The 112610-nt window shown below is 62.1% G+C and carries 109 protein-coding genes, 1 tRNA gene and 1 pseudogene (1 of these 111 running past the window's edge); 51 read left to right on the top strand and 60 right to left on the bottom strand.

The genetic code is table 11. The features are described from left to right. On the bottom strand, positions 1-738 hold the 5' portion of the coding sequence (gene modA / locus GTP46_RS14235; protein ID WP_161007300.1) for a molybdate ABC transporter substrate-binding protein. The gene continues 6 nt to the left of window position 1, outside the view; the window shows 738 of its 744 coding nt (coding positions 1-738); the start codon lies at positions 736-738; the stop codon falls past the left edge of the window. 111 nt (positions 739-849) lie between these two features. On the opposite strand from modA, the gene GTP46_RS14230 reads away from it, so the two are divergent. The 7 genes from GTP46_RS14230 to GTP46_RS14200 all read left to right on the top strand — a co-directional run bounded on the left by GTP46_RS14230 (position 850) and on the right by GTP46_RS14200 (position 8460). Then, positions 850-1368, top strand: coding sequence for a YgjP-like metallopeptidase domain-containing protein (locus tag GTP46_RS14230; RefSeq protein ID WP_161007437.1), 519 nt, complete (start codon positions 850-852; stop codon positions 1366-1368). 113 nt (positions 1369-1481) lie between these two features. Further along, positions 1482-2615, top strand: a complete 1134-nt coding sequence (locus GTP46_RS14225; protein WP_161007299.1) for an SIS domain-containing protein — start codon at positions 1482-1484, stop codon at positions 2613-2615. Beyond that, complete coding sequence (locus GTP46_RS14220; RefSeq protein WP_161007298.1) at positions 2602-3564, top strand: ROK family protein; 963 nt, start codon at positions 2602-2604, stop codon at positions 3562-3564. Before GTP46_RS14225 ends, GTP46_RS14220 begins: the two co-directional genes overlap by 14 nt. Then, positions 3561-4859, top strand: a complete 1299-nt coding sequence (locus GTP46_RS14215) for a D-tagatose-bisphosphate aldolase, class II, non-catalytic subunit (protein ID WP_202414270.1) — start codon at positions 3561-3563, stop codon at positions 4857-4859. Before GTP46_RS14220 ends, GTP46_RS14215 begins: the two co-directional genes overlap by 4 nt. Continuing rightward, on the top strand, positions 4853-5629 hold the full coding sequence (agaR, locus tag GTP46_RS14210; RefSeq protein WP_161007297.1) for a transcriptional repressor AgaR: 777 nt from the start codon (positions 4853-4855) through the stop codon (positions 5627-5629). The genes GTP46_RS14215 and agaR overlap by 7 nt, the downstream gene beginning before the upstream one ends. Position 5630: 1 nt before the next feature. Then, entirely contained in the window at positions 5631-6758 is a 1128-nt protein-coding gene (nagA, locus tag GTP46_RS14205; protein ID WP_161007296.1) for an N-acetylglucosamine-6-phosphate deacetylase, read from the top strand. Further along, positions 6739-8460 (top strand): MFS transporter, encoded by a 1722-nt coding sequence (locus GTP46_RS14200; protein WP_161007295.1) that lies wholly within the window; start codon positions 6739-6741, stop codon positions 8458-8460. The genes nagA and GTP46_RS14200 overlap by 20 nt, the downstream gene beginning before the upstream one ends. Here the strand turns inward: GTP46_RS14200 and GTP46_RS14195 are convergent. The 5 genes from GTP46_RS14195 to GTP46_RS14175 all read right to left on the bottom strand — a co-directional run bounded on the left by GTP46_RS14195 (position 8451) and on the right by GTP46_RS14175 (position 17945). After that, positions 8451-9596 carry an MFS transporter gene (locus GTP46_RS14195; protein WP_161007294.1) on the bottom strand — a complete coding sequence of 382 codons (1146 nt, stop codon included), beginning with the start codon at positions 9594-9596 and terminating at the stop codon, positions 8451-8453. The genes GTP46_RS14200 and GTP46_RS14195 overlap by 10 nt on opposite strands. Before the next feature lie 127 nt (positions 9597-9723). Continuing rightward, complete coding sequence (locus GTP46_RS14190; RefSeq protein WP_161007293.1) at positions 9724-12132, bottom strand: TonB-dependent receptor; 2409 nt, start codon at positions 12130-12132, stop codon at positions 9724-9726. Between the two features lie 176 nt (positions 12133-12308). After that, positions 12309-13358, bottom strand: coding sequence for a LacI family DNA-binding transcriptional regulator (locus tag GTP46_RS14185; RefSeq protein ID WP_161007292.1), 1050 nt, complete (start codon positions 13356-13358; stop codon positions 12309-12311). Positions 13359-13397: 39 nt separating this feature from the next. Further along, positions 13398-15803, bottom strand: a complete 2406-nt coding sequence (locus tag GTP46_RS14180) for a polysaccharide lyase 8 family protein (RefSeq protein ID WP_161007291.1) — start codon at positions 15801-15803, stop codon at positions 13398-13400. Between the two features lie 12 nt (positions 15804-15815). Continuing rightward, complete coding sequence (locus GTP46_RS14175; protein ID WP_161007290.1) at positions 15816-17945, bottom strand: glycoside hydrolase family 88 protein; 2130 nt, start codon at positions 17943-17945, stop codon at positions 15816-15818. A 149-nt stretch (positions 17946-18094) separates the two neighbouring features. On the opposite strand from GTP46_RS14175, the gene GTP46_RS14170 reads away from it, so the two are divergent. Then, positions 18095-19237: a glycoside hydrolase family 88 protein gene (locus GTP46_RS14170; protein WP_161007289.1), complete on the top strand. Its 1143-nt coding sequence runs from the start codon at positions 18095-18097 to the stop codon at positions 19235-19237. 1 nt (position 19238) lies between these two features. Here the strand turns inward: GTP46_RS14170 and GTP46_RS14165 are convergent, their stop codons facing one another. From GTP46_RS14165 to GTP46_RS14145, 5 genes are all read right to left on the bottom strand, one after another. Beyond that, entirely contained in the window at positions 19239-19775 is a 537-nt protein-coding gene (locus GTP46_RS14165) for an LOG family protein (RefSeq protein ID WP_161007288.1), read from the bottom strand. Then, positions 19768-20556 carry a tetratricopeptide repeat protein gene (locus GTP46_RS14160; protein ID WP_161007287.1) on the bottom strand — a complete coding sequence of 263 codons (789 nt, stop codon included), beginning with the start codon at positions 20554-20556 and terminating at the stop codon, positions 19768-19770. The genes GTP46_RS14165 and GTP46_RS14160 overlap by 8 nt, the downstream gene beginning before the upstream one ends. A 12-nt stretch (positions 20557-20568) precedes the next feature. After that, entirely contained in the window at positions 20569-21234 is a 666-nt protein-coding gene (locus tag GTP46_RS14155; protein WP_161007286.1) for a TetR/AcrR family transcriptional regulator, read from the bottom strand. 102 nt (positions 21235-21336) lie between these two features. Then, the gene (locus GTP46_RS14150) at positions 21337-21711 is read right to left on the bottom strand and encodes a phasin family protein (RefSeq protein ID WP_161007285.1); all 375 of its coding nucleotides are present in this window, start codon (positions 21709-21711) and stop codon (positions 21337-21339) included. Between the two features lie 64 nt (positions 21712-21775). After that, complete coding sequence (locus tag GTP46_RS14145) at positions 21776-22537, bottom strand: substrate-binding periplasmic protein (RefSeq protein WP_229258940.1); 762 nt, start codon at positions 22535-22537, stop codon at positions 21776-21778. Between the two features lie 137 nt (positions 22538-22674). Here GTP46_RS14145 and GTP46_RS14140 point away from each other — a divergent pair, with 137 nt between their 5' ends. The 6 genes from GTP46_RS14140 to GTP46_RS14115 all read left to right on the top strand — a co-directional run bounded on the left by GTP46_RS14140 (position 22675) and on the right by GTP46_RS14115 (position 25998). Further along, positions 22675-22854: a hypothetical protein gene (locus GTP46_RS14140; RefSeq protein WP_161007284.1), complete on the top strand. Its 180-nt coding sequence runs from the start codon at positions 22675-22677 to the stop codon at positions 22852-22854. Positions 22855-22863: 9 nt separating this feature from the next. Next, a complete protein-coding gene (locus GTP46_RS14135) occupies positions 22864-23208 on the top strand; it encodes a hypothetical protein (protein ID WP_161007283.1) in 345 nt (114 codons plus the stop codon). A 246-nt stretch (positions 23209-23454) separates the two neighbouring features. After that, a complete protein-coding gene (locus GTP46_RS14130; protein ID WP_161007282.1) occupies positions 23455-24621 on the top strand; it encodes an acyltransferase family protein in 1167 nt (388 codons plus the stop codon). A gap of 108 nt (positions 24622-24729) precedes the next feature. Beyond that, a complete protein-coding gene (locus tag GTP46_RS14125; RefSeq protein WP_229258939.1) occupies positions 24730-25290 on the top strand; it encodes a CbrC family protein in 561 nt (186 codons plus the stop codon). 88 nt (positions 25291-25378) lie between these two features. Next, positions 25379-25585 (top strand): hypothetical protein, encoded by a 207-nt coding sequence (locus GTP46_RS14120; RefSeq protein WP_161007280.1) that lies wholly within the window; start codon positions 25379-25381, stop codon positions 25583-25585. 35 nt (positions 25586-25620) lie between these two features. Next, positions 25621-25998: a hypothetical protein gene (locus GTP46_RS14115; protein ID WP_161007279.1), complete on the top strand. Its 378-nt coding sequence runs from the start codon at positions 25621-25623 to the stop codon at positions 25996-25998. Between the two features lie 6 nt (positions 25999-26004). Here GTP46_RS14115 and GTP46_RS14110 read toward each other — a convergent pair whose 3' ends face one another. Further along, positions 26005-26625: a flagellin family protein gene (locus GTP46_RS14110; protein WP_161007278.1), complete on the bottom strand. Its 621-nt coding sequence runs from the start codon at positions 26623-26625 to the stop codon at positions 26005-26007. A 178-nt stretch (positions 26626-26803) separates the two neighbouring features. Between GTP46_RS14110 and GTP46_RS14105 the strand changes: the two genes are divergently transcribed. Beyond that, positions 26804-27595: an SDR family NAD(P)-dependent oxidoreductase gene (locus tag GTP46_RS14105; RefSeq protein ID WP_161007277.1), complete on the top strand. Its 792-nt coding sequence runs from the start codon at positions 26804-26806 to the stop codon at positions 27593-27595. A gap of 4 nt (positions 27596-27599) precedes the next feature. Here the strand turns inward: GTP46_RS14105 and GTP46_RS14100 are convergent, their stop codons facing one another. The 7 genes from GTP46_RS14100 to GTP46_RS14070 all read right to left on the bottom strand — a co-directional run bounded on the left by GTP46_RS14100 (position 27600) and on the right by GTP46_RS14070 (position 37388). Then, entirely contained in the window at positions 27600-31247 is a 3648-nt protein-coding gene (locus GTP46_RS14100; RefSeq protein WP_161007276.1) for an EAL domain-containing protein, read from the bottom strand. Between the two features lie 18 nt (positions 31248-31265). Continuing rightward, positions 31266-32750, bottom strand: a complete 1485-nt coding sequence (locus GTP46_RS14095) for a PAS domain-containing sensor histidine kinase (RefSeq protein WP_161007275.1) — start codon at positions 32748-32750, stop codon at positions 31266-31268. 69 nt (positions 32751-32819) lie between these two features. Then, entirely contained in the window at positions 32820-33758 is a 939-nt protein-coding gene (locus GTP46_RS14090) for an esterase/lipase family protein (protein ID WP_161007274.1), read from the bottom strand. 19 nt (positions 33759-33777) lie between these two features. Then, a complete protein-coding gene (locus GTP46_RS14085) occupies positions 33778-35373 on the bottom strand; it encodes a GMC family oxidoreductase (RefSeq protein ID WP_161007273.1) in 1596 nt (531 codons plus the stop codon). Next, positions 35370-35894 carry a twin-arginine translocation signal domain-containing protein gene (locus tag GTP46_RS14080; protein ID WP_161007272.1) on the bottom strand — a complete coding sequence of 175 codons (525 nt, stop codon included), beginning with the start codon at positions 35892-35894 and terminating at the stop codon, positions 35370-35372. Before GTP46_RS14080 ends, GTP46_RS14085 begins: the two co-directional genes overlap by 4 nt. Positions 35895-35984: 90 nt before the next feature. Continuing rightward, positions 35985-36422, bottom strand: coding sequence for an acyl-CoA thioesterase (locus tag GTP46_RS14075; protein WP_161007271.1), 438 nt, complete (start codon positions 36420-36422; stop codon positions 35985-35987). Positions 36423-36593: 171 nt separating this feature from the next. Then, entirely contained in the window at positions 36594-37388 is a 795-nt protein-coding gene (locus GTP46_RS14070; protein ID WP_161007270.1) for an RNA methyltransferase, read from the bottom strand. A gap of 170 nt (positions 37389-37558) precedes the next feature. Here GTP46_RS14070 and GTP46_RS14065 point away from each other — a divergent pair, with 170 nt between their 5' ends. From GTP46_RS14065 to GTP46_RS14040, 6 genes are all read left to right on the top strand, one after another. Continuing rightward, a complete protein-coding gene (locus GTP46_RS14065; RefSeq protein ID WP_161007269.1) occupies positions 37559-38341 on the top strand; it encodes an inositol monophosphatase family protein in 783 nt (260 codons plus the stop codon). A 156-nt stretch (positions 38342-38497) separates the two neighbouring features. Beyond that, positions 38498-39922, top strand: a complete 1425-nt coding sequence (locus GTP46_RS14060; protein WP_161007268.1) for a DEAD/DEAH box helicase — start codon at positions 38498-38500, stop codon at positions 39920-39922. Positions 39923-40056: 134 nt separating this feature from the next. Continuing rightward, entirely contained in the window at positions 40057-40836 is a 780-nt protein-coding gene (otnI, locus tag GTP46_RS14055) for a 2-oxo-tetronate isomerase (RefSeq protein WP_161007267.1), read from the top strand. 67 nt (positions 40837-40903) lie between these two features. Further along, a complete protein-coding gene (locus tag GTP46_RS14050; protein ID WP_161007266.1) occupies positions 40904-41674 on the top strand; it encodes a hypothetical protein in 771 nt (256 codons plus the stop codon). A gap of 12 nt (positions 41675-41686) precedes the next feature. Beyond that, the gene (locus GTP46_RS14045) at positions 41687-42079 is read left to right on the top strand and encodes a hypothetical protein (protein WP_161007265.1); all 393 of its coding nucleotides are present in this window, start codon (positions 41687-41689) and stop codon (positions 42077-42079) included. A 46-nt stretch (positions 42080-42125) separates the two neighbouring features. Further along, positions 42126-42500 (top strand): TraR/DksA family transcriptional regulator, encoded by a 375-nt coding sequence (locus GTP46_RS14040; RefSeq protein WP_161007264.1) that lies wholly within the window; start codon positions 42126-42128, stop codon positions 42498-42500. On the opposite strand, the gene GTP46_RS14035 is transcribed toward GTP46_RS14040, so the two are convergent. After that, a complete protein-coding gene (locus GTP46_RS14035) occupies positions 42497-42856 on the bottom strand; it encodes a hypothetical protein (RefSeq protein WP_161007263.1) in 360 nt (119 codons plus the stop codon). The two genes, GTP46_RS14040 and GTP46_RS14035, sit on opposite strands and share 4 nt — an antisense overlap. A 223-nt stretch (positions 42857-43079) precedes the next feature. Here GTP46_RS14035 and GTP46_RS14030 point away from each other — a divergent pair, with 223 nt between their 5' ends. From GTP46_RS14030 to GTP46_RS14015, 4 genes are read left to right on the top strand one after another with little or no spacing between them, the layout of a single operon-like run. Continuing rightward, positions 43080-44579 carry an EAL domain-containing protein gene (locus GTP46_RS14030; protein WP_161007262.1) on the top strand — a complete coding sequence of 500 codons (1500 nt, stop codon included), beginning with the start codon at positions 43080-43082 and terminating at the stop codon, positions 44577-44579. Beyond that, on the top strand, positions 44576-45379 hold the full coding sequence (locus GTP46_RS14025) for an HDOD domain-containing protein (RefSeq protein ID WP_161007261.1): 804 nt from the start codon (positions 44576-44578) through the stop codon (positions 45377-45379). The genes GTP46_RS14030 and GTP46_RS14025 overlap by 4 nt, the downstream gene beginning before the upstream one ends. A 9-nt stretch (positions 45380-45388) precedes the next feature. Next, positions 45389-46765: a PAS domain-containing sensor histidine kinase gene (locus tag GTP46_RS14020; protein ID WP_161007260.1), complete on the top strand. Its 1377-nt coding sequence runs from the start codon at positions 45389-45391 to the stop codon at positions 46763-46765. Further along, on the top strand, positions 46762-47262 hold the full coding sequence (locus tag GTP46_RS14015) for a response regulator (protein ID WP_161007259.1): 501 nt from the start codon (positions 46762-46764) through the stop codon (positions 47260-47262). Before GTP46_RS14020 ends, GTP46_RS14015 begins: the two co-directional genes overlap by 4 nt. Here GTP46_RS14015 and GTP46_RS14010 read toward each other — a convergent pair whose 3' ends face one another. The 3 genes from GTP46_RS14010 to GTP46_RS14000 form a co-directional block, all read right to left on the bottom strand. After that, entirely contained in the window at positions 47263-48297 is a 1035-nt protein-coding gene (locus GTP46_RS14010) for an extracellular catalytic domain type 2 short-chain-length polyhydroxyalkanoate depolymerase (protein ID WP_161007258.1), read from the bottom strand. It lies immediately after the preceding gene. Between the two features lie 137 nt (positions 48298-48434). Beyond that, positions 48435-49307, bottom strand: a complete 873-nt coding sequence (locus tag GTP46_RS14005; RefSeq protein WP_161007257.1) for a M90 family metallopeptidase — start codon at positions 49305-49307, stop codon at positions 48435-48437. A 93-nt stretch (positions 49308-49400) separates the two neighbouring features. Next, entirely contained in the window at positions 49401-49985 is a 585-nt protein-coding gene (locus GTP46_RS14000; RefSeq protein ID WP_161007434.1) for a winged helix-turn-helix domain-containing protein, read from the bottom strand. 327 nt (positions 49986-50312) lie between these two features. On the opposite strand from GTP46_RS14000, the gene GTP46_RS13995 reads away from it, so the two are divergent. Then, positions 50313-51356, top strand: a complete 1044-nt coding sequence (locus GTP46_RS13995) for an OmpA family protein (protein WP_161007256.1) — start codon at positions 50313-50315, stop codon at positions 51354-51356. A gap of 15 nt (positions 51357-51371) precedes the next feature. Next, positions 51372-52205 carry a YihY/virulence factor BrkB family protein gene (locus GTP46_RS13990; protein ID WP_161007255.1) on the top strand — a complete coding sequence of 278 codons (834 nt, stop codon included), beginning with the start codon at positions 51372-51374 and terminating at the stop codon, positions 52203-52205. Here GTP46_RS13990 and GTP46_RS13985 read toward each other — a convergent pair. Both GTP46_RS13985 and GTP46_RS13980 read right to left on the bottom strand, forming a co-directional pair. After that, positions 52191-53315, bottom strand: coding sequence for an AI-2E family transporter (locus GTP46_RS13985; RefSeq protein ID WP_161007254.1), 1125 nt, complete (start codon positions 53313-53315; stop codon positions 52191-52193). The genes GTP46_RS13990 and GTP46_RS13985 overlap by 15 nt on opposite strands. A 6-nt stretch (positions 53316-53321) precedes the next feature. Continuing rightward, positions 53322-53636, bottom strand: coding sequence for a BON domain-containing protein (locus tag GTP46_RS13980; protein WP_161007253.1), 315 nt, complete (start codon positions 53634-53636; stop codon positions 53322-53324). Between the two features lie 194 nt (positions 53637-53830). Here GTP46_RS13980 and GTP46_RS13975 point away from each other — a divergent pair, with 194 nt between their 5' ends. From GTP46_RS13975 to GTP46_RS13965, 3 genes are read left to right on the top strand one after another with little or no spacing between them, the layout of a single operon-like run. Beyond that, positions 53831-54271 carry an outer membrane lipoprotein gene (locus tag GTP46_RS13975; RefSeq protein ID WP_161007252.1) on the top strand — a complete coding sequence of 147 codons (441 nt, stop codon included), beginning with the start codon at positions 53831-53833 and terminating at the stop codon, positions 54269-54271. Between the two features lie 15 nt (positions 54272-54286). Beyond that, the gene (locus tag GTP46_RS13970) at positions 54287-54439 is read left to right on the top strand and encodes a DUF3309 domain-containing protein (protein WP_161007251.1); all 153 of its coding nucleotides are present in this window, start codon (positions 54287-54289) and stop codon (positions 54437-54439) included. A 15-nt stretch (positions 54440-54454) separates the two neighbouring features. Continuing rightward, positions 54455-54784: a hypothetical protein gene (locus GTP46_RS13965; RefSeq protein ID WP_161007250.1), complete on the top strand. Its 330-nt coding sequence runs from the start codon at positions 54455-54457 to the stop codon at positions 54782-54784. Positions 54785-54819: 35 nt separating this feature from the next. Here the strand turns inward: GTP46_RS13965 and GTP46_RS13960 are convergent, their stop codons facing one another. From GTP46_RS13960 to GTP46_RS13935, 6 genes are read right to left on the bottom strand one after another with little or no spacing between them, the layout of a single operon-like run. Then, positions 54820-55191, bottom strand: coding sequence for a hypothetical protein (locus GTP46_RS13960; RefSeq protein WP_161007249.1), 372 nt, complete (start codon positions 55189-55191; stop codon positions 54820-54822). Positions 55192-55200: 9 nt separating this feature from the next. After that, a complete protein-coding gene (locus GTP46_RS13955) occupies positions 55201-55584 on the bottom strand; it encodes a phage holin family protein (RefSeq protein WP_371869661.1) in 384 nt (127 codons plus the stop codon). Between the two features lie 6 nt (positions 55585-55590). After that, positions 55591-55893, bottom strand: coding sequence for an ElaB/YgaM/YqjD family protein (locus tag GTP46_RS13950; protein WP_161007248.1), 303 nt, complete (start codon positions 55891-55893; stop codon positions 55591-55593). A 60-nt stretch (positions 55894-55953) separates the two neighbouring features. Beyond that, a complete protein-coding gene (locus tag GTP46_RS13945) occupies positions 55954-56490 on the bottom strand; it encodes a ferritin-like domain-containing protein (RefSeq protein ID WP_161007247.1) in 537 nt (178 codons plus the stop codon). Between the two features lie 24 nt (positions 56491-56514). Continuing rightward, entirely contained in the window at positions 56515-57429 is a 915-nt protein-coding gene (locus GTP46_RS13940; protein ID WP_229258937.1) for an OmpA family protein, read from the bottom strand. 15 nt (positions 57430-57444) lie between these two features. Further along, a complete protein-coding gene (locus tag GTP46_RS13935) occupies positions 57445-57822 on the bottom strand; it encodes a DUF4398 domain-containing protein (RefSeq protein ID WP_161007246.1) in 378 nt (125 codons plus the stop codon). 125 nt (positions 57823-57947) lie between these two features. On the opposite strand from GTP46_RS13935, the gene GTP46_RS13930 reads away from it, so the two are divergent. Together GTP46_RS13930 and GTP46_RS13925 are read left to right on the top strand one after the other, a co-directional pair. Next, positions 57948-59891 carry an AsmA family protein gene (locus GTP46_RS13930; RefSeq protein ID WP_161007245.1) on the top strand — a complete coding sequence of 648 codons (1944 nt, stop codon included), beginning with the start codon at positions 57948-57950 and terminating at the stop codon, positions 59889-59891. A 76-nt stretch (positions 59892-59967) separates the two neighbouring features. After that, positions 59968-60192 (top strand): YMGG-like glycine zipper-containing protein, encoded by a 225-nt coding sequence (locus GTP46_RS13925; RefSeq protein WP_161007244.1) that lies wholly within the window; start codon positions 59968-59970, stop codon positions 60190-60192. Positions 60193-60290: 98 nt separating this feature from the next. On the opposite strand, the gene GTP46_RS13920 is transcribed toward GTP46_RS13925, so the two are convergent. Continuing rightward, on the bottom strand, positions 60291-61010 hold the full coding sequence (locus tag GTP46_RS13920) for a Crp/Fnr family transcriptional regulator (RefSeq protein WP_161007243.1): 720 nt from the start codon (positions 61008-61010) through the stop codon (positions 60291-60293). Between the two features lie 110 nt (positions 61011-61120). On the opposite strand from GTP46_RS13920, the gene GTP46_RS13915 reads away from it, so the two are divergent. The 5 genes from GTP46_RS13915 to cls all read left to right on the top strand — a co-directional run bounded on the left by GTP46_RS13915 (position 61121) and on the right by cls (position 65896). Then, positions 61121-61696 (top strand): glycine zipper 2TM domain-containing protein, encoded by a 576-nt coding sequence (locus GTP46_RS13915; RefSeq protein WP_161007242.1) that lies wholly within the window; start codon positions 61121-61123, stop codon positions 61694-61696. A gap of 79 nt (positions 61697-61775) precedes the next feature. Further along, positions 61776-61922: a lmo0937 family membrane protein gene (locus tag GTP46_RS13910; protein ID WP_008446864.1), complete on the top strand. Its 147-nt coding sequence runs from the start codon at positions 61776-61778 to the stop codon at positions 61920-61922. Positions 61923-62002: 80 nt separating this feature from the next. Next, a complete protein-coding gene (locus tag GTP46_RS13905; RefSeq protein WP_161007241.1) occupies positions 62003-62533 on the top strand; it encodes a DUF3617 domain-containing protein in 531 nt (176 codons plus the stop codon). Positions 62534-62609: 76 nt separating this feature from the next. Then, entirely contained in the window at positions 62610-64577 is a 1968-nt protein-coding gene (locus tag GTP46_RS13900) for a site-specific recombinase (RefSeq protein ID WP_161007240.1), read from the top strand. Beyond that, positions 64574-65896: a cardiolipin synthase gene (gene cls / locus GTP46_RS13895; RefSeq protein ID WP_161007239.1), complete on the top strand. Its 1323-nt coding sequence runs from the start codon at positions 64574-64576 to the stop codon at positions 65894-65896. The genes GTP46_RS13900 and cls overlap by 4 nt, the downstream gene beginning before the upstream one ends. Here cls and GTP46_RS13890 read toward each other — a convergent pair. From GTP46_RS13890 to GTP46_RS13880, 3 genes are read right to left on the bottom strand one after another with little or no spacing between them, the layout of a single operon-like run. Then, complete coding sequence (locus tag GTP46_RS13890) at positions 65893-66711, bottom strand: metallophosphoesterase family protein (RefSeq protein ID WP_161007238.1); 819 nt, start codon at positions 66709-66711, stop codon at positions 65893-65895. The two genes, cls and GTP46_RS13890, sit on opposite strands and share 4 nt — an antisense overlap. A 9-nt stretch (positions 66712-66720) precedes the next feature. Then, entirely contained in the window at positions 66721-67611 is an 891-nt protein-coding gene (locus tag GTP46_RS13885; RefSeq protein ID WP_161007237.1) for a diacylglycerol/lipid kinase family protein, read from the bottom strand. Positions 67612-67616: 5 nt separating this feature from the next. After that, entirely contained in the window at positions 67617-68294 is a 678-nt protein-coding gene (locus GTP46_RS13880; RefSeq protein WP_371869660.1) for a phosphatase PAP2 family protein, read from the bottom strand. Positions 68295-68469: 175 nt separating this feature from the next. On the opposite strand from GTP46_RS13880, the gene GTP46_RS13875 reads away from it, so the two are divergent. After that, complete coding sequence (locus GTP46_RS13875; protein WP_090192292.1) at positions 68470-68700, top strand: hypothetical protein; 231 nt, start codon at positions 68470-68472, stop codon at positions 68698-68700. A 72-nt stretch (positions 68701-68772) separates the two neighbouring features. Here the strand turns inward: GTP46_RS13875 and GTP46_RS13870 are convergent, their stop codons facing one another. Beyond that, complete coding sequence (locus tag GTP46_RS13870) at positions 68773-69846, bottom strand: AI-2E family transporter (RefSeq protein WP_161007236.1); 1074 nt, start codon at positions 69844-69846, stop codon at positions 68773-68775. Between the two features lie 87 nt (positions 69847-69933). Beyond that, complete coding sequence (locus GTP46_RS13865) at positions 69934-70833, bottom strand: LysR family transcriptional regulator (RefSeq protein WP_161007235.1); 900 nt, start codon at positions 70831-70833, stop codon at positions 69934-69936. A gap of 102 nt (positions 70834-70935) precedes the next feature. Between GTP46_RS13865 and GTP46_RS13860 the strand changes: the two genes are divergently transcribed. Then, on the top strand, positions 70936-71952 hold the full coding sequence (locus GTP46_RS13860) for a zinc-binding alcohol dehydrogenase family protein (protein WP_161007234.1): 1017 nt from the start codon (positions 70936-70938) through the stop codon (positions 71950-71952). Here GTP46_RS13860 and GTP46_RS13855 read toward each other — a convergent pair. The 5 genes from GTP46_RS13855 to GTP46_RS13835 form a co-directional block, all read right to left on the bottom strand. Further along, complete coding sequence (locus GTP46_RS13855; RefSeq protein ID WP_229258936.1) at positions 71949-72413, bottom strand: hypothetical protein; 465 nt, start codon at positions 72411-72413, stop codon at positions 71949-71951. The genes GTP46_RS13860 and GTP46_RS13855 overlap by 4 nt on opposite strands. 155 nt (positions 72414-72568) lie before the next feature. Beyond that, a complete protein-coding gene (gene alaC / locus GTP46_RS13850; RefSeq protein ID WP_161007232.1) occupies positions 72569-73768 on the bottom strand; it encodes an alanine transaminase in 1200 nt (399 codons plus the stop codon). 98 nt (positions 73769-73866) lie between these two features. Next, positions 73867-74187 carry a hypothetical protein gene (locus tag GTP46_RS13845; protein ID WP_161007231.1) on the bottom strand — a complete coding sequence of 107 codons (321 nt, stop codon included), beginning with the start codon at positions 74185-74187 and terminating at the stop codon, positions 73867-73869. Between the two features lie 56 nt (positions 74188-74243). Then, on the bottom strand, positions 74244-75098 hold the full coding sequence (locus tag GTP46_RS13840) for an EamA family transporter (RefSeq protein WP_161007230.1): 855 nt from the start codon (positions 75096-75098) through the stop codon (positions 74244-74246). Position 75099: 1 nt separating this feature from the next. Then, positions 75100-78486 carry a DUF748 domain-containing protein gene (locus GTP46_RS13835; protein WP_161007229.1) on the bottom strand — a complete coding sequence of 1129 codons (3387 nt, stop codon included), beginning with the start codon at positions 78484-78486 and terminating at the stop codon, positions 75100-75102. Positions 78487-78537: 51 nt separating this feature from the next. On the opposite strand from GTP46_RS13835, the gene GTP46_RS13830 reads away from it, so the two are divergent. Beyond that, on the top strand, positions 78538-79674 hold the full coding sequence (locus GTP46_RS13830) for a pyridoxal phosphate-dependent aminotransferase (RefSeq protein WP_161007228.1): 1137 nt from the start codon (positions 78538-78540) through the stop codon (positions 79672-79674). A gap of 9 nt (positions 79675-79683) precedes the next feature. Here the strand turns inward: GTP46_RS13830 and GTP46_RS13825 are convergent, their stop codons facing one another. The 5 genes from GTP46_RS13825 to GTP46_RS13805 form a co-directional block, all read right to left on the bottom strand. Beyond that, positions 79684-79899 (bottom strand): hypothetical protein, encoded by a 216-nt coding sequence (locus tag GTP46_RS13825; RefSeq protein WP_161007227.1) that lies wholly within the window; start codon positions 79897-79899, stop codon positions 79684-79686. Positions 79900-79936: 37 nt separating this feature from the next. After that, a complete protein-coding gene (paoC, locus tag GTP46_RS13820) occupies positions 79937-82120 on the bottom strand; it encodes an aldehyde oxidoreductase molybdenum-binding subunit PaoC (protein ID WP_161007226.1) in 2184 nt (727 codons plus the stop codon). Between the two features lie 4 nt (positions 82121-82124). Further along, positions 82125-83078: an FAD binding domain-containing protein gene (locus GTP46_RS13815; RefSeq protein WP_161007225.1), complete on the bottom strand. Its 954-nt coding sequence runs from the start codon at positions 83076-83078 to the stop codon at positions 82125-82127. Next, positions 83075-83710, bottom strand: a complete 636-nt coding sequence (gene paoA / locus GTP46_RS13810) for an aldehyde dehydrogenase iron-sulfur subunit PaoA (protein ID WP_161007224.1) — start codon at positions 83708-83710, stop codon at positions 83075-83077. Before paoA ends, GTP46_RS13815 begins: the two co-directional genes overlap by 4 nt. Positions 83711-83809: 99 nt before the next feature. Beyond that, positions 83810-84022 carry a hypothetical protein gene (locus GTP46_RS13805; RefSeq protein WP_161007223.1) on the bottom strand — a complete coding sequence of 71 codons (213 nt, stop codon included), beginning with the start codon at positions 84020-84022 and terminating at the stop codon, positions 83810-83812. A 95-nt stretch (positions 84023-84117) separates the two neighbouring features. Between GTP46_RS13805 and GTP46_RS13800 the strand changes: the two genes are divergently transcribed. Both GTP46_RS13800 and GTP46_RS13795 read left to right on the top strand, forming a co-directional pair. Further along, complete coding sequence (locus GTP46_RS13800; RefSeq protein WP_161007222.1) at positions 84118-84702, top strand: TetR/AcrR family transcriptional regulator; 585 nt, start codon at positions 84118-84120, stop codon at positions 84700-84702. A gap of 62 nt (positions 84703-84764) precedes the next feature. Then, complete coding sequence (locus GTP46_RS13795) at positions 84765-85310, top strand: DUF308 domain-containing protein (RefSeq protein ID WP_161007221.1); 546 nt, start codon at positions 84765-84767, stop codon at positions 85308-85310. 64 nt (positions 85311-85374) lie between these two features. On the opposite strand, the gene GTP46_RS13790 is transcribed toward GTP46_RS13795, so the two are convergent. The 7 genes from GTP46_RS13790 to GTP46_RS13760 form a co-directional block, all read right to left on the bottom strand. Continuing rightward, positions 85375-85953, bottom strand: a complete 579-nt coding sequence (locus GTP46_RS13790) for a phasin family protein (protein WP_161007220.1) — start codon at positions 85951-85953, stop codon at positions 85375-85377. A gap of 719 nt (positions 85954-86672) precedes the next feature. Next, on the bottom strand, positions 86673-87470 hold the full coding sequence (locus tag GTP46_RS13785) for a hypothetical protein (protein ID WP_161007219.1): 798 nt from the start codon (positions 87468-87470) through the stop codon (positions 86673-86675). A gap of 420 nt (positions 87471-87890) precedes the next feature. Continuing rightward, positions 87891-87980: transfer RNA gene (locus GTP46_RS13780), tRNA-Ser, on the bottom strand. A gap of 52 nt (positions 87981-88032) precedes the next feature. After that, positions 88033-90117 carry a putative bifunctional diguanylate cyclase/phosphodiesterase gene (locus GTP46_RS13775; protein WP_161007218.1) on the bottom strand — a complete coding sequence of 695 codons (2085 nt, stop codon included), beginning with the start codon at positions 90115-90117 and terminating at the stop codon, positions 88033-88035. Between the two features lie 3 nt (positions 90118-90120). Further along, positions 90121-91290 carry an EAL and HDOD domain-containing protein gene (locus tag GTP46_RS13770; RefSeq protein WP_161007217.1) on the bottom strand — a complete coding sequence of 390 codons (1170 nt, stop codon included), beginning with the start codon at positions 91288-91290 and terminating at the stop codon, positions 90121-90123. A 262-nt stretch (positions 91291-91552) separates the two neighbouring features. Continuing rightward, positions 91553-92170 carry a response regulator gene (locus GTP46_RS13765; RefSeq protein ID WP_161007216.1) on the bottom strand — a complete coding sequence of 206 codons (618 nt, stop codon included), beginning with the start codon at positions 92168-92170 and terminating at the stop codon, positions 91553-91555. A 13-nt stretch (positions 92171-92183) separates the two neighbouring features. After that, a complete protein-coding gene (locus GTP46_RS13760) occupies positions 92184-93542 on the bottom strand; it encodes a cache domain-containing protein (RefSeq protein ID WP_161007215.1) in 1359 nt (452 codons plus the stop codon). 162 nt (positions 93543-93704) lie between these two features. Here GTP46_RS13760 and GTP46_RS13755 point away from each other — a divergent pair, with 162 nt between their 5' ends. From GTP46_RS13755 to GTP46_RS13730, 6 genes are all read left to right on the top strand, one after another. Further along, positions 93705-95780 carry a carbon starvation CstA family protein gene (locus tag GTP46_RS13755; RefSeq protein WP_161007214.1) on the top strand — a complete coding sequence of 692 codons (2076 nt, stop codon included), beginning with the start codon at positions 93705-93707 and terminating at the stop codon, positions 95778-95780. Next, on the top strand, positions 95780-95980 hold the full coding sequence (locus GTP46_RS13750) for a YbdD/YjiX family protein (RefSeq protein WP_161007213.1): 201 nt from the start codon (positions 95780-95782) through the stop codon (positions 95978-95980). Before GTP46_RS13755 ends, GTP46_RS13750 begins: the two co-directional genes overlap by 1 nt. Before the next feature lie 76 nt (positions 95981-96056). Beyond that, positions 96057-96920: a ThiF family adenylyltransferase gene (locus GTP46_RS13745; RefSeq protein WP_161007212.1), complete on the top strand. Its 864-nt coding sequence runs from the start codon at positions 96057-96059 to the stop codon at positions 96918-96920. Further along, positions 96917-98014 (top strand): nitroreductase family protein, encoded by a 1098-nt coding sequence (locus GTP46_RS13740; protein WP_161007211.1) that lies wholly within the window; start codon positions 96917-96919, stop codon positions 98012-98014. The genes GTP46_RS13745 and GTP46_RS13740 overlap by 4 nt, the downstream gene beginning before the upstream one ends. Further along, positions 98014-98682, top strand: coding sequence for an acyltransferase (locus GTP46_RS13735; protein ID WP_161007210.1), 669 nt, complete (start codon positions 98014-98016; stop codon positions 98680-98682). Before GTP46_RS13740 ends, GTP46_RS13735 begins: the two co-directional genes overlap by 1 nt. A gap of 131 nt (positions 98683-98813) precedes the next feature. Beyond that, positions 98814-99734 (top strand): PEP-CTERM sorting domain-containing protein, encoded by a 921-nt coding sequence (locus GTP46_RS13730; protein ID WP_161007209.1) that lies wholly within the window; start codon positions 98814-98816, stop codon positions 99732-99734. A 54-nt stretch (positions 99735-99788) separates the two neighbouring features. On the opposite strand, the gene GTP46_RS13725 is transcribed toward GTP46_RS13730, so the two are convergent. Next, the gene (locus GTP46_RS13725; protein ID WP_161007208.1) at positions 99789-100847 is read right to left on the bottom strand and encodes a GlxA family transcriptional regulator; all 1059 of its coding nucleotides are present in this window, start codon (positions 100845-100847) and stop codon (positions 99789-99791) included. A gap of 106 nt (positions 100848-100953) precedes the next feature. Here GTP46_RS13725 and GTP46_RS13720 point away from each other — a divergent pair, with 106 nt between their 5' ends. After that, entirely contained in the window at positions 100954-103368 is a 2415-nt protein-coding gene (locus tag GTP46_RS13720; protein ID WP_161007207.1) for a TonB-dependent receptor, read from the top strand. A gap of 4 nt (positions 103369-103372) precedes the next feature. On the opposite strand, the gene GTP46_RS13715 is transcribed toward GTP46_RS13720, so the two are convergent. Next, positions 103373-104575, bottom strand: coding sequence for a glycosyltransferase (locus GTP46_RS13715; protein WP_161007206.1), 1203 nt, complete (start codon positions 104573-104575; stop codon positions 103373-103375). Positions 104576-104707: 132 nt separating this feature from the next. Here GTP46_RS13715 and GTP46_RS13710 point away from each other — a divergent pair, with 132 nt between their 5' ends. Next, the gene (locus GTP46_RS13710) at positions 104708-107443 is read left to right on the top strand and encodes a hybrid sensor histidine kinase/response regulator (RefSeq protein ID WP_161007205.1); all 2736 of its coding nucleotides are present in this window, start codon (positions 104708-104710) and stop codon (positions 107441-107443) included. Positions 107444-107445: 2 nt separating this feature from the next. Next, entirely contained in the window at positions 107446-109596 is a 2151-nt protein-coding gene (locus tag GTP46_RS13705; RefSeq protein WP_161007204.1) for a putative bifunctional diguanylate cyclase/phosphodiesterase, read from the top strand. Here the strand turns inward: GTP46_RS13705 and GTP46_RS13700 are convergent. The 4 genes and pseudogenes from GTP46_RS13700 to GTP46_RS13685 form a co-directional block, all read right to left on the bottom strand. Continuing rightward, positions 109537-110751 (bottom strand): CaiB/BaiF CoA transferase family protein, encoded by a 1215-nt coding sequence (locus tag GTP46_RS13700; protein ID WP_161007203.1) that lies wholly within the window; start codon positions 110749-110751, stop codon positions 109537-109539. The two genes, GTP46_RS13705 and GTP46_RS13700, sit on opposite strands and share 60 nt — an antisense overlap. After that, complete coding sequence (gene recR / locus GTP46_RS13695) at positions 110751-111341, bottom strand: recombination mediator RecR (RefSeq protein ID WP_161007202.1); 591 nt, start codon at positions 111339-111341, stop codon at positions 110751-110753. Before recR ends, GTP46_RS13700 begins: the two co-directional genes overlap by 1 nt. A gap of 6 nt (positions 111342-111347) precedes the next feature. Beyond that, the gene (locus tag GTP46_RS13690) at positions 111348-111674 is read right to left on the bottom strand and encodes a YbaB/EbfC family nucleoid-associated protein (RefSeq protein WP_161007201.1); all 327 of its coding nucleotides are present in this window, start codon (positions 111672-111674) and stop codon (positions 111348-111350) included. A gap of 45 nt (positions 111675-111719) precedes the next feature. Further along, positions 111720-112610: pseudogene (locus GTP46_RS13685) on the bottom strand (DNA polymerase III subunit gamma/tau); the annotation flags it as partial.

Genomic DNA, 112610 nt, shown 5'->3' with positions numbered 1-112610 from the left:
ACGGCCGAAACCGTACTTGGCCAGCACGGCCTGGCCGGCCGGCGACTGCACGTAGTCGGCAAACTGGCGGCCCAGCGTGGCTTGCGGACCCGCGGCGATCACGGCAATCGGGTAAGTGACCGGCGTTTCGGTCGGTACCGTGGCCACTACCGTGACCTTGTCCTTGACGATGGCCGCATCGGTCGCATACACGAAACCGGCGTCGACTTCACCGCGCGCGACGTAATCGAGGCATTGGCGCACCGAGGTGCCGAGGATCAGTTTAGGCTCGACTACCGCCCACAGCTTGGCATGCTCCAGCGCAGCCTTGGTGTAGCGGCCCACCGGCACGCTGGCCGGATTGCCGATGGTGATGCGCGTCACTGCGGCCTGAGCCACATCAGCGACTACCTTGACCGGCACCTTGCCGCCCTGCGGCGCAATCAGCACCAGGCTGTTACTGGCGAAGTTTTTGCGAGTGCCCGGCGCCAGCAGTTTGAGGCCGTCGGCCTTGTCCATCGCATCCTGGTCAGCCGAGGCGAACACGTCGACCGGCGCGCCCTTGGCGATCTGCTGCACCAGCGGATCGGAAGCGGCAAAGTTGAACAGCACCTTGTCGCCCGCGTGCTCCTTCTCGAAGGCGGCGCCGATTTCCTTGAAGGCGTTGGTCAGGCTGGCCGCCGCCGACACCGTCACTTCCGCCGCCGAAGCCGCACCACCGAACGCCAACAGCACAATCGCCACACTTGCTTTCAACATAGCCACTCCTCGAATAGTAAAACCGCAATATACTCGATTATATAGCGCCGTAAAAATTTCCGCCCCCTCCCATTGTGGTAGAGTCCCGGCTTGCTCATTTTTGCCATCGCCATGTCCCACCTGAAGTACCTCAGCGCCTACTCCGACCAGCTGCAGCAACAAGTTTCGCAACTGCTTGCGCAAGACAAGCTGGGCGACGTGCTGCTCAAGCGCTACAGCAAACCGCACGAACTGCGCACCGACCGCGCGCTGTACCAGTACGTGCAAGAGCTGAAGACGGAATACCTGCGCAACGCCGAGCCGATCAACAAAGTGGAATACGACAGCAAGATTCACGTGATCAATCACGCGCTGGGGCTGCACACGGCCATCTCGCGCGTACAGGGCGGCAAGCTCAAGGCCAAGCATGAGATCCGGGTGGCGACCATGTTCAAGGAAGTGCCGCTGGAATTCCTGCGCATGATTGCGGTGCACGAGCTAGCGCACGTCAAGGAAAAGCAGCACGATAAGGCGTTCTACAAGCTGTGCACCTACATGGAGCCCAACTACCACCAGTACGAGTTCGACCTGCGGGTCTACCTCACCTTGCTGGATAGCGGTAGCGGCAAGCTGTGGAGCGCGACGGCGTAACACCACGCAGCTTTCGTTTCTCCATCTCCCACGAAAAATCGAAGAAGGCGCTGGTCAAATCGATAGGTTAACGTTACCATTGTTTTCGATTGAAACTTCTCGGTGGAGATACCATGACTCAGCTTCATCACCTGCCCGCCGCGCTGTGGGCCGAACATGGCGGCGCCCATACCGCCCGTGAAATCGCCCAGCAGCCCGCCGTCTGGCGCCAGCTGCCGGCCTGCCTTGACGCCCTGCCGTCCAACGCCCGCAGCTCCCTGCACGCTTTGCTCAACGACCCGCGCACACTGGTGCTGCTGACCGGCGCCGGCACTTCCGCCTACGCCGGTGAGCTGATTGCCGACCATTTGGACGCGGCCTGGCCGGCGCAAGTCCGCGCGCTGGCCACCACGACCTTGTTGAGCCATGCAGCCTTATATCTGGCGGCTCAGCGTCCACTGCTTCTGGTATCGTTCGCACGTAGTGGCAACAGCCCGGAAAGCCAGGCTGCCGTGGAGCTGGTGCGGGCGCAGTCGCCGAGCGCGCGCTTCCTCAACATCACTTGCAATGCGGACGGCAAACTGGCGCGCGATGGCGCCGACCAGCAGGACACCATCAACGTGGTGCTGCCAGCAGCCTGCTGCGACCAGGGCTTCGCCATGACCAGCAGCTTCACCACCATGGTGCTGGCAACGCTGTCGATGCTGAGCCCCGATCCATTGCCACAAGTGGCGCAGCGTTTGAACCAGCTGGCCACTTTGGCCGAGCGGTGGCTGTCGACGCAGGCCGCTGATTGGCACGCGCTGGGCCAGCGCGACTTCCAGCGCATCATCTACCTCGGCGGCGGTCCACTGGAAGCGCTGGCGCGCGAGGCGGCGCTGAAGGTGCTGGAGCTGTCCGGCGGCCGCACACTGGCGCTGGCGAATACGCCGCTGGGCTTCCGTCACGGTCCCAAGTCGGTACTGAATCAAGATAGCCTGGTAGTGCTGTTCCACAGCCAGGACGCGCACGCACGCCGCTACGATGAAGACCTGCTCAATGAATTGCGGCGCGACAGCGTGGCCGGTGCGGTGCTGGCTCTCGACGGCAAAGCGCTTGGTGCAGCGGACGATATCAGCGACGCCTGGCTGGCCGTGTGCCACGTGGTGTTTGCACAAGTGCTGGCACTGCACCAGTCGCTGCGACTGGGCCTGACGCCGGATAATCCATTCCCGGACGGTACGGTCAACCGCGTGGTGCAAGGCGTGATTATTCATGACTATGCCTGAACATTTTTACGGCATCGACCTTGGCGGTACCAAGATAGAACTGGTGGCCTGCGACGCCAGCCTGCAAGTGCGCTACCGCCAGCGCGTCGCCACACCGGCGCAGGATTACGATGCACTGGTGCGCGCGCTGGCGAGTCTCGTTCGCGGCGCCGATGAAGCATTGGGCGTTGGCGGCGCGTCGCCGCCGGTCGGCATCGGCGTTCCTGGCATCATCGACGCGGCAAGCCGCACGCACTTGTGCGCCAACATCCCTTGCCTGACCGGGCGCGAACTGCTGCCGGTGCTGCGCGCGCAACTCGTGCGCACCATCGCGCTAGGCAACGACTGCCAGTGCTTCGCGCTATCCGAAGCTCACGGCGGCGCGGCTGACGGCGCGGCCAGCATGTTCGGACTGATACTCGGCACCGGCGCAGGCGCTGGCTACGTGATCAACCAGCGCCTGGTACGCGGCCTGCACGGCGCAGCCGGTGAATGGGGGCACTGGCCGCTCGATCCGCATCTGCTGCAGCGCTATGAACTACCACTACTACCCTGCCCTTGCGGGCGCCAGGCCTGCCTTGAAAGCTACGTCTCCGGCACCGGCTTGCGGCGGCTATACGCACACCTGTTTGGCGGCGACGGCGTCAGCGCCGAGCAACTGGCCGCCCGCTACAACGCCGGCGACACGCAGGCCAACAGCGAGGCCGCGCGCGTGTTCGATGTCCACCTCGATCTGCTCGGCGCCGCCCTCGCCCGCATCGTCCTCGCCTACGATCCGCACGTGATCGTGCTGGGCGGCGGCCTCTCGCAGCTACCGCATTTGTACACCGGACTGGCCGCTGCCATCCGCCCACACTTGATCCCCGGCCTCGGCGTACCGCCCATCCTGCCGCCCGCATTCGGCGACGCCGGCGGCGCACGCGGCGCAGCGCTGCTGGCGCGGCAGGCCAACATCACACAGGAGCCATGATGTCCCCGATTCAAAACCTGATCCGCCAACATCACGCCGGTAACGCGGTCGGCCTGCCCAGCGTCTGCTGCGCCAACCCGCAAGTGCTGCAAGCCGCCATGGAAGTCGCACTGGCGCATGGCGTGCCGCTGCTGGTGGAAGCGACGTCCAACCAGGTTGACCAATTCGGCGGCTACACCGGCATGACGCCCGCCGACTACATCGCCTACGTGCGCGCGTTGGCGCGCAAGGCCGGCTTGCCGCAAGAACGCCTGATACTGGGTGGCGACCATCTCGGCCCCAACACCTGGCAGCACCTGCCGCCGGAGCAGGCGATGGCCAATGCCCGTGACCTGATCGCCGCCTACGTGCGCGCCGGCTTCCACAAAATCCATCTCGATTGCAGCATGGCCTGCGCCGGTGATGCCACGCCGCTGCCGGACGCTATCGTCGCCGCGCGCTCCGCCGACCTTGCGCAAGTAGCCGAGCAAGCCGCCCTCGCCGCCGATCTGCCACCGCCGGTGTACATCATCGGCACCGAAGTGCCCATCCCCGGCGGCGAGGCATCGCTGGCCGGCGGCCTGCAAGTCACGCGCCCAGACGCCGCCGAAACAACGCTGGCCGCGCACGCCATCGCCTTCGCCGAATGTGGCCTGCACGGCGCGTGGCAGCGCGTTGTGGCACTGGTGGTACAACCCGGCGTGGATTTCGATCACAGCACCGTCCATCACTACGCGCCTGCCGAAGCTGCGCCGCTGTCGGCCTTTATCGCCGAACATCCGGGACTAGTGTACGAGGCCCACTCCACAGACTACCAAAGCGAACGCGCCCTGCACGCGCTGGTGCGCGACCGTTTCGCCATCCTCAAGGTCGGCCCGGCCGCCACCAACGCGCTGCGTGAAGCCAGCTTCGCACTGGCAGCAATTGAAGATGCGCTGGTGCCGGTCGAACAGCGTTCGCACCTGGCCGCAGTGCTGGAGCGCTGCATGCTCGAGCAGCCGCGCCACTGGCAAAAACACTACAGCGGCTCACCGGACCACCTGCGCATGCTGCGCAAATACGCACTGTCCGACCGTAGCCGCTACTACTGGGGCGAGCCGGCCGTCACGCAAGCGCTGGAACGCCTGCACCACAACCTCGATGGCCTTGATCTTCCGCTGCCGCTGATCAGCCAATACTTGCCGGAGCAAGTGGAAGCCGTCCTCGATGGCAGTCTGCCCGCGCGCGCCGCCGATCTCGCGCGCCACAAGGTAGGACTGGTGCTGGCCCGCTACGTGCGCGCCTGCCACGCGAATGCGGCGGAGGCCTTGTGCTAAACAGCGACGGCCGCCGCGAGCAAATCCTGCAAGCACTGGAAGCGCAAGACAAGGTGCGCGTCAACCGCTTGGCGCAGCGCTTCGGCGTTTCCACTGTCACCATCCGCGGAGATTTACGGGTGTTGGCGCAAGCAGGCCTGGTGCAGCGCCAGCACGGCGGCGCCAGCTCCGCGCGGCGCGCGCCACCGGAACTGCCGCTGGAAGAAAAACGCAGCCAGCACCGCGAGCGCAAACACAGCATCGCCGCCTGCGCCATGAAGCTGGTGCAGCCTGGCGACAAGCTGATACTCGATGCCGGCAGCACCACGCTGCAATTGGCGCGCCGGCTCGCTCGCAAAGACTCGCCACTCAGCGTATTCACCAACAGCCTGCCCATCGCCAACGAATTGGGATCCGTGGAAGGCATCGACCTGCTGCTCTCCGGCGGCACGCTGCGCAAAGCGTCCCAGTCGCTGCAAGGCCCACAGGCCGAAGCGGGATTGGACGGCTATGTGTTCGACAAGTTGTTTCTCGGCGCCGACGGCTGCGATCCTGAATTCGGCCTGTCCACGCATGACGAGGCGGAAGCGCGCCTCAACGCCCGCATGGCAGCGCAGGCGCGGCAGGTGATTCTTTTGGCGGACAGCTCAAAGTTCGGCCGCATCTGCCTGCATCGCATTTGCGACATGAACCAAATCGACATCGTCGTGAGCGACGCCAGCCTGCCGCCCACGATGCGCGCGGCGTTGTCACAACAAGGCGTGCAAGTCCTGATCGCAGAAGAGGCATGACATGAAAATCAGCGGACGCATACTGACACCGGACGGCTGGATACAAGGCCATCTCCATTACGCAGCCGGCATCACAAACGTCGAGGCAGATCCGGCCGCACCGTCGGATAATCTGATCCTACCCGGCTTCATCGACCTGCACGTGCATGGCGCAGGTGGCACAGACATCATGGAAGGCGGCGATGCGGCACAACGCGTGGCGCGCCTGCACGCTCGTCATGGCACCACCACCATGCTGGGTACCACCATGACCGCGCCACCGGAAGACATCGAATACGCGCTGCATGGCTTGGGCCGAGCCATCGCCACACCGGAACCAGCGAGCGCACAGATACTGGGCGTCCATCTTGAAGGGCCTTTCCTCAACTGCAAACGACTGGGCGCGCAACCGCCGCTGGTCAGCACCGGCACGCTGGAACAAGTACGGCGCTGGAACGCCATCGCACCGATCAAGGCGCTGACGCTGGCGCCGGAAATTCCCGGCCACCTGCAACTGATCGCGCAGCTGTCCGCGATGGGCATCCGCGTGCAGGCAGGCCACAGCGCAGGCACATACGAAGACGGTGTAGCCGCGCTGGAAGCAGGACTGGCCGGTTTTACGCACCTGTTCAACGGCATGTCCGGCTTCAGCCACCGCGCGCCCGGCATCGTTGGCGCGGCTTTCGCGCACGGCGAGTTTGCTGAAGTGATTCCGGATCTCCAGCACGTGCAACCCGGCGCACTGCGCGCCGCAATGCGCGCCATTCCACGCTTGTATGCCGTCACCGACGCCACCGCCGCTACCGGCATGCCGGACGGCGAGTACATGCTGGGCAGCCAGCGAGTGATGAAGTGCATGGGCTGCGTGCGATTAGTGCTCGGCGATTCACTGGCCGGCAGTGCGCTGACGATGGACCAAGCCTTGCGCAACCTGGTCTCCCTCGGTCTATCGCTGGAAGACGCATCGGCGCGCGTGTCGCGTTATCCGGCTGAATATCTGGGCCTGCAAGACCGCGGCCTTCTCACCATCGGCCAGCGCGCCGACATCGTCGTCCTCGATCCGGAACTGCAACTGCGCCTTGTGATCGTCGGCGGCCACACCATCAACCTTGCTCAAGGAACGCCCCAAGATGAATCTGTCCTCGCCTGAAATCCAAACCCGCTACCTGCTGCTGGTGGCAGGCCTCGGTGGCCTGCTGTACGGGATCGACGTCGGCATCATCGCCGGCGCCCTGCCATATCTGGAGGCCAGTGCGGTGCAGCTGTGGAAGCTGTCATCGCAGCAGTTGGGCTTCGTCGTGGCGGCGGTGTTGCTGGGGTCCGTGCTGTCTTCGCTGACAGCAGGTGCGCTGGCCGAGGCGTGGGGCCGCAAAAAAGTGATGTTCGTTTCCGGCCTGTTGTTCAGCGTTAGCATCCCCATCATCGCTCTGGCAGACGGTTACATGCCGCTGCTGCTGGGCCGCTTGCTGCAAGGCGTCAGCGGTGGCTTGATCGGCGTGGTAGTACCCCTGTATTTGGCCGAGAGCCTGCCCGCCGCTGTGCGCGGACGCGGCACAGCGATCTTCCAGCTGTTGCTGACCATCGGCCTCGTACTCGCAGCCGCTATCGGCTTGCTGGTGGCGCATCAAGTGGAGCAAGCCGCGCATGAAGCACCAGCCGCACTGCAAGCGGTGCAGGACGCAGCGTGGCGCCGCATCTTCTGGCTCAGCCTCGCACCGGGCCTGCTGTTCACCGCAGGCGTATTGTGGCTGGCCGAATCGCCACGCTGGCTGCTGGCACGCGGCCGTTCAGAAGATGCGCTACTCGCCTTGCGCCGCACCCGCTACGCCGTCGAAGCGGACGCAGAACTGACCAGCATCCAGGGCAAGCAAGAAGAACGTGCCGCCAGCGAAGGCAGCCGCCTGCTACAGCGGCGCTATGTGCTGCCCTTCCTGCTCGCGTGTCTGATCCTGGCCTGCAACCAAGCTACCGGCATCAACTCGGTGCTGGCTTACGCCGTCACCATACTCGATCAGGGCGGACTATCGGGCAGCATGGGTAACGTCGGCGACTTCGCGCTCAAGCTGGTCAACGCCTTGATGACGGTGGTGGCTGTGGTGCTGGTGGACCGTAAGGGCCGCAAGTTCCTGTTGATGCTGGGCTCCGGCGGCATCATCGTGTCATTGTTCGCTGCCGCACTGCTGTTCCGTGGCGCGGAATCCGGCCAGTCCGATGTGGGCGGCGCGCTGTCGCAGCGCATCAGCGACAACGCGCTGATGCTGGATGCGCCAACGCTACGCACCCTTGCGGGCAGCGACGACTACCAGCTCGACATCGCCTACAGCTATGGCCCGCTGACGCAGGTACGCAGCCTGCGCCCCGGCGACATGCTGCACATCGCACCACCGGACAGCGTGGAAGGCGATAGCGTGATCGGGGCCGCCTTCCGCAGCATGCACCTGAATCCCTTCCCGGACATGCACGCCGCACTGCAAGCGCCGCTGCAAATCGAGCGCGCCCATATCGGTACGCGTCCGCAGGCGGTGCATGGTTGGCTGGTGCTGGCTTGCCTGCTGGGCTTCATTGCCAGCTTCGCGGTTGGTCCCGGCGTGTGCGTGTGGCTCGCCTTGTCGGAGCTGATGCCAACCCGCATCCGCTCCAACGGTATGAGCATCGCACTGCTGGTCAACCAGTTCGTCTCGACCGTGCTGGCGGCGGTGTTCCTGCCAGTCGTCAGCCTGCACGGCTACGCGCCGATGTTCTTCTTCTGGGCTGGCTGCACCGTCGTCTACTTCCTCGCCGCGACCTTCCTGCTGCCTGAAACGCGCGGCAAAACGCTGGAAGAGATCAACCGCCACTTCGCCTACAAATAACGCTTCTGCAGGCTGCGCCAAAGCACTACGCCGCAGCCTGCCGTCAACGCGCCGGCCAGATACAGCAAACGGAAATCGCGCCCTGTCGCATCGAGCAGCGCGCCCAGTCCCACCGTCGACACCACCACCAGCAGCGCCGTCAACGAAGCCGATACCGCCGCCAGTTGAGAGAACCGTTCGCGCGGCAGCAAGGCAGGCAGCAGAGACACAGTGCCGGTCAGGAAGCAGCCAGAGAGCACGCCGTGCACGATCAGCGCCGCCAGAAAACCTGTACGTTCATCCACCACACGCCACGCCACCAGCATGCACACCGCATATGCTGACAGCACCGCCGCACCGACGCGCAGCGGATGATAGCGGTCGGCCAGCCAACCCAATGGCCACGCCAGCAAAATCGAAATCACATACGTCAACGCAATCGCCGAACCAAAGTCACCGGCATCGGCGCCGAACTGCGCGCACGCATTCAAGGCATTGATATTGATCGGCAGGACCGCCACCGCGCCCATCGAGACGGCGGCAAACAAACGCCCCCACTGCGCATCGCCCGGCTGCACTGGACACCAGCCGCCACGCTCCAACGGCAGCGCATGCACAGGCTCGCGCACGCGCCAGCACACCAGCAGCATGCAGCCCAGATAAACGGCGGTGATGGCGACGAGCAGCGGCTGGAATACCGTCACCAGCTCATTGCGGAAGAACAGCGCGAAAAAGCCAGCGCCAGTAGCCAGGCTGACGATGCGGAACGCGCCAAAGAAACGCCCCAGTATCGGGCGCGGCACGGTGTCGTTAATCAGCGCGATAAATAAAGGATTGCCGACGATGGTGGCCATCTCGAACACCGTCCAGCTGATCGCCAGTCCGGCAAGGCTGCTGCTGAAGGCCATGCCCAGCATGCCGAGAGTCGACACCACGGCGGTGCCAAAAATGAAAGGGATGCGGCGTCCGTAGCGTGAGCGCGCGCGGTCGCTCCATGCGCCGATCAGCGGGCCAAGCGTCAACGCAATCAAGGCCGGCATGGCGCCGATTAAAATATTCAGCAGCGTGGCGTCCTGGCTAAAGCGCATCAGATGCACTTTAAATAACTCCTGCACCGAGCGCTCGCGCAGCGACCAACCCAAGTCACCAATCAACAACAGGGCGCACAGGACCAGCAGTCCTGTGCGCCCTGTATGGACGCTTGCGCCTTCATCCCGCACCCTCGGTCTCCCCTTTTGTTTGTGCCTCTACTATAAAGGAATCCCGAGGGCGGATGTGACGAAGTTAGAAGCTGAAGTCCGCACGCATCGCAAAGTAGCGCTGATAGTCGCGGGCCGGCGTCCACTGCGTGGTATTCACCACAACGACAGGGTTAGGCGCCTTCGAACTCCAGGTACCGTTGGCCCAGTTGTTGGCCAAGCCGGTGGCGTAGGATTTGTCGAACAGGTTGTTGACCGAGAAGGTGAACTTGTACTTGTCCTGCTTATCCTTGATGCCGAAGCCTAGGTTAAAGATGCCATACGCGCCCTGGATCGTCATCGGATCCTGGTTCAGGTTGAACTGCGTGCGGCTCTGGAAGCGATACGCACCGGTGACGAAGCCGTTGTAAGACAGCGAAGTCGGAATGTCGTACTGGCCGCCGATGTTGAACTTGTACTTCGGCGCGTTCGGCAGCGTCGCGCCTTTCAGGTTGGCGACGCTGGTGTTGTTGTACTTCGCACTGACTGCGCAGTTGCCGCCCGGCGTGGTGCCGGTGCCTGATGCATTCAACACGCTGTAGCAAGGGCCGTTTTCAAAGTCGGTGACGATGGCACGGGTGTAGGCAAAGGCGCCATTCAGTTGCAGGCGGCTGTCCACACGCCAGCCCATATCCGCTTCAAAGCCGCTGGTTTGCAAACCGCCGATCGAGTGCAGTGTGGTGCGGAACACGCCATCCGCATCGTAGAAGCCTGCCGATTGCTGGAAGCCGGTGAAGTTGGTGCGGAACGCGGCCAGGTCCAACGACATGCGGCCATTCAGCAAGCCCAGTTTTAAACCGGCTTCAATGCTATGCGCAGATTCACCAGGCACCGGCTGGTTCTTGGCAATGACGCCGGTGAAGCTCGACGTCAAATCATACGCCACGCCTTTGTGGCCGGTGGAGTAAGTCGTATAGCCCATGGCGTTTGGACTAAAGCGATGTTCGAGGCCCAGGCGGCCGGTGGTGTCGCGGTTACTGTCGTCGCCATGCAGGTACTCCGTCACCGTGCGCGTGGTCGCCGGCGGCGGCGTGTAGCGAGTGAACGTGTAGCCCGTGTCTTCCTTGTTGACGCGCAGGCCAGCGATCACGCTGGTGGCAGCGCTCAAATCGTAGGAGGCTTGGCCGAAGGCGGCGTAGCTGGTGTTGTAAGCGGTGGCTGCGTAGTCAGTCACGTAGGTCGACACCGGAGCGCGGGTCAGTTCACGCGCCAGCTTGTTATCGCCGTACCACAGGCCGGCCACGTATTTCAGCGGGCCTTTGTCCGGCGAGGTCAAACGCAGCTCCAGCGTGCGCGAGGTCACGTCGAACACACCGTATTGATACAGCCCGCCGTGCAGGCCGGTCACCGCGCCGTTCACTGGCAGGTAGGCCAGGATGTCGCTATCGGTAGCGTCGCCGTCCTGGTAGTCGTTCATGTGGTAGTTGGACCACGAGGTGATGGTACTCAGGTTGTAGCCTGCCAGCGGGCCGTTTTCGTCGAAGGCGTAGCTGACCTTCAGGCCTGCGCCTTTGTCCTTGGCTTTGCCGCCGGCCGGGTAGTCATTGCGTACGCTAACGTTATCCGGGCCCGGAGTAATCCCGGACAGCAGCGTCGATGCGGGCAACTGCGCCACGTTCTGATAGCGGCCACCCGGCGTCATGCTGGAAAACGGCTGCACGCAGCAATTGACGGTGGACTCGCTGGCGCGTGGGCTGAAGGTGATGTTCCACTGATCGTCCGGACGCCATTCCAGCTTGCCGACGAAGTTGGTGCTACGCGAGCCGTTCAGGTTATCGCCGGTGGTCAGGTTCTTTACCACGCCGCCGAAGGACGACTTGTTGACCGCGACACGCATACGCAGCGTGTCGCTCAGCGCGCCGGAAATGGAGCCTAGAGCGCGCCATTCGCCGTCGCTGCTCATGTAGGTGGTGACTTTCTCTTTCCACTCACTGTCGATCGGTTTGGTGGTGATGTTGATGGCGCCAGCGATGGAGCTCTTGCCGAGCAGCGTGCTTTGCGGACCTTTCAACACTTCGACGCGGAACACATCGGCCAAATCCTTGAAGGCGTTGGCCTGCATGGCAAATGGAATATCGTCGATCACCACCGCCACATCCGACTCCACGCCGATGCCGAGCGAGTAGGTGCCAATGCCGCGCATATTGATGCTGAAGTTACCCGGCTGGGTGGAGTAAGTGACCGTCAGCGCTGGCGACAAGTTCGGCAGGTCATTGATATCGCGGACGTTATTCCGCTGCAGTGTAGCGTCGCTCAGCACCGTGATGGCAGCCGGCACGTCTTGCAGATTCTGGGCGCGCTTGTTGGCGGTGACCACCACCTGCTCGACCTTAACTTCCTCTCCCTTCGCCTCTTGCGCCAAAGCGCCTTGCGACAAACTGGCCAAGGCCAGGGCTACCGATGCTGCCAGGGGGCGAACTGCCAGACTGGCTTGATGCTTAGTGCTCTTGCTCACTGCTGATCCTCCTCGATGGAATATACACCTTGCAGCGAAATGTGAACGTTATCACATCCGCTTAAAAAAATATGCGAAACAGATGAGTTAACGTTATCAGTCGAACTTTTCATTTACAAGCCTTTTTACAAGCTTTTCGTTGACTGGGGCGAAAAAGCGACAGTTTGCGGCTAAGCTTATGCCTTGCGTGTGCGACGCTTGGTGACAGTGCCGGCAGCTGGCGCCGTCGATTCGCGCACCACCATCTCGGCCGGGAACTCCACGCGCTGGCGTTTGCCAGGCTGGCCGAGGATGCGGCGCATCAGTTCCTGCACTGCGGCTTGCGCCATCAACGGCAATGGATGGCGCATGGTGGTCAGCTGCGGACGCACGATGCTGGCGGCCGATACATCATCGAAGCCAATCAGCGACAGCTCCTCCGGAACTTGCACATTGAGTTCACGCGCCGCGTTCATACAACCGATCGCCATTTCATCGTTGGCGCAGAAGATGGCGGTGGGCCGCGCGTCGTGCGCGAGCAGGCGCGCGCACGCTTCCTGGCCCGATTGCTCGCTGAAGGTGCCTTGCTGTACCCAGTGGTCGTCGATTTGCAGATGGGCGTCGGCCATGGCCTGGCGATAGCCGCGTTCACGCTCGGCGCTCTGGCCGGTCCAATGCGTACCTTTGATGAAGGCGATGCGCTTGTGGCCTTGCGAAATCAGGCCCGCCACCGCATCGCGCGCGGCGTTGAAGTTATCGCCCTGCACCACCGGCAGCGTGGTCTCGCGGCGGCAGAAATTGACCAGCACGATGGGGCTCTCGCTGCGCTCCAGCGCTTCGAGATATTCGTCGGTCATGCGCGGCAGGACGTAGATCAGGCCATCCCACAGGCCATGCAGCAGCTGGCTGTGGCGGCGCTGGGTTTGTTCGTCGAGCTGGCCGACGGAGTTGTAGATGAACAGGTCCATTTCGTATTTGCGGACTTCTTCGGTCAGTGCGGAGACGAAGGCGTTCACCACCACGGAACTCAGGTCGTTGACCACCACGCCGATAACGTTGGTGCGGCCGCCCTTCATCACACGCGCCAGCGCGTTGGGGGCGTAGCCGAGCGCTTTGGCTGCGGCTTGGACCTTGGCCTTGGTGTCTTCCGATACGTAGCCGTCGCCCGACATGGCGCGCGAGGCCGTCATCACCGACACTCCGGCCTTGGCCGCCACCTGCACCAGCGTCACCGACTGTTTCTTCATACTGTTACCCCATATTTGAATATGGTGATAACGATACCGTCAGTTGGTCTCCGAGACAAGGGGCAGTGCAAACGTGGCGCTGTAGCCGCTGCCCGCTGCGCCGGCGGTGTTGATGCGCAAACGTAGCTGCGGCGCGGTTGCCAGCACCGTCACGCCCGGCGTGGCGGTTAGCACAGGGCCGGTGGCGCGCGCCACGGTCAGTTCCAGCGTGGCCTGGCTTTGCGTCGGATCGGCGGCCGATACGTGTAGCCAACTGCCCTCCTCCATCAACACCACTGCGGCCGGACCAGATGCGCTGACGTAGGCTTTGCCATCGCGCGGCGCGCTACCGGCTTGCCAGAGATTGGCGGCGTAGGCATGGGCGCGGGTGTCGCTGACTGCGGCGACGCGTGCGTCGTTGGCTTCAATGCGCAAGCCGGGATCGCGTGCGGCTTGCGCGGTGACTGCCTCGCTGGCGGAGGGCAGCAGCACGTATGCGTAGCTGCCCTCCGCACCGGTACCATGCGGTATCGACAAAGTCTGGAACGTGGAGCGCACTTCCTGCGCGCTTTGCTGGTCGTTGAGTGCGCGCCAGTTGCCGCTGCGTTCCGCGCGCTCCGCCACGATGTGCGCGCCTTGTGGGAACACGTAGCCGATGCTGCTGCCAGCTTGCGCATCCAGCAAATGGGCCCAGCGCGCGCCAGCCTTGCTGCCGTTGGCCAGCGTCGCGCCGTCAACAAGCAACTGCGCCTGCAGGCTGGCCAGCTTGCGGTTTTCGACCATCGTTTCTACTGGCGCCTGGCCTTCGCCGATATCGGCGCCCAGCGCGAGTATGCGGTCGCCCAGCATGAACCACGACTTTTTGCCGTGCAGCGGCGAGCCAGTCACCTCGCGCATGCTGAACGACATGCCCAGCGCGGCGTAACTTCCTTGCGTGACGCCGCCAACCCAGTTTTCGGTATTCGGATACTGCTTCCACTCCACCGGACGCCCGTTACCGCCGCGGTCCGTGGTGGTGCCGGGCAAGCGGCGGATGTCCACTGCGGCCCAGAAAGCACCGCCAAACTGCGTCTGGTCGGCCGTGTACAGCGACAGCATGCCCATGCCAGTCCACCAGCCCTGCAGGTTCTCGCCATTGCCCGCTTCAAAAGAAGACATGCGCGGCGAGGTCATGGCCAGCACCGCTGCGTAGCCTGGGGCGCGCATGATGGCGCGGTCCATCGCGGCGTACAGGCGCGCTCCCTGTGGTTCTGGTGCAGCAGGGATGGCAGGATCGTTGGCGATTTTATTTAGTAATCCCAGCTCGTATAGCGACAGGCCGGATGTGCCGACACCACCCGGCGCCGCCAGGTAGCGCGCGCCAAAACTGCGGTCGCGCGTCATCCAGCCTTTGACGGCGGACCGCAGCGCGGCAGCATCGGCGGCCAGCGCGACTTCCGCCAGCGTGGCCAGATAGGCTGTCATGCTGCGGCCGACGGAGTGTTCGCTCTGCGATGGTGTGGCGATCTTACGACCACGCAGGGCGTCGGGCATGGCGCCATCGATGATCCATGGCGCGTAGCTGTCGCGGGCCCAGAGGAATACGTTGGACACGCGTGGATCGGTGATGGGCCATGCGGAGTGGGACAGCAGTTGCACCAGCCGCGCGAAGTCGGCCAGCGCGACGGCACCGTAGCTGCCGGTGTACGGCACGTAGGTGTGCTGTACGAATGAACCGTCGCGATAGAAGCCGTCGCCGCGCTCCACCAGTTCCAGTGCAGGGCTGATGGCGTCGCGGCCTAGCGTTACGCGCTGTTCGTCCCTGCCCAGCATTCCGCTCAGGATTGCCACCAGTGCCTTGTCCAGCAGATTAGCGCCGGTTTCGGTTTCGGCATTGCGCAAGCTGCCGTCGCTGCGGGTGCGATGGCGTGGATCCGGGATGTACCAGTTCACTGCGGCCAGCGTGCGTGTACGCAGTTCGGGTGATGCGTCCATTAAACTGAGGACGTCCAGCAGATATAAGGGTGTGCCGATTTGCCAGTCCCACCAGTTGCCGATGGCTGGTTTGCTGGCGCGGTAGTGGTGCGTCACCAGCCAGTCCAGTCCTGCCAAGGTGGCAGTGCCTAGCGCGGCGTCGCGATGCAGAGGCGATCCCGGTGTGGCGTAGGCCAGCGCCATTTGGCGCAGGCGGAATGCATTGGCGGTGACGGCGGCGGAGGCCAGCAAGCCTTTGGGATCGTCAAATGCAGCAGCATCGTCCCACAAAGCGGAGACCTCGGCGCCTGTGTGCATGCGCGCCAGCCAGCCCTGCACCGAACGCGCCCGCGCTTGCAGCTGCGCCGCTACATCGGGATCGCTGCGATCGAGCGTGGATGCGCCGACCAGCTGCACCTGCCAGCGCGCGCGCAGCGCATCAAAGGCATCATCAGCATGCGCCGAACTTGCGACCAGCGCAGCAGCCAAGGTGAAGCTGTGGATCCAGCGCATGCGGTTCTCCTGTTATCGCGACACTGTTACTTGCACCGGCGAGGCCACGCGCGCCGCCGTGCTCTTGACGTAGGCTTCCCATGCCTGCGCATTCGGGAAGTCGCCGCCTTTGCTCCATGCAGCACCAAGATAATAAACGAAGGGCTGCCCCGGTGTGGTCACAGCCGTCGCCAGATAATTACCGTCGGCGGCAGCAAAGGCGCCGGCACCGGGCACGATGACGGCGCAGGCATTGCTGCCATGCGCGCCCATCTCCGGCTCCCAGTAACTCATCCAGCCTGAGTTGTCTTCGACGTAGCGGCCCTGCCCTTCGCGCTGCACGATACCCACGCCCACTGTCAACGGCGCTGCGGATGGGCTGTCGAAACGGCTCTCCACGCGGCTGAAGTTACTGCCCGCATCCAGCGACACGCGGCGCGTTTCAGCCACCGCGCGGCCGGCGGCGTCCCATGCGTCGAACCGCAGTTCAAACTCGGTGCGGATCGGGCCATCGGCCAAGATCTTCCAGCTCGCGTAGTTCTTCGAGTTGTACAAGGCCTTGCCGTCAAAGATGCCAAGTCCACCGCAGCCGCGCGTTTTGCCGACGTGATAGAAGTCATGGCCTTCGCCTTTTTCCAGGTGGTAGTCGCCGGACTTGTACCACGCATCCTGCACCAGCTTGTGCGCGGATTTGGACCATACATCGATGCCGCTGGAGACCAGCATCTCGCGCGGATCCGTCATGATGGCCGGGCCGTAGGTGCGATGTGCGATGCGGTCGTTCTCCCACGCGAAATCATCCATCCGCTCCGACACAAAGCGTGCGTGTGCACGCGACACCACCTGCGGTACCACCGGCAGTGCTTTGCGCGGGAACAGCAGGAAGCGCCGCGTCTCGCCAGGCGCGAGGTCGGTCTGGAACAACACACCTTGCGCAATCGCCTGTGATGGCAGCACGCGCGATGTCAGCGCATCCATCACCGCCACGTCTGCGGCCTGCGCCTCCACCGACTCTTCCAGCCGATACGCCTTGCCGCTGTTAGCCACCGTGACCACGCGCGGCGCGTGCGCTTCCTCCAGGCCCATACGATACATTTCGCTGCCAGCCATCAGGAAGGCGCCCACCGCAAACACGTCGGTCGATTCGGGATCGAAGTGTTTAGGATCGGCACCGATCGGCTGCACGTGCGTCAGCTTGCCCTCGGCCGACACGCTACCGGCCAGCGCCTGCCACGCGCGCTTGACTGCCGGGCCATACTTCTCCTTTGGCAGCAGGCCTTGATTCACGCCCCACGCCAGCGCATAGGTGTACAAGCCGGTACCGCTGGTGTCCTTGGATGGATAGCTGGCCGGATCGAGCAAACTGGCGCGCCACAAGCCGTCTGCCTGCTGCAAGCCTAGCAATCGTTCCGACATCTCGCGATACTGCTGCACAAAGCGCGGATAGGCAGGGTGATTCGCCGGCACATACTGCAGCATGCGCGCCAAACCGCCCAGTACCCAGCCGTTGCCGCGTCCCCAGAACACCTTCTTGCCATTGGCCTCGTGCTGCTTGAAGTAGCGGCTGTCGCGGAAATACAAGTGCTCCTGCTGGTCGTACAGATAGTCGGAAGTCTTCCACCAGCGCGCAATCGCAAATTCCAGATAGCGCGGATCACCAGTCACCGAGGACAAGCGCGCCCACGCGGGTGGTCCCATAAACAGCGAGTCGCACCACGACCAGCGCATCAACACGCCCGGCACCAGGAAGTCCAGCGTGCCGTCGCGTGGCTCATCGATGATGTTATCGAACTGCGCGCGCATCGGCGCGATCATGGCCGGATCGCGCAACTGTTGATACAGCTCGGCGTAGGTCTGGCCTACCGCCTGGTCGTCCGCGTGATACAGACTGGGACCGAGGCGCCAGCGGTTCTTGCGGCCCATATCGAGCATGGCGTCGCGATAGGTGGCGCTGCCAGAGATGCCGGCCAGCGCCATGAAGCCCGCATCGCCGACTGCCTCGGTCCAGTCGTCGGCCGGATAACCGGTTGGATGCGCCAGTTGCCAGTTAGCGGTTTTCTCCATCAACGCCAGCACAGCGCCGGGCGATTGCGCCGCGTGCGCAGGCGTGAACAGCAAGAATCCGGCACAAAGGCTGGCCAAAGTTACACGGTAAGTCTTCAAAACCATCCTCCTTCAAGGGTAGATAGGTTAACGATACCACACGTTTTTTCAGATTGTGAAGCGTTTTTTGGCTTTTGTGCTGCTAAGTACTCTTGAAATTCGCAGAATCACATGGTAACGTTAACTCTCATCAACCACCTTTCCGCACCATGACTGCCCGCGCCCTGAATTTGGCCCTGCGCCAGCTGGAAATCACCCTTGCCGTGCTGGCCCCCGGTGCTTTTCCCGGCGATACCAGCATCAACCAGTACTATCAGCCGCGCCGGCTGGGCGACGCCGCACCGGGTGCTAACGTCGGCTGGACCACCGGATTCTGGACCGGCCAACTATGGCTGGCCCATGCCCTGACCGGCCAGCACGCGCTGCGCCGCGCGGCAGAACAGCAGACGGCCAGCTTCATCGCGCGGCTCGAACAAGACGTCGACCTGCAACACCACGACCTTGGCTTTCTCTACATGCTGAGTTGCGCCACCGCGCACCACTTGTGCGGCCAGCCCGGTGCGCACGCCGCCACGCTGGGCGCGGCGCAGCGCCTGCTGGCGCGGTTCCTGCCGGGAGCGGGCGTGATTCAATCGTGGGGGACCATGGACGATGCCGAGCAACGCGGCCGCGTCATCATCGACGGCATCATGAACCTGCCGCTGCTGCACTGGGCCGCGCGCACCACAGGCGATCCGGCCTACACCGATGTAGCGCGCAGCCACCTGCAGCGCACCCGCACGCACCTTGTGCGGCCGGGTGGCAGCACGTACCACACCTTCCACTTTGATGCGGACAACGGCGCGGCCCTGCGCCCGTCTACGCATCAAGGCTTGGCAGACGATTCGTGCTGGGCGCGCGGGCAGGCATGGGGCATCTACGGCTTTGCCCTAAACCACCGTCACCTGCCGGAGCTGAAGCTGCTGGACGACGCCATGCGCCTGGCAGACTACTTCCTGGCGCAGCTGCCGCCGGACCGCATCGCCTTGTGGGATTTGAGCCTGCCGCACGATGGCGGCGAACCGCGCGACAGCTCCGCGTGCGCGATTGCCGCCTGCGGCCTGCTGGAGATTGCCGATCAACTGCCGGAAGGTGCCCAGCGCCAGCACTATCACGGCGCCGCGCTGGACCTGCTGGAGGCGCTCACGCTGCACTGTGCCGGTCACCGCCCGGCCAGCGGCGGCTTGCTGCGCCACGGCGTCTATCACCGCGCCGCTGACCTGGGCGTGGATGAAGCGACGTTATGGGGGGATTACTACTATCTCGAAGCGCTGGCGCGCGTGGAAGGCCACTGGACACCGGCGCAGTTGTAATTCAGACGAAGCGGCGCAGCAGGGTTTCCGCGTCGTTCTCGACCATCATCAGCGCCGCGTGCTGCGGGCGCACCAGTTCCTGCTCGGTAGCGTGGCGCACAAAGCTGACCAGGCCATCGTAATAGCCGTCCACGTTCAGCAGGCCAATCGGCTTGGCGTGGATGCCCAGCTGGGCCCAGGTCAGCACCTCGAACAATTCTTCCAGCGTACCGAGGCCGCCCGGCATGGCGATGAAGCCGTCCGCCAGTTGCGCCATCATGGCTTTGCGCTCGTGCATATCCTTGACGATGAACTGGCGCGTCAGGCCGGTGTGCCCTACTTCTCGTTCGACCAGCGCGGTCGGGATCACGCCCGTCACCTCGCCGCCGAGGCGCAGCACTTCGTCCGCAATCACGCCCATCAAGCCCGCCTTGCCGCCGCCGTAGACCAGCGACAGGTTGTGCTCCACCAGCACCCGCGCCAGCGCGCGCGCCTCTTCAGCGAAACGGGGAGATGCGCCAGGATTGGCGCCGCAGTACACACAAATAGCCTTAACCACTCAGTTTTTCCTCTTCCAATTCTTGTTGCGCCGCTTGCCGGTCTAGCCGCTCGGTGGCGTCGAGGACATTGCAGGCGGCGGCTTGCTCGTACAAACTCGCGGCTTGCGCCGCTTTCTTTTTACCGTCCAACATCAGCAGCGCACGCGCGTACTGAATGCGGGCGATGGCCGAATCGGGATTCAGCTTCAGGGCTTGCTCGAACTGGCGATAACTCTCGTCCTTCTTCACGCCATAGGTCAGGCCGGCCAGCACCGCGCCCACCTTGTCGAGGATCTCGGCGTGGTACACGCCCAGCGCGATGTGGGCGTCGGCGCGCTGCGGCTCTAGCTTGATCGCCATGTCGATGCTACGCTTGATCTTCGCGCCCAGTCCCTGCGCCAGCGCCTTCACCACCGAAATCCCTTGCGAATATTGGCCCAGCGCGTAGGCGTGCCAGTAGTAGCCGGCCGGATTATCGGGCTGCTCCAGCTGCTGCCGCTCGCAGCGCTCGGCCACGCATTCGAAGGTGGCCAGGCGCTTCTTCTCGTTCGGTTCGAGGTAGTTGGTGTGCATGCAGATGGCTTTGTGCGCCACCGCGTAGCCTTTCACGCCGACGTCCAGTCCCAGTCGCGCCGCCCGTTCAAACTCGCCCGCGTGAAAGGCGATCCACGCCTGCAGCAGCACTGGGTGGGTCGGGAAAGACTCACGGTCGCCGGCGTGCAGTTGCGGCCACGCCGCTTGCAGGCTCTCCGGCGTGTAGCGGTACACAGGATCGGGATACGGGAAAGGGGTCCACGCCATGAGGCCTCCGGGCTACTTGAGCTTCTTCAGGTATTCTTCGGACAGTTTTTGGAACAGCAAGCTGGTTTCATTGCGCAGGTACGGGCCGATTTGCGACAGCACCTGGTAGCAGCCGCGCGCCAGCGCATCGGCCATCGACTGCTGCTCGCTGTATTTGCGCGGGTTGCGCACGTATTCGTAGGACAGCCAGTAGGTCGCCACCACCACCATATTGGTGGCCATGGCATCGATGGCGGTGTCGGTCGCTTCCAGCGATTTCTCGCTGCGCAGGTCTTCGCACAGCTGCTTGGCCACTTTGATTTTGTGCGCCAGGATCTGCTTGAAGTGCAGCTCCAGCTTGCGGTTACGCGACAGCAGGTCGTTCAAGTCGCGGTAGAAAAAGCGGTAGCGCCAGATCAGTTCAAACATCAGGTGCAGGTACAGCCACACGTCCTCGATATTGGAGCGGCGGCCGTTCGGCACGGTCAGGATGCGTTCGATCTCGGCTTCAAACTGGACGAAGATCGAGTTGACGATGTCGTCTTTATTGCGGAAGTGGTAGTACAGGTTCCCCGGTGAGATATTCATCTCTTCGGCGATCACGGTGGTGGTGATATTGGGCTCGCCAAACTCGTTAAACAAGCGCAAAGACAGCTCTAAGATGCGTTCGCGGGTACGGCGGGGAGCTTTTTGTAGCATAGCAAGGAAACCTCTGTTTATTCTCGTGCAAGCATAACACCGATGCGCACCACAGAGGAACACCCGCGCACGCTTTTAGGCGCACTTAACGCCTAAATGCCGTTACTTAGCCTTCTTGGCGGCCGGCTTTTTGGCGGCGGCTTTCTTGGCTACGGGCTTTTTCACGGCCGGCTTGATGGCCTTGGCGGCGGTTTTTTTAACGGCTGGCTTGGCGGAGGACTGGCCCGACAGTGCCGCGACTTGCGCGGTCAGCGCATCGATACGCTGGTTGAGCGCGTCGATTTCCTCGCGGTTCGGCACGCCGATCGAGCTCAGTGCGCGCAGCACGCGCTCCTCGAACAGCTGCATCGAGAAGAACTTGCCCTCGTCTTCCTGTGCCTTCGCAAAAGCGGCCAGACCGGCCTGCCAGATTTCTTGCGACGACATGCGGACCGCGTCCAGTTGCTGATCATCGTTCTTCTTCAACTTCTTAGCCATTTCCATCCCATCAGTGCTGTTTGCCGGTATTTTATTCTAGCCGAGGCATTCTAGAGAATGCTTACTAATGCGACAACGCCACGTCGGGCGGCAATTGATGGGGCGACAGCCACTTGCGGTAGATCTTCAGGAAGCCGCCATCGCGCTTGAGTTCCTTCAGTTCGCGCTCCCAGGCGCGGATAATGGCGGGCGAAGTGCCCTTGGAAAAAGCAAAGTGCACCTCGACCAGGTCAAGCCGGAATGCGACCTCCACCTCACTCTCGCGGTAGCCTGCCTGGCGCAGTGCGTCGCCATACAGCTCCTCGCCATCGAACCACAAATCGAAGCGGCGGTTGAGTAGCATCTTGGCGGCCGTTTCCGAGGTATTGGTTTCGTCGAGCACCTGATAGCCCTGCGCGCGCGGCAGGCTGACGAAGATGCTGCTGCGGCGGCCGCCGGCACGCAGCGTGTGCAGGTCGATATTTTGCTTTTGCCATTCGGCCGGTTTGCCTTTGAGCGCAAACGCCGTCACGCGGGTGTTGAAGATGGCGCCGGCAAAGTGCAGGTTGCGCTCGCGCTCGGCCGTGCGCACGATGGACAGCAGCAGCACACCCGGCCCCACCACCGCCAACGAATTGGCACGCGCCCATGGCACGATCTCGATGACGTCATGCTGGTTGAGCCGGTCCTGGATGGCGCGCGCCAGTTCGACCGCGAAACCATCGGGGCGTGAATCGTTGAGAAAGCTGATCGGCCTGCTCTCCATGCCATAGATTTTCAAAGGCGCGGCATGGGCTGCGCCGGCCAGCAGCAAGCCCAGGGTGCAAACAAAACGTATCAGGTTCATGCCCGCATATTAACCCAAGTCCCCATGGACTTTTATTTTCACATATGTTTTTGGCAACCAAATAGAGTATTTTCGGCGAGTACTGTTCCAGAGTCGCAGCGGCTGAAGGACGTCTGGAACAACTGCTGGCAGAGGATATGAACAGCGGTGAGGACTGGGGACCATATCGCGCCGAGCTGTTTCGGCGGCTCTATAAAAAGCCCGCAGCGCATGAGGACCAGACCCTGCGCCAGTTAAAGAAATGGGTTCGGCGGGGCTTCAATATGACGTTCGTCCTCGTGGCGTTCTTCGTTGCGATTCTTTATTTTTTTGCTTGAGAGGTGCTGATGAGCGCAGCGAAGATGGGATTGATAGGATCGCTTAGCGCAGTTGTCAGCTTCCTTGCCGTTTTTCTTATTTACATAGGCATGGAGAATTTCCCTGGCATGATCAAGATCGCCGCCGTCGTCTTATCGGCACTGGCCATCGGCATTTGCCAGGGGTTTTTCATCGAGCGCGCCTGGCACCGGACCATAGGCATAGGTACGTTCACTGGCATCTTAATACTGTGGCTGCCGGTGATCGCCGTTACCTACGGGTTCGCTTTGCTAGCGCTTCCGTTTCTCGCGGCTTTTGCGATGGTCGTTTTTTACGGCGCTAAACTGGGCGCGCGTTTTCGCACCAGTCTTTAATCGGGGCGTGGGCCCGGCCGCCACGCTAAAACGTCGGAGGCGAAAGCGTAGGCCGCTTGCTGCCGGTCGCAAGAACTGCTATCAAAAAAACCACGCAGCGCATAAAATCAAATGTTGAGTTCGCTGTTGGAACGGTGTGAGAAACGAACCGAGAATAATCCGGAGTCACTGACCATCGTACCAAGGCAATCGGAAACTCCAGCTTTGTGACAGTTTCATCCATCCACGACTTCGCCTCTAACAAAAATGATTTCACCTGACACCGCGCGTCTGCGCGGGCTCGACCTCTTGCGTGCTGCAGCCATCCTGCTGGTCCTCATGTCCCACTACCAAGGATTCGTCAGCCATGCGGAGACTTTTGGCGTCATCGGCGCAAGCGGCTGGGCCGGCGTTGATTTATTTTTCGTCCTGAGCGGCTACCTGATAGGTAACCAAATCCTCGCCCCCATCGCACGCGGTCAGGAGTTCTCGCTCAAGGTCTTTTTCGCCCGCAGGCTGTTGCGGACGCTGCCGAATTACTACGTCGTGCTGGCCGTGTATTTGTTGGTGGCACAGCTGTTCCCGCATAGCGCGATTCTCGGCAAGAGCACGTCATCAATCTGGCAATTCCTGACCTTTACGCAGAATTTTGGTTTGGCGTATGGACAGACGTTCTCGCACTCCTGGTCGCTTTGCATCGAGGAGCAGTTCTACGTTGTGATGCCCTTGGTGGTGCTGGCACTGGCGCGTTGGACGCGTTCTGCTCGTCCAGCCTGGTGCTTGCTCGGCGCGGCGATCTTGGCGGGCATCGCTGCGCGCAGCTATGCGTGGCTGGTGTTCGGCCATAATGCCCATGCGGCCGAAGTCTACTACTCGAGTTTCTGCCGCTCGGATGAATTGCTGTTTGGCGTAGCCATCGCCATGCTGCGGAATTTTCACGCGGATCAATTTGCGCGCTTGACGCGTCATGGGAATGTGCTGCTGGTAGTGGGATTGAGCATGGCTGTGGCTGTGCTGGCCTGCTTTGCCAATGAGATGCCGACTCCCTTCCTTGTCTCGGCACTGGGATACTCGCTGGTCGCCGCGAGCTTTGCTGTGCTGACTTGTGCAGCGCTTAGCCCCAATTGCCTGCTCAATCGTATCTGGGTGCCGGGCGCATCGAGTTTGGCGTTGTGGTCTTATGCGATCTACCTGGCCCACAAACCGATCTTCATGCTGCTGAACCCTTGGTGCGAGCGCTTGGGCGTCGATCCAGAGTCGCCACTTTGCATCCTGGTGATAGTGGCGATAGCCAGCTTGGGTGGCTGGGTCTTGTTCCGGCTGGTAGAGACCCCGTTTATGAATTTGCGTGCTCGCTGGTATCCGGCAGCAGTCCGGTCGCAAGATGCTGTCCGCTCAAGTTCAGCCGTTAAACAAGAAGCGCTTCGGGCCTAACCATGTCCTCGCGAAGGCGCCTCAGGCGCGAGTGAGAATGCGTGAACTTTACAGATCAGCAAGATGCTATCCTGCAATCCATCGGCTGAGTTCGGCCATGAGCGGCCATTGAAAAAGGGAAATTCAAACGTGCTTCCAAATTTCAAATACCATCCCACTCCATTAGAAACAGGGGCCATCATCGTATCTGAGGATGTTTGTGACTGTTGCGAGCGGTCACGTGGATATATCTATACAGGACTCGCTTACGGGGAAGACGTGGACGTGGACGGTGTCTGTCCATGGTGTATTGCGGATGGCAGTGCTGCAGAAAAATTTCAAGCGGAATTTACCCCAGTTGATGGGATAGGTGGCTACGGCATGTGGGGCTTCGTTTCAGCTGCGGTTGCTGATGAGGTAAGTCGCCGGACTCCCGGTTTTACCGGCTGGCAGCAGGAGAGATGGTGGGTTCATTGTGATGATGCAGCTGCATACCTCGGTTGCGCCGGGCGAAAAGAAATAGAAGAGTTTGGCCCGGATTTACTTGAGGCACTCAAGCATGAGTCGGGCGTTAGTGATGACACGTGGCCCTATTATCTCGCGGCCATGGAGGCTGATGGCTCGCCAACAGCATATGTCTTCCGCTGTCTGCATTGCGGAAAATTGGGGGGATACTCAGACTGCCATTAGCCTTCTTTCGCCTCGCGCAGAAACTGTCTGCACCCGGCCAGGAGCGGTCACCTAAGTTTTATTCTTGGTTCTCTGTTGAGGAACGCAAATGGAAGAATTGGCCTTCACATATAGAAAGATTGAAGGGGCTTTGCAAAGCTTTAACCCAGCCTGTGCTGCCGAATTTCAAAAGGTCTGCGAGCATTCCACGCCGAGGAAAGTTTTTTTATGGCTAGAAAATTTGAGAATTCATGAGAATCTTCCGAAAAATATTCAGGACGCTATCACAGACTTCTACTGGAAAAATTGTTACTGAGAGATGAAATTCATGTCCCAAAACGGCCAGGAGCCGTGCACGGCATGCAACTGGTGGTGCGCCGCAGGTTTATGCAAGCCGTTGAGTTCCTGCAGTCAGTCCGCAAAGACCAGCCAGAAAATATCCAGGCCGCGCTCTGGCTTTACCTGGCGCAGGAACAGGCCGATGGTACCGAGGCCGCGCGCAGCACGCTGGCGGCGCTGTCGTCCGCCAAGGGCGAATGGTGGTACACGCCAGTGATCGACTACTACCTCGGCAAAACCGATGCCAACGAAGCAAAGGATCGTGCCAAGGCCAAAGGCAGTCCGCGCCACCTGTGCGAGGCAAGCCGCTTCATCGGCCTCAAGGAAATGATCGACGAGACCGGCGCCAAGGCCGATCGCCGGGACTGGACGGTAGACTGGTGCAAATAAACCCGCTCACTGCTGCAGCAAGTAAGTCACCAGCGCTGAAATAGCCGGGCTGTCGCGCAAGGAGTTGCCGTCTGCCTGTAGCAGGGTTTGCTCGATCGAGAAATCGAAGCTGCCGGAGGCGGTGTTGATGTCTTCCAGCAGCGTCTCGGTCATGGCCGAGGCCAGCGTGCTGGCTTTCTCATCGAGCGAACTTTGGTAGTAGCTGTCGGCCGAGGCATCGATCGCAGCCTGGGCTTTGGAGACCGATTCCAGTGCGTTTGACAGGCTGTCCTCGCCCGGACCTGCTGCAGGCGCGGCGTCGCCCAAGTTGCTCAGGGCGCCGACCATGCCGTTCAGCTGCGCCGTCAATTCCACCAGCGTTGCATCATCGGACGGGCTGGCGTCCTGGATCTGCTTGATCACATGGGCGATTTCATGCACGCTTTGCTGCCTTGAGAGCTGCGTCTGGCTGGCTTTCAAAACGATGGTGGCGGCATTGCCCAGCAAAATAGGCGCCTGCGTCACTGACGATGCATCTTGCCTGGCCGTCAATGGCCGCGCGCCCGCGCCGCCGGGACCAGCCCCTTCAGACAAGGAAAATTTGCCGATGCGCGGCGTAGAGACCGGGACGTTTGGTAGGATATTCAAGATGCGGGCCTCCGCTAATTTAATGCTCCTAGTATCAAGCTTATACCCGCCGGCCACCCCGCAAGATTACGAATTTGAAAGCCTAGGACTAGCGGGAGAGGCCGCCACATGCACTTCTTGCTACATTGGCGTTTCCACCCCTCGCGGCCTGCTCCGCGATTACCCAAGGAGAATCGAGATGGACATGCAGCTCAAGGGCAAGCTGGCCCTGGTTAGTGGTAGCACCGCCGGCATCGGCTACGCAATTGCCAGCACGCTGGCAAAGGAAGGCGCCCACGTGATCGTCAACGGCCGCTCGCAGGCCAGTGTTGATGAAGCGGTCGACCGCATCCGCGCGGAGACGCAGGGCACGGTGCTGGGCTTTGCCGGCGACCTCAGCCAAGCTGCTGCGGCCGAGGACGTGGTGAAGCGCCATCCAGGCATCAGCATCCTGGTCAACAATCTCGGCATTTTCGAGCCCAAGGAGTTTCTGGATATTCCCGATGAGGACTGGCTGCGCTTCTTTGATGTCAATGTGCTGAGCGGCGTGCGCCTGGCGCGGCTGGTGCTGCCGGAGATGAAGCGCGCCAACTGGGGCCGCATCATTTTCATTTCCAGCGAAAGTGCGATCCAGATTCCGACCGAGATGATCCACTACGGCATGACCAAGACGGCGCAAATCGCTGTCGCGCGTGGGTTGGCGGAATCGGTGGCCGGCACCGGCATCACGGTCAACAGTGTGCTGCCGGGCCCAACCAAATCGCGCGGCGTGGGCGACTTCGTGCAGGACATGGCGCAGCAGGCCAACAAGACGTTTGAACAGGTTGAGGCCGAATTCTTCGACCATGTGCGCCCTACTTCACTGATCAAGCGTTTCGGCACGCCGCAGGAAGTGGCGTCGCTGGTGACGTATGTGGCCAGCCCGCTGGCCTCGGCTACCACCGGCGCAGCGTTGCGCGTCGACGGCGGCGTGGTCAAGAGCGCGTTCTGACGCCTCAGCTGTCGATCCGGGCTTCCTCTGCCGCAGCGCTGGCGCCATGCACCTGTGCCTGCAGGCGGAAGCCTTCGCGGATGTTCTCGCGCAGCACCGCGCCCTTCCACGGCTTGGTGTAGAAGCGGTCGATGGCGCCGTGGTTGATGGCGGCCATGATCGGCGTCAGGTCGGCATAGGCTGATAGCATGATGCGGAAGGTGTCGGGCGCCAGGTTCTTGACGCGCTCCATGAATTCGGTACCGCTCATCAGCGGCATGCACTGGTCGCACAGGATCACTTGCACGCGGTGCCGCGCCAGGATGTCAAAGCCTTCCGCCGCAGTTTGCGCGGTCAGGATGCGGTAGCCGTCTTGCGACAGGAAATCGGTCAACACATCGAGCATGAAGGCGTCATCGTCGACGATCAGCAAGGTCTGCTGGTCGACCACTTGCTCGTCCACTGGCGCCTGCATGCGGCGGCCTTCGCGCAGCATGGCTTCGAAATCGTCCGCCGGCAGCGGTCGGCTGAAGTAGTAGCCCTGCATTTCGTCGCAACCGTGGCGGCGCAGGTAGGACAGCTGCGCATCCTTTTCCACCCCCTCGGCAATCACGTTCAGCTTCAGGCTGTGCGCCATGTTGATGATGGCCAGCACGATGGCTGCATCGTCGGGATTGCTGGTCACCTCGCGCACGAAAGCAATGTCGATTTTCAGCTTGTCGATCGGGAAGCGCTTCAGATAGGCCAGTGAGGAATAGCCGGTGCCGAAGTCGTCGATGGAAATCTGGATCCCTAGCGCCTTCAGGTTTTGCAGCACGGTGATGGTTTCTTCGGCGTTGGACATCAGCGAGCTTTCGGTCAGCTCCAGCTCCAGCAGCTCCGGCGCGATGCCGTGTTCGCGGATGGCGCGCAGCACTTCCTCTTCCAGGCCGCCGACGAAGAACTGGATGCCGGAGACGTTGACCGACAAGTGCACCGCGCCGGCATTGGTCTTGTTCCAGTAAGCGATCTTGCGGCAAGCCTCGTGGATCACCCACGTACCGACCCGCACAATCAGCCCGGTCTCTTCCAGGATCGGGATGAACAGCGCCGGCGACACCATGCCGTGGCCGGGCCGCTGCCAGCGGATCAGCACCTCGGCACCGCTGATGCGGCCACTGGCGATGTTGACCTTGGGCTGGAAGTGCAGCACGAATTCTTCGTTGTCGATGGCGCGGCGCAGCGCATTTTCCAGGTCCAGCCGCGCCAGCGATTGCGCGTTCATCTCGGCGGTGAAGAAGCGGAAGGCGTCGCGCCCGGCTTCCTTGGCGCGGTACATGGCGGTGTCGGCGTACTGGATCAGCGTGTCCGGCTCGGCGCCGTCGTCGGGGAATACGGCAATGCCAATACTGGCCGTCACCGTCACCTCGTGGCCTTTCAGATCGAACGGCCGGCGCAGCGAGTCGCGGATTTTGTCGACTACGGCAATCGCATTTTGCGCGCCGTCCGGCAGCATCAGGATGGCGGCAAATTCGTCGCCGCCGAAGCGGCCGATGGTGTCGCGCACCCGCAGGCAATCGACCAGCCGGCTGGAGAACTGGCGCAGCAGCTCGTCGCCGATGGTGTGGCCCAGCGTGTCGTTGACGTTCTTGAAGCGGTCGACGTCGAGGAACAGCACCGCCAGCGACCATTTGTGCTCGTCCGCCTGGCGCAGCGAGTGGGTCAGCGAATCGTAGAACTGGCTGCGGTTGGGCAGGCCGGTCAGGGTGTCGAAGTGGGCCAGCTTGAGCAGGCGTTGCTCGGCTTCCTTGCGTTCGGTGATATCGCGCGCCACCGCCACCAGAATCCAGCTGGAACCCGAGCGCAAGGTGCGGCGCTGTACTTCCACCGCCAGCGGCGTGCCATCTTTGCACTGCACCACCAGTTCAGTATTCGAGCCGCTCTGGTCGCCGGCCAGCAGCTTATCGTACAGCTCTTCCAGCTTGTGCAGGTCGCCTTCCAGCGAGCGGTTGGGGCCGACCTTGAGGAACTCTTCGCGATCGAAGCCCAGCATGCGGCAGGCGGTGGCGTTGACGTCGACAAAGCACATGCCGGCGCGGTCGACCAGGAAGATGGCGTCGGCGGTGGCGTCCATCGCCAGCCGGAAGCGGCGCAGGTCCTCGTCAAGACGGATGCGGGCGTTCATGTCCAGCGTCAGCTGGGCGTGATGGCGCTTGATTTCTTCGTACAGCAGCAGGTTTTCAAATGCCACCGCTACTTGCGCCGCCACCGTGCCGGCCACCCGCTCGTCGACTTCCGAAAAACCGTCTGCACCGAGCTTGTCCACGAGATAGAGCCAGCCATGGGTACGCTCGCGCGAGGCGATCGGCACGCCGAGGAAGCTGTGCACCGGCGGATGGGTCGGCGGCAGGCCGATGCTGGCCGGGTCGCCGTTGAGATCGTTGATGCGGCAAGGCAGGCGCTGGTCGAGCAGGCCGCGCAGCACGCCGGCGCGCGGGGTTTGCGCAATCTGCCGCACCGGCATGCCGGCGCCGCAGCTGGCGAAGTAGCTCAGCTCGGCCCCGCCCGGCTCCAGCACGCCGATGCAGGCATATTTGGAAACGCAGATATTCTGCGCCACGCGGCAGCCAATTTCCACCAGCGCGCCCGGATCGCGCTCGGCGCCCAGTTCGATGCCGAGCTCGATCAGCGCGGTCAGGCGCAAGCTCACCGCCTGCAAGCTGGACAACGACTGCGACAAGCGCTGCGTCATGCGCGACAGGTTTTCCGGCGAGGTATCCTCGGTATCATTGGCAATGCGCGAGATCAGCTGGCTGCTGGACTCCAGCTCGTCGAGATACTCGGCCACCTTGTGGTCGATATCGTGGAAGCGCCCTTCATGCGACTGTTCCGGCGCAAACGACGGCATCGGTTCGACCGACGGCTCGCGCTCGCCCAGGCCCAGCGCTTCCTGCACGGTTTGCAAAATCACTTCGGGGTCAGACGGTTTCGGCAGCACCCAGCGCACGCCGCACGATTGCGCTACCGCCATTGCCTCACGCTCGCGGTAGGTGGCGGTGTAGAAAATCACCGGCACGTCGGCCGTCTCCGCGTGCTCGTGCATGCGGGTGACGAACTCGTAGCCGTCCATATTCGGCATCAGGATGTCGGAAATCACCAGGTCGGGTTTTTCCGCCAGCACCATTTTCAAGCCTTCGGCGCCATTCGACGCTTCCAGCAAGCGATGGCCGCCGTAGCTCAGCAGCGTCATCAGGAATTCACGGTTGAGTACGTGATCATCCACGATCAAAATCGTGGCCATGTCGTTCTTACTTGGGGACGACACTGCCCCTTGTAAAAAAGACTCGATTTGGGTCACAAAGGTGTCCGGTTCGATCGGCTTGCCGATGTAGCCGTCAAAGCCGGCCTCCAGCAGTTTTTCGCGGTCGCCGACCATGGCCAGCGCGGTGACCGCCAGCGCCGGGATGTGGCGCACGCTGTCATCGGCCTTGAGCGCGGCCACCACGCCATAGCCATCCAGCTTGGGCAGGTGCACATCGCAAATGATCAGGTCCGGCTGCTCGCGCCGGGCAGCCGCCACGCCAGCCTCGCCATCGCTGGCCGACAGCGGCTCATAGCCGAAGGCGCGCAGCAAATACACCATCAACTCCATGTTGGTGGCGTTGTCTTCAATAATCAGGATACGTGCTGACACGTGCCCCCTCCTTTTCCGTTACTCTTGCAATGGCAAGGCCAGCGTGAACACACTGCCAACGCCATACTCGCTATCAAATAAAATCTCGCCTTGCAGCAGCGATGCCAGCTTGCGGCTTAGATGCAAGCCCAGGCCGGTGCCTTCAAACTGACGTAGCGCCGTCGCGTCGAGCTGCGAAAAAGCCTGGAACAAGCCGTTGCGCTGCTCATTGCCGATGCCGATGCCGGTATCGCTGACGCTGATGGTGGCGCAGGAGCGCGCCCCTACCATGGAGCGCGCCAGCCGCACTTGCACCGTGCCGTTGTTGGTGAACTTGATCGCATTGTGGACCAGGTTCATCAGAATCTGCTGCACGGCGCGGCGGTCGCTGGACACCGTCACCTCTTCATGCGATGGCTCGAACTCCAGCGCCAGCCCCTTGCTGCGCGCCTGCGGCTTGAACGAACTCAACACTTCATCGATCAGCGCGCGGCACGGCAAGGGCGCCACATCCAGTTCCATCTTGCCCGACTCGATGCGCGTCAAGTCCAGTAAATCGTTAATCAAGGATAACAAATGGCGCGCACTGCTCTGTACCATCCGCAATTGTTTGTTCTGCTCGTCATTAATGGGGCCGGGCAACTTCATCAGCATAGTACCCGTAAAACCGATGATCGCGTTTAATGGTGTGCGCAATTCGTGCGACATCCCGGTCAGGAAGCGGTCTTTTGCGGCGACGGCTTTTGCAAGTTCGACATTTTTTTCCTGCAGCGCCAGCTCAAAACGCTTGCGTTCGCCGATGTCGCGGATGGCGCTCATCACCAGCGTGCCCTCTTCCGTGCTGATCGGGCTCAGGCTGATCTCGACCGGGAACTCGGTACCGTCGCTGCGCAAGCCGTACAAATCGCGCCCGCTGCCCATCGGCCGCACCAGCGGCTGCGCAGCAAAGGCGCTGCGGTGCGCCATGTGGACGCCGCGAAAACGGGCCGGCATCAGCTGCTCCAGCACCTTGCCGCGCAGGGCGCCGCGCGGATAGCCGAATAACTCTTCGGCCTGGCTGTTGGCCAGCACGATGCGGCCGGCGGCATTGGCCATGATGATGGCGTCCGGCATGGATTCCAGGATGCCGTCGTAACGCGCCTCGACCAGCTTGGCGTCGCGCAGCACCTTCAGCGCCGTAACGTCTTTTTTACTCCACAAAATATGTTCGGGCCGGCCTTCGGCATCGCGTATCAGCTTGCTTGAGCTGTCGATGTTGACCAGGGTGCCGTCCTTGGCCTGGCGCATCGATTCGTAACTGGCCACGCCGTGCTCCAGCGTTTGCTGCATGACGTCGACATCATCGCGGCGCAGCGAGGGCGGCGCGATCAGCTCATCGAGACGGCGGCCCACAGCTTCTGCACTGCTGTAGCCGAACACGGCTTGCGCACCATTGGTCCAGCACACCACCACGCCTTCGGTCGTGGTGAGCACGACCGCGTCGGGAGTCTCGTTCAGGAACAGGGTGCCGAAATCGATCGTCATCGCCTCGCCTTTTCGCTACGCTTCAGGGCCCACCATACAGCAAGGCGGCGTGTGAATCCTCACACATAATCACGCGTGCGCGGCGATCTCGATTTCCTTGAGCGTGCACTGCATGATCTCGGGGTGGCGGCCCAGCGCCACGTGGCCTATGGCGCCGAACACCAGATTGCGCGCGCCGGGCAGTTCACTGGAGTCTTGCGGCGCGATGATGTTGTCATGAACAGAGTAGATGGAACTAATCAACATACGTTGCGTATTTGCCTCAGACGCCGCCAATGCTGCCAGCCACGCGCTGTCGCGCCGCATTTGCGCGGCATTGCTGCCGGGGCCGAAGTGGGCCAGTGCAGTGCCGTGATGCGGCGTACCGAGTGTGATCACGCGCGCCACTTGCAGATTGCCATGCTGGCGCAGATAGGCACGCGCCAGCAGTCCGCCCATGCTGTGGCCGACGATGATTACTTGCGCGCTGCCAGTCGCATCGCACAGGCGCTGCACGGCAGCCTGCACCTGCGGCACAAAATCGTCGATCGAAGCGCCCGGCGGTTCGAGGTCGATGCCGTAGTGGCTGATGCGCGCCTGCGTCAACAGCTTGCTCATCGGTAGCCAATAGCCGCTGTTGCAGGCGTAGCCGTGGATCAGCAGCACTGGCAACCCTTGCGGATCGGGATGTACTTGCATGCCGATAGGCCGCAGCATGTAGTACGACGAGGTCAGCATCGAGGCGCTGAATTCATGCCAGAACAAACTGGCCGCGCTGCGCGGGTTGAGCGCGTGATCGGGCGGCGTGCTGCTGCCAGCGCGCCAGCTCAGGTAGAAGTTGTTGGCCGAGATCAGCAACCGCACCAGCAGCACCAACAACAGCCCGGCTGCGAGATAGACAGCGGCGGTGGACGGTGCACTCAGCACAGATTCCCACGCCGGCCGCCACCAGTAGTAGAGACCGGTCGCCAGCAAGCCGACCAACACAGCTTGCAGCACCAGCAGCAGGATCAGCAGTCGTTTAATCATGATGGCATGATACCGTGTTTCAAGCGCGCGCCAACTCCTGCGCCAGCCCGCTGGCGAGCCGCGCCACGATGCCGTAAATCGACAGCTGCGGATTGGCGCCGATCGAAGTCGGGAACAGCGAACCGTCGTGCACCGAGACGTTGGCGAGGCCGTGGTAGCGGCCGCTGGAACTGGTGACGCCGAGCCGTTCATCATCCGACATGCCGCAGCCGCCCATCACGTGCGCCGACACTACCCGCGTTTGCAGCAGCTTGAACGGCAGCGCATTGATGCCGGCCTTGGCCTGCTCCCAAGTGCGATAGACTTGTGCGCGTTCGTGCGCCGGCGTGACGCTTTGGGCGCCAGCGGCAAACTGGATTTCCGCCATGGTCAGCAGCGCGCGCCGCACGCCGTTCCAGATGAAGTCGCTGACCGGATAATCGAGCACCGGCGCACCATGCGCCAGCGCCACGCTGCCGCCCGGTGCATCGTCGTGGAAGCCGTCGCGCAGCAGCGCCAGCATGGCGTGCATGTGCGGGAACTGCTGCATCACCGCCGCATGCTGGGCGCCAAAGCCGGGCATGGTGGTGGAGAATAGCAGCGGATGCAGCGGCGGCACTTCCAGCTTGTAGCCGATCGGGCCGTCGATGCGCTCGGTGTGCAGGAAGTGGTCCGAGTACACCGTTTGCGGCGCGCCGCTGTAGCCGTCCACGCGCTGCTCGAACAGCGCCGCCGAAATCACGGTCGGATGCAAAAAGGTGCGCGTGCCCAGCAAGCCGTGCGGATCGGGCGCAGTGGAGCGCATCAGCAAGGCCGGCGTGTTGATGGCACCGCCGGACAGCACGAAGTGCTTGGCGCGCAGCGTGACGCGGCGGCCGGTGGTGCTAAGGCCGTCTGCGCTGAGCGCGACGCATTCCAGCTCGCGCACATGGTCGCCCTTGATCAGCAAGCGTTCCGCGCGCACCCGCGTCAACAGGCTGGCGCCGTGCTGCAGCGCCGATGGAATGGTGGTGACCAGCATCGACTGCTTGGCGTTGGTCGGGCAGCCCATGCCGCAGTAGCCGAGGTTCCAGCAGCCGTTGACGTTGCGGCGGATGGCGGCGGTAGGTATGCCGAGCTTGCTTGCGCCACGGCGCAGCAAGTCATTGTTCTCGTTCGGCGCAGCCGGCCAGTTGATCACGTTGAGCCGTTCTTCCATCTTGCCGAACCACGGCGCCAGCGCTTCCGGCGTGTAATCGGCGAGGCCGAAATGCTTGTTCCAGTAACGCAGCGTGATATCGGGCGTGCGGAAGCTGCTGGTCCAGTTGATGGTGGTGCTGCCGCCCACCGTGCGGCCCTGCAGAATCGTGATGCCCTTGTCGCGCGTCTTGCGCGCGGCCGATTCCTGGTACAGCGCGGGGTAGGCCTCGGCCTCGCGCATCTTGAAATCGCGCGACGACTTGAGTGCGCCCTCCTCCACCATCAGCACCTTGAGACCGGCTTGCGCCAGGATCTCGGCCGTGACGCCGCCGCCCGCGCCGGTGCCGACGATGACCACGTCCGCTTCCAGCGTTAAATCGTTTTGCAGCTGCGCGCCATCGGTGACTTGCCAGCCGGCGGCCAGCCCGGCTTGAATGGGATCCGGTATCACGCTCATGCCAGCAACTCCTTGAGCGGACCGGGATAGCCGATGCGCTCCCAGGTCGATGGGTCGGCATACCAGGCGCCGATGATGAGGTCGTGCAGCGCGTGATAGGCGATTTGCAGCGTCTGCAAACTGTGCGTACGCCAGCTTTGCAGGAAGGCTTCCACCTGGCGCGGATCGGCATGCTCCCAGCCACCCGCCACGCCGGCCAGCAAGCGCCGCGCGGGACCGAGCGCCAGCAAGCCAAACAAATCCTGCACCTCCTTTTGCGTCGCCAGCGGCAAGCCGCGTACGGCATCGCGCACACGCAGGCTGGCGGCCTGCACGGTAGCGGCGCGGGTTGGCGCATCATCTGGCAGCATCGGGCCCAGCATGACAGGAATGATGGCGTCCAGCACCGCTTGGGCGCCGCCTTCGAGGCCAAAAGGTTGCGGCGCCGGCGGATAGGCCAGGCGATAGAGGGCGCCACCGGCTGCGAGTGTCATCGCGCCGGCCGCGCCGATCTTCAGAAAAGATCTGCGGGATAACTGCATTGTCTCCGTCCATTTTTATGGTTTTGCCTAGTGTAAGCGAAAGCGCAACACGGCTTCCAGGCAAAAGTAGAGGACGGGGTCTACTGGACGTCAGGCCACCACAGCCGGCCGATAACCGTCGCAGAATTCCTGCGGCATGCGGCGCGCTCGGCCGCTGCTGATTTCGATGCAGACCAGTTCCCAGCGCCCGCGCAGCACGGTGGCGCCGTCGCTCAGGCGCAGCAGCTGGAAGCGGCGTTCCATATTGAGCTTGCCGTCTGTCGCGTACAGCCACGTGCCCAGCACCAGCTGCTCGCCGGCGGCGGTGGGCAGGAGGTAGTCGTATTCCGAGCGGCGGATGGCCATGGCGCGGTCTAGGCGGCGATAGTCAGCCAGCGACAGGCCGAGCGCTTCGGAATGCGCCCAGCCGGCCTTCTCGCACCACTGCACGTAGACCGCGTTGTTGGTGTGCTCCAGCCCATCGATGTCGGCGGCCGACGGCGACAGCGCCAGCGTGTACGGTTGCGGATGATCCCAGTTCAAGCTCATGCTGTCCTATTTCGGTAATTCGTATTGGTATTTTTTGAGCAGGCGCTCGTAGGTGCCGTAGCGGCCAGCACGGCAACGCTGGCAGCCAGCGCTACCGCACGCCGGCTGCGCAGGACGCAGCGGATGTGCGGGGCAGCGAACTGATGCGAACGCTGGCGCGGCATGGCGGCCCTAGTCCTTGGCGCCGGGCTTGCCGGTCATGTGGCGTGCGATGCCGCGCAGGATGTTGACCTCTTCCTTCTCCAACTGGGTGCGCGCGAACAGCCGCTTCAGGCGCGGCATCAGCTTGCGCGGATTGGCGGCGTCGAGGAAGCCGATCTGCACCAGCGCCTGCTCCAGATGCGTGAACATGCCCTCGATCTGCTCCACGCTGGCGGCCTCACCGTGGAAGCCGACCTCGCTGGCGTCGCCCACCGGCAGGCGCGGCGTCATGGCCACGCCGGCGCCGTCCAGCACCGCCATGCGGCATTCGTAGGCCAGCACCTGCGCCGCCTGCGACAAGTTCAGCGAGGAATACTCGGGATTGGCCGGGATGTTGATCAGCACATGGCATTTTTCCACCAGCTCGTTCGGCAGGCCGAAGCGCTCGTTGCCAAAAATGACCGCCGCATGCAACCCCGGCTGCGCCACCAAATGCCCTGCCAGTTGACGCGGCGACAACACCGGCGGCGAAAACTCGCGCAGCCGGGCCGACACGGCGGCGGCAAAGTTGATGCCCTCCAGCGCCTCAGCCATGCTGCCGACCACGCGCGCGCTGGCCAGGATGTCCTGTGCACCGCTGGCAAAGGCCACCGCCTCCGGGTCTTGCAAGGCGTCGTCAAAGCGCGGATTGACCAGCACCAGATCGCTGTAACCCATTGTTTTCATGGCCCTTGCCACCGCGCCAATGTTGCCGGCACGGCTAGTCTCGACCAGGATAAATCGCAGCTGTTTAAAAAGATTGGTGTTGATTTGGGACAGGTTCATTTAAAATAGCGCAATCGCGCGGTATCGATACAGGATTCCAGAGTGAATTCTACCCTGTCGGCGCCGCCCCGCTCTTTGTCATTTTGTCTCCCTGTCGTGCCGCCGGGCTGGAATTCCCCCGGTGGGCGTTAGCATTTTTATACGGAAAAATAAAGCCCATGATGCATCCCATGATTAATACGGCTGTCAAAGCCGCGCGCCGCGCTGCCGCCGTCATCAACCGTGCCTCGTTTGACCTCGATCGCGTGATCGTCACCGAGAAAGAACACAAGGACTTCGTCACCGACGTCGACCAAGCCGCTGAACAGGCCATCATCGAAGTGCTGTCCAAGGCCTACCCGGACCACGCCTTCCTGGCTGAAGAATCCGGCGCATCCGCCAACGCCCACGACGAGGCAGAATACACCTGGATCATCGACCCGATCGATGGCACCACCAACTTCATGCACGGCTTCCCGCAGTACTGCATCTCGATCGCGCTGTCGCAGCGCGGCGTGATCACCCAGTCCGTGATCTACGACCCAGCCCGCAACGACCTGTTCACCGCCACCAAGGGCGCCGGTGCTTACCTGAACGAAAAACGTATCCGCGTGGGCAAGCTGGACCGCATCGGCAACGCCCTGCTGTCCACCGGCTACAAGACTGGCAGCCCGGCCGCACTGAAAGAATTCCTGGAAATGTACGGCATCATGGCTGAGCGCAGCCAAGGCATCCGCCGCGCCGGCAGCGCCGCGCTGGACCTGGCTTACGTCGCTTGCGGCCGCCTGGACGGCTTCTATGAAAAAGGCCTGAAGCCTTGGGATATCGCCGGCGGCGCATTGCTGGTGACCGAAGCGGGCGGCATCGTTGCTGAATTCAACGGCGAATCGGACTACCTGTATAAGGGTGATATCATTGCGGGCAGCCCGAAAGTGTTCGGCCAGATGGTCGGCCTGCTGGCCCCATATGCCTGATTCTTCCGCCTAGCTTACCTAAAGGGAGCAAATGCTCCCTTTTTTTATTTCCGAAGTATTTCCTATCTGAAACAAGATGCTATACTGAAAGTTGCGGCATTGCTCAGTCCAATGCCGCAAACCAAGAATACTCGACTGAATTTACATAAAGTTAATATGTCATTCTCTTCCCTCGGTTTGTCCGAAGCCCTCGTCCGCGCTGTTGCCGAAACCGGCTACACCACGCCTACTCCTATCCAGCAGCAGGCGATCCCTGCCGTGCTGAACGGTGGCGACCTGCTGGCCGGCGCACAAACCGGCACCGGCAAGACGGCAGGCTTCACCCTGCCGCTGCTGCACCGTTTATCGACCGACGCGGTTGGCGCCAAGCTGACCAGCAATAAATCGCCACGTGCGGTGCGCGCCCTGATCCTGACCCCGACCCGCGAACTGGCGGCCCAGGTTGAGGAAAGCGTGCGCGTGTACGGCAAGTACACCCAACTGAACTCGGCCGTGATCTTTGGCGGCGTCGGTATCAACCCGCAGATCAAGCAGCTGAAACACGGCGTCGACATCCTGGTCGCCACCCCGGGCCGCTTGCTGGACCACATGGAACAAGGCACCGTCGACCTGACCAAGATCGAAATCCTGGTGCTGGACGAAGCCGACCGCATGCTGGACATGGGCTTCATCCGCGACATCCGCAAAGTGCTGGCCAAGCTGCCGCCGAAACGCCAGAACCTGCTGTTCTCGGCCACCTTCTCGGACGAAATCAAGGCACTGGCCGATGGCCTGCTGGACAAGCCGGCGACCATTGAAGTAGCGCGCCGCAACTCGACGGTGGAAGTCATCGCGCAGAAAATCCACCCGGTGGACCGCGACAAAAAACACCCGATGCTGGCGCACCTGATCAAATCCAACAACTGGCACCAGGTGCTGGTCTTCACCCGTACCAAGCACGGCGCCAACAAACTGGTCGAGCAGCTGGAAAAAGACGGCATCGGCGCCATGGCGATCCACGGCAACAAGAGCCAGTCGGCGCGTACCAAGGCGCTGTCCGAATTCAAGGACAACAAGCTGCAAGTACTGGTGGCCACCGATATCGCCGCGCGCGGCATCGACATCGACCAGCTGCCGCACGTGGTCAACTACGACCTGCCGAACGTGCCGGAAGACTATGTGCACCGCATTGGCCGCACCGGCCGCGCCGGCGCCACGGGCGAGGCGGTCTCACTGGTCTGCGTGGATGAGCATGACATGTTGAAAGACATCGAAAAGCTGATCAAGCAAACCCTGCCGCGCGATGTGATCCCCGGCTTCGAACCGGATCCAAGCGCACGTGCGCAACCGATCCAGCTGCGCAGCGGCGGTCCAGGCCATCGCAATGGTGGCGGCCGTCAAGGCGGCGCACCGCGCAAGCCAGGCACTGGTGGCACTGGTGGCGGCAACAAGCCACGTTCGGCCGGCGGTAACGGCGGTGGCAACGGCGGCCCACGCGGCAACGGTGGCGGCGGCGGTGGCGGAGCCCCACGCAACGGCGGCAACGGCAACGCGCCACGCGCCGCTGCCTCCCAGCACCGCTCCGGCGGCCGCGGCCGCTAAAACTCCGGGGTCAGGTCCCCCATTTCTACACGGCCTCGGCTGTAGCAGCTTGCTACGGCTGGGGCCGTGTTCAATTGGGGGACCTGACCCCGGATTTGGATTACGATAGCGGCTTAACCACAGTTCGCTATCCTATGCCTAAGTTCGCTGCCAACCTGTCGATGCTGTTTGCTGACACGCCCTTCCTCGATCGTTTCGCCCGTGCCCGTCAGGCCGGCTTTGAGGCTGTCGAATTCCTTTTCCCTTACGCTTATCCGGCCGAACAGATCGCGGCACAACTGCGCCAGCATCAGCTGACGCTGGTCCTGTTCAACCTGCCGCCGGGCGATTGGGATGCCGGGGAGCGCGGCATGGCTTGCCATCCCCAGCGCATCGGGGAATTCCGCGAAGGTGTCGACCAAGCGCGCGACTACGCGCTGGCCCTCGGCGTCACGCAAGTGCACTGCATGGCTGGCAAGATCCCACCGGGCGCCAGCGCCGAACTGGTCCGCGCCACTTACCTCGATAACTTGCGCTACGCCGCTCAACAACTGGCGCCGCATGGCATCAATCTGCTGATCGAACCGATCAACCATTTCGACATGCCTGGCTACTTCCTCAACCGCAGCAGCCAGGCGCTGGAGATCATCCGCGATGCCGCTTGCCCCAATCTGTTCCTGCAGTACGACATCTACCACATGCAGCGCATGGAAGGCGAACTGTCCAACACCATCAAGGCCAATCTGCCGCTGATCAAGCACATGCAGATCGCCGACACGCCCGGCCGCCACGAACCCGGCACCGGCGAGATCAATTACCGCCACCTGTTCGCCTTCATCGACCAGATCGGCTACGACGGCTGGCTCGGCTGCGAGTACAACCCGGCCGGCGACACCGACGCCGGCCTCGCATGGCGGCAAACGCTGGCCACTTAGTCTGCGCCCGCGCAACACGGAGAGATTCACCAGCGGCAACAATCACCCCACACATCGCGGAGTGCCCATGAAACTGTCTCGCTTGTTTTTGATCCTCGGCCTGCTGGCCATCCTCACCGGCTGCGCCGGCAGCACGCCACGCATGGCCGAGGTGCGCGCCTTTGCCGCCGAGTCGCCCAAGCTCGGCGCCTACCACGAGCTCACCGAGCGCTACCGCAACACCTACCAGCGCGAGCAGCCTTACCTGTCGCCCGCCGCCGACGCCCGCGAGCAGCAGCTCAACGCCCGTCGCCAGCAAGCCTGCGATGATTTCGTCCAGCTGCAATATGGCTTGCAGGCCTATATGCAAACACTGGGCAAGCTGGCCGGCGACAAGCAGTACGATCTGGAAGACCAGGTCAAGAATCTCAACAGCGGCATCAAGGCGTGGCCCGATTCCGGCCTCGAAGACCGCCACGTCAACGCCTTCGCCGGCCTTACGCGCCTGATCGCGCGCGGCATTACGCGGCCGCTGCAGGAGCAAACCGTCAACGAGCTGCTGCGCGAAGGCCAGCAGCCAGTGCAGGAGCTGCTGGATGCCATGCGCACCCTGCTGCGCCTGTACGACAAGACCAACGATAACGAAGCACGCACCGTGCTGGGCATGCTGGAAACGGAGATTCCCTATGTCGATCCGCAGCGCGAGCGCTTGCTGCTGGCCCTGGCCCGCGCGCAGCGGCAGGAGAAGACCAGCGAGTACCGGCTGATCGGCCTGCGCTACACGCTGGCGCGCAAGAACCTGGACGCTATCGAGCAGCAGCACCGCGCACTGACGGCCCAGCTGCCGCCACAACCCTGATCCGGAAACGCCATGACCACCGCCACCGATATCGAAGCCCTGGCCGACCAGCTGTCCGCCAGCGCCAACGCTCTGCACGTACAGCTGATGCGCGCCATCCGCAACGGCGCGCCGCGCGAACACACGCAAGCCTTGTTTGAAGACGAAATCGGCCTGCGCACGCAAGCCGACAGTCTCTACCTCGACGCCGCCCACCTGGCCGCCGCCGGCCTCGCCGCCGACCAGCAAACCCTGCTGGCGCTAACCGCGCGCGCCACCGATGCCATCGCCCGCATCGACCGCTTCAAGGACCTGGCCGACCTCGCCGCCGAGCTGCTCACGCTAGCCGCCGCCCTCGCCGCCGGCAAGCCGGACCACGTGCTGGCGCCGCTGGAGCAACTCAAGCACCATCTCGACGCGCTGTAGAACGATTCGCCGCCGCCCTGGTCCAACACCGCAAGGAGTGTGCGGCATGAACGGACTTGGCGAACAGGAATGGGCTAGCATGCAGGCGCGGCTGGAACGCGCCCGCATCGCGTTGCTCAGCCAGCTTGCGGATGATCTCGATCACACCACCGATCTGCGCCTGCCGCTACCGCACGTGGCGGAAGCTTCGCCGGCCGACAACGCCAGCCAGCGCACGCTGCACGCCGCCGTGCACGAGGCGGCAGCACACACGGCGCGCCAGCTCGACATCGTGCGCCATGCACTGGCCAAGTTCGGCGCTCAAAGTTATGGATTGTGTGAACACTGCGGCGAGGCCATCGGCTACTCGCGCTTGAACGCGCGCCCGGAAGCGCGCTTCTGCATCAACTGCCAGACGCGGATGGAACAGCGCCAACGCTAGTCATCACGCCAGGGCTGGTTGCGGATCTTGGCCACCTGCCGCTGCGCCATCAAGCGCCACAGCTGCAAGGCGTCGGCCTGCGCCGCCACGGTCATGGTGCGCGGCGAGGCCAGGGCGATTTCGCAATCGCGGTCCGACCATTCGGCAAAGCGCACCGCGCCGCCGCTCGACACTTCCATCTCGTACATCAGGCCGTCGTCGTAACCGAAGCGCAGCACGGCGCTGCCGGGGCCGCCGTCATTGCTGGCAGCCTTGCCGCCGTAGACGTCGGCCAGCGCCGCCGCCAGTTGGGCCTCGGACGGCGCCGCCACATCGCGCCCGTCCGGACGAGTGAGCACTAGCCATGCCTGTGTCATTGCCGCCTCCCGTTCTTCGGTTGGTGTCTAGCGACTATCATACCGAAAATTGCTCAGCGCAATACCATAGTCTCCGATAAGCAACAGCACTAGCCATCAGTGGGATAACAAGCCGACACTGTTGCCACCGCACGAGCCCGCTGTCGTCCACACCACGGTTTCGCCGTATAATCGACCGATAGTATTTTCGAGCAGCCAGCTTCCATTTCGATAGGAACGCCTGATGGAGTTCGACGATCACGCGCCGCAGTACCAGCCGCTGGTCGATTTGCGCAATGGCGCGGTCGCCGGCCTGGCTACGCTGTCCTCCAGCGCCAACAGCCTGGCGCTGCTGCGCCGCACCTGCGCCGACCGCGCACTGTGGCAAGGCGGTGCAGTCGATGCCGACGACCTGCAAGTGGCGATCCAGGTCGCGCCCGCGCAGCTGCACGATCCACGCTTCGGCCCCGCCGTGGCGGCCGTACTGGAAGAACACGCCATCCAGCCAGCCGCGTTGACGCTGGAACTGAGCGAAGCCGCCCTCACCCACGATCCGAGCGCCAGCGACACTGCCCTCGATTTCTTCAAGCAACTGGGCGCCTGCCTGACGCTGGACCAGTTCGGCGCAGGCCCGGCCTGCCTCCACCACCTGCAGCGCTACCCCTTCGACTACATCAAGCTCGACGCCGCCCGCGTGCGCGAGGTCGCCGACGATGAAGCTGCCGCCGCGCTGTGCCAGGCGCTGATGGCGATGGCGCACCATCTCGGCATCCGCATCGCCGCCGATGGCGTCCACACCGAAGCGCAGTGCGCCTTCCTGCGCACCAATCTGTGCGACCTGGTGCAGGGCGAGGTGTACGCCGCACCGCTGTCACCGGACGAGATCGGCGCCCTGCTGCGCGACGATCGCCGCCTGCCGCCGCACCTGCTGCGCGTGCAGGCCAAACGCCGCTGCCTGCTGCTGGTCGATGACGAGGCCAACATCCTGTCCGCACTCAAGCGCCTGCTGCGTCCGGACGGCTACGACATCATCACCGCCAACTGCGGCGAGCAAGGCATGGAACTGCTGATGCAGCAGCCGGTCGACGTCATCATCTCCGACCAGCGCATGCCAGGCCTGAGCGGCGCCGACTTCCTGCGCCATGCGCGCAACCTGCGGCCGGACACCATTCGCATCATGCTGTCCGGTTACACCGAGCTGCAATCGGTGACCGACGCGGTCAACGAGGGTGCGATCTACAAATTCCTCACCAAGCCGTGGAACGACGAGCAGCTGCGCGCCCACTTGGCCGACGCTTTCCGCCTCAAGGAAATCGCCGACGACAACATCCGCCTCAATATGGAAGTGCGCAACGCCAACCGCGAGCTAGCCAGCGCCAACCGCCGCATGGAACAGTTGCTGCACCAGATGCAGCGCCAGATAGCCCGCGATGAAATCAGCCTCAGCATCGCGCGCGAAATCCTGCAGCAATTGCCGCTGCCGGTGATCGGCATGGATGACGAAGGCATGATCGCCTTCATCAACGGCGCCGCTGGCAGCGTGTTCCGGCGCAGCGGCGCCTTGCTCGGCAACGAGGCTTGCGCCGTGCTGCCCGAACTGTTCGCGCCCGGCGCCACCCTGCCCGGCGGCCATCACACCGACATCGAGGGCCGCCGCTACGCTGTGCGCACTTACCCGATGGGCATGCACTCGGCCTCGCGCGGCAGCCTGATCACACTCAGTCCCAGCGAGGCCGCATCATGAGCCAGGTCGCGCTCGACGAAGTGGTGCGCCGCATCCACGACCTGCCTTCGCTGCCGGCCGTGGTGGCTGAGCTGCTGTCCAGCATGGAAGAGGACGACGTCGACCTGCACTACCTGTCCGGCCGCCTCGCGCTCGACCAGGCGCTCACCGCCAAGACGCTGCGGCTGGCCAACTCCTCGTTCTACGGCATGCCGTCCAAGGTCACCAGCATCCAGCAGGCCATGTCGGTGCTGGGCCTGCACAGTGTGCGCACGCTGGTGACGGCTTGCGGCGTGATCGGTGCTGTGCCGAAAACCGCCGATGCCGCGCTCGACTTCGACGCCTTCTGGCGCCACGCCATCGCCACCGCTGTGTGGGCGCGTGCGCTGGCGAAGCACTTGCGGCAAAGCCCGGATACCGCCTTCACCGCCGGCCTGCTGCACAACCTCGGCACGCTGGTGCTGGCCACGCGCTTTCCGGACGAGTACGCGGCGGTGCCGCTGTGGCGCAACGAACATGAAGACGCCACCGTGGCCGAGGCTGAGCTGGCAGTGTTCGGCGTCGACCACACGCATGCCGGCAGCGCGCTGGCGGCCTACTGGAAATTCCCGCAAGCGATCCAGGACGCCATCAGCCACCAGCACCGCGCCGACGCCACCGGTCTGGCGCTGGCAGTGGGCATGGCGCACCTGCTGGCGCAACCGGCCGATGATGGTGAACACGCATGGCGCACGCTGGCCTTCGAAGACGAGCAGCGCCAGCAGCTAACTGAAAAATGCACGCTGATGATCAGCGATATGTGTCAAATCCTGGTGAACTGAGGAGCACCGATGAAACTGAGCTCGCAAGCGGAAGTGGCGTTATCCGAATTCTTCGACGGCCATCCGGTCGCCACCTTTGCCATCAATCGCCATCACGTCATCACGCACTGGAACAAGGCCTGCGAGCAGCTGCTGGGCTGGACCCGCTCCTGCATGGTCGGCACCCGCAACCAGTGGCAGCCGTTCTATACGAAGGAGCGCCCGCTGTTGTCGGACCTGATCGTGGCCGGCGACGACAATATCGACGAACATTATCCGGGCCACAGCCAGCGCTCCACGCTGATCCCCGGCGCGTATGAGTCGGAAGACTTCTTCCCCAACATCGGCGCCAGCGGCCACTGGCTGCACTTCACCGCCGCGCCGTTGCGTGACCTTGACGGCAATATCGTCGGCGCCATCGAAACCCTGCGCGACGTGACCGAACGCCGCGTCGCCGAGAACGCGCTGCGCAAGGCCAAGGATGGCCTCGAACACATCGTCGAAAAGCGCACCGCCCAGCTGGCGCAGGCCAACGACAAGCTGGAAGACGACATCCGCCAGCTGACCGAACTGAACGATCTGCTCACCACCGCGCAGCAGCAACTGGTGCAGGCCGAAAAGATGGCCTCCATCGGCCAGCTGGCGGCCGGCGTGGCGCACGAAATCAACAATCCGATCGGCTACATTTTCTCCAACGTCGGCACGCTGCAAAATTATCTCGACCAGTTGTTCGGCATGCTGGACGCTTACCAGGAAGCTGAAACCAGCATCGCCCAGCCGGCCGTGACCTCGCGCCTGCGCGCCATGCGCGAGCGCATCGACCTGGATTTCCTGCGCCAGGACATTCCGGCGCTGATGCGCGAATCACGCGAAGGCATCGTGCGCGTGCGCCACATCGTTGAAGACCTCAAGGACTTTTCGCGCGCCGACGCCAGCCAGGACTGGAGCCGCGCCGACCTGCACCAAGGCATAGACTCCACCCTCAACATCGTCGCCAATGAGGTCAAGTACTGCGCCGATGTGGTCAAGGCTTACGGCGACATACCGGAGATCGAGTGCCTGCCGCTGCAGATCAACCAGGTGGTGCTGAACCTGGTGGTCAACGCTGCGCACGCGATGGGGCCGGAGCGCGGCATGATCACGCTGCGTACCGGCATGGCCGACCAGCGCACCGTCAAGCTGGAAGTGGAAGACACCGGCTCCGGCATCGCGCCCGACGCGCTGTCGCGCATCTTCGATCCCTTCTTCACCACCAAGGCGGTCGGCAAAGGCACGGGGCTGGGTTTGTCGCTGGCGTATGGCATCGTTAAAAAACACGGCGGCCGCATCGAGGTCGATACCGAGCTGGGACGCGGCACCTGCTTCCGCGTGCTGCTGCCGGTCCGCCACACGGAGGAACAGTTATGAGCCGCATCCTGCTGGTCGACGATGAACCGAATATGCTGAGCGCTCTGCAACGCGCGCTACGGCAAAGCAAGCCGCTGGCTGGCGCGCAGATCGAAACCTTCACCAATCCGTTTGATGCGCTGAACCGCATCTGCGTATGCGAGTTCGACCTGGTGGTGTCCGATTTCATGATGCCGGAAATGAGCGGCGGCGAATTCCTGCAAGCCTTGAAGGACGTGGCGCCGACCACGGTACGCATCATGCTGAGCGCCTCCACCGATTTCAAAACGGCGATGGCGGCCATCAACGACGCCCACGTATTCCGCTTCATCCCCAAGCCGTGGCAGCAGTCGGAACTGGAGCAAAACATCTTGCGGGGACTGGAGGAACGCCAGCGCCTGCTCGAAGAAGCCGGCCACGCTCCCAGCGCACAGGACCTGGAAGCGCAGCGGCTGGAGGAAGAAGAGCCGGGCCTGCTGCACGTCAAGCGCAGCGACGACGGCTCGGTGATCCTATAGTTATTGCGCCGACGCCACCTGCGCTGACACCGGCGAAGTCAAACGCTGGACCATGGCGTGGATGGCCTGGATCTGCGGCCCACTCTTGGTGGCGTACAGCGCGCCGGTGTAGCCGAACCAATCCCAGCAGCCTTCCGGGTTGAACGGCACCACCGGCGACTTGTTCACCTGCGGGTACAGTACGATCAGGTGGTTGCTGTCGGCCCAGTCGTTGTAGCTGCTCTTGTTGTAGAAATCATCCTTCACCGATTCTGCCGACTGCTTGCAGCCGTGGAAAGCCACGTGCACCTTGCAGCCGCCCTGCTGGCAACTGGCCGGCACGTAGACATAGGCTTCGTCCGCCATGCTGATGGCGGAGGTGCCGAACTCGCTCTGCTTGAAGGAGATCAGCTGGCCGCTGCGGGTGACAGCGCGCGGATTCAGCGGACCGTAGATGTGGGTCAGGATTTCCGCGGGCTGGTCATAGTCCTTGGTGGAGATGGCGCAATGGCTGATGTAGGGCGACTTGTTGTCCGGACAGGGATTGCCGAACGACGGAATGATCAGCGCGTGCCCGGCCGGCAGCGAGTTCACATACTGCAGGTTAGCCGCCGGCACGCCCGCCTCCTTGAAGAAGCCCACCGTGGCGTCAACCGCCTTCTGGTACACCACCGTATCCTTGGTGCCGCTGAAGACGTAGATGCGGTCCTTGGCCAGGTTGCTGAGCGGGTCGATCAGGTTGAGGCCGGCGTAGCTCTGGGCCGCGCCCACCATCAGGTAAGGATTCGGCGCCACCAGCGGCACCGAGCCCATGCAAATGCCGGCATTCATTATCAGCCCGGCAGCGCAGTAGTACGGCCCGCCGGCGACGATGCCGGAGCCCACCACTTCGCTGGAATATGCCACTTGATATTGCACTGCCATAAAAGCGCCGGAAGACAGGCCGGACACCGAAGTGCCGCTGGGATCGGCAGCAAAGCCCGGCAATGAACTGGCTGCTTGTGCACAGCCAAACGCGAGAGACAGCAAAGCCAAAGACGAACGCAAGGTCATCATATTCTCCTGCAATCTAGGGGGGATTTGACGCATCGCAGCATTGATGCGGATCAAATACTCCCATGTTTAGCGATTGCAGTAACCACTTTTAGCTGCTAGTGGCAAAAATACAAATTACTTGCGGCAGCAGGTCTTGCTCACCAGCCAGCGACGTAGGCGTACGGCGATATTTCCGGTGGCGGCGGTGGGGGTGGCGGCGACATCCATGCACGCGGATCGACCCGGTAGTATTTGAGGAATTCCCCGTACAGCTCGGCGTGATGCTCGGCCATTTGATAGGGTTTCTCGAAGAAAGTCTCGGTGGCGACGGCGAAGAATTCGGCCGGATTGGTGGCGCCGTAATGGTCCATCACCGTGTGCTGGCGGTACATGGCATTCATGCGCAGGTTTTGATAGTCGCGCGACAGTACTTCCGACCATTCTCGGTAACTATCCGGATGGCCGAGATAAGGCGCACCGTTGGCGCGGCCGGACTCGCTGTCCAGCTGGTGCGCAAACTCGTGCAGCACCACGTTGTGGCCGTCGGTCCAGTCAGCGGCGCCACGGCGCACATTGTCCCACGACAGCACTACGCGGCCGTCATCCCAGGACTCGCCCAGCATGCGCTGGTGGCCCGGCGTGATCACGCCGCCCGGCCCTACTTCGGCCCGCTGCGCCACGAATTCGCTGGGGTAGACCATGATGGTGTGCAAGGCCGGATAGACCTTGCTGGGCCGGTTCAGCAGCAGCATACACGCCTGGCCAGCGATAGTGACGGCCATTTCATCCGTCACGTCCAACCCTTCACAACCGATGAATTTTTTCTGATGCAGGAACTGCACCACCATGCGCCGCAGCTGCTGTTGCAGATCCGGGCTCATGTTTTTGTAGACAGGGATATTTCGCTGCAGCACCGCCTCGGCCTCGGGCGGCAATGGCCTCGCCAGCACGCGCCGCAAGCGCCAGCGCGGGAAATAAAAAGGCAGCGCGATCGCTAGCGCCGTCAGGCCGATCCAGATCAAAGCTTCCATGTGCCGCAAGTCCGTTTAATGTCTTGACGGAATAGTTGGGGTTGCATGTTTGCATTTCAATATGCAAACATCATACCCCTGCGGCACGTGGTTTTATTCAGCTTTTTGCTGCGACATCGGCACGCCGAACAAGGCCGCTACCAACGGATCGCGCATCACCGGGCCGCGGTTGACGCGGATGGCGTAGTGCGTGTCGTCCGCCAGAATGTGGAAGTGGCGGCCATTGCCTGCCATTGCCTGTTCACGCAGGCCTGGACGCTCCTTGCGCGGTGGCGCACCTTCGCGCTTCGGCTGGGCGATGGCGGCGAGGAAGGCCGCGATGCGCTCCGGATCCGGCGTCAGCTGGTACACCGCTTTGCCCAGATAGGTCGCCGTGCCTTCCACGTAGCGCGACAGCTCGATCACGCCGGCTTCGCGCAGGTCGCGGATGTATTTGCGGGCGCCGGAGGGCGAAAACTTGAGGAACCACGCAATTTCATCGGCCAGCATCTCGTGCTGGGTCAATTCCGCGATGAGCTTTTGCATATTTTCGATACGGCGCAGGGTGGCCGAGGTCGAACGCACGCGCTCAATCGACGCCATCGACAAGGCCGGCTTGCGGTCCAGGGGGGCTGGCGTCGAACGCTCCATCAGCGTCAGGCGCGCCGTGGTGGAGTGCATCTCCGTCGAGGCTTTCATCTCGTTCTGGACCAGGGTTTGTTGTTTGCTGACTGCATGCATGGGAACACTCCTTTAAACAATTCGGTATCGCGTTTAGGAAGAGAATGCCCGCTTGCCTCGCCCCAGTCTGTGCGGCAACGAACATTATTGGTGCTTCTATAGCCTTAACGTGGGACAAGGTGCGCGCAAATAAGTTTCAGGAAATGTGATGAATTTGATACAGCACAAACTTAGGTGCGGTAGCGAACGGAAGCCGTGCACCAAGTTGCCTTACCTTCGGTCCAACAGCAGTGCAACAACATTGCTGGCAATGAAATATTTTGATAACAAACCGGGAGTTCACCTGTGAATAAATCCAAGAAAATCGCCCTCGCCGCCGCAGCCCTGTGTGCGTCGTTTTCCGCCCTCGCGCAGGATGCGGTCATCAATCCATCGTGGTACATCCAGCCCAGCGTCAATGGCGTCAAGCCGGACTCTGACTTTGGCGTGGACAAGCGCGGCTACGGCGCCGGCCTCAAGTTCGGCAAGGCCGTGAATGAAAACTGGGACGTGCAAGGCGGCTACACCTACGGCCGCTCGCGTGAAAACGGCCAGCGCTACCAGCAGGACACGCTGGGCGTGGATGGTCTCTACCTGTTCTCGCGCAAAAGCTTCCGTCCCTTCATCCTGCTGGGCGTGGGCGCCGAGCGCGACAAGGCCAACCTGCTGGGTGGCGTCGAGCGCAAGAAAAATTCGCCGTATGTCAGCGCCGGCCTCGGTTTCCAGGCCGACCTGAGCGAGCGCGTTGCGCTGCAGGCCGATATCCGCAATGTGCACGGCTTCATCCGTGGCGATGAATTTCCCAACAGTAAAAGCAATAACTACTATGCCACCGTTGGCCTGAACATCGCCTTCAACGCGCCGCCGCGCGCTGCGCCACCAGCGCCGCCAGCACCGCAGCCTGAAGTAGCGCCGCCGCCGCCACCACCGCCAGCACCGCTGCCACCTCCTCCGCCACCACCGGCGCGCTTCGAGAAAATCACCATGTCGGCCACCAAACTGTTCGCGTTTGACAGCGACAAACTGGCCGCCGATACGCCGAAGCTGGACGAAATCGCCGCTGCACTCAACGCCAATACCGGCATCGACAATGTGGTCATCACCGGCTACACCGACCGTCTGGGCAGCGACAAGTACAACCAGAAACTGTCTGAACGCCGCGCCAATGCGGTCAAGGCTTACCTGGTCAGCAAAGGCGTGGCCGACAGCCGCCTGAAAGCCGAAGGCAAAGGCGAAGCTAATCCTGTGGTCCAGTGCAACAACAAGAAACGCGCCGACCTGATCACCTGCCTCGAACCGAACCGCCGCGTCGAGGTGGAACAGATCACCATCGAGCGCCGCGTGCAGTAACGCGCAGGGCCAGCCATGCTGTCGCTGCTGAAATGCACGGTCTCTGAATGGTTCGAGCACCGTGGCGGCAGCATGGGTGCGGCGCTGGCGTTCTACACCCTGTTTTCGCTGGCGCCGATTTTAGTACTGGTGCTGGCGATCGCCGGCTGGTTCTACGGACCGCAAGCGGCGCAAGGCGAGTTGTTTGCGCAGCTGCGCGGCCTGGTCGGCGCGCAGGGTGCGGAAGCCATCCAGCTGGTGCTGGCCGGCGCCCGCAACAAAGAAGAAGGCCGTCTCGCAACGCTGGTTGCGAGCGGCCTTTTGCTCTTTGGCGCGACGACGGTGTTTGCCGAACTTAAGGCCAGCCTCGACGCCATCTGGCAAGTTCCGCCCCTCACCCACGGCAACTTGTGGGACGTGGTGCGCACACGCCTGCTGTCCTTCGGCATGGTGCTAGTGCTGGCTTTCCTGCTGATGGTGTCGCTGGTGGTGAGCGCAGCGCTGACGCTGCTGGAAAACTACTGGAGCAGTGTGTGGCGCGACGCCGGCATGGCGCTAACGGTGTTGAACGCGCTGATCGGCTTCATCGTGATTGCTGCCTTGTTCGGGGTGATTTTCAAGATGCTGCCGCGCGTGCAGCTGTCGTGGCATGACGTCAGCATCGGCGCGCTCGGTACGGCGGCCTTGTTCACGCTGGGGAAATATGCGATTGGTGCTTACATCGGCAACAGCGGTGTAGCGGGTAGTTACGGCGCGGCTGGCTCGCTGATTGCCTTGCTGCTGTGGGTGTACTACTCGGCGCAGATCTTCTTCCTCGGCGCCGAATTTGCGCGCCAATATGCGTTGCAGCGCGGCTCACTCGCCAAGTAGCTCAGCCACCACTTCCATCCCTTCCACCCGCTCGGCCACCACCTTCACGATCACGATCAGCGGCACGCCCAGCAGCAGTCCCCACACGCCCCATAGCCAGCCCCAGAACAACAGGCTGACAAACACCGCCGCCGCGTTCATGCGGGCGAAGCGGCCGGTCATCCAGGTAGTGACGACGGTGCCGATCAGAGTGGCGATGGCCAGCGAAGCGCCCATCACCAGCAAGCTCATTTGCAGCGATTCGAATTGGAGGAAGGCCACGGTGCCGGTTGCCAGCATGATCAGCAAGGGACCGAAGTATGGCATCAGATGCAGCAGGCCGGCCACGATGGCCCAGGCGCCGGCGTTCTCCAGCCCGATACAGCGCAAGGCCGCCCACATCAGCAGCGCCAATGCGGCGTTGGTGACCAGCAGCATCAGCATGTATTTCTGGATCGAGCTATTGATGTCTTCGAGGATGTGCACCGTGATGCGCTTATTGGTCAGCGACGGCCCGGTCAGCTTGACCAGCTTGCGCTTGAAAGTGTCGCCCGACAGCAGCAAGAAGAACACCAGGAAGATCACCATGGTGGCCTGGCTGAGGAAGCCCATCACACTCATGGAGCCGGCCCAGATCCAGTTCATGACCGGGATGCCGTCCGGCGCCGGCGCTGGCGCAGCGCGCCGTGCCGCACGCTTCTCTTGCGCACCGGCCGTCGCCTGCTGGAGTTCCGTCGCGACGTCCTGAATGCGCTGCAAGGCGCTGGGACCGCCGCTGTGCAAACGCTCGGACAGCAGGCGCGACAATTTGTGCCCTGCGTTGGGCAGTTCATCAACAATAGATTGGAATTCGCCCTGTACTTTATCGACCACCAGCACCGAGCCGCCGAGAATGGCGGCCGTCACCAGCGTGGCGCCGACCATGCGCGGAATGCGCATGCGCTCGAGCCAGCATACGAGCGGGCTCAGCATATAGGTGATAAGGATGCCCAGCACCACCGGCACCAGAAAGTCGCGCGACCACTGCAGCGCATACAGGAACGCCACAGTGGCCAGCACGCCCAGCGCCAGACCGCGCGCGTTGACATGCAAGGGAATGCGCGATGCAATGTCCTCGGCGGGCTGGTTCATGATGGCTTACTTGACGTGGATGTCGTTTTTCACATTGGTCACACCTTTGACACCGCGCGCAATGTTGCCGGCTTTGGCGATGTCTTCAGGCTGGGCCACAAAGCCGCTCAGCTGCACCGTGCCTTTGAAGGTCTCGACGTTAATCTCGGTCGATTTCAGGCTAGGCTCGTTGAAGATGCTGGCTTTGACTTTGGTGGTGATGACGGAATCGTCGACATACTCGCCGGTGCCTTCCTTGGTGTTGGTCGATGCGCAGCCGGTGACGGCGCCCAGCAGCGAAACAGTGAACAGGGCGGTGGCGATTTTATGTGCGATTTTCATGGCGCTTCTCCTTAGTGTTTGACGATTGGGTTGGTCAGCCAGCGAACCAGCCGATGTCGCCATTAAACGCCGAGTTGCGTCGCGCCTCTGTACGGTAGCGTACAAAAACCGCCACTTGCCGCACGGTGCGCAATCGCACAGACTGGATTGCGTGCCCTGCCTATGCTGGCATCACACTTTTCCAGGAGGACATCATGAAACGCTCAACTACGCTTGCCGCCGCGCTGTTTGCCGGCGTGGCTGTTTTGAGCGGCTGCGCCAGCACCAGCCAGCAGCCGCAACAGATCGGCTATATTAGTAACGACAGCTCCAGCTACGGCACCATCGATTCGATCCAGGTCATGCAGGCGCGCGGCAGCTCCGGCGCCGGCGCCATCACCGGTGGCCTGATCGGCGGCTTGCTGGGTAACCAGGTCGGTTCCGGCGGCGGCCGCACGGCAGCAACCGTCGCTGGTGCTGTCGGTGGTGCGATGGTCGGCAACAACGTCGAGAATGCCCGCGACGCCAAGCAGGAATACCAGATCAGCGTGCGCATGGATAACGGTGATTACCGCACCGTGCAGCAGGACAGTGTCTACGATCTGCGCGTGGGCAATCGCGTGCGCCTGATCGATGGCCGTTTGTATCGTTACTAAACCAAGGAGAGCAATATGGGCACCATCATTCTGATTATCCTGGTGCTGGCCTTGATCGGCGCACTGCCGACCTGGCCGCACAGCCGCAACTGGGGCTATGCGCCCAGCGGCATCACCGGCCTGGTCGTGGTTATACTGTTGATTATGCTGCTCACGGGCAGGCTATAACTGCGGGAGACCATCATGATTCGCCAACTCATCATCAGCTCAGCGATGGTGGCGTGCGCGGCACTCCCTGCCGCGCACGCGCAAGACACCACGCCGCCACAAAACGCCGCACTGCAAAAACAGGAAATTGCCAAGGGCGAGCCAGCACGCTGGTCGCAAGCAGACGCCACCAAGGCTGAACGCGAACGCACATTGCGCAAGGAAATCGGCGCTGCACTGGCCGAAGCCAAACAAGCCTGCCAGAAAGGCGCCGCCGCTGACCGCAGCACCTGCCAGAAAGACGCCCAGGCTACCTACCAGCACGATCTCGCCACCATCCCGCAACTGCTGACGCAGTCCCAATAAAGAAAAAGGCCGCTAAACGCGGCCTCTACTGGGCTTTACTCTTCCGGTGGCCGCTTGTTGCGCATCAGCCAGGCCGCGCCTGCACCGGCTGCAACAACCAGTGCAATAGCTGGCTTCACCAAACGCTTGCGCGCAATGAAGGAGCCGATGGTCAAAACATATGGCATCAGCGATTTCAGTGATTTGAAGTTGAGGCCGCTCAGGCCGCCCGGCGTCAACAGCCCGCCGAGACGCGCTTGCGCCAGACCCACCGCGTGCTCCATCGCGCCATGCAGCAGCGCATCCGGTTGCAGCGCCTGCCCTACCAGCGCTTTCGAATGGACTACCTTGATACGATACAGCTCGCCTTCACGGATCAATCTTTCCTTCTCGGCCGCGCGCGCGACCGCTGCTTCCAGCTTGTTCATCGCTTCTCCTTACAGCAGCATGTCACGGTCGGACTTGAGTTCCGCCATGGTCGCCGGCAACGACAGTGTGCCGCTGCGGATCAGTCCGCGTGCGTACAACACCAGCGCTATCGCCAGCAGCAGGAACACGCCAGTAACGATCGGCAGGATCACCCAGCCGATCGCCGCCCATGCCAGGTACACAATCGTAACCGAAGCATAGATCAGCGCAAAACCGCCCAGCAGCATCGCCAACGCAAAAACGACCACCAGCTTGAGCAGGTGGTCGCGCACTTCCGCCAGCTCAAGCGCGGCCAGTTCCAGCCGGTTGAGCAGCAGGCCGAGTGCGTTGCGGACCACGCGGCCCAGCGACGCAATCAAACCCGGTTGGCCATGTTCTTCTTCGTGTGCCACGATAGCTTACTTGCGGCCGATGATCACGCCGATCAGCAGGCCCACGCCGGCTGCCAGGGCAATCGAACGCCATGGGTTTTCCTTGACGTACTCGTCCGCCTGTTTGGCCGCTTCCTTGGTCGCAGCCACCGCGCTGATTTGCGCTTCCTGGGCTTTGGCCAAGGCCGTGTCCAGCGCGCGCATGCCGCGGCCGCGCAGTTCTTCGGCCTTTTCACCGGTCAGCGCGGTGGCGGCGGTGAACAGGGCTTGCGCATCCTTCACCAGGGTTTTCACGTCGTTATTCACGGTACTGATGTTTTGTTCCAGCATGATGAAGCTCCTGTTGTGGTTGTTGGTGTGAAACTGTACCGCAAATAACGCCGCGCCGCCTCAACGGTGCTCGTCAAGCAGATCTCGCATATCGTCAGCGTGTTCTTCTTCCACCGCCATGATCTGGATCAAAAGATGGCGTGTGGTCGGATCGCTATCGCCGATGCGGGCGATCATTTGCCGGTACGATTCAATGGCGACCCGCTCTGCGATCAGATTGGCCCGCACCATCGATTGTACGTCTTCTGACGCATCATACTCGGCATGGCTGCGTGCGAGCAATGTTGCCGGATTGAAATCAGGATCGCCGTTGAGCTGGACGATGCGTTCAGCCAGCCAGTCGGCGTGCTCCTGTTCCTGTTGCGCGTGCTCAAGGAACTCGGCCTTGATGCCGGCGTTGTCGCGGCCGGCCACCGTGTAGTAGTGGCGCTTGTAGCGCATGACGCACACCAGTTCGGTGGCCAGCGCGTCGTTCAGCATGCTGATGACGGCTTCCCGGTCACCCTGGTAGCCGGCGGTAACGGGACCGTCCTGCAGGTTGCGGGCGGCCGCGCGGATGGCGTCGACATCGATGCCGGATGGGGTAGATTCAGCCATGGGTCAGTCCTTCCTTTTCAAAAATTAACGGCGGTTGGCGATCGGTGCGCCGTTTTGCGACAGCACGATTTCCACCCGGCGATTCAGTTGGCGGCTGCCGGCGTCGGCATTGCTGGCCACGGGATAAGCTTCGCCATAGCCACGCGTGCCGATCTTGCCGCTTGGGACACCCAGCCCGATCAGCGCAGCACGCACCGATTCAGCGCGGCGTTGCGACAGTTCAAGGTTGTGCGCCGAGGTGCCGGTGCTATCGGTAAATCCTTCGACCAGCACCACGCTTTGTGGTTCCTGCATCAGCACGTCGGCCAGTTTTTGCGCGGTGCGCATGCCTTCGGCACTCAGCTCGGCGCGGTCAACGTTGAACAGCACATCGCTCAGCGTGATGATGATGCCGCGATCAGTTTGCTTGGCCTGCAGGTCAGCCAGTTGCTGCTGCAGGGCGGCATTCTTGGCCGCTTCATCACGCGCCGAATTGGCGGCGGCGTCGGCTTGGGCGCGTGCGGCGTCGGCGTCGGCCTTGGCTTGCTCGGCTTGCGATTTGGCGCGGTCGGCGCTCATGCGGGCCTGCTCGGCTTCGGCGGTGCGGGCTTGCAGGCGGATTTCATCGCGCTGGCGGCCGGCGTTGGCCACGTCAGCCTCAGCCTGCTTGGCGCGGGCGGCTTCCTGCGCAGTGGCGATCTTCTGCTTGGCGATGTAGGCCAGCTTGTCGATCTCATTCAGGCTTTCTTTTTTGGCGGCCGCAGCGTTGGCACGGTCCAGTGCATCGGAGGCGGCCTTGAATTCCAGTGGTGCGTTAGCAGCAACTGATGGATTATTTTGCGCCGCCATGAAGTCGCCGCGCGCCTGATCCAGCTGGCTGGTGGTGGTGGGCGTGGTGCTGCACGCGGCAAACATCACGGACATGGCAAATACGCTAGGCAGCAGGATGAGTTTTTTCATGATCGACTCCTTGTTTTATTGTTGGCTGGTGGCGTTGGCGCGCTGCAGTTCTTCACGCAGCAGGCGGATGTTTTGTTGCAGCTCGTCGGCAGCGCTGGTGGCCTTGGCCGAGTTGGCCTTGCTCTGCGCCAGCTGGGCGTCAGCCTGCGCTTGCGTGGCGAGGTCTTGCGCCGTTTTGTAATCCTTGGCGGCCAGCGCCTGGTTGGCGCGCATCAGCTTGTCACGTGCCGATTGCATTTCCACTGGCGCCAGATCGGCCGCGCCTGCACTGGTGGCAGCAGCGACTGCTTCACGCGAGACCGCGACATCAGCGGTGGCAGGGGTTTTGTCGCTGGCGCAGGCGCTCAGGCCCAGCACCAGTGCGATGCCGCACAGCTTGGTTACATGGTTCATTATTTTTCTCCTCAAGATGGTTGGGATAACCGTAGTTATATGCTGATGGCGAAACAGCATCAGTACGGTGACGCACCAAACCGGGAGTGTGTAAAATGATGCAACTATAAAAACCAAGGCCCATCATGCCCCTGTCCCGTCGTTCCCGTATCGCCCTTGCCGCCGGCGTTCCTGTGCTGGCTGTCGTCGTCGCACTCAATAGCGTCGATTGGAACAAGGCGCGTCCGTGGCTTAACGACAAGATCAGCACGGCAATCGACCGGCCGTTTGAGATTCGCGGCGAGGTATCGCTGGCGTGGCAGCGGCAAGGCCATTGGCTACCGTTGCCGCACCTGGTGGCGCGCGATGTTCACGTCGGCAATCCACGCGGCATGCAGGCGCCATCGGAAATGGTCAGCGTCGATCAGTTTGCGTTTGCGATTGAACTGCTGCCGCTGCTGCGCCAGCGCATCGAGATTCCCGAGCTGCGCTTCACCAATCCCGCCCTGCTGCTGCAACGCGACGCCGACGGCAAGAACAACTGGACCTTCAAGCGCGATGACAAACCGTCGGCGTGGACGCTCGACGTCCACAGCATCGTCTTCACCAAAGGCTCGGTGCGCTACATTGATGCGCTGACGCACATGGACGCCACCGCCAAGGTCGATACCATCAGCGACGCCCGCTACGGCGTGGCCTGGCAGTTGCGCGGCAAGTGGAACCAGCAGGATGTGAGCGGCAGCGGCAAGGCTGGCGCAGTGCTGTCCTTGCAGCAGCAAAACGCGCCCTTCCCGCTCGCGGCCGACCTCAACATCGGCGGCACCAGCATCAGCTTTGAAGGCACGCTGACCAAGCCTGCCTCGCTGGCGGCGCTCGACGTGCAGCTCAAACTGTCCGGCCCCAGCATGGCGCGCCTGTACGGCCTGACCGGCGTGCTGCTGCCGGAAACGCCGCCGTTCGCCACTGCCGGCCACCTCACCGGCAATCTCGGCGCCAATGCCAGCCACTGGATTTACGATCAGTTCACCGGCACGGTCGGCCGCAGCGATATCGGCGGCAAGCTCGATTTCAAGACCGGCGCGCCACGCCCGGTGCTGAGCGGCACGGTGCAGTCGAAGCTGCTGCAAGTGGCCGACCTCGGGCCGCTGATCGGTGCCGACTCCAATGCCAGCAAGGAAGCGCGCGGCGCAGATACTACCCAGCCGGGCAACAAAGTACTGCCAGTGGAACAGTTCCGTACTGAACACTGGACCGCCATCGATGCCGATGTCAATTTCAAAGCCAAACAAATCACGCGCAACAAGGACCTGCCGATCCAGAATCTGGAAACGCAAATCCACCTGAAGGATGGCGTGCTGGCGCTGACGCCTTTGGACTTCGACATCGCCGGCGGCCGCTTCACGTCCACCGTCAAGCTGGACGGCAGCGGCCAGGTCGATCCACACGCCATCCGCGCCGAACTCAAGGCCGGCGCGCGCAAGCTGCAACTGCGGCAGCTGTTCCCCGGCATTGAGGGCATGCAGGCCACGGTGGGAGAAGTCAACGCGGACGTGAGGCTGACGGCCGCCGGCAATTCGGTGGCCAGTCTGCTGGGCGCGTCCAACGGCGAATTGACAGGCGTGGTCAGCCAGGGCAGCGTCAGCAAGCTGCTGCTGGAGGCGATGGGCCTCAACATCGGCAGCGTGGTGCTGACCAAGCTGGTAGGCGACAAGCAGGTCAAGCTGAATTGCATGGTGACTGATTTTGCTGTCACCAACGGCGTGATGAAATCGCGCCTGTTCGTGGTCGATACCTCCGAGGCGCGCATTGATATCGGCGGCACGGTCAACCTCGGCAACGAAAAACTGGACCTGACGCTGCGGCCCGACGCCAAAAGCATGCGCGTGATTTCGCTGCGGGCGCCGATTTATGTGCGCGGCACCTTCAAGGAGCCGGATCTCAGCGTGGACAAGGGTACGCTGGCCTTGCGCGCCGGCGGCGCACTGGCGCTGGCGGTGGTGGCGCCGGTGGCGGCGATCGTGCCGCTGGTCAGCACCGCGCCCGGCGTAAGCTCCGAGTGTAAAGCCTTGATGGCGCAGATACGCCACTAGCGTGCGGTGTCGAACGGAAGCGAGCGGTGCGTTTGCTTATCCTTGTGACCAGCATCTACAACACAAGGAGCAGATCATGAATAACGTCAAACGTATTGCAGCAACTGCCGCCATTGTGACGGCAACCTTGGGCCTGAGTGCTTGCGCCAATATGTCGGGGCAAGACAAAAACACCGCCATCGGCGCGGGCGTCGGCGCAGTGGCCGGCTCGGTATTGACCGGCGGTAGCCCAATCGGCACCGTGGGCGGCGCAGCAGTGGGTGGTGTCATTGGTAATCAAGTGCAGAAGCCACCGCGTTAAAACCCGATATCACTGCGTCATTCCCGCGCAGGCGGGAATCCATGCTGAGCGTGCAGTCCAGCGCTCTATGGATTCCCGCTTTCGCGGGAATGACACGTTTACTTCTCCTTGAACAAATCGTAGCAGTGGCAGGAGGCCGCTTCCAGACCGGTCGCGTCGAGAATTTCGATATTGCCGCGGCTGTAGGTGATCAGCTTTTGCAGCTGCAGCGCACTGGCCGCCTTGGTGACACCGACGCGGCGCACGCCCAACGCATGGGCCAGGAACTCGTGCGTCAGGTGGAATTTATCGGACTGCAAACGGTCGCGCGTGATGAGCAGCGAACGCGCCAGCCGCGCTTCCAGCACGTGGAAGCGGCTGCACACGGCAATCTGGATTGCTTGCGCCAGCATGATGTCGGTGTAGCGATGCAGCAGCCGCTGCAAGGCTTCCATGCGATGGAACTCGGTGACGAAGTCGCCAATGTCCATACGATACGCACGGCCCGAGCGCTGCACCACGGCGCGCACTTGCGCCTGTTCGCTCCCCAGCACCGCCGACGCCCCCAGCATGCCTTCGCGGCCCAGCGCGCCAACCTCCAGCGTCATGCGGCCTTGCGCCACGCCGAGCAAGGAGACCAGGCAATCAATGGGAAAGTACACGTAGCGCATCTGCTGCCCTGCTTCCGACAATAGCTGGCCGTTTTCGACCCGCACAATCTCGCATCTTGCCGCCAGCTGCTGCTGGTCCTCGTCCGACAGGCTGGCCAGCAAGCGATTGTTCGCCAGCCGGGAGGGCATGCGGTCTTCATCGGTGGCGTTAAAGGTCGAGGTATGCATGCTTGCAGATTAAAGGCAATTATTTGCACTGTATGTACGGTGACGCACGGAAGGATTAGATGTCCTTGAGGAAAATATGCGCTTCAACAAATAACCAAGGACACCCCAACATGGACACCCCAAACAAACCAGCTACCCATCCGATCATGGTCATCGCCGCCGTGGCGGTGGTGCTGTTCTGCGGCGTCGGTAGCGCAGCGATCCTGGGATGGCTGCCGAACTCCAACGCCACCGTGCCGGCCCAAGTGAGCGGCCTGCCGCCAGCGCCGGAGCAAGCACCTAAGTCCGCCTACAACGATGCAGCGCTGCCGCAGGGCCAGCAGCAGGAACAGGAAGCGCGCCAGGCTCCATGCAGCAACTGCGGCGTGGTGGAATCGGTGCGTGCGATTGAACACCGTCCCAAAGGCAGCGGCGTCGGCGCAGTGGGCGGCGCGGTGCTGGGCGGCTTGCTGGGCAACCAGGTCGGTAGCGGCCACGGCCGCCAGCTGGCCACGGTGGCCGGTGCGGTCGGCGGCGCAGTGGCCGGCAACCAGATCGAAGGCAATATGAAAACCACCCAAAGCTGGGACGTCGTGGTCCGCATGGACAACGGCACCAAGCGCACCTTCCACAACGCGCAGCAGCCATCGTGGCGCTCGGGCGACTCGGTGCGCGTGGTGAATGGCCAGCTGCGTTCGATGGACTAAGCCCACTAGGTACGCCAGCGTACAGAAACAAATACGGTGCGTACCGATAATCATCCCAACACAACCCGAGGAGATAATCATGCTTTACACCATCGCTGTCGTTCTGCTCATCCTGTGGCTGCTGGGCCTCGTTACTTCCTACACCATCGGCGGTTTCATCCACATCCTGCTGGTGGTCGCCATCATCATGGTGCTGCTGCGCCTGATTAGCGGACGCGGCGTGTAGCCATCTCCGCAGCCTGCCGAAACGGCGCCTCCACTGTGAGGCGCCGTTTTCGTTTATGCTTGTCGTTTTGGGGAGGACTTATGAAACGTCTAGTGCTTACCTTGGCAATGTTGGCGGCAGTTCAAGCCTCTGCGCAAACCATCAAACCAGGCCTGTGGGAAATGACCAGCAAGGTCAAGACCGGCAACGCCCAGCAAGACCAGGCCATGAGCGCGGCTGCCGCCCAGTTCGCCGCCATGCCGCCCGAGCAACGCGCACAGATCGAGGCGATGATGGCCAAGAACGGCATCTCCATGCCCAAGGTTGGCGGCGACGGCGGCATCACCCTCACCGCTTGCGTGACGCCGGAAATGGCCGCGCGCAAGGAACTGCCGATGAATCAGAAAGGCAAGTGCAGCTCCAAGCAGGAGCCGGTGTCGGGCGGCATGAATGTGTCGTTCACCTGCACCGATCCAGCCTCCAGCGGCAACGGCCAGCTGCGCTTCGACGGCGACAATGCCTACACCATGACCATGCATGTCACCAATGCCGCTGGCGCCGGCCCGCGCTCGGCGGACGTCGAGTCGAAAGGCCGCTGGCTGAGCGCCACCTGCCCGGCCAAGCCGATGTAAGGTCTTGATTTCACGAGGAAATCGCTATGTACGATAGCGTACATACAGCAGCCCGTCATGCCGTTATACTGGCGCGATGCTAGAAATCCTCGAAAAAATCAATGCGGACAGTAGCGATATCGGCCTGCTGGTCGAACTGTTCGGCACCCTCCGTCCCCACCGCGCCAGCGATGGCGCGCGGGCTACTGCCAACGTCCGCACCCTGTGCCAGCTGTTGAAGGGCAATCCGCAACATGCACTGGCGCTGCGCCAGTACGTGCGCAACATCATCGCCGCGCGCCGCCACGCCAGCCTATACACCGAAATCGGTGTGCTGTCGAACGACGGCTTTTTCTCCGAACTGCGCACCCGCATCGCCTACCGCATCCTGCCGCCGGCGCTGGGCAACGACTACCTGAGCGACGCGCTGGACCAGATCGTCTACAAGCGCACCGATTACATCTGGATGACCACCGTGCCGGCGGAAGACTGGCTGGCCTTGCTGGACGTGGTGCAGCACGCCGCGCCGGATGGCGGCAACCTGATGCTGCCCGGCCTGCTCGACGCCATCCGCACCCTGTCCTACCGCGTGTGCGCCATCGGCCTTGAGCCACGCCTGACCAATTTCCATACCGAGATGGAGACCTACGAATCACCGTTCATGGTGCAGAACTTCGAGGTCAACGCTTATCTCGACGCCTACCAGCGCAAGCTGGCCGGCGAAGACGTCACGCTGGAAGACACGCGCCACCTGCTGGTGATGCTGGACCAGTGCGACGCCGTCGTCGCCAAAATCCGCAAGAAGGCACTGAGCCAGGGCACCACCGTTGCCCTCACCTATCTGCTGGTGTCGCTAACGCAAAGCCTGAACCGCATGCGCAAGCTGCTGTTCCTGGTCGATGAGCAGCATGACGACGCGCGCCGCAACGCCGCCGTGGCGCTGGGACTGGAGCTGGTTGAAGCGCACAACAACAAGTACAAGGTGACCGATCTGCTGCGCGATAACGTCGACCTGCTGGCCCGTAACATCACCGAGAACGCCAGCCACACCGGCGAGCACTATGTGGCCGACAACCGCAAACAGCTGGGCGGCATGTTCGTGCAAGCGGCGGGCGCCGGGCTGGTGATCGGCTTCATGGCGCTGTTTAAAATTTTGATGTCCTACCTGCGCGCGGCGCCGCTGGTGGAAGCCTTCCTGTTCAGCATGAACTACTCGCTGGGCTTCATGTTTATCCACTTGCTGCACTTCACGGTGGCGACCAAGCAGCCGGCCATGACTGCTTCGCGCATCGCCTCCGGCCTGCACTCCAAGGATGGCCGCAACATCGATATCGACAGCATGGCCGAGCTGTGCGCCAAGGTGATCCGCACGCAGATCATGGCGGTGCTGGGCAACCTGGCGGTGGCGATCCCAACTGCGTACGCCATCGCGCTGGCATGGCCGCATATCACCGGTCACCATCTGGTGTCGCCGGACAAGGCCATGCACCTGCTGCACGATATCGACCCTATCCATGCACCGACCTTGATCTATGCAGCGATTGCCGGCATCTGCCTGTTCGTGGCTGGCCTGATCTCGGGCTACTACGACAACAAGGCGCTGTACACGCGCTGGGCGCAGCGCATCTCGCAACTGCGCGGCCTGCGCTGGCTGCTGGGACAAGAGCGGCTGGACCGCCTCGGCGTCTACATGGAAAACAATCTCGGCGGGCTGATGGGGAATTTCTTCTTCGGTATTTTGCTGGGCGTGATGCCGTTCATCGGCTTCGTGCTGGGCATTCCGCTGGACATCCGCCACGTCACCTTCTCCTCCGCCAACTTTGCGACAGCTATTGTTGGACTCGATCACAATGTCAGCTGGGAACTGGTTGTGACTTCGGTGGCAGGTTTCCTGTCCATCGGCATGGTCAATCTGCTGGTAAGTTTTGGGCTGGCGCTGTGGGTGGCACTGCGTTCGCGCCAGGTGCGTTTCAATCACGGCTGGCAACTACTGAAGGCTTTGGGACGCCGCTTCCTTGAAGCGCCCGTTGCCTTCTTCTTTGGAGCGAAGGAAGAACAACTATGAAATCCACGCGCATACGCTGCTGGCTGCCCTTGTTATTAATGTGCTGGGGATTGCTGGGCGCATGCGCGTCGTTACCGGATGTGCAGGACTTGAGCGCCAAGGTGACGCCAGCCGCCACCACCAGCAAGCTCAACAAACGCTGGCCCACCGCCGCGCAGGAAGAGGCCGCCACTGGCCAGCCTCTCATCGCCGGCAATAAAGTCACGCTGCTGTTCGACGGCCCGCAAACGTTGTCGGAAATGCTGAAGGCGATTGCCGGTGCACGCAACAACATCAACTTCGAAACCTACATCTTCGACCAGGATGAACTGGGCCTGAAGTTTGCCGATGCGCTGATCGAGAAGCAGCAGCAAGGTGTGACCGTCAACATCTTGTATGACAGCGTCGGTACCATCGGTGTGCCGGCCGAGTTCTTCAAGCGCATGCGCGATGCCGGCATCCGCCTGATCGAATTCAATCCGGTGAACCCAGCCAAGGTTGGCGGGGACGACTGGAAACTCAATAACCGCGACCATCGCAAGGTGTTGATTGTGGACGGCAAGGTGGCATTCACGGGCGGCATCAACATCAGCGCCACCTACGCGAAGAGTTCGCTGTTCCGCTCGGGCTCCAAGCCGACCGACAAATCGCAGGTAGGCTGGCGCGATACCCACGTCAAGATCGAAGGACCAGCGGTGCGCGCCATGCAGTGGCTGTTCGTGCGCCAGTGGATGGGGCAGGACAAGCTCGAACTGCCGGAAGCCGAGTACTTCCCTACGCCGGTGATCGCCGGCGACAAGGCGGTGCGCGTGCTGGGCAGCGAACCCGGCGGACAGTTTGAAATCTACAAGGCTTACGCGCTGGCGATACAGGAAGCGCAGAAATCCATCCACATCACCGCCGCCTACTTCGTGCCGGACCGGCAGACCGTGGATGCGCTGATTGCGGCGGCCAAGCGCGGCGTGGATGTGAAGATCGTGCTGCCAGGCGTGTCGGATAGCGGGCTGGTGTTCTATGCCGGCCATGCGTTCTATGATGACTTGCTGGCGGCGGGTGTGCACATCTACCAGCTCAAGCTGGCCGTGCTGCACGCCAAGACTGCCGTCATTGACGGTACCTGGTCAACGGTGGGTTCAACCAATATCGACATGCGCAGCTTCCTGCACAACAGCGAGGTCAACGTAATCGTCATGGGTACGGCCTTTGGCGGCGAAATGGAGCGCGCGTTTCAGGAAGACATACGCGACTCCACGCCCATCACGCTGGAGCAGTGGCGCGACCGCTCGGTGTTCCAGCGCATGAAGGAATGGACCGCGCGGCTGATGAATTACTGGCTTTAAGCCTCCGCCGCCAGCGACCACACGTCGCCGCTGCGGCGGAAGTATTCGGTGTGCACGGATTCAAAGCTGCCCGTGCCTTCGATCCAGCTGTAGCGCTCCACCTGCACATCATCCGGCGCCACCCGCAGCACATTGAAGGAGTTGGATTCGCCGCGCCCGCGCGTGGAGGTGGCGGTGCCGGCTTGCACCGCCAGCGCCGCGTAGCCGCTGATCTTGTAGCGCTGCGCGCTGCTGCCCGCATGGCTGGCGTGCAGGTGGCCGGCCAGCAGCACGTCGACGCCGCATTCGGCAAACGCCTGCATCGCCATCGGCGCGCGGTCGACCAGGTCATCCGGATCGTAATGCTCCGGCAAATCGAAAGGATGGTGGGTGACGATGATGCGCGTATGGTCAGGTCCCACCGCCTGCATGCGCTGGCGCACCTGTGCCAGCTGCTCCTGGTTGACGCGGCCATCTTTAAACGTCAGCGAGCGTGCGGTGTTGATGCCGAGGATGGCGATCTCCTCGTCCACATATTCCGGCGCCAGGTCCAATGTAACGTAGCGCGTGTACTTGCGCAGCGGTGCCAGAAAGCGGCTGGCGACGTTGTACAGCGGGATGTCGTGATTACCCGGCACCACGATCTGTGGCCCCGGCAAGGTGTCGAGGAAAGCGCGCGCGGCCTGGAATTCTTCGGTCTTGGCGCGCTGGGTCAGGTCGCCGGAGACCACCACCACGTCCGGCGCCAGCCCGGCCACCCGCTGCTGCAAGGGCCGCAGCAAATCCAGATCGACGCGACCGAAATGCAGATCGGATAAGTGGACGATGGTGCGCATGCTCCCCTCCTAGGCGGCCGGCACAATCACCGTCAGCGCCGCTGCCCTTGAACGATAGCACAACGGCGGGCTCATCAGCGTGACTTCGCCATCGGTCGCCACACGCAGGCGCTGGTGGCGGGTCTCGATTACCAGCGATGGCGCCGACAGCACATCAAAATCGCGCGCCGCTTTCAGGCGGCCGAACAGCGCGTGCGCGGCATAGCGCAGCAGGCCGAGGCGGGTCGGTTTCTGCGCCACGTACAGGCACAGCTGGCCGCTGTCGAGCCGTTCGCGCGCGCCCAGCGTCAGGCCCTGCAGATATTCATTGTTGCCGATGAAGACGAAGGGAGTGCGCCGCAAATGCTCTTCGCCGTTGATCTTGAGCCGCACGTTGAGGAAGGGAAAACGCCGCAAGGCCGTGACCAGCGCCCAGCCGAATGCGGGCCATTTGCTGCGTCCAAGATGACGTTGCTGCTGCTCACGGTCACGCACGATGTCCGGGTAGATGCCGAGGCTGGAGTTGTTGAGGAAGATGCGGCCGTTGATCTCGCCCACGTCCACCTTGGCCGCCGCGCCGTGCACCGCGTTGGCAACGGCTTCGTCCAGCTCCAGCGGAATCTTCAGGTCTTTGGCAAAGTGATTCAGCGTGCCCAGCGGCAGCACCCCCAGCCGCACCGGCGTGCCCGCCAGCACCGACGCCACCGCGTTGATGGTGCCGTCACCGCCGCCGGCCACCACCGTGGCAACACCTTCAGCCACAGCACGCTCAGCGCGGGCGATCATCTCGTCGCCGCTTTGCGCCAGCGTGATATCGGCCTCCACACCTTGGGCGCGGAACTTCTCGGCTAACGCAGCTTGCCAGCCACCACAGTAGCCCAAGCCTGCCTTTGCATTCACAATGACGATGATTTTATCCATACGATTTATACTGTTTTGAGTTCACGGCGACGGCGCAAGGTGGAGATGGCGGTAATGCACACGGCCAGCCACGCCACACTCTCGGCCATCGCAGCCAGCACATCGCTGACATAGTGTGCGCCCAGATAGACGCGGCTAAACGCCACCAACAATATCATCGCCAGGCATAACGCGACTGTTGCCACGCGCACGTTCCACGCCGGCCGGACGATGACCAGATAGCTGGCCAGCAGGCCGTAGAAACACGTCGCCGCCGTGGTGTGGCCGCTGGGGAAGCTGTAGGTCGCCAGCGTTACCAGCGGATCCTCAAACGCCGGCCGCGCGCGCTGGAACACATGCTTGAGCGCCACGTTCAACACCATTCCGCCCGGCACCGAGAACACCAACGCCAATAGCCAGTAGTAAGCCCGCTGGCGCCACAGCCATACCGCCAGCAAGCAAAACAGCAGCACCATGCCGGCCACCGAGTGCACGGCCGACACGCCAAGCATCAAGCTGGTCAGCGGCTCGGCCGCATGCATGTTGAACCAGTGCGCCACCTGCACGTCCAACAGCGTGATGGCCTCCTGCCCCATCACCGCCTCGGCCAGTTCATGAAAAACATAGCCCGACGCCAGCAGCAATACCATGCCGACGGTCAGGTGCAGGCCGAATTCCCCGCCCGGAGACAGTCTTGCCTCCACGAAACTACGCAATTTGCTGAAAATTTGGTGCTCCTAAGCGGTCCGCCGATGAAGTTGGCGTAAAAACTACGAAATGGCAAATTTACTGTTTATTTGCACAGTACCTGTTTATTCATACAGTAGTTATGCTATTCTGAACTCCTCGTTAAACACATCACCAACTTAAGGAATTCACATGAGCACTCTGAACAGCAGCTATGGTTCCCGTTTCGGTCTGGAATACCTGCCAACCTCTTTCATGGTTCGCATGGGCAAACGCGAAATGATGGTGTGCCGCGACTTCCGCAAGCGCTTCTATGCCGTCAACCCAATTATGGAATGCGACACCGGCGTGCAAGCTGGCCATCTGGAAGTGCTGCTGTTCCGCCGCTGGTTGCTGATCCTGTCGAAATCGAAGGCTCATTAATGGTTGCCGGTGCCAGTTGCCCATCCCAGTCGCATGACAGGCCGGCCAGCGCCGCTGCTTCGTTAGCGCTCCTCACCTGGGTTTGGCAACTGGCGAACCGACATCCGCAGGATGCGCTTCGTGCCACAGCGTCACAAACAGAACCATCACGACCGGACCGATAAATAGTCCAACCAGGCCCAGGGTTTCCACCCCGCCGAGTATGCCGAACAGTACGGCCAGGAATGGCAGCCGCGTGGCGTTGCCTATGATGCCAGGCCGTACAAAGTGATCCGCGACGAACAGCACGACACCGCCCCATACCGCCACTGCGATAGCGGCCGGAATGGCGCCGTTAAAGACCAGCACACCAGCAGCACCAAGGAAAGCGATAGGCGCGCCAAAAGGAATGATCGCCAGAATGCCAGTTGCCGCCGCCCACAGCGCTGCGGACGGCAAGCCGGCAATGGCGTAACCGATGCCGATCAACACGCCTTCAGCCAAGCCCACCAGAACTAGTCCATTGACGGTGGCGCGGATGGCGGTCGGGATTTTCTGCGCGTAGTGGCCCCATCGCACATCACCGAACCAGTGGCTGCCGATGGCGGTGATCTGGCGATTCAGTACTTCGCCGTCTTTGTAGAAGAAGAACAGGCACAGGAAAGCCAGGCCGAAATTCACCAGCCGGTGCATGAAGCCGACGCCGGCTACCTTGATCATGTCGCTGGCCGAGTGGAAGCCGTTGATTTCGCGGTCCGACATCAAGTGCGACAAGCCGTGCGGCTGGCTCAGTGTGGCTTGCCACCACTCAGTGATTGAATCGCCGATGCCCGGCAAGTGCTGGATAAACGCCGGTACCGGGATGCCGTCCGTGTTGGCGGTGACGACATAATTGGCCAGCTCAGGCGCTTGCTTCGCCGCCTGCGCCACACCCAGCAGCACCGGCACGATGAACACCGCCGCCAGCAGCAAGGTCAGCACGGCCGCCGCCCAGATATGATGGCGGCCAAAGCGCGCCCGCATGCGCAGGTACAGCGGCCACGTGGCCACGCACAAAATCCCGGCCCAGATCAGCGGCAGGAAGAAGCGCTGCATCACGAATGCGGCCAGCGCAATCAATGTCAGCGAAAAACCGGCGCTCAGGATATCGCGCTGGGTGTCGGTCATGACTCTCTCCCGAAATTGTTTTATTGCCGCTATGGTAAGCGTTTTTTGTTGCAGCGCAAGTACGGCATTGGCCGATTTCAGGCGGCTTTAAGCTTTTTCACACTGGGTACGCAGGAAGTCGCGCAGCGCCAGCACGGTCGGCGTGACCTGCGAGCGGTGCATGCACAGCATATGGAGCGCGGTCCGTTCGCCCAGCACATCGGGCAGCAGCACTTGCAGCCGGCCGGCGCGGATGTCGGCGCTCAGGTCGAGACGTGATTTGTAGGCGATACCGACGCCTGCCACCGCCCAGCGCCGCACCACGTCCGCATCATCGACGCTGCGGTTGCCGTTGACGTGGATGATTTCCGGCTCGGCGCCGGCGTCGCGGTAGAAACTCCAGCGGTCGTGGATCACGTCGTCCAGCATGAAGCGCAGGCAGTTGTGGCGAGCGAGTTCGTCGAGCGATGCCAGCTTGCCGTGCTGTTTGATGTACTCAGGCGACGCCACCAGCACGCGGCGGTTTTCCGGCGCCAGCGGAAACGCGATCAGGCTGGAATCTTCCTGCACGCCGTAGCGGATGGCGATATCAACCGGCTGGCGGTACATGTCCGACACACGGTCGCTGATGCTGAGCTGAAAGCTAACCTTGGGATACAGCGCCTGGAATTCATCCAGCCAGGCGATCACCATGTTGCGGCCAAGGTCGGATGGCATGGAGATTTTCAGCGTGCCGCCCAGCGTTTCCTGCCCTTGCTTGAGCGTATCGTGGCCTTCCTTCAGCAGCCGCAGCGCCTCGCGCGCATGGCGCAAGTAGTGTTCGCCCTCCTCAGTCAACCGCAGCGAGCGCGTAGTGCGGGCGAACAGTCGCAGCTTCAACTCGCCTTCCAGCCGCTTGACGGCGGCACTGGCCAGCGCAGGGGAAATTTCCAGCTCGCGTGCGGCGGCCGACAAGCTGCCGCGGTCAGCGGTACTCACAAACACGGTCAAATCATCCAGTCTCAGCATTTTCTTCAATTTTTTGAAAGTGTTTCGGCGAAACGCCTCTTTTTCGGCACTACGAAATAAATGATGATACGCCCATACCAACCTTTTCGGAGCATTTGAAGAATGAAAGCCATCGCCTACCGCCAGTCCCTGCCGATCGATCACGCCGACGCCCTGATCGATATCGAACTGCCTGCCCCACAAGCCACCGGCCGCGATTTGCTGGTTGAAGTGCGCGCCATTTCGGTCAACCCGGTCGACACCAAGATCCGCCGTAACGTTGCCCCGGCTGAAGGCCAGGCAAAAGTCATCGGCTGGGATGCTGCAGGTGTGGTGAAAGCGGTCGGCCCTGACGTTACGCTGTTCAAGGTAGGCGATGAAGTCTGGTACGCCGGCGACCTGACCCGCGCTGGCACCAACAGCGAACTGCACCTGGTGGACGAACGCATCGTCGGCCACAAGCCGAAGAACATCGACTTCGCGCAAGCCGCCGCACTGCCGCTGACCACCATCACCGCATGGGAATTGCTGTTCGACCGTCTGGAAGTGAGCCGCGACGCCGGCGCCGCACAAGGCAAATCGCTGCTGGTGATCGGCGCCGCAGGCGGCGTGGGCTCCATCCTGGTCCAGCTGGCGCGCCAGCTGACCGGCCTGACCATCATCGGCACCGCCTCGCGTCCGGAAACCGGCGAGTGGATCAAGCAGCTGGGGGCGCATCACGTGATCGACCACAGCAAACCGCTGAACGAAGAAATCGCCCGCCTCGGCTTGCCGCCGGTGACTTACGTCGCCGCGCTGAACCAGACCGATCACCACTGGAACGCCATCAGCGAGCTAGTCGCGCCGCAAGGCAAGGTCGCGCTGATCGACGATCCAGCCTCGCTTGACGTGCGCACGCTGAAACGCAAGAGCGTCTCGCTGCACTGGGAATTTATGTACACGCGCTCGATGTTCCAGACCGACGACATCCAGAAACAGCACCAGCTGTTAAACGATGTCGCCAAGCTGGTCGAGACCGGAGCGGTGAAAACCACGCTGGCGGAGCGCTACGGCAAAATCAACGCCGCCAACCTCAAGCGCGCGCACGCCCTGATCGAAAGCAATACTGCCAAGGGCAAGATTGTGCTCGAAGGCTTCTAAACTAAAGCCTTCGCCGCTGCGGCCGTCGTGGCATCCGCCTCGGCCCGCAGGCGCGCCAGTACCATCTCGTCATGCTGCGTCAGAGCTTCCTGCATGCGGCTGGCTGAGGCGCAGGACGCTTCCAGCACTTCCATCAGCATGGTCTGGCGGCGATGCAGCCCGGCCGACTGGTAGCCCAGCTGCTCGAACAGACGGCCGATATCTACGCAGTAATCGCGCAGCTCCATCATGGTGGTCTTGGTAAATTCGATGTCGGTGCGCATGCTGCGATCAAGGTCCAGCATTTCCAGCTTTTCCTGCGCCCTCGGCGAAATTTCGCGGATGGTCGGTCCCCAGCTGTCAAACTTGCCGGCGATCTTGCGCATGCGCGAGATTTTCTGGTCCAGCATGCGACAGTAATGCCAGCTTAGCCAGCACACCGGCAACCGCGCGACAAAGCGCGGCAAACCGGCAGTGGCCAAGGTACGTTCCAACTTTTGGACTGAGGAGACCAGGCGCCGTGCGCTGGCTCCTGTGGGAAAGTTTGACATGGCGGTAGCTCCGAAGATGGTCCTGAGAGCTACGGTAGCCGCCGCATCAAATAAATGATTTGATGCAGCTTAAACTTCGTGCAGATTTATGCAGAAGTCTTGCGCAACATGGCTTTGATACCACGCAAGCCCTGGCGAATCCGCGCTTCGTTCTCGATCAAGGCGAAGCGCACATATTCATCCCCGTACTCTCCGAAACCGATGCCGGGGGAGACGCAAACCTTGGCCTCAGCCAGCAGCAGCTTGGAAAACTCCAGCGAACCGAGATGGCGATACGCTTCCGGAATGCGCGCCCAGATGTACATCGAGGCTTTCGGCTTGTCGACCGGCCAGCCGGCTTCGCACAAACCTTTGTGCAACACGTCGCGGCGGCTTTGGTATTGGGCGCAAATCTCGCTCACGCAGTGTTGATCGCCTTCCAGCGCCGCAATCGCCGCCACCTGCACCGGCGTGAAGCTACCGTAATCGTGATAGCTCTTGATGCGCGCCAGCGCCGCCACCAGTTCCTTGTTGCCCACCATGAAGCCGACGCGCCAGCCCGCCATGTTATAGCTCTTGGACAGCGTGAAGAATTCCACCGCCACCTCGCGCGCGCCCGGCACCTGCATGATGGACGGCGCTTTCCAGCCATCAAACACGATGTCGGCGTAGGCCAGGTCGTGCACCACCAGGATGTTGTGCTGCTTGGCCAGCGCCACCACGCGTTCGAAGAATTCCAGCTCCACGCACTGCGCGGTTGGATTCGACGGGAAGCCGAGGATCATCATCTTCGGCTTCGGATAGCTCTCACGCACCGCGCGTTCCAGTTCGTCGAAGAAATCGACGCCGGGCGTCATGCGCACCGAACGGATATTTGCACCGGCAATCACCGCGCCCCAGATGTGGATGGGGTAGCTTGGATTCGGCACCAGCACGGTGTCGCCCTGATCCAGCGTGGCCAACATCAGGTGCGCCAGGCCTTCCTTGGAGCCGATAGTAACGATGGCTTCCGAGTCCGGATCAAAGCTCACGTCATAGCGCGTCTGGTACCACTTGGAGATGGCGCGGCGCAAACGCGGGATGCCTTTGGAGGCCGAGTAGCCGTGGGTGTCGGGCCGTTGTACCGTGTCGACCAGCTTGCTCACGATGTGCGGCGGCGTGGCGCCATCGGGATTACCCATCGACATGTCGATGATATCCTCGCCGCGACGGCGTGCCGCGAGCTTGAGCTCGGCGGTGACATTGAAAACGTATGGGGGTAGGCGATCGATGCGCGCAAAGCTGCGCGGCGATGAAGAGTCAGTCATGAATTGTCCACGTAAGCGCCCGGATCCGTCCGAGCGACGTCGATGCTAATTGCATCGGGATCGATACTAGACGATCCCGTTCACGTCTGTCTAGCGTTTTACACGGCGGCTTGTTTTTGCTGTTCGCTGAACCACTCGAACAAAATCAGGCCGATGATGGAGCCGATCGGCAGCGTGCACAGCGACAGCAGCACCCACAGCACCGGCGAGCGGCCCAGCTCCTTGGCGGCAATGCCGATGAACACAAAATGCAGCACCAGGCACACGCAAATGCTGATGCCAGCGCCGATAATAAACAGTACCGACTGGCTGGTGTATTTTTCAAACAGCGGCGGCATGAACAACGCGATGCTGACAATCAGCAGCACCAGCGTGACAGCGGCGGCGGCGATAGGTTGTTGTGCGCGTTCGATCTGCATGACATCTCCTTGGATAAGCGGGTATGCTGCCACGAACTGCTTACAAAATCAACAAGCTAGCGCAACGAGGTCAGCGCCGAGGCGGCAACAATGGCGGCGATGGCCAGCCATTGCGTCAGCGTCAAATGTTCGCCCAGCACCACCATGCCGGCCAGCGCGCTCAATGCCGGCGCGGCGCTGCTGAACATGCTGAAGGTGCGCGACGACAGCGTGCGCATCGAGAGCATCTCCAGCGTGTACGGCAGCGCGCTCGACATCACCGCAATCGCCGCACCGACCAGCAGGAAGGATGGTGTCAGCAACTGCGCACCTGCATGGTAGACGCCGATCGGCACGATGAACATCGATGCCGCCAGCATGCCCCACGCCACCGACTGTCCGCCCGACATGGCCGACACGCGCTTGCCGTAGATGATGTACAAAGCCCAGCATACGGCCGCGCCTGCTGCATAGGCCACACCCACCGGATCGAGCTGGTCAACCTCGCCGTGAATCGGCAGCAAGAAGTACAGGCCCACCGCCGCCAGGCAGACCGCCACAAAGTCACGCGGACGATGCGAGGACAGCACCGCCACCGTCAACGGCCCCGCCACTTCAATCGCCACCGCAATGCCCATCGGGATGCGGCTGAAGGACCGGTAAATCAACAGGTTCATCAGGCCAATCACCGAGCCGTAGATGGCGACGTTGATGGCTTGCTTGGTGGTCAGCGGCGTGCGCCACGGACGGAACATCAGCAGCATCACCAGCGCCGAAATGCCAACACGGTAAGCCGTCACGCCCTCCACGCCGATCTTGGGGAACAGGTCCTTGGCTATCGCCGCGCCCACGTTCAAGGACAACTGGCTGCACAACAACGCCAGCCCGGCCAGCCACGGATTGCCGGGCGTTTGAATTTTTTCTTCAGTCATTTTATTTCGCTGACAATTCCAGCTTCAGTGCCACTGGTTTGCCTGCATCGCTATCCGTGCTGACGGGCGCGGTTGCGGTCACCGCAGCCGCGCTCGCACCGGCTTCTGTCAACAAAGCCGTGATCGCCGCAGCGCGGCGCGTGCCCAGTTGCTGCAAGGCGTCCTTGGCGATCGGCTGGTTTTGTTCGAGGCGTTGCTGCAGCTTGTCGTAGAACTCGGTAGGGTCGGCCACTTGCGGTTCGCCTTGCACCAGCTTGCCGAGGCGCTGCAGCATCGGCAGCTTCTTCGGAGCTGCGCCCTCTTCCGCACCGTTGGTGGCCTCGGCGGCTTTTTTCAGTTTGTCCAGTTCGGGCGCGCCGAAGCGCTCGGCGTACAGGTCGCGCAGTGCGCCGCGTACTTTGCGTTGCCCGATGTCCAGCGGGCCCGGTTGTTCATCGGCTGCCAGCTTGATCTCGGCGCGGGCCAGCACGACGCGGCGCAGGGCTTGCGCGCGCAGGGCGGCGCTGTCGGTGGCTTCGCTGTAGGCGCCGGGCACGGCCAGTTTCAGGCCGGGCTTGCTGACCAGGATCTTGGCCACGTGCTGCAGCTTCTCCCGTTCCGGTGGCAGCACCACGTCGCTGCCAGGGTCGAATTCAACCGCCTCCAGCTTTTCGCCACTAACGCCGAACAGGCGGCCCAACGCGCGGAATGGCGAGGTCACGATCTTGGACATGATATTGCCGACCGCTTTCCACACCACGGCGCCGTAGCTGAAATCCGGATCATTCAGGTTGCCGGAGACGGGAATGCCAAGATCGATGCGGCCATTGCTGTCCTTGAGGATGGCCAGCGCCAGTTCCAGCGGCAGCTTGAGCGCGTCCGGACTGTCGATGCGGTCGCCCAGCGTGAGGTTGTCGAGCACCACCTGGTTATTGCCCTCCAGCTGGTTGTTGCGGACCTTGTATTGCAGGTCCAGCGAAATCTTGCCTTCGGCGATTTTATAGCCCGCGAACTTCATGCTGTACGGCGAGGCGGAGACCATGTCGACGTTTTTGAACACCACATTGAGGTCGGTGTTTTCGGCCGGCACAAACGGATTCAGCTGGCCGCGTACACGCGCGAGGCCGTAGTCGTCAACGCGGCCATCGAGTTCGATCTGGCTGCGCGCGTCACGCTTGGACGAGAGGCCGGTGACGACGCCGTTCAGCTCATATATTTTGGCGGCAAACTGGGGGCGCAGGCTCAGGTCAGTGAAGTCCAGCTTGGCGTTCTGCACGCGCACGCGGCGCACGCGAACCGGGAATGGCTCGTTGGCAGCAGCTTGCGGCGCGGGCTTGGTGGGCGCGGCGGCCGGCTGCTCCACCAGCAGACGCTGGGCGTTGAAACTGCGGTCGTTTTCGATGATCAGGATGGCATTCGGTTCGACGATGCGCAGTTCAGCCACGTCCAGCAGGTTCGGTTTCAGGCTCACAGCCAATTGCTCGGCACGCACAGATTTCCAGTGGGCGAAGCGGTCGTTATCCAATTCGTTGAGCGAGAGTTCGGCGACTTCGAACGAGCCGTCATAACGCAGCGCCGGATCGGCCTTGCTACCGCCCGCGCCCGTGCGCAAACGGCCTTGTGCGTTGACGACGCCGTCGGCCAGCTTGAGCTTGACGTACTTGCCCAGTAGCGGCGCGACTGGCGTCAGCGCCAGCTTGGTGAGCTTCAGTTGCGCATCCACCGCGCCAGTGGACGGCACCAATTGGCCCTTGGCCGTCAGTTGGCCGCCTTCGCGCAAAGCGACGCTGCCATCAAAAGCCAGCGGCTTCTTCAAGTCCGTGCCCGCGTCGCGCACTTTCAGGTTGAAGTCTTGCAGGTTGACTTTGATGCCGGTGCTGGCGTCGTCAAAGCGCGCACCGAACTTGTTCAACTCGACGGCCTTCACGCTGGCCGTCCAAGCCGGTGCTGCCGGCGCGGCCTTGGTTGGCGCGGCGGCTGGCGCACCACCACTGCCGCTGCCCGGCAGCGCGGCGAGGAACAGGAACTGCCCTTTCGCATCGCGCGACAGATCGAGCTGGCCGCCGTCCGCGTACACGCGTCCCACGCTGGCCTTGCGCGCCGCCAGGTCCAGTGACGCCTCATCAAAGCCAATGCGCGACAGCTTGAGTGGCGCCAGCGCGCCGCTGCTCATCGCCACGTTATCCATTGCAAACTCTGCGCCGTCCAGGCTTAGCTTATCGCCATCCATCTGCAAGCCCAGCTTCAGCTTGGCGTTATCCGCCGTGACCTTGAGCGCTGGCTTCACTGACTCATCAACATAACTGAGCGCGACCTCGTTCAGGCCGATCTGCTTGAAGCTCACTTTCCAGCTGGCTTCCTTGGCCGCAGACTTGGCCGGCAACGGAACCGGTGCAGCAACGGCAGCGGGCGCAGGCAGCATCAGGCCAGCCACATCCAGTTCACCACGCGCATCACGCCGCACCGCCAGCGCACCGCCGTTCAGCTGCAAGCCACCAATCTGCACCGAGCGCTTCAGCAAATCCACGCCCACATCGCTGACCGCCAGCTGCTTGAACTTAACAAACGGCGCATCCGCATCACGCTTCAGCGACAACGAACTCAAACCCAAGCTCGCCCCCAACAGGCTCGCATCCAGCTTGCCATCCTTGTAGGCGAACTTATACGGCAGCTGCGCCGACAACTTACCCTCCGCCACCACAATCCGCGAATACGCCTTCAGATACGCCGCCATGCCAGGTAAGGCCAGGTTATCCAGCGTCAGCACACCGCTGCCGCCAATCGGATTCATCGACGCCACGCCCTTCCAGCGCAGTTTGCCGCCGAGACCAGCATCTGCGCTCAGCGTGTAATCGCCGTTCGCATCCGGCAGCGTACTCAGGTTATTGAGCGCAAAAGTAATCGGCGTGAAAGTGTCTTGATAGCCTGCGTGCTGGTCATGCATCGCCACCTTGCCGCCATCCAGCGCAAAATGCTCGATGATCAGGCGCGGCGTCGGCGAGTCCGGCTCATCCTTCTTGTGCTTGTCCAGCGTATCGAGGAAGGCGGCTATGTTGAACTTGCCATCCTTGGCGATCGTCAGCTGCACCAACGGCTCGGTAATGCGAATCTCGGCAAAGCTCCAGGCGCGGCGGAACAGCGAGCGCCACTGCATCTCCACCGCCAGACCACCGACCGCAAACAGCGGCGCACCGTCGGCCTCGGTCAGGCGCACATCCTGCGCTTCAAGCCGCAGCGTGAAAGGGTTGAAATGCAGCTGGGCTATGCTGGCCTTGCGCTCCAGTTCGGTCTCGGCATACTTCGGAAGCTGGCTCTTGATGACACTCGGCAGCAACCAAAAGCCCGCCGCCGCGTACACCCCGACCGCGCTCGCCGCGCCTATCGCCCATCGCTTCCATCGTATCGTCATACCCGCCAACCTTTGCTTTTTTTATGTTACAGGCAACAGTATAATCCAAGGATGAATGCGCAACTTGAACCCTTCCACGCCATCGCCATCAGCAAGCTGGCCCACGCCCTGAAAGCCCAGGGACGATCGATCATCCACATGGAGTTTGGCCAGCCGTCCACCGGCGCGCCCAAGCCCGCCATCGCCAAGGCACACGCCGTGCTGGACGCCGAAAGCATGGGCTACTGGGAAAGCGCGCCACTGAAAGAGCGGCTGGCGCAGTTTTACCAGGAGCGCTACGGCGTGATGGTTTCAGCCGACCAGTTCGTCCTGACTTGTGGCGCTTCGCCGGCGCTGGTGCTTGCGCTGAGTTCGATGTTCTCGCCGGGCGACCGCATCGCCATGGCGCGGCCGGGCTATGTGGCGTATCGCAACACGCTGAAGGCGCTGCACATGGAGCCGGTGGAAATCGCTTGCGGTGAAGATGTTGGCTTCCAGCTGACTGCCGCCGCGCTGGCTGCGGTAGAACCGGCGCCAAATGGCGTGATCATCGCCAGCCCGGCCAATCCGACCGGCACGCTGATCAAGGCCGATGAGCTGCAAGCCATCGTGGCCGTGTGCCGCGAGCGCGGCATCCGCATCATCTCCGACGAGATTTATCACGGATTGAGCTACGTCGAGCCAGCACAAACCATCCTCGCCTACGAACCGCAGGCGCTAGTGGTAAGCAGCTTCTCGAAATATTTCAGCATGGCGGGATGGCGACTCGGCTGGCTGCTGACGCCGCCTGAACACGTTGAACGCGCACAGGCTTACTGCGGCAATCTGTTCCTCACCGCACCGTCGCTGAGCCAGCACGCCGGCCTGGCCGCCTTCGATGCGCTCGATGAACTGGAAAGCCACATCGACGTCTACCGCGAAAACCGCCGCCTGCTGCTGGCCGCCTTGCCGGAACTGGGCCTGACCACCGTCGCCCCGCCCGATGGCGCATTCTACATCTACGCCAGCATCGCGCATTTGACGGACGATAGCCTCGCCTTCTGCAAACAATTACTGGAAGATACGGGCATAGCAAGTGCGCCCGGTATCGATTTCGATCCGGTCGATGGGCGTCACTTCATTCGCTTCAGCTTTGCGGTCTCTACGCCGGAGATCGCCGAAGCAATCCGGCGCATGAAACCGTGGTTTGCGGCGCAGTCTAAGCGATAAGCCGCTGAGCTATTGCTCGGTCATGCCACGCAGGTTTTCGATATCGGCTACCGCGTGGCGCCAGGCGACTTCCGGATCGAACACCGGCGCCGATTGCAGGCCGAGCTCGATATCCTTGAGCACCTTATTGCCGAGAGAAATTTTGTATCGCAGCGCCGTGTACTCCACGTCATAGGTTTGCTTTAAACCTTGACGGCGCGTGTATGTGTCGTGAGAAGCAGGCATATATCCTCCCTATTCAGAGCGTTCAGCTAGGATAGCACTAACTCGCATAAGCAGGCATTTTTGCGATCAGCTTATCGAGCGTGACCGGGTAATCGCGCACCCGCACGCCGGTGGCGTTATAGACGGCGTTGGCCAAGGCCGCCGCCACGCCGCAAATGCCCAGCTCGCCCACGCCCTTGGCTTTCATGGGCGATGAGATAGGATCGGTTTCGTCCAGGAAGATCACTTCCTGATGCGGAATATCCGCATGCACCGGCACCTCGTAGCCGGCCAAGTCGTGATTGACGAAGAAGCCGCCGCGCTGGTCAATCACCAGCTCTTCCATCAACGCCGCGCCCACGCCCATTGTCATTGCGCCGATGACCTGGCTGCGCGCCGATTTCGGATTCAGGATACGGCCCGCCGCACACACGGCCAGCATGCGGCGTACGCGGACCTCGCCAGTGGCGGCATCAACGCCTACTTCAACAAAGTGCGCGCCAAACGTCGACTGTTGGAATTTCTTGTCGAGATCGCCGTACTCCATCGTATCTTCCGCCACCAGTTCACCGGCCTGCCGCAGCGGCAGCGAGCGGCCGCCGGCCCGCACCATACCGTCGACAAATTCCGCATCGTCCGGCAAGCCCAGTTTCTGCGCCACCGCTTCGCGCAACTTAACGCAGGCTGCATATACGCCCGCCGTCGAGCTATTGCCGCCCCACTGTCCGCCTGAACCGGAGGACACAGGAAAATCCGAATCGCCCAGCTTGACCACGACTTGCTTTAGCGGCACCCCCATCATCTCCGCAGCAGTTTGCGCGATGATGGTGTAGCTACCAGTGCCGATATCGGTCATGTCGGTTTCCACCGTGATCACGCCATCGCTACCCAGCCGCACGCGGGCGGCAGATTTCTGCACCAGGTTGTTGCGGAACGCCGCTGCCAAGCCAATGCCGACCAGCCAGCGTCCATCGCGCACCTGGCCCGGTTGCGGCTTACGCTGATCCCAGCCAAAACGCTCGGCGCCGGTGCGCAGGCACTCGACCAAATGGCGCTGTGAAAATTTGCGCTCACGCTTGGCCGGATCGACGGTAGTGTCGTTAATGATGCGGAAGGTGAGCGGATCCATCTTCAGCTTTTCCGCCATTTCATCGATGGCGATTTCCAGTGCCATCAAGCCCGGCGCTTCGCCGGGGGCGCGCATGGCGTTGCCCTCCGGCAGATCGAGCACCGCCAGCCGCATGCGCGTCAAGCGATTGGGGCCGGCATACAGCAGTTTCGTTTGCTGCACGGCCGTTTCCGGCTTGCCGTCCGGCAGATCGCCTGACCAGCTTTCGTGCGCAATGGCGCTGATCTTGCCTTCGCGACTGGCGCCGATACGGATGCGCTGGATCGTGGCAGGCCGGTGCGTGGTGTTATTCATCATCAATGGCCGTTGTAGCGCCACCTTGACCGGCTGCCCCGCCGCCTTGGCGCCCAGCGCCGCCAGCAGCGCTTCAGCCCGCAGGAACAATTTCCCGCCGAAACCGCCACCGATGTAAGGTGACACCAGCCGCACCTTATCTGGCGGAATGCCCAGCGTTTTCGCCAGGTCACCTTTGCTCCAGTTGATCATCTGGTTGGAGGTCCACAGCGTCAGCTGGTCGCCCTGCCATTCGGCCAGCGAAGCGTGCGGCTCCATCATGGCGTGGGACTGGTCGGGCGTGGTGTAGTGCGCGTCCAGCCGTACTGGTGCGGCACTGTAGGCAGTATCAAAATCGCCTACCTTCTGATCCTGGTTTTCCTTGTCCTTGTCCGGCTTGGCCTTGTCGCGTACCATGGCCAAATCGTAGTCGCCCTGCTCCGTGCTGTACCGTGCCTGCACCAACTGCGCCGCAGCGCGCGCTTGCTCGAAGGTCTGCGCCACCACCAAAGCGATCGCCTGATGATAGTGCTGAATCTCCGGGCCGCCCAGCAGCTTGGCGGTATTGAACTTACCCTTGCCGAGCTTGCCGGCGGATTCCGCCGTCACCACCGCCAGCACGCCCGGCGCGCGCTTGGCTGCGCTCACATCGAGCGAGGTGATGCGGCCCTTCGCAATCGCGGCGCCGACGACATAACCGTAAGCAGCCGGCTTCTGGTGTTCGTAGGCGTAGGGTGCGGTGCCGGTGGTTTTATACGGCCCATCGATACGGTCGGTGGCGTGACCGATCACCTTCAATTGGTCGATCGGATTGGTTGTAGCAGGTGTGGTGAATTTCATTTGGTTAGCCCTTCCTTGCATCGGCCATCACAGCGGCCAGCGTGCGCTGCACCAGCGTGATCTTGTAAGCACTCTCCTTGCTGGGCTGGGCGCCAGCCAGTAGACGCTCGGCCGCGGCTTGCGGCCCCTGGGCCAAGCTGGCGTCGGCCGCCGGCACGCGCCACGGCTTATGCGCCACGCCGCCTAGTGCGACGCGGCCACTGCCATCCGGCATCACCACCGCCGCCACCGAGACCAGCGCAAAGGCGTATGAGGAACGGTCGCGCACCTTGCGGTAAATGTGCGCGCCACCGATGGGCTTGGGCAGCGTCACGCCGGTGATCAATTCGCCTTGCGCCAAGGCGTGCTCGATGTGCGGCGTATTGCCCGGCAAGCGGTGAAAGTCGGCAATCGGAATTGTGCGTGTTGCGCCGTCTGGCTTGATGGTTTCCACCGTAGCGTCCAGCAATGCCATCGCCACCGCCATGTCGCTCGGGTGGGTCGCAATGCAAGCCGTGCTGGCACCGAGAATCGCATGGTTGCGGCTGTAGCCGCCGATGGCCGAGCAGCCGCTACCAGGCACGCGCTTGTTGCATGGCTGATTGGTGTCGTAGAAGTACGGGCAGCGCGTGCGCTGCAACAGATTGCCTGCCGTGGTGGCCTTGTTGCGCAATTGCGCGGAAGCCCCAGCCAGCAAGGCGCGCGACAGTACGGCGTAATCGCGCCGCACACGGGGATCGGCCGCCAGATCGGTGTTGCGCACCAGCGCGCCGATGCGCAAGCCGCCACCGGGTGTGGCTTCGATCTGGTCCAGCCCGAGGCCGTTGACGTCGATGAGATGAGGCGGAGTTTCAATCTGCAGTTTCATCAAATCCAGCAGATTGGTGCCGCCAGCAATGAAGCGTGCTCCGGGCGTGCGCGCTGCCGCAGCGGCAGCCTCTGCGGGCGACTGCGCGCGCTGGTAAGTGAACGCCTTCATGTCGCCACCTCGGTGATCGCATCGATGATGTTGGAGTAGGCGCCACAGCGACAGATGTTACCGCTCATGCGTTCACGCAGTTCAGTCGCGTTCAGCAGTGGCTTGGCAGTGAGGTCATTGGTGACGTGGCTGGGAATACCTTGTTTGATTTCATCCAGCACCGCCACGGAGGAACAGATCTGTCCAGGTGTACAGTAGCCGCATTGGTAGCCATCGTGCTTGATGAACGCGGCCTGCATTGGATGCAGGCGCTCAGGTATGCCAAGGCCTTCGATGGTGGTGATCTTGCCGCCGTCATGCATCACGGCCAAGGTCAGGCAGGAATTGATGCGGCGCCCATCGACAATCACCGTGCAAGCGCCGCATTGACCATGATCGCAACCCTTCTTGGTGCCAGTGAGATGCAGATGTTCACGTAAGGCATCGAGCAGCGTGGTGCGCGTATCGACCTCCAGCGCCTGCTGCTTGCCGTTGACCCGGAGTGAAAATTTAACCATGGACGGCGGGGGCGATACCGCCGGCCGCTCCTGCTGCGCCTCGGCCACCAGCGGCACGGCCGTGGCAGTGGCGGACAAAGCGCTGGCGATCAGCAAGCTTCGCCGCGAAAGACTGATGTCGTCAAGATCATCCATATCGTTTCATCCTCTAGCCGCCAAGGTAAGCAGCCAGTGTAAATGCGATAGGGATTCAGGTTAAACACGATTGCCAGTGAAATGACAACGTTTCAAATATTACGCCTTGCCAGCCTCGGCGGTGAGTGCGGCAATGATCGTTTCTGCGTAGGCGCGCGGGAACGCCACGATGGCATCCTCCTGGCCCGCGAAGCCCTGCTGGCGGATCACAATCTCGCCGCGCACATTGGTATAGATCGCAATCGCGTCGACTTGTTGTACGACGATGCTTTTTTGTTTTTCTGGATTCCAATCCCAATCATTAGCAGCCATGATGCCCTCACAAAATATTGAAGCCATATCATACCGTGCCCGGGCGTTGTCGCAAAAAGCTTGACTTCCAACCTACCAGAAGGTAGGCTTCGCGAATGGCAAAATCATCCACCACCTCAGACGACATCCTGGCCTGTGCCCACAAGCTCATTATCGCCGGTGGCTACAACGGCTTCAGCTATGCCGACATCGCCGATGTGGTGGGGATACGCAAGGCCAGCATTCATCACCATTTCCCGAGCAAAGTGGATTTGGCGACTGTGCTGGCCCGCCGTTACCGCGAGTCGGCCGAGAATGGCATCAAAAACCTTGAGCACAGCATTGCAGATCCACGCGAACAGTTGCGCGCCTATGTCCAGTATTGGACCACGTGTATCGCTGACGCCAGTGCGCCGTTCTGCGTGTGCGCACTGCTGGCCAGTGAACTCCCTGCCTTGCCGGAGGAAGTAGCGCAGGAAATCCGCGTCTATTTCCGCTTCCTGTCGGGATGGCTGACTGGGGTGCTGGAACGCGGCGTGCAGCAAGGCGTGATTTCGCTGCACTATACGCCACGCATCGAGGCGGAAGCCTTCATGGCGACGGTGCACGGCGCCATGTTGTCAGCGCGCGCTTACGGCAATCCTGAAATCTTTGGCGTCATCATGGCGCCGCAACTGAAGCGTTTCGCAGCAAAAGATTGACGCCGCTTTTTTTAACCCACAAACCTACCAATTAGTAGGTAGTTTATTTTACGGAGCTAACCATGCAAACTTCTACCAATGAAACCTGGCTAAAGAAATACTACTTCGCGCGCGCGGCCTTCTCGTTCGCCTGGCTAGCCGCAGCCGTAACAGTGGGAGCGCACTCAAGAGGCATCGCCGATCTCCTGCTGGTGTGCTATCCCCTCTGGGATGCGCTCGCCAACCTGATCGACGCACAACGCAGCGGCGGCCTTGCCAGCAACCGGCCGCAGGCCTTCAACGTTGTAGTCAGCCTGATGATTGCGGCAGCGGTCTACCTTGCCCTGCCTGACATGAACCACGTACTGGGCGTGTTCGGCTTCTGGGCCATCCTGTCCGGCCTGCTGCAACTGGGAGCGGGACTGCGCCGTCGCAAACAGTACGGCGCGCAATGGGCAATGATGCTCAGCGGCGGCCAATCGGCCCTTGCCGGTGCCGTGTTTATGTTCCAGGCACAGTCGCCGGCCGTGCCGTCAATCGCCACCGTCGCAGGCTACGCAGGATTCGGCGCATTTTATTTCCTGCTCTCCGCATTATCCCTGAGCATTGCCATCTGGCGCCGAACTTAATGAGCCATAAAAAAACCGCCATCAGGCGGTTTCTTTAAAAGCAAACTCACATTATTACAAAAAGTTATGCCGGCTTTCCGGAGTTCTTACCACTTTCAGGCGAGCCACCCTGCGCATTACCGCCCGAGCCGCTTTGCATACTAGCGCCAGCAGCATGCACTGTATTGCCGCTATTACCACGCTTGCCATTATTTTTGTTGAACGGATCAGTAAATTGACGGATCGATTCTTCCTGTTTCTGGATATTGCGTTCGCTATCCTCAGCCGAAGTACGTGCAACTTCCTGCGCCAGTGCGTTGGCAGTCTGCGTGGTTTCCTTAACGTGCTCTTCGGTGACACGCGACAAGTCGACTTGGGTGTCCGCAGCCAGACGCGAGATATGCTGCTGGTAAGCACGCAACTTGTCGGCGACAGGCTGGGCACGCGAAGCAACAGCGGCCACGTCAGGATGCTGGTCAGCAGTCAACAGTTGCTGGCCTGCGATGGTGGTTTCTTCCAGCAAAGTCTGCGCCAGTTGCATATTCAGGTTACTGAATTGCTGGAAAGAATTAAAGATAGATTTCGACACGTCATTCAAAAACGCATTTTGCGCTTCCAGATGGGTACGAACAGCAGGGGAAACAGATTTGGAATATGGATACATAAATACCTTTAATAAATTTAATTAAATCAATATACGGCTTAAAATTTCATTAATTAGCCACATGCATGAAAATCAGTCACCTTCATTCTTCAAAGGTAAAACTGCATAAACACTGCAGAAGATACTAACCGAATAATCAGCTGAATAATAATTTAATTGCAATCGTGCGAAGTTTATTAATGGAATTTAATTGCATCGAGAATATAAAATAATACGGATGGCATTTATTTAATTCTAAATTTCTTGCCTGAATGGGCATTCCCTTCAATCGGGTGATGGGGTGGGGTCTTGAATTCAGACATGGGCTGAGCCATGGACGGATGGCTAGGTGTGAAACGCACGCCCTCGGCGCGCGGGGCTGGCGCGTTGCGCTAGCAAATGCCCTTCGAATCTCACACGGGGAGCGCGCAGGCGCTCCCCTCGCTTCCGCCAGGGAACAAAAAAACCGCCTCATGGGCGGTTTCTTATTTGTTTCCTGGCGGAAGCGGTGTAATGCACATCTCCAGCGTTTATGCGCCTCACAGAGCGCAACCCATTACACGTACCGACATTCCTACCTACTGCCATCGATGCCAGCAAATATCGCGCTGTCGAACTCTACCGATGACTCGTTTCTGCTTGCCGGAAACCAATTTCTCTATAAATCAATAGCTTAGGCATCAATTTTCCATTTGGATGCCACTTTTTCCGAGAAGCATTTCCGGAACCGAACTGGCTCCTCACTTCTTAGCTGGCTTGGCTGCTTTCACCGATGCGACTGACTTCGCTTTGTAATGCTTCGGCCCCTCTCGTTTTAACTCATTCGAGTTAGACTTCCAAAATCCGAAGTCCCCAACCATCACCATCGCACGCGGACTATCAGGCGTCAACGTGTCAGCTGGATCATAGCTAATAACGTAATTAAGGAGATCTGGTATTAAATGTAAATCATCAGCCATATCTAGCAACATCTGGGGCTTAAAATAAATGAGCTCCATCTTGTCGTATTCGTTAACCATCGTAGTACCGGTACTAAACCAACGGTCTTTATTCCGCATATCCGGAGTAGCGCCATAATGCGCTATCTTGTCTCGCAGGAACTGGATTTCGCTGAATTTACTTAGGATTTGCTGAGCCGCTTCCTGAACTTCGCTTCGCGCCTTGGTAACTCGAAGCAACCTCTTTATTGTGTCCTGCGCCGCACTCAAACGAAAGCTTGAAAGCACGGCGTCGACGACAAAATAGCCATCTGGATGGCGTGGAGTTACCCGATCGCCCACGAACACACGAATGGTAGCGCTGAGACTACCTTCAGCTCGACCATAACAATGCATGAACTTCCCTAGGGCAAAATAATACTCGTCCCAAATTTGCTGGGGGATATACGTTCGGAAGGGGATGGAGGCATCAGGGTCGAACTCGTGTTCCATGGGCTCTTGATCCGTTTTTATCAAAACAAAGTATCTGAATAATACTAAAACAATGATGAAGATTGGAAATTCCTCGTCAAAAAATCGACGCAGCACCTGATCTTTCACCTATGATGCAGCAGTACAATTCGTCTATGACGTTCACAGCGGACTGATAATAGTTACGCCAAAAAGTTACGCCACCATTCACCGCAGCATCCGCGCTTCGCGCTTTGACAGCTCTGCGACCACGCGACCACCGCGACCACGGGGTCAGCTCTGTCATTTGGACAAGCGGACAGGAACTTTGAGATTTATCAGTACAAACATCGAAAGATTATGCATGCGTCGCGCGCCCTCGGCGCGCGGGGCTGCCGCTGTGCGGCAGCAAACGGGCGATTCGGAGCGGGATGGCCCGGTAGGGCCATGCCCTTCGAATCTCACACGGGGAGCGCGCAGGCGCTCCCCTCGTTTCCGCCAAGACATAAAAAAACCGCCAGCACTGAGCGCGATCTTGAGCGCGTTCAGGCTGGCGGTTTTTTTATGTCTTGGCGGAAACGGTGAGATTCGAACTCACGAACGGCTCACACCGTCGACAGTTTTCAAGACTGTTGCCTTCAACCACTCGGCCACGTTTCCTAAGTGTGCAACATTATACAGATTTCTCGGGCTAAAACCACCCGTTCCCCTCTTACGCCGCCCGACTTGACCTGCCCGGCGCCCAATTCTCGCGCAAAGCCTGTTCAAACGCGTCCGCTTCCAGCGGTTTGGAGAACAGATAGCCCTGCACTTCATTGCAGCCGGAATTCTTCAGGAAGGCCAGCTGCTCTACCGTCTCCACGCCTTCCGCAATCACCTTGTGCTTCAACTGCTGCGCGATGCTGATAATCGTATTCGCAATCGCGCAGTCATTGGTGTCAGTCGGAATGCCGACCGTGAACGAACGGTCAATCTTCAGCGTATCAATCGGGAAGCGCTTCAAATACGACAGCGATGAATAGCCAGTGCCGAAATCGTCCAGCGACAAGGTCACGCCCATCGCCGTGATACGGTCCATGATGCCAATCACGCGGTCGATGTTGTTCATCAGCGTGCTCTCGGTAATCTCCAGCTCCAGCCACGATGGTTCAAGGCCATAGCGCTTCAAGGTATCGCTGACGCGCACCGGCAGCGCCGCCGTGAACTCGCGCGCGGACACGTTGACCGCCAACCGTATCGGCGGCAATCCCGCATCCTTCCAGGCCTGCGCCTGCGCGCACGCGGTCTCCAGCACCCACTCACCGACCTGCACCACCAGACCGGTGGCCTCGGCCAGCGGAATGAATTCCGACGGCGGCACCAGGCCGCGCTCAGGATGGCGCCAGCGCACCAGCGCTTCCGCACCGATGATCTTCCCGTCCGCGATCGAATACTTCGGCTGATAGTGCAGCAGCAGCTCGCCGTTACCGAGCGCGTTGCGCAAGCCGGTTTCGATGCGCATGCGTTCCTGCATGCCCTGGTTCATATCCTGGCTGTAGAAGGCTACGTGGTCGCCATCGGCGCCGCCTTCCTGCTTGGCGCGGTACATCGCGATGTCGGCCAGGCGCAGCAAGGTCTCCGCATCATGGCCGTCCTGCGGATAGACGCTGATGCCGATGCTGCCGCCCACGCGCAGATCGTGGCCGTCGATGTAGATCGCTTCGTTCAAGGTCGCCAGCAGCTTTTGCGCCACCATGCTGGCCTCGAAATGCTGGCCGATGTCGAACAGGCCGACCGCGAATTCGTCGCCGCCCAAACGCGCTACCAAATCCTGATCACGCAGCACGGTGCGGAAGCGGCGCGCCACTTCCACCAGCAGCTCGTCGCCGATCTTGCGGCCCAGCGTGTCGTTAATCAGCTTGAACCGGTTCAGGTCGATGAACAGCACGCAGCCGTGCGCCTTGTTGCGCTGTGCGACCATCAAGGCCTGGTCCACCAGTTTGGTCAGCAGCGTGCGGTTCGGCAGGTTGGTCAGCGCGTCGTAGTAGGCGAGATGGTGGATGCGTTCTTCCGCCAGCTTGCGTTCCGTGATATCGGTCAGATAGGCGATCAAGCCGATCGAGCGATCGTTGATGTCGCACAGCGGCGACAGCGACAGGCTGGCCCAGAACACTTCACCGCTTTTCTTTTTGCGCCGCACTTCCATCAAACGGCCGCCTTGTTCAAGGAAGTCGTCCTGGAAGCCCATGTCTTCGTCATCGTAAAGGAACAGGATGTTGCGGCCCACCGCTTCCACGGCGGTGTAGCCGAACAGACGCTCCGCGCCCTTGTTCCAGCTGATGATGAAGCCATTCATGTCCATCGTCAGCACCGACTCGTGGATCTGGTCGAGGATCTGCGCCTGGTGCTGCAGCTTGGCCTCCACCTGCACGTAGGCGTGGGTGGTGCGCTGCGCTACCGAGTGCACTTGCAGCACGCTGGCCGCCAGGCTGGCCAGGCTGGCCAGATGCTGGCGGTCCAGATCCGTGTAGTGCGCGCGGCCGGAGACGATGAAACGGCCGAAGTAGTAGTTGTCGTAACGGATATCCTGGCTCAACGTCGGCATGGCGTCGTCGTTGGCCGCCAGCACCGGCTCGGCCGGCGGCGGCAGCAGCACCGAGAACGAATCGGCCGGCACATACTCGCCCAGCGGACTACTCAGCACAGCACGGACGATGCGTCCCAGTTCCTCGGTAAGCGCGCTGCCACGCATGCGTAGCACGGCATCGCATAAAGCCGCGCTATTGGTCAGGAAATCGGAGACGGGTTGCGCGAGCATCGGTTAGATATTCCTGCTCACCTGGATCGCCCAGTGGTAAGCCTGCAACTGCGCTTCCCAATAGGTCTCGTGGGAGATACCGGCCTGTTCCAGGCTGGCGCTATCATGTTGCTCCACCAGCTTGAGCAGGTCACCCAGCGGGCCGGCGCGATCCAGCAGCGCGCGCACCACGTCGAGGTCCAGGCTCAGCGCGGCGACGATTTCCGTCATCGGCATCGCCAGCAGCACGTCCAGCAGCGAGAACACACCGGCCACGAAAGCCATGTCCTGCTGGTCGCGGTCCCAGCCCAGCGTCTTTGCCAGGCCTTCCATCATGGAGGCGCGCACGGCCGCCAGCGGCAGCAGCGGATTGGACAAGCCGTCGTCTTGCTGGCGCGCGTACAGCAGCAGTTGCAGCCAGCGCTGCAGCTGGCGGCGGCCCAGCACGTTGATGGCCTGGCCGAAGCTGTGGATCGGCGAGCTCAGCGCAAATGCGGCCGAGTTCACCAGTTTCAATAAATGATAGGACAGCGCCGGATCCTGCTTGAGCAGCACTTCCAGCTCGCGCGAATCGGCATCGCGCGCTAACAAGCCCAGCAGCGCCAGCAGGCGCTTGCGCGAGGTGCCGTCGCCGAGGTTGTTGTCGTGCGGTGGATGCAGTGCGAAATCGCCGGCAAACCAGCTGAAGCCGGCCTTGGCACATTCGGCGATGCGCATCTCGCTGTGCATGCCAGTGGCCAAGTGCGGGCCCGGCTGGGCAACCAGTGCCAGCATCGGCGGCAAGGTGATCGACGCGTCGAAGATCAGGGCGCGCGCGCCGCTCATGGTGGCGGCCGAACCCTGGGCCACGCCGTCCAGCATGATGCGATAGCCGGCGTCGGCAAAGCCGGAGAGTTTTTTCTGAATCCCGACGTCAGCGCAGGCAGCAGCCGGGACGCGCAGGATGATGCGGTTTGCTTGCAGCGTCTCAAGATGAGACTGCTCCAGCAGTTGCGGATTCGGGACGGGGAGGATGCAATCCAGCGGCGCTAACGCGGCAAACACGTCGGGCGTTTTCAACAGCGTTAAAGCCGCCTGGAAAACATCGCCTTCAAAGTGCGATAGCTCAAAAGTCAGTGCCACCCACTCGTTATGAGCGTTGGACACTGCTTGTAATTCCACCAGTGGAAACAGGCTGATTTCAGGCGCAGACATCAATATCTCATCGAGGTTATGCGCGCCATCTTAGATCAACACTTGACTTAAAGCAACCAAATACCATAAGGATAGTAGTGCAATTAGCAATGTAACCAGTATAAGACCAATTGAAGGCGCGCGAAACGTTTTCTTTTACACAATTGCAATAATCTGCGGTCAGCAGGAATATATCAGATATTGCCGTAGAAACACGTACTGTTAAGAAATGCGCAATGGGATTAGAAGCGGGCGTCGGTATTTTCACCACATGGTAGCGGTCTCATTGCGCATTTTGCACGGCAAAGCGGATCAGCTCGGCCTGCCCTTCGATGCCCAGCTTGCGTTTGATGTTGAGGCGGTGGGTCTCCACGGTACGCACGCTGAGGTCGAGCGCACGGGCGATTTGCTTGTTCGATTCGCCGTTGGCAATGTGACGCAACACTTCGTGCTCGCGCGAGGTCAGCTGGTTGTCCTGGTTTTGCGGCTGGGCCAGCTGACGGGCCAGCGCGGCGCTGTAGTAGATCCCGCCCGACATCACGGTTTCAATCGCCACCACGATGTCCTTGCCGGGTGCATCCTTGAGCACGTAGCCACGGGCGCCGGCCTGGATCGCTTGCGACACGTATTCCACCTTGTCGTGCATCGACAGGATCAGCACCGCAATCTGCGGGAAGGCTTGCCTGAACTGCGCGGTCGCTTCGATGCCGTTGGTGCCGCGCATATTAATGTCCATCAGCACCAGGTCGACCGGATGGCGGGCCGCTTGCTCCAGCGCTTCCGCCGCGCCGCCGGCTTCGGCCACCACTTCGAACTGCGGCATGGCTTCCAGCCGCGCACGCAAGCCGTCGCGCACCAGGGGGTGGTCGTCTACCAGCAGGATTTTGATCGTGTTCGTCATCTTGATTGCTTCTTTATTCGTTAGCGGCATAGGCCGTCACCAGGGTGCCGTCGGTGGACGACACGATTTCAAAGCGGCCGCCGATGGCGTCCATCCGCTCCATCATATTGCGCAGGCCAATGCCGCGCTGCGGATGGTGGGCGATGCCCTCGGCGTCAAAACCGTGGCCGTCATCGCGGATGCGCAGCGTGACGCCGGGCTCGGCGCCGGCCAGCGTGATGTGGATGCTGCTGGCGCCGGCATGGCGTTCGATATTGGTCAGCGCCTCTTGCGCCAGCCGGAACAGCACAGTGTTGGCAACCTCGGGCAAACCGTCGGTGCAACCGGACGCTTCAAAGTGTACCGGGGTTCCGCTAGACAGGGTGTACTCCTTGGCCAGGTGCTGCAGCGCGGCCGCCAGCCCGAGGTCATCGAGGATGGCCGGACGCAGGTTGTGGGAAATGCGGCGCACCTCGGCCATCACATTGCTGAGTTGGTCGGCGGCGTGCTCGAACACAGCTTGCGCGGCTTGCTGCTGCTCGGGCTTGCCGCCGGATAGCCGGATGATGCCGGCCTCGATTTGCAGCTTGATCGACACCAGCCACTGGCTGATGCCGTCATGCAAATCTCGCGACAGGCGCGCCCTCTCCTCCTCCTGCGACTCGACCACACGCTGGGCCAGCACCTTGAGCTTGGCGTCGGCCACGCGCAGCTCGCTGATGTTTAAAGCCAGTCCCGAACTGGCCACCGCCACGGCGGCGGCAATCGCAATCCCGGTGATCCAGAGCATGGTGTTGTGGATGTTGCCGGACTGCTGGACATCGACCTTGGCCAGCGCCTGGTCGACGTCGTCCAGATAGATACCAGTGCCCATCATCCAGCCCCACTTCGGCATGGCGATCACGTAGCCCAGCTTGGCGACCGGCTTGTGGGTGGAGGGCTTGACCCACATGTAGCGCTCCAGCCCGCCACCGGCCTTGGCGCGCTGGATCAGGTTCTGGATCGTCAGCCGGCCGTTCTCATCGCGCAGGCCGAACAGGTTCTGCCCGACCAGCTCCGGCTGGCGCGGGTGCATCAGCGTATTGCCCTGCATGTCGTAGAGGAAGAAATAGCCATCATCGCCGTAGCTGAGCGAGGACAGGATGCGCATCGCTTCCTCGCGCGTGGCCTGGTCATCGCGGCCGGAATCGTACAAGTGCGAAATCGAGTGCGAGGCCAGCGCTACGTAGTGCTTGAGCTCGGCCTCTTTGCTGCTCAGATAAGCTTGCTGGATGGTGGCGCGCTGCTGCTGGGCCAGCAAGACGGACTGATGCCGCACCGCCAGCGCAATCGCGCACAGCGCCAAAATGAGCGGCGCGATCGCCAGAAATAGTACTTTTTGCCGCAACTTCATCGCGCCCGTCTCCCTCCTTGTTCTTGTAGCCCGAATTCTACGCCCCTGCACGCTTGCTAGCCTACGTAGTTCTACGCATCGGCCTTGCGTAATGGTGCGCTTGCAGCTGATATCACAATCATGAATACTGATCATAATTAAAAAAATACCCTTGGAGGAAGCATGAACACCGCACCGAATACCCTGACTAGCAAGCTCGGGTGGGCCGCACTGGCCCTCGCAGGCGCGTCGGCGCTGGGCGTCGTCGCCCTGCATCGCGGCGAATCGATCAGCGCGATCTGGATCGTGATTGCTGCGGTCTGCGTCTACCTGATCGCCTATCGCTTCTACAGCCTGTACATTGCCGACAAAGTGCTGGGCCTGGACGCCCGCCGCATGACCCCGGCTAACAAGCTCAACGACGGCCTCGACCACGTGCCGACCAATAAGTACGTACTGTTCGGCCACCACTTCGCCGCGATTGCCGGCGCCGGTCCGCTGGTCGGCCCGGTACTGGCCGCGCAGATGGGCTACCTGCCCGGCATGCTGTGGATTCTGGCTGGCGTGGTATTTGCCGGCGCGGTGCAGGACTTCATCGTGCTGTTCATTTCCATGCGCCGTGACGGCCGCTCGCTGGGCGACCTGATCAAGTCGGAGCTGGGCCCGATCCCCGGCAACATCGCGCTGCTGGGCACCTTCATGATCATGGTCATCATCCTGGCGGTGCTGGCGCTGATCGTGGTGAAGGCGCTGACCGGCTCGCCGTGGGGTAGCTTCACCGTGATGGCCACTATTCCGATCGCGCTGTTCATGGGGGTGTACTCGCGCTACATCCGCGTGGGCAAGATTGGTGAAGTGTCCATCATCGGTTTCATCCTGCTGATGGCAGCCATCTTCGGCGGCCAGTATGTGCAAGAGAATCCAGCGCTGGCGCCGATGTTCACCTTCACTGGCACCGAGCTGACCTGGATGCTGATCGGCTACGGCTTCGTCGCTTCGGTGCTGCCGGTGTGGCTGCTGCTGGCGCCGCGCGATTACCTGTCGACCTTCCTGAAAATCGGCACCATCGTCGGCCTGGCGCTGGGCATCCTGATCGTTGCACCGCATTTGCAAATGCCATCGATGACCAAGTTCATCGACGGCACCGGCCCGGTGTGGGCGGGCTCGCTGTTCCCGTTCCTGTTTATCACCATCGCTTGCGGCGCCGTGTCCGGCTTCCACGCGCTGATCTCGTCCGGCACCACGCCGAAGATGATTGAGAACGAAAGCCACGCCCGCTTCATCGGCTACGGCGCGATGCTGATGGAATCCTTCGTCGCCATCATGGCGCTGGTGGCTGCGTCGACCATCGATCCGGGCGTCTACTTCGCGATGAACTCGCCGGCTGCGCTGCTGGGTACGACTGCTGAATCCGCTGCTCAGGCTGTCTCACAGATGGGCTTCTACATCACGCCTGAGATGCTGCTGCAAACCGCCAAGGACGTTGGCGAGCACAGCATCATCTCGCGTGCCGGCGGTGCACCGACTTTGGCGGTGGGCATGGCCCACATCCTGTCCGACGTACTGGGCGGCAAAGAGATGATGGCCTTCTGGTACCACTTCGCCATTCTGTTTGAAGCGCTGTTCATCCTGACCGCAGTCGATGCAGGTACCCGTGCCGGCCGCTTCATGCTGCAGGACTTGCTGGGCGCCTTTATCCCGGCCATGAAGAAAACCGAAAACACCTTCGCCAACCTGACCGCCACCGGCCTGTGCGTGGCCGCCTGGGGCTACTTCCTGTACCAGGGCGTGGTCGATCCGCTGGGTGGCATTAACACCCTGTGGCCGCTGTTCGGCATCGCCAACCAGATGCTGGCTGCCATCGCGCTGATCCTCGGCACCTGCGTGCTGTTCAAGATGAAGCGCGGCCAGTACGCATGGGTGACCATCGTGCCGACCATCTGGCTGCTGCTGTGCACGCTGACCGCAGGCTGGCAGAAGATCTTCGACGCCAACCCGAAAGTAGGCTTCCTGGCCCACGCCGCCAAGTACCAGGCTGCGCTGGATGAAGGCAAGATTCTGGCCCCGGCCAAGTCGATCGCCCAGATGCAGCAAGTAATCTTCAACGATTACCTCGACGCTTCGCTGGCCGGCTTCTTCGTGATCGTGGTGCTGAGCGTGCTGATCTTCGGCGCCCGCACCGTGCAGGCGGCGCGCGCCAATAGCAAGCCGACCGCCAACGAAAGCCCGATGGTCCTGTCAACCGCCAAGGTGCAGTGATGTTCAGCGATATCGCCAAGGCCGGCCGTTACCTCGGGCAAAGCATGCGCCTGATGATGGGCCTGCCTGATTACGATGCTTACGTCACGCACCGGGAAACCACCCATCCCGGCGAGCCGTACATGACGTACGAGGAATTCTTCCGCGAACGGCAAGAGGCGCGCTACGGCGGCGCAGGCAAGCGCGGCGGTTGTTGTTGAGAGAAACCGGCTCCACAGTGAGCCGGTTTTTTTTCGCCTGCGCGGAACTTCGAGCGTGCCGGAGCATCTAACTCAAATGGCTTACCTTTACCAACAGGCGTACGCACGCAACATCGGCTGGGTCACACCGGCCGAACAGGCTACACTGCGCGGCAAGCGCATTGCCATTGCCGGCATGGGCGGAGTCGGCGGCGTGCATTTGCTGACGCTGGCTCGGCTCGGCATCGGCAGCTTTCACATTGCCGACTTCGATACCTTCGACATCGCCAACTTCAACCGCCAAGTGGGCGCCACCATGTCCACGCTGGGCAAGCCCAAGGTCGATGTATTGGCCGAGATGGCGCTCGACATCAATCCCGAGCTCAAACTGGTGCGCTTCCCTGCCGGCCTCAGTCAGGACAACCTGAGCAGTTTCTTCGAGGGTGTAGACTTGTACGTCGACGGCTTGGACTTCTTTGCCTTCGGCGCGCGGCAGGCGGCGTTTGCGGCCTGCGCGCGGCTGGGCATTCCAGCCATCACGGCGGCGCCGTTGGGCATGGGCACGGCGGTGCTGACCTTCCTGCCGGGGCACATGACGTTTGAAGAATACTTCGGCTGGGGCGACAAGCCGGACATGGAAAAAGCCCTGCGCTTCCTGGTCGGGCTAGCGCCGGCCGGGTTGCACGGCGGTTATCTGATCGATCCGTCGAGCATCAACTTGAAGGAACAGCGCGGCCCGTCTACCATCATGGGCTGCGAACTGTGCGCCGGCGCGGCCGCCACCGAGGCGCTGAAAATTTTACTGCAACGCGGTGACGTTCGGGCGGCTCCGTGGGGTTACCAGTTCGACGCCTTCCGTAACAAGCTGGTGCGCACGTGGCGCCCCGGCGGCAACCGCAACCCCTTGCAGCGGCTAGCCATGATGCTGGCGCGGCGACGACGGCCTGGAGCGAAGACATGAGCAAGATGGAGCTGCATCTGGACGCAACGCTGGAACAAATCCTCGAGTTGGCACGCTGGGCGCCCAGCGGTGACAACACGCAGCCATGGCGCTTCGAAGTGCTCGATGAACGCCACCTGGTGATCCATGGCCACGACACGCGCGACCATTGCGTGTACGACCTCGACGGCCATCCGAGCCAGATGTCGATCGGCGCACTACTAGAAACCATGGCCATCGCCGCCAGCACTTTCCAGCTGTCGATGCACAGCATGCGCCACCATGACACGCCCGATAACCGCCCCACGCTCAGCATCGAATTCGTGCCCGCGCCGGCCATGGAAGCCGATCCGCTGGCCGACGCCATCCTGCCGCGCAGCGTGCAGCGGCGCGCGCTGAGCCGGCGTCCGTTGACGGCGTCGGAGAAGAACGCACTCAGCAGCACGCTGCCGGATGGCTATCGCGTGCTGTGGCTGGAAGGCAGCCAGCGCGGCGCCGCTGCGCGCCTGATGTTCCGCAACGCCAAGCTGCGCCTGACCATGCCGGAAGCGCATCGGGTGCATAAATCCGTCATCGAATGGAACGCCCGTTTCAGCGCAGACCGCATGCCCGACCAGGCCTTGGGCGCGGACGCCATGACCACCAAGCTGATGCGCTGGGTGATGCAAGACTGGCGCCGCGTGCACTTCTTCAACACCTGGCTGGCCGGCACGCTGGCGCCGCGCTTGCAGATGGACCTGATTCCCGGCCTGGCCTGTGCTGCGCATTTCGTGCTGGTGGCCGAGCGCCGTGCGCAGCGCGTGGACGACTACATCGCCGCCGGCCGCGCCATGCAGCGTTTCTGGTTGACAGCCACGGCGCAAGGCCTGCAACTGCAGCCGGAGATGACGCCGCTGATCTTCTCGCGCTACGTGCGCGAAGAGCGCGTGTTCTCCAGCACGCCGGGCATGCAGGAGCGCGCAGCCGCACTGTCGAAACAAGGCGCGGCGCTGGTCGGCCAGCAGGACTGGGAGTCGGCCGTGTTCATGGGCCGCATCGGCGCGGGCGAGCCGGCCACGTCGCGCTCGCTGCGGCGGCCCTTGCGCGAGCTGCTGGTGCCGACCGGGAGCCAGTGATGCGCACCATCAAGCCGAGTCAGATCGCGCTCTTCCTCGGCTTGCTGGCGCTGATACTGGTGCTTGCCATCGGCACTACCGCGCTGGTGTTCGGCGCGCTGCCGCTCGGCGACTTTCGCGGCGTGACGCTGTTCTTGATCGCGCTGCTGCTGGTCTACCTGTACGCCTTCCTGGTCTACCGCTGCTTCCTGCTGGCGCTGCCGCTGCATGAGGGTGACGTGCCCGAGCATACGCGCCAGGAACTGGCGGCCAACGTCAATATCCTGTTCTATCTGCTGCTGTTCAATTCGCTGATCCGCACCCACTTCATCCCGGTGCCGATCCAGCGCCTGATTTACCTCGCGCTCGGCGCACGGCTGGGCGCCAACACCTACAGCGCCGGCGCCCTGCTCGACCCGCCGCTGACACGCATCGGCAGCAACACCATCATCGGCCACGACGCCGTGATCTTTGCCCATGTGATCGAAGGCACGCGGCTGGAACTCAAGTCCGTCCACATCGGCAACACCGTCACCATCGGCGCCAAGGCAGTGGTGATGGCAGGCGTGCACATTGGCGACAACGCCATCGTCTCAACCGGCGCGGTGGTTACCAAGGATACGCAGATCGCGGCCGGCGAAATCTGGGGTGGCATTCCAGCGCGCCGCATCAAAGCCGCCCCGGCCTGACGGAATTTTTTACACTCGCGCGGAGTGTCTTCCGCAAGTCCTTGATTTTAAAAGCGCGCCAGTACTGGCAAGGGTTTTGCTCTTTGCGTGCTACGGCTTCGATTCCCGTAGCCCTATCACGAGGAGCATTCATGAAAACCACTCAAGCTGCGCTGGCCGTCGCCATGCTAGCAGCCGCGCTGGCAGCGCCGCTGACCGCCAGCGCCGGCCCCACCCTCGGCCTTGATCCCACCGGTACCGGCACCTACACTACCTATGCCGACCTGTGGACCAACGTCACTGACACCGGTCTCGCTACCGGTTTTGTTCCGGGCCGTATCGTCGGCCCGGGCGCCACTGCGCCCTACCTGACCGAACTGCGTTCGCAAATGGTGGTCGGCACTATGTCGAACAGCAATATCCCCGCCATCGTTACGCCGGCCGGGCTGAACACCACGTTTGAAATCAGCAAAGTGGTGCGCTTCCAGGAGCTGGTCACTTCGCAAACTGCCACCACCGCCAACTTCGGCCTGCCCGCTACACAATCGGCGGCAATGGACGTGGATGCGGCGCACGCCGGCGTACAGAATGTTGCCATCTATCTTGATCGCATCACGGACGGCAGCAAAGCCGTGCCCGGCAATGGCGGCGCCACCGTACGCTGCTACGGCGAAGGCGTCACCTCGGCTGGTTGCGGCGGCGGAGGCGGCGATGGCGACGGTGTCCTGATCATGTCCGGCCATCTGGTGTTCAACGAGGCCAGCTTCAGCGCCTCCGGTGCAGTCGGCACCGGCTCCTTCGATTCGCGCTTCATGATCGACTACGTGGACAACAATTACCTGGACGCCGTCAGCGGTAGCATCTTCATCGACAAGTTCACCGGCACCACCAACGTGCCGTCGTTCTTCAACCCCACCATGATGTGGGACGGCGCCACGCCCACCACCGTGCCCTTCCTCAAAGTGGACTCCTCGCAGAGCTTCGCCACCATACCGGAGCCTGCCACCCTCGCACTTATCGGCCTGGGCTTCGCGGGCCTCGCGCTGGGCACGCGCCGCAAAGTGCAGTCCTGACCGCAGCGGCGGTCTTTTGCAACGGACCGGCATCCTTGGCCGGTCCGTTTTTTTTCAGTGTGGCGTCACGCGCCAGTGCGAGCGCTTGGTACGGAAGGTGTGGTGGCGGCGGTACTCGCCGGGACTCATGCCCATGGCGCGGCGGAACAGTTTGCTGAAGGTGCTGGCGTTGGTGTAGCCGCAGGCGTTGGCAATGGTTTGCAGGCTATTCAGGCTAATCTCCAGCATCATCTTGGCGCGCTGCACGCGCAAGTCTTGCAGGTAGTCCAGCGGCGTCATGCCGAGCACGGTCTGGAAGTGGCGCAGCAAGGTACGCTCGCTGGACGACGCCACTGCCGCCAGCGCCGCCAAGTCGTAGGGTTCTTCGATGTGGTTCTCCAGCCACTGCTTGGCGCGGTACACCGGGCTGTCGGAGGTCATCGACAGCCAGTCTTGCTCCATTAGCTGGTTGCCCAGCTGCTGGCGTTCCGCCTGCACCAGCAACAACCTGGCGCAGCCTTGCGCAAGCTGCTCATCCAGCATCCGCGCTAGAATCGCAATCATGAATTCAGTCTGCTGGGATGGCGCCACGCAGGAATACAGCTGCGGGTAAAAGCTCATCGACTCCGGCCCGGAGAAATCACAGTCGGGAAAGCGGCGGCGGAAATAGGCCTTGAATGCCCAATGGGTGTCGAGCGTCAAACCAGCCAGCTGGCCCAGCAGTCCCGGGAACACCAGTCCGGTGGAACAGGCAGCAATGATGCCGCCCCGCTCCGTATGCGCGGCCAACTGCGCCAGCAACGCCGGATAGCGTTCTGCGATAATCGCCAGCTCGGGAGCGTTGGATGCATACAACGCCGGCAGCATGATGAGCGTATTTTTTGCTGGCGGCGACGGCCGCTCCGGCGTCGACGCAAACGCGCCCGGCAAGCTGGCATCGAACAGGGCCGGACTGCCTTCCGGCGTCACCAATTTCCAGCTCAAGGAGCAGGGAGCGTGGGGATTTCGCAACTTCAACACGGTTTCGGCCAGGCGCAGCACGTCCACCGCGCTGAACACGGTTCCCATGATGGCCTCTGGAAAACACAGGACTTGGACCTCGAAATGGGTGTCGGTGGTGGCGGTATTGGTCATAATTATGGCGATAATGCTCCTATTTTAATCATAGTGCAAACCTTAGAATCAATTTCAGCAGGCGATATGGCCGGCGTTCTGAAGTGTCATTCAACGGGAGAAGACTGTGAGTTTGATTCAACAACGACTGCCGCTGCGCCTCTGCGCGAGCGCGGTTAGTGTGGCGCTGGCTAGCATGGCCGCGTCCGTGAGTTTTGCGCAAGATACCGAACAAGTCGTGGTGGTGACGGCCCAGAGCCGCAGCCAGCAAATCCAGAACGTGCCGATCGCGGTGCAGACCATGTCCGGCGCCGCCCTCAAGGACCTCGGCGTGGCCAGCCTGGCCGACGTCGACGCTTTCGTACCGGGCCTGGCCATCGACACCTCGCAGTCGACCCGTCCGTCGGTCTACTTGCGCGGCGTCGGCACGCAAGACTTCGGCATCGGTACCGATTCGCCGGTCGGCATTTACACCGATGGCGTCTACACCGGCAAGAACGGCGGCTCGCTGCTCAACTTCAACGACGTCAAACGTATCGAAGTGCTGAAAGGCCCGCAGGGCACGCTGTTCGGCCGCAATGCTGCGGCCGGCGCCATCTCCATCGTCACCAACGAGCCGATCAACCGCGTGCAGGCCAGCGGCCAGGTCCGCGTCGGCAATAACGGCAAGCGCGATGTGGAGGCGCTGTACAACACGCCACTGAGCGATTCCATCGCGCTGCGCATCTCGGCCATCGCCCAGCAGGACGACGGCTGGGTGCGCAACGCCTACAACGGCCAGCGCATGGGCGATGAAGGCGACCGCGGCGTACGCGCCGCCGTGCGCTGGCAGGGCGAGGACGCCTCCGCCACGCTGAGCTGGGAGCACGAAGTGATGCGCGCCTCCGGCCCGCCGGTCTTCTCGCTGACCAACAACACCATCAACTACGGCGGTCCATCGACCTGGACCAATCCGCTCAAGACCCAGCTCAACAACGACGCCCAGCCGGATATGCAGGGCCGCACTTTCGACGGCGTCACGCTGCGCGTCGAGAAGCCGCTGTCGTTTGCCACGCTGACCAGCACCACCGCCTACCGCCACTACAACGCGCAGAACTGGCAGGACAATGACGCTGGCTCGAATGCAGCCTCGGCGCTGTCGACCGGCATCGTCGAATCCAACGCCACCTGGCAGCAAGAGTTCAAGCTAAGCGGAGAAACCGGCAAGGTCAACTGGGTGAGCGGCGTCAGCGCCTACCGCGAGCGCGCCACCTCCGAGCAGAGCGTGTCGGCCACCACCACTTCGCTCGACACCATCATCAAACACTCGGCCGGACTGGCGCCCTATTCCATGCTGACCGCGCTGGCGCAAGGCCTCGGCAAAGCCACCGGCAACAGCGCGCTGCAAAGCGTCAACCTGCTGGGCCAGGGCTGGTCCGAGGTCATGCATGACAAGGGCGAGTACCGCGCCTACGCCGCGTATGGCGACGCCATCTGGCACGTCACCGATACCACCAACCTGACCCTGGGCGGCCGCTACACGCACGACCAGAAATCGTTCAGCTGGTACAACCCGTCGCGCACCGCGGCCGGGCTGGACGCCACGCTGGCCGCGCTCAATGCAGGCAACTTCTTCCCGACGCTGGTGGCGGCCAAGCTGCTGACCGCAACGCAGGCCGCCACGCTGAAGGCCGTCACGACCAGCAACATCCAGTTCACCAATCCGGGCTCGGCCAAGTCCGCGTTCACCGCTGACAAGAGCTGGAACAACTTCAGCCCGCGCGTGGTGCTCGACCATCACCTGACGCCTGACCACATGGGCTACCTGTCGTGGAGCAAGGGCTACCAGTCGGGCGGCTTCGATGCGGTCGGCGTCAACGGCCAGTATGACAAGGAGCTGGTGACCAATCTGGAAGCCGGTATGAAAGGCACGCTGAAGTCGATCAACCTGACGTATGGCGCCTCGGTGTTCCGCTACAGGTACACCAATCTGCAAAGCCTGACGCTGGTGCCGGCCAGCGCTACCAGCGGCATCCCGAGCTACCAGATCGTCAACAGCGACCAGAGCGCCACCGGTGTCGACCTCGAAGCGCAGTGGAAGTTGAACCGCATCTGGCGCCTGAACGGCTCACTGGAATACCTCGACCAAACCTACGCCAACTACACCGCGCCAACCGGCGTCAACCTGAACGGCCAGGCGGCAGGCGCGCCATACCTGAGCGCTTCGGCCGGTGTGAACGCACGCTGGCCGGCATGGGACGGCAACGGCGACTTCGGCCTGGTGTACGGCTACCAGGGCGAGAAGCGCTGCAACGTCGATACGCGTCAAACCGGCACCTGCCTGCCGGACGGCGAGATCGGCGCTGGCAAGGCGCGCGAGCGGGTCGACCTGCGGCTCGGCTGGTCGGCGCCAGGCAATCGCTGGGGCGTGGCGCTGGTGGTCAACAATCTGACCAACAAGCAGTACACGAGCGTCAGCACGCTGGGCTCGGCAGTTGGTTCGCCATACGTCTATGTGACCAAGCCGCGCGTGATTGCGCTGGAACTGCGCACCTCGCTGTAACCGACTAGCCCGGCAGCTGCGCCAGCAGGCCAGCCAGCCGGGCGCCCGCATCGTAACGCAGGAATTGCTGCGCCACCCGTTCCGCCGCCGCGCGTGGTTCCGGATCTTGCAGCAGGCGCAGCGCGGTTGAGCGTAACTGCTCTTCCATCAAACGGTCCGAGCGCAGCAGCACGCCTGCGCCGGAACGCACCACTCCATCCATGTTCAGGTACTGGTCGAGATTGCCGGCGATGCCCAGCACCGGCACGCCCGCCGCCAGCGCTTGCTGGCAGGTCGGACTACCGCCATTGCAGATCACCAGCCGCGAGCGCTGTGCAGCCTGTTCACCCGGCAGATAGCTGGCCACGTACGCATTGTCCGGCAACAGGCCGCGATCGATGGTACCGGCAGTGGCTGCCATCACGGTCAACGGTAACGGCGCCAACGCCTGCAGCACGCGCGGCAGCAAGGCGCCCTGCCCTGAACTGCCCAGCGTGACGTAGACCAGTTCGCGCCCGCCGGGCAAGGCGTCCCACCACGGCGGCGGTTCGGTCGGCGGCGACCACGTCACCGGACCAAGATACGCGTGCGTTATCGGTAGCTCGTGCGCCGGAAACATTTCCGGGATATCGGCATACAGCACATGGTCGGCATCGGTGTAGATGCGCCGCAGGTCATAGCCCAGCGACGGCATGTGATACGCGCGCCGTACGCGATTGAGCGGCCGGCAGTGCAAGGCAAACGCCAGCGGCCGCACCAGCCGGAACAACCGGTCCGCCAGCGCGATCGGCAACACGCGCGACAAAGGCAATGCCGGCACCTGATAGTGCTGGTTTACATACGGACTCCAGTAGGCATTCGCCAGCGCCACGTACGGCACCTCCGCCAGCCGCGCACTGACCGACAGCGACAAACGAAAATCGCCGATCACCACATCCGGCCGCACTGCTTGCAACACGCGAATATCGTCCAGCACGTACTGGCGCAATGTGCGGGCGTCGTACACCGGTTTGCCCGCCGCCAGCGCTGCCAGAAAGCGTGCGCTGGCGATGCTGTTCAGCGGCCAGTGACTTAACTCCGCGCCTTTGAAAAACGGTTCGTAGCCGGGCGCGCAGGCGAAGTGCACATCGTAGCGCTGCCGGTCCAGTGTACGCGCCAGCGCCAGCGGACGTCCGACATGCGCCAGCGTCACCGCCTCCGCTACAAACAAGATTTTTTTGCGTTCCATCCCCACAGCTTGCGACGTCCGCTGCGACGTTGTTTGAGGCAGCGCAAACGTGCCTGCATTAGATCCAGATCAAAGTCGAGCTTGCCTGATGCATATATTTTTCTCATTGGCATTCTTGAATGGGCCTACGCGATGAAACTCACGATCATGTCCGTGCTCTCCGCCGGCAGCGCCTTACTGCTGGTCTTCGTCGCGTTTGCCGCCGCCTCGGTGCTCAGCCGCAGCGACGATGCGCAGCAGCAGCTGACCGTGCTGGCAGGCGTGGTCGGCAACAGCGGCGCCTTGGCCGCGCTAGCCGCCGAGGACGACATCCTGCAAGCCGCGCTGTACGACCGCGACGGCAAGCTGCAAGCGCGCTACCTGTCGCCGCGCCTGCCGTCCGGCCAAGCCGTGCCGGACACGCTGGCCATGCCGGGCGCCACGGAAGTTCGCAGCGAACGCAGCGGCACACCATGGGCGCCCGCCCTGCGCGTCTATCGCATACTGGATAACGGCAGCGTGGCCATGGTGGAAGCTGCGCAAACCCGCATGTGGCTCGATGTACTGAAAAACCTCGGCGCCGCTTTGGTGGCCGCAGCCTTGGCGTTTGTGATGGCGCTGCTGAGGGCGGCACGGTTCAAGGGCAGCCTCGCTGAACCGCTCGGCCAGCTGATCGCGGCGGCGCAGCAAGTCAGCCGAGGGCAAGCCACGCCGCGCATTCAGCACCAGCGCAGCGACGAGCTGGGTGCACTGATCGACAGCTTCAACGATATGCTGGCGCAAGTGGAAGGTCGCGACGCCGCGCTGGCACAGTACCGCGATCAATTGGAGCGCCAAGTCAGCGTGCGCACCGAGCAATTGGAGAAAGCCAAGAACGCGGCCGAGGCAGCCAGCCAGGCCAAGAGCGCCTTCCTCGCCACCATGAGCCACGAAATCCGCACCCCCATGAACGGCATGCTGGGCATGACCGATCTACTACTGGCCACGCGCCTGAGCGAGCAACAGCGCCACTACACCAGCATGGTCAAGCACTCCGGCGAGCATCTGCTGGTAATCATCAACGACATCCTCGACTTCTCCAAAATTGAAGCGGGCAAGCTGACGGTGGAGTACATCCACCTCAATTTCCGCAACCTGCTGGATGATATCGATAATGTGTTTTCACCGCAGGCGCAGGCCAAGGGTTTGCGCCTGGAGCTGGACATCGCGCCCAACATTCCGCTCAGCATTTGCGGCGATCCGAACCGGCTGCGGCAAGTGATCTTCAACCTGCTCGGCAACGCCATCAAGTTCACCAATGCCGGCCAGATCACGCTGCGGGTGGTGGTGGCGCGCGAAGATGCGCAATCGGTCGGCCTGCGCTTTGAGGTGCACGACACCGGCATCGGCGTGTCGCCCGAAGCACGCGCGCGCATCTTCGATTCGTTCTCGCAGGCCGACGGCTCCACCACCCGCAAGCACGGCGGCACCGGCCTCGGCCTGGCGATCTCAAAACAACTGGTGGAGCTGATGGGAGGCGCAATTGGCGTCGACCATGCGCTAACTCAAGGTTCGGTGTTTTGGTTTGCCGTAAATTTTGATAAACGTCGCGTAGACAGCGACGATTCTTCCAACACCACCACCCAGGGAATCCGCATTTTGATCGTCGATGAAAATCCCGCCAGCCGCGCTGCACTGGAGCGCCAGCTGGCGGCCTGGCGCATCGTCTGCGCCAGCGCCCATGCCCACGACGTCCTGCCTCAGCTACGGCAGGCGGTGGCAAACGGGCGCCCTTACGACGCCGTGCTGCTCGACATGGAACTGCCACGCACCAGCGGCCTCGCGCTGGCCGCCGCCATCCGCAGCGAGACGGTGCTGGCATCGACGCGCTTGCTGTTGCTCAGCACCGCGCGCACTGCTGCCGACAGCGTGCAGCAGCGCGAAGCGGGCGTGGCATTCCAGCTGATCAAACCGGCACGCGAGTGCGACCTGCACGACGCCATCACCCTGCCACTGCGCGGACGCGAGGCAAGGCCAGCCGGGGAGCCGCCGGCCACGCAGCCAGCGCACTCCTCTGGTACTGGCGAGGCTGCGCCAGTTGTGCGTGCACGCAAGCGGCGCAAGGTGCTGCTCGCGGAAGACAATCCCGTCAACGTCGAGGTCGCCAGCGCGATGCTGGAAGGCCTGGGCCTTGACGTCCGCCGCGCCTGCAACGGCGAGGAAGCGCTGCACTCGGTGCAAGCGGGCGACTTCGACGCTATCCTGATGGACTGCCAGATGCCGGTGATGGACGGCTTCGCCGCCACCACCGAAATCCGCCGCCACGAGCAGCAGCGCGGCCGCACGCGCGGCATGCCCATCATCGCCATCACCGCCAACGCGCTGCAGGGTGACCGCGAATCCTGCCTTGCCGCCGGCATGGACGACTACCTGAGCAAGCCCTTCACCCAGCAAGCGCTGGGGCAAACCCTGTCGCGCTGGATCCAGCTGCCGCGCGTGGCGGCGCCCGTGATCGACATCGACGCCGACGCGGCTGGCGACACGGCGCCGGACGACCAGCTCATCAACCTGCAAGCGCTGGACAACATCCGCGCCCTGAGTCCGGTCAACGGCAACGCGCTGCTGGAGCGCGTGCTGCAAGCCTTCCTGCGCGACACACCTATCCACCTGCACACCATCCGGCAAGCCATCCACGCCGGCGATGCAGACCAACTGCGCAAGGCCGCACACAGCCTGAAATCGAGCAGCGCCAACATCGGCGCCAGTGCGCTGGCGCAGCGCAGCAAGGAGCTCGAACAGCTAGGACGCAATCACACTACCGCCGGCGCCGCAGCACTGCTGGCTGACATGGAACACTCTTTCCAGGCCGCGCGGCAGGCGTTGGGAGCTTTACTGGAAAAGGAAACTTGATCATGGCAACTTCCCCCCAACGCAGTCTGGTACTGGTCGCTGACGACGATCCCACCATGCGCCTGCTCATGCTGGAAATGCTGGCCCAAGTCGGCCTCGACGCAATCGAAGCAGAGGACGGCATGAAGGCCGTGGCCTGCTTCCAGGCCGTCACGCCGGACCTGGTGCTGCTCGATGTCGACATGCCCGGCATGGACGGCTTTGCCGTGTGCCGCGAGCTGCGCAAGCTGGAGTCGCACTCTACCGTCCCCATCATCATGGTCACCGGCGGCGACGAGCTGGACGCCGTCACCCGCGCCTACGAGGCCGGCGCGACCGACTTCGTCTCCAAGCCAATCAACTGGCCCATCCTCGGCCACCGCGTGCTGTACGTGCTGCGCGCCAGCGACGCCATCAGCCGCCTGCGCATCGCCGACGCCCAGCACCGCGCGGTGCTGGCGGCCATCCCCGATACCTTCTTCCGCATGAACAAGGACGGCTACTATCTCGACTACGAACAAGGCCACGAAGCCAGCAGCGTGTTTTCTACCGACCGCTGCGTGGGCCAACACCTGAGCCAGGTGCTGCCGCCCGAGATCGCTGGCCACATGATGGAGCAAGTGCACCGCGTGCTCGACACGCAGCACATCCGCTCGCTCGATTACGAACTGCCGCTGCCCGGCGCGGCGCCGCTGCCGGGCCGGCATTTCGAAGCGCGGCTGGTGGCCACCGGGCCGGACGAGGTGCTGGGACTGGTACGCGACATCAGCGAGCGCAAGCGCAGCGAAGAACAAATCCGCCGCCTCGCCTACTGCGATTCGCTGACCGGCATCCCCAACCGCCAGGCCTTCCTCGAAACGCTGGAAGCCGAGCTGGTGCGCTCACGCAAGGCCAACAAGAAATTCGCCGTGCTGTTCATGGATCTTGATGCCTTCAAGCGCATCAACGACACGCTGGGCCACGACGTTGGCGACCATTTACTGAAAGCCGTCTCCGAGCGCTTGCGCGAAACCACGCGGCCGGGCGACCTGGTCTCGCGCACGGAGGCTGCCACCAACCTGGCGCGGCTGGGCGGCGATGAGTTCACCATCCTGATCCCCGACCTGGAGCGGGTAGAAAACGCCCTCAACGTGGCGCACCGCGTGAAGGAAGCCATGCGCCGTCCGTTCCTGCTGGAGGCGCACGAAATCTTTGTCACCGCCAGCATCGGCATCTCGTTGTATCCGGAAGACGGCGAGGACTGCAACTCGCTGCTCAAGTACGCCGACACCGCCATGTACCACGCCAAGAACTGCGGCAAGAACAACGCCAAGCTGTACAGCTCGTCACTGACCATGCAGATCATGAGTCACGTCAAACTGGAAGTGGGCCTGCGCAAGGCTTTGCAGAACGACGAGCTGTACTTGCTGTACCAGCCGCAGATCGACGTGCGCAGTTCGCGCATCGTCGGCTTTGAAGCCTTGGTGCGCTGGCGCCATCCCGAGCGCGGCGTGATCTCGCCGACCGAATTCATCCCGCTGGCCGAGGAGACCGGCCTGATCGTGCCGATCGGCGAATGGGTGCTGCGCGCCGCCTGCCAGCAGGCGACCACTTGGCAGCTGGCAGGCAAGCCGCCGGTGCGGGTGGCGGTGAATCTATCGGCCAAGCAGTTCAACGACGAGAACCTGACCCAGAGCGTGCTGTCCGCGCTGCACGACACCGGCCTGCCCCCCGAGCTGCTGGAACTGGAGCTGACCGAAAGCACGCTGATGGACGATGCCCGCGCCACCATGGTCACGCTGGAACAGCTGCGCGGCATCGGCGTGTATTTATCGATCGACGATTTCGGCACCGGCTACTCGTCGATGAATTATCTGAAGCGCTTCGACGTGCGTGCGCTGAAAATCGACAAGAGCTTCATCAGCGGCCTGCCGATGGATTCTGAGAACGCTGCCATCACCCACGCCATCATCGCCATGGCGCACGGCCTGAAGATGGCGGTGGTGGCCGAAGGCGTGGAGACCGACGCCCAGCTAGTCCTGCTGGAACAATACGGCTGCGACATGGTCCAAGGCTACTACCTTGGCCATCCCTCCCCGCCCGACGCCATCCATCGCATGCTGGCCAATCAAGCCTTACAGCACCCCGTCCTGCTTCATCGCAGCGATGGCATCGGGGCTGTAGCCGAGGGCTAACAGGACTTCGTCGTTGTGCTGGCCCAGCGTTGGGCCCAGCCATTTGGTGTGGCCCGGCGTGGCCGACAGTTTGGGCGAGATGGCCGGCAGCTTAACCGGCGTGCCGTCCGCGAACTGGTGCTGCTCGAACATGTCGCGCGCCAGGAATTGCGGGTCACTCATCATGTCGCGCACCGAGTAGATTTTGCCGGCCGGGACGTCGGCTGCTTTCAGCACCTCCAGCGCACTGTCGATGGTTTGCGTGTTGCACCAGGCCTGGATTGCATCGTCGATCATCTGCGTGTGCTTGACGCGGCCGTCGTTACGCTCCAGTTCTGGATTGCCGGCCATGTCGATGCGCCCCATCGCCAGCACCAGCCGCTTGAAGATCGCATCGCCATTACCCGCGATGACGATGTTCTCGCCATCCTTGGTGGTGTAGGTATTCGACGGTACGATACCCGGCAGCGAGCCGCCGGTGCGCTCACGCACCACGCCCGCGTGGTCGAACTCCGGCACCAGCGATTCCATCAGGTTGAACACGGATTCGTACAAGGCCACGTCCACCATCTGGCCTTCGCCTTTGAGCTTGCCGCCGGTGGCGTCGCGGTGGCGCAGCGCCATCATGGCGCCGATCACACCGTGCAGCGCGGCCACCGAATCGCCAATCGATACACCCACGCGCACCGGTGGGCGGTCCGCGTGGCCGGAAACGTAGCGCAAGCCGCCCATCGATTCGCCGATAGCGCCGAAGCCCGGCAAATCCTTCATCGGCCCGGTCTGGCCGAAGCCGGACAGGCGCACCATGATGGTCGACGGATTGATCGCCTTCAGTTGTTCGAAACCGAGCTCCCACTTTTCCAGCACACCGGGACGGTAGTTCTCGATAATGATGTCCGCTTCCAGCGCCAGCTTGCGCGCGATCTCACGGCCTTGCGCATGCTTCATGTTCAACGTCAGCGACTTCTTATTGCGCGACTGCACCGACCACCACAGCGACGTACCATCCTTCAGCACGCGCCATTTGCGGATCGGGTCGCCGCCATCGGGCGACTCGACCTTGATCACTTCCGCGCCAAACTCGGCCAGCATGCGCGCACAAAAAGGGCCCGCGATCAGCGTGCCCAGTTCCAGTACCTTGATGCCGGCCAAAGGACCGGAAGTGTTCTTGCTCATTAAGTCGCCCTTCGATCCAGCATGGCACGGGCGATGGTGCCCGCATCGACGTATTCAAGTTCACCGCCAACCGGCACGCCGCGTGCGAGACGGCTCACACGCAGGCCGCGCGCCTTCAGCATCTCGGAGATGTAGTGGGCAGTGGCTTCACCCTCGTTGGTGAAATTGGTGGCCAGTACCACCTCGGTAACCAGCCCGTCGGCAGCGCGCACCACTAGTTTTTCGAGATGGATGTCTTTCGGCCCGATGCCGTCCAGCGGCGACAGGCGGCCCATCAGCACGAAGTACAGGCCCTTATAGGTCAGGGTCTGCTCGATCATCAATTGATCGGCAGGCGTCTCGACCACGCACAGCAGGCGGCGGTCGCGCTGCTCGTCGTTACAAGTGTCGCAGACGTCTTCTTCGGTGAAGGTATTGCACAGCGCGCAGTGGTGCACGGCGCTGACCGCCTGGTGCAATGCGCGCGACAGCATGTCCGCACCTTCGCGGTCATGCTGCAGCAGATGGAATGCCATGCGCTGCGCCGATTTCGGGCCAACACCCGGCAAGCGGCGCAGCGCTTCGGTCAGGAATTCCAGCGACTTGGACATGCGTCCTTAGAATGGCATCTTGAAGCCGGCCGGCAGATTCATGCCGGAAGTCAGGCCGCTCATTTTCTCGGCGGCGGTGGCTTCGGCTTTGCGCACGGCGTCGTTGAAAGCGGCAGCCACCAGGTCTTCCAGCATGTCTTTGTCGTCAGCCAGCAGCGATGGGTCGATCTGTACGCGCTTGACGTCGTTCTTGCAGGTCATGACGACCTTGACCAAGCCAGCGCCCGATTGGCCTTCGACTTCGATCAGCGCCAGCGAGTCCTGGGCTTTTTTCATGTTGTCTTGCATTGCCTGGGCTTGTTTCATCAGGCCGGCCAGTTGGTTCTTCATCATGGTAGGGTTCTCCGTGTTGCGGTAAGTTGTTTGTTAAAGAGGCGATCAGGCAGCCGCGGCCGCTGCAGTTTGCGGCGGCACGATGGAGCCGGGCACGACCCAGGCGTCCAGTTCGCGGATCATGCTGTTCACGAAAGGATCTTTGGCGACCATGTCCTCGGCGATGCGCTGGCAGGCTTCGCGGTAGGCTTGCGCTTCGGCGCTGGCGGTGTACCAGACGGCGCCCAGTTCGCTGTCCACGCGCACCACGCGGCCAAAGCGTTCAGCCAGTGCAGTGGTCAGTTTTTCGATGTTGCCCGGCGTGCGCCAGGTTTCGATCGGCACGCGCAGGTTGAATACGGCGGCGTTGCCTTCGAAGTAGCACTTCACCATTTCAGCTTGCATTGCCAGTTGCTGGGCGGTGCCGCGCAGTGGCAGTGCTGCGGCGACGGCTGGCCAGTTGCCGTCCCAGTTCAGTTCAGGCACAGGCGTGACGACATAGGCGTATGGCGCCTTGGCCGGTGCCGCTGCGGCGCGGGCCGGCATGGCGATGGCGTGCGGATCGTTCGCTTGCTGGGCCGGCGCGCTTTGCGTGCCTGGCTCCGGTGCGTAGGGATGTGCGGCGCCTTGAGCCGGCATGGCGGAGTCGTCGGAGAATTCGGTGACCCAAGGTGGCAAGTCGTCTTCATCGGCGACTGGTTGCGGGGCCTTGGCTTGCGGTGCTGGCGCAACGTACTGCGGTGCTGCCGCTGGCGGCGCAACGCGGACCGGCGCTTCCAGGACAGCAGCGCCACCGTCAGCAGCTGGTGGCATGTCTTCCCACGGCGCAGGGCGCGCAGGCGCGGCAGCGCTTGGCGCAACGGCTTGCGGTGCGGCTGGTGGCGTGTACGCTGCAGCCGGAGCTTGCGGCGTGACAGCCAGTGCTGGAGCGGCTGGCGCGGCGGCCACGCCTGGCGG

The organism is Duganella flavida (assembly GCF_009857445.1).
Taxonomy (GTDB): domain Bacteria; phylum Pseudomonadota; class Gammaproteobacteria; order Burkholderiales; family Burkholderiaceae_D; genus Rugamonas; species Rugamonas flavida.
This window is presented reverse-complemented; position numbering and strand designations above follow the sequence as displayed.

Excerpts from the sequence above, each read along its gene's own strand:
- GTP46_RS14230 (WP_161007437.1), top strand. The coding sequence starts at position 850 with ATGTCCCACCTGAAGTACCTCAGCGCCTACTCCGACCAGCTGCAGCAA.
- GTP46_RS14225 (WP_161007299.1), top strand. The coding sequence starts at position 1,482 with ATGACTCAGCTTCATCACCTGCCCGCCGCGCTGTGGGCCGAACATGGC.
- GTP46_RS14220 (WP_161007298.1), top strand. The coding sequence starts at position 2,602 with ATGACTATGCCTGAACATTTTTACGGCATCGACCTTGGCGGTACCAAG.
- GTP46_RS14215 (WP_202414270.1), top strand. The coding sequence starts at position 3,561 with ATGATGTCCCCGATTCAAAACCTGATCCGCCAACATCACGCCGGTAAC.
- nagA (WP_161007296.1), top strand. The coding sequence starts at position 5,631 with ATGAAAATCAGCGGACGCATACTGACACCGGACGGCTGGATACAAGGC.
- GTP46_RS14200 (WP_161007295.1), top strand. The coding sequence starts at position 6,739 with ATGAATCTGTCCTCGCCTGAAATCCAAACCCGCTACCTGCTGCTGGTG.
- GTP46_RS14185 (WP_161007292.1), bottom strand. The coding sequence starts at position 13,358 with ATGAAGAAACAGTCGGTGACGCTGGTGCAGGTGGCGGCCAAGGCCGGA.
- GTP46_RS14180 (WP_161007291.1), bottom strand. The coding sequence starts at position 15,803 with ATGCGCTGGATCCACAGCTTCACCTTGGCTGCTGCGCTGGTCGCAAGT.
- GTP46_RS14170 (WP_161007289.1), top strand. The coding sequence starts at position 18,095 with ATGACTGCCCGCGCCCTGAATTTGGCCCTGCGCCAGCTGGAAATCACC.
- GTP46_RS14160 (WP_161007287.1), bottom strand. The coding sequence starts at position 20,556 with ATGGCGTGGACCCCTTTCCCGTATCCCGATCCTGTGTACCGCTACACG.
- GTP46_RS14155 (WP_161007286.1), bottom strand. The coding sequence starts at position 21,234 with ATGCTACAAAAAGCTCCCCGCCGTACCCGCGAACGCATCTTAGAGCTG.
- GTP46_RS14150 (WP_161007285.1), bottom strand. The coding sequence starts at position 21,711 with ATGGCTAAGAAGTTGAAGAAGAACGATGATCAGCAACTGGACGCGGTC.
- GTP46_RS14145 (WP_229258940.1), bottom strand. The coding sequence starts at position 22,537 with ATGAACCTGATACGTTTTGTTTGCACCCTGGGCTTGCTGCTGGCCGGC.
- GTP46_RS14140 (WP_161007284.1), top strand. The coding sequence starts at position 22,675 with ATGAACAGCGGTGAGGACTGGGGACCATATCGCGCCGAGCTGTTTCGG.
- GTP46_RS14135 (WP_161007283.1), top strand. The coding sequence starts at position 22,864 with ATGAGCGCAGCGAAGATGGGATTGATAGGATCGCTTAGCGCAGTTGTC.
- GTP46_RS14130 (WP_161007282.1), top strand. The coding sequence starts at position 23,455 with ATGATTTCACCTGACACCGCGCGTCTGCGCGGGCTCGACCTCTTGCGT.
- GTP46_RS14120 (WP_161007280.1), top strand. The coding sequence starts at position 25,379 with ATGGAAGAATTGGCCTTCACATATAGAAAGATTGAAGGGGCTTTGCAA.
- GTP46_RS14105 (WP_161007277.1), top strand. The coding sequence starts at position 26,804 with ATGGACATGCAGCTCAAGGGCAAGCTGGCCCTGGTTAGTGGTAGCACC.
- GTP46_RS14095 (WP_161007275.1), bottom strand. The coding sequence starts at position 32,750 with ATGACGATCGATTTCGGCACCCTGTTCCTGAACGAGACTCCCGACGCG.
- GTP46_RS14090 (WP_161007274.1), bottom strand. The coding sequence starts at position 33,758 with ATGATTAAACGACTGCTGATCCTGCTGCTGGTGCTGCAAGCTGTGTTG.
- GTP46_RS14085 (WP_161007273.1), bottom strand. The coding sequence starts at position 35,373 with ATGAGCGTGATACCGGATCCCATTCAAGCCGGGCTGGCCGCCGGCTGG.
- GTP46_RS14080 (WP_161007272.1), bottom strand. The coding sequence starts at position 35,894 with ATGCAGTTATCCCGCAGATCTTTTCTGAAGATCGGCGCGGCCGGCGCG.
- GTP46_RS14075 (WP_161007271.1), bottom strand. The coding sequence starts at position 36,422 with ATGAGCTTGAACTGGGATCATCCGCAACCGTACACGCTGGCGCTGTCG.
- GTP46_RS14070 (WP_161007270.1), bottom strand. The coding sequence starts at position 37,388 with ATGAACCTGTCCCAAATCAACACCAATCTTTTTAAACAGCTGCGATTT.
- GTP46_RS14065 (WP_161007269.1), top strand. The coding sequence starts at position 37,559 with ATGATTAATACGGCTGTCAAAGCCGCGCGCCGCGCTGCCGCCGTCATC.
- GTP46_RS14060 (WP_161007268.1), top strand. The coding sequence starts at position 38,498 with ATGTCATTCTCTTCCCTCGGTTTGTCCGAAGCCCTCGTCCGCGCTGTT.
- otnI (WP_161007267.1), top strand. The coding sequence starts at position 40,057 with ATGCCTAAGTTCGCTGCCAACCTGTCGATGCTGTTTGCTGACACGCCC.
- GTP46_RS14050 (WP_161007266.1), top strand. The coding sequence starts at position 40,904 with ATGAAACTGTCTCGCTTGTTTTTGATCCTCGGCCTGCTGGCCATCCTC.
- GTP46_RS14045 (WP_161007265.1), top strand. The coding sequence starts at position 41,687 with ATGACCACCGCCACCGATATCGAAGCCCTGGCCGACCAGCTGTCCGCC.
- GTP46_RS14040 (WP_161007264.1), top strand. The coding sequence starts at position 42,126 with ATGAACGGACTTGGCGAACAGGAATGGGCTAGCATGCAGGCGCGGCTG.
- GTP46_RS14035 (WP_161007263.1), bottom strand. The coding sequence starts at position 42,856 with ATGACACAGGCATGGCTAGTGCTCACTCGTCCGGACGGGCGCGATGTG.
- GTP46_RS14030 (WP_161007262.1), top strand. The coding sequence starts at position 43,080 with ATGGAGTTCGACGATCACGCGCCGCAGTACCAGCCGCTGGTCGATTTG.
- GTP46_RS14025 (WP_161007261.1), top strand. The coding sequence starts at position 44,576 with ATGAGCCAGGTCGCGCTCGACGAAGTGGTGCGCCGCATCCACGACCTG.
- GTP46_RS14020 (WP_161007260.1), top strand. The coding sequence starts at position 45,389 with ATGAAACTGAGCTCGCAAGCGGAAGTGGCGTTATCCGAATTCTTCGAC.
- GTP46_RS14015 (WP_161007259.1), top strand. The coding sequence starts at position 46,762 with ATGAGCCGCATCCTGCTGGTCGACGATGAACCGAATATGCTGAGCGCT.
- GTP46_RS14010 (WP_161007258.1), bottom strand. The coding sequence starts at position 48,297 with ATGATGACCTTGCGTTCGTCTTTGGCTTTGCTGTCTCTCGCGTTTGGC.
- GTP46_RS14005 (WP_161007257.1), bottom strand. The coding sequence starts at position 49,307 with ATGGAAGCTTTGATCTGGATCGGCCTGACGGCGCTAGCGATCGCGCTG.
- GTP46_RS14000 (WP_161007434.1), bottom strand. The coding sequence starts at position 49,985 with ATGAAAGCCTCGACGGAGATGCACTCCACCACGGCGCGCCTGACGCTG.
- GTP46_RS13990 (WP_161007255.1), top strand. The coding sequence starts at position 51,372 with ATGCTGTCGCTGCTGAAATGCACGGTCTCTGAATGGTTCGAGCACCGT.
- GTP46_RS13985 (WP_161007254.1), bottom strand. The coding sequence starts at position 53,315 with ATGAACCAGCCCGCCGAGGACATTGCATCGCGCATTCCCTTGCATGTC.
- GTP46_RS13980 (WP_161007253.1), bottom strand. The coding sequence starts at position 53,636 with ATGAAAATCGCACATAAAATCGCCACCGCCCTGTTCACTGTTTCGCTG.
- GTP46_RS13975 (WP_161007252.1), top strand. The coding sequence starts at position 53,831 with ATGAAACGCTCAACTACGCTTGCCGCCGCGCTGTTTGCCGGCGTGGCT.
- GTP46_RS13970 (WP_161007251.1), top strand. The coding sequence starts at position 54,287 with ATGGGCACCATCATTCTGATTATCCTGGTGCTGGCCTTGATCGGCGCA.
- GTP46_RS13965 (WP_161007250.1), top strand. The coding sequence starts at position 54,455 with ATGATTCGCCAACTCATCATCAGCTCAGCGATGGTGGCGTGCGCGGCA.
- GTP46_RS13960 (WP_161007249.1), bottom strand. The coding sequence starts at position 55,191 with ATGAACAAGCTGGAAGCAGCGGTCGCGCGCGCGGCCGAGAAGGAAAGA.
- GTP46_RS13950 (WP_161007248.1), bottom strand. The coding sequence starts at position 55,893 with ATGCTGGAACAAAACATCAGTACCGTGAATAACGACGTGAAAACCCTG.
- GTP46_RS13945 (WP_161007247.1), bottom strand. The coding sequence starts at position 56,490 with ATGGCTGAATCTACCCCATCCGGCATCGATGTCGACGCCATCCGCGCG.
- GTP46_RS13940 (WP_229258937.1), bottom strand. The coding sequence starts at position 57,429 with ATGAAAAAACTCATCCTGCTGCCTAGCGTATTTGCCATGTCCGTGATG.
- GTP46_RS13935 (WP_161007246.1), bottom strand. The coding sequence starts at position 57,822 with ATGAACCATGTAACCAAGCTGTGCGGCATCGCACTGGTGCTGGGCCTG.
- GTP46_RS13930 (WP_161007245.1), top strand. The coding sequence starts at position 57,948 with ATGCCCCTGTCCCGTCGTTCCCGTATCGCCCTTGCCGCCGGCGTTCCT.
- GTP46_RS13925 (WP_161007244.1), top strand. The coding sequence starts at position 59,968 with ATGAATAACGTCAAACGTATTGCAGCAACTGCCGCCATTGTGACGGCA.
- GTP46_RS13920 (WP_161007243.1), bottom strand. The coding sequence starts at position 61,010 with ATGCATACCTCGACCTTTAACGCCACCGATGAAGACCGCATGCCCTCC.
- GTP46_RS13915 (WP_161007242.1), top strand. The coding sequence starts at position 61,121 with ATGGACACCCCAAACAAACCAGCTACCCATCCGATCATGGTCATCGCC.
- GTP46_RS13910 (WP_008446864.1), top strand. The coding sequence starts at position 61,776 with ATGCTTTACACCATCGCTGTCGTTCTGCTCATCCTGTGGCTGCTGGGC.
- GTP46_RS13905 (WP_161007241.1), top strand. The coding sequence starts at position 62,003 with ATGAAACGTCTAGTGCTTACCTTGGCAATGTTGGCGGCAGTTCAAGCC.
- GTP46_RS13900 (WP_161007240.1), top strand. The coding sequence starts at position 62,610 with ATGCTAGAAATCCTCGAAAAAATCAATGCGGACAGTAGCGATATCGGC.
- cls (WP_161007239.1), top strand. The coding sequence starts at position 64,574 with ATGAAATCCACGCGCATACGCTGCTGGCTGCCCTTGTTATTAATGTGC.
- GTP46_RS13890 (WP_161007238.1), bottom strand. The coding sequence starts at position 66,711 with ATGCGCACCATCGTCCACTTATCCGATCTGCATTTCGGTCGCGTCGAT.
- GTP46_RS13885 (WP_161007237.1), bottom strand. The coding sequence starts at position 67,611 with ATGGATAAAATCATCGTCATTGTGAATGCAAAGGCAGGCTTGGGCTAC.
- GTP46_RS13875 (WP_090192292.1), top strand. The coding sequence starts at position 68,470 with ATGAGCACTCTGAACAGCAGCTATGGTTCCCGTTTCGGTCTGGAATAC.
- GTP46_RS13870 (WP_161007236.1), bottom strand. The coding sequence starts at position 69,846 with ATGACCGACACCCAGCGCGATATCCTGAGCGCCGGTTTTTCGCTGACA.
- GTP46_RS13865 (WP_161007235.1), bottom strand. The coding sequence starts at position 70,833 with ATGCTGAGACTGGATGATTTGACCGTGTTTGTGAGTACCGCTGACCGC.
- GTP46_RS13860 (WP_161007234.1), top strand. The coding sequence starts at position 70,936 with ATGAAAGCCATCGCCTACCGCCAGTCCCTGCCGATCGATCACGCCGAC.
- alaC (WP_161007232.1), bottom strand. The coding sequence starts at position 73,768 with ATGACTGACTCTTCATCGCCGCGCAGCTTTGCGCGCATCGATCGCCTA.
- GTP46_RS13845 (WP_161007231.1), bottom strand. The coding sequence starts at position 74,187 with ATGCAGATCGAACGCGCACAACAACCTATCGCCGCCGCCGCTGTCACG.
- GTP46_RS13840 (WP_161007230.1), bottom strand. The coding sequence starts at position 75,098 with ATGACTGAAGAAAAAATTCAAACGCCCGGCAATCCGTGGCTGGCCGGG.
- GTP46_RS13835 (WP_161007229.1), bottom strand. The coding sequence starts at position 78,486 with ATGACGATACGATGGAAGCGATGGGCGATAGGCGCGGCGAGCGCGGTC.
- GTP46_RS13830 (WP_161007228.1), top strand. The coding sequence starts at position 78,538 with ATGAATGCGCAACTTGAACCCTTCCACGCCATCGCCATCAGCAAGCTG.
- GTP46_RS13825 (WP_161007227.1), bottom strand. The coding sequence starts at position 79,899 with ATGCCTGCTTCTCACGACACATACACGCGCCGTCAAGGTTTAAAGCAA.
- paoC (WP_161007226.1), bottom strand. The coding sequence starts at position 82,120 with ATGAAATTCACCACACCTGCTACAACCAATCCGATCGACCAATTGAAG.
- GTP46_RS13815 (WP_161007225.1), bottom strand. The coding sequence starts at position 83,078 with ATGAAGGCGTTCACTTACCAGCGCGCGCAGTCGCCCGCAGAGGCTGCC.
- paoA (WP_161007224.1), bottom strand. The coding sequence starts at position 83,710 with ATGGATGATCTTGACGACATCAGTCTTTCGCGGCGAAGCTTGCTGATC.
- GTP46_RS13805 (WP_161007223.1), bottom strand. The coding sequence starts at position 84,022 with ATGGCTGCTAATGATTGGGATTGGAATCCAGAAAAACAAAAAAGCATC.
- GTP46_RS13800 (WP_161007222.1), top strand. The coding sequence starts at position 84,118 with ATGGCAAAATCATCCACCACCTCAGACGACATCCTGGCCTGTGCCCAC.
- GTP46_RS13795 (WP_161007221.1), top strand. The coding sequence starts at position 84,765 with ATGCAAACTTCTACCAATGAAACCTGGCTAAAGAAATACTACTTCGCG.
- GTP46_RS13790 (WP_161007220.1), bottom strand. The coding sequence starts at position 85,953 with ATGTATCCATATTCCAAATCTGTTTCCCCTGCTGTTCGTACCCATCTG.
- GTP46_RS13775 (WP_161007218.1), bottom strand. The coding sequence starts at position 90,117 with ATGCTCGCGCAACCCGTCTCCGATTTCCTGACCAATAGCGCGGCTTTA.
- GTP46_RS13770 (WP_161007217.1), bottom strand. The coding sequence starts at position 91,290 with ATGTCTGCGCCTGAAATCAGCCTGTTTCCACTGGTGGAATTACAAGCA.
- GTP46_RS13765 (WP_161007216.1), bottom strand. The coding sequence starts at position 92,170 with ATGACGAACACGATCAAAATCCTGCTGGTAGACGACCACCCCCTGGTG.
- GTP46_RS13760 (WP_161007215.1), bottom strand. The coding sequence starts at position 93,542 with ATGAAGTTGCGGCAAAAAGTACTATTTCTGGCGATCGCGCCGCTCATT.
- GTP46_RS13755 (WP_161007214.1), top strand. The coding sequence starts at position 93,705 with ATGAACACCGCACCGAATACCCTGACTAGCAAGCTCGGGTGGGCCGCA.
- GTP46_RS13750 (WP_161007213.1), top strand. The coding sequence starts at position 95,780 with ATGTTCAGCGATATCGCCAAGGCCGGCCGTTACCTCGGGCAAAGCATG.
- GTP46_RS13745 (WP_161007212.1), top strand. The coding sequence starts at position 96,057 with ATGGCTTACCTTTACCAACAGGCGTACGCACGCAACATCGGCTGGGTC.
- GTP46_RS13740 (WP_161007211.1), top strand. The coding sequence starts at position 96,917 with ATGAGCAAGATGGAGCTGCATCTGGACGCAACGCTGGAACAAATCCTC.
- GTP46_RS13735 (WP_161007210.1), top strand. The coding sequence starts at position 98,014 with ATGCGCACCATCAAGCCGAGTCAGATCGCGCTCTTCCTCGGCTTGCTG.
- GTP46_RS13730 (WP_161007209.1), top strand. The coding sequence starts at position 98,814 with ATGAAAACCACTCAAGCTGCGCTGGCCGTCGCCATGCTAGCAGCCGCG.
- GTP46_RS13725 (WP_161007208.1), bottom strand. The coding sequence starts at position 100,847 with ATGACCAATACCGCCACCACCGACACCCATTTCGAGGTCCAAGTCCTG.
- GTP46_RS13715 (WP_161007206.1), bottom strand. The coding sequence starts at position 104,575 with ATGGAACGCAAAAAAATCTTGTTTGTAGCGGAGGCGGTGACGCTGGCG.
- GTP46_RS13710 (WP_161007205.1), top strand. The coding sequence starts at position 104,708 with ATGAAACTCACGATCATGTCCGTGCTCTCCGCCGGCAGCGCCTTACTG.
- GTP46_RS13705 (WP_161007204.1), top strand. The coding sequence starts at position 107,446 with ATGGCAACTTCCCCCCAACGCAGTCTGGTACTGGTCGCTGACGACGAT.
- GTP46_RS13700 (WP_161007203.1), bottom strand. The coding sequence starts at position 110,751 with ATGAGCAAGAACACTTCCGGTCCTTTGGCCGGCATCAAGGTACTGGAA.
- recR (WP_161007202.1), bottom strand. The coding sequence starts at position 111,341 with ATGTCCAAGTCGCTGGAATTCCTGACCGAAGCGCTGCGCCGCTTGCCG.
- GTP46_RS13690 (WP_161007201.1), bottom strand. The coding sequence starts at position 111,674 with ATGATGAAGAACCAACTGGCCGGCCTGATGAAACAAGCCCAGGCAATG.